Source organism: Streptomyces griseosporeus, assembly GCF_014656055.1.
In the GTDB taxonomy this organism is placed as follows: Bacteria; Actinomycetota; Actinomycetes; order Streptomycetales; family Streptomycetaceae; genus Streptomyces; species Streptomyces griseosporeus.
In genome coordinates, this window is sequence record NZ_BNBR01000001.1 from 1 (window position 1) to 115,343 (window position 115,343).

Annotated in this window: 78 protein-coding genes, 8 pseudogenes and 1 CRISPR repeat array (1 of these 87 running past the window's edge); of the genes and pseudogenes, 40 read left to right on the plus strand and 46 right to left on the minus strand. The window is 69.3% G+C overall.

Annotated features, from left to right (window positions below; translation table 11 throughout):
* The first annotated feature begins 531 nt into the window (after positions 1 to 531).
* Positions 532 to 2,934, plus strand: a complete 2,403-nt coding sequence (locus IE308_RS00005) for a DEAD/DEAH box helicase (protein WP_190217297.1) — start codon at positions 532 to 534, stop codon at positions 2,932 to 2,934.
* Between the two features lie 105 nt (positions 2,935 to 3,039).
* Here the strand turns inward: IE308_RS00005 and IE308_RS00010 are convergent, their stop codons facing one another.
* Positions 3,040 to 4,269 (minus strand): hypothetical protein, encoded by a 1,230-nt coding sequence (locus IE308_RS00010; protein WP_190216007.1) that lies wholly within the window; start codon positions 4,267 to 4,269, stop codon positions 3,040 to 3,042.
* A gap of 599 nt (positions 4,270 to 4,868) precedes the next feature.
* Between IE308_RS00010 and IE308_RS00015 the strand changes: the two genes are divergently transcribed.
* From IE308_RS00015 to IE308_RS37145, 7 genes are all read left to right on the plus strand, one after another.
* Positions 4,869 to 5,645, plus strand: coding sequence for a hypothetical protein (locus IE308_RS00015; protein ID WP_190216008.1), 777 nt, complete (start codon positions 4,869 to 4,871; stop codon positions 5,643 to 5,645).
* A gap of 150 nt (positions 5,646 to 5,795) precedes the next feature.
* Positions 5,796 to 6,278 (plus strand): hypothetical protein, encoded by a 483-nt coding sequence (locus IE308_RS00020; RefSeq protein WP_190216009.1) that lies wholly within the window; start codon positions 5,796 to 5,798, stop codon positions 6,276 to 6,278.
* Positions 6,279 to 6,556: 278 nt separating this feature from the next.
* Positions 6,557 to 7,402, plus strand: a complete 846-nt coding sequence (locus tag IE308_RS00025) for a TnsA-like heteromeric transposase endonuclease subunit (RefSeq protein ID WP_229908625.1) — start codon at positions 6,557 to 6,559, stop codon at positions 7,400 to 7,402.
* The gene (locus IE308_RS00030) at positions 7,399 to 9,642 is read left to right on the plus strand and encodes a TnsB C-terminal domain-containing protein (protein WP_190216010.1); all 2,244 of its coding nucleotides are present in this window, start codon (positions 7,399 to 7,401) and stop codon (positions 9,640 to 9,642) included. The genes IE308_RS00025 and IE308_RS00030 overlap by 4 nt, the downstream gene beginning before the upstream one ends.
* On the plus strand, positions 9,636 to 10,664 hold the full coding sequence (locus IE308_RS00035) for a TniB family NTP-binding protein (protein ID WP_190216011.1): 1,029 nt from the start codon (positions 9,636 to 9,638) through the stop codon (positions 10,662 to 10,664). The genes IE308_RS00030 and IE308_RS00035 overlap by 7 nt, the downstream gene beginning before the upstream one ends.
* A gap of 99 nt (positions 10,665 to 10,763) precedes the next feature.
* Positions 10,764 to 13,997, plus strand: coding sequence for a Helicase associated domain protein (locus IE308_RS00040; protein WP_190216012.1), 3,234 nt, complete (start codon positions 10,764 to 10,766; stop codon positions 13,995 to 13,997).
* 53 nt (positions 13,998 to 14,050) lie between these two features.
* A complete protein-coding gene (locus tag IE308_RS37145) occupies positions 14,051 to 16,198 on the plus strand; it encodes a KAP family P-loop NTPase fold protein (protein ID WP_268256446.1) in 2,148 nt (715 codons plus the stop codon).
* A 165-nt stretch (positions 16,199 to 16,363) separates the two neighbouring features.
* On the opposite strand, the gene IE308_RS00050 is transcribed toward IE308_RS37145, so the two are convergent.
* Entirely contained in the window at positions 16,364 to 17,584 is a 1,221-nt protein-coding gene (locus tag IE308_RS00050; protein WP_190216013.1) for a DEAD/DEAH box helicase family protein, read from the minus strand.
* Between the two features lie 349 nt (positions 17,585 to 17,933).
* Between IE308_RS00050 and IE308_RS00055 the strand changes: the two genes are divergently transcribed.
* From IE308_RS00055 to IE308_RS00070, 4 genes are all read left to right on the plus strand, one after another.
* The gene (locus IE308_RS00055; RefSeq protein WP_190216014.1) at positions 17,934 to 18,923 is read left to right on the plus strand and encodes a hypothetical protein; all 990 of its coding nucleotides are present in this window, start codon (positions 17,934 to 17,936) and stop codon (positions 18,921 to 18,923) included.
* A gap of 166 nt (positions 18,924 to 19,089) precedes the next feature.
* A complete protein-coding gene (locus IE308_RS00060; RefSeq protein WP_190216015.1) occupies positions 19,090 to 19,818 on the plus strand; it encodes a hypothetical protein in 729 nt (242 codons plus the stop codon).
* Between the two features lie 179 nt (positions 19,819 to 19,997).
* Positions 19,998 to 22,205: an integrase gene (locus IE308_RS00065; RefSeq protein WP_190216016.1), complete on the plus strand. Its 2,208-nt coding sequence runs from the start codon at positions 19,998 to 20,000 to the stop codon at positions 22,203 to 22,205.
* On the plus strand, positions 22,202 to 23,299 hold the full coding sequence (locus tag IE308_RS00070; protein WP_190216017.1) for a P-loop NTPase family protein: 1,098 nt from the start codon (positions 22,202 to 22,204) through the stop codon (positions 23,297 to 23,299). The genes IE308_RS00065 and IE308_RS00070 overlap by 4 nt, the downstream gene beginning before the upstream one ends.
* 332 nt (positions 23,300 to 23,631) lie before the next feature.
* Here the strand turns inward: IE308_RS00070 and IE308_RS00075 are convergent, their stop codons facing one another.
* Positions 23,632 to 24,510 (minus strand): nucleoside triphosphate pyrophosphohydrolase family protein, encoded by an 879-nt coding sequence (locus IE308_RS00075; RefSeq protein WP_229908626.1) that lies wholly within the window; start codon positions 24,508 to 24,510, stop codon positions 23,632 to 23,634.
* A 123-nt stretch (positions 24,511 to 24,633) separates the two neighbouring features.
* On the opposite strand from IE308_RS00075, the gene IE308_RS00080 reads away from it, so the two are divergent.
* Genes IE308_RS00080 through IE308_RS00095 form a run of 4 tightly spaced genes read left to right on the plus strand, consistent with a single transcriptional unit; the run spans position 24,634 to position 27,019 of the window.
* Positions 24,634 to 24,894 carry an acyl carrier protein gene (locus tag IE308_RS00080; protein WP_093686008.1) on the plus strand — a complete coding sequence of 87 codons (261 nt, stop codon included), beginning with the start codon at positions 24,634 to 24,636 and terminating at the stop codon, positions 24,892 to 24,894.
* Positions 24,891 to 25,295: a helix-turn-helix domain-containing protein gene (locus tag IE308_RS00085; RefSeq protein WP_190216019.1), complete on the plus strand. Its 405-nt coding sequence runs from the start codon at positions 24,891 to 24,893 to the stop codon at positions 25,293 to 25,295. Before IE308_RS00080 ends, IE308_RS00085 begins: the two co-directional genes overlap by 4 nt.
* On the plus strand, positions 25,292 to 26,188 hold the full coding sequence (locus IE308_RS00090) for an ImmA/IrrE family metallo-endopeptidase (protein ID WP_093686006.1): 897 nt from the start codon (positions 25,292 to 25,294) through the stop codon (positions 26,186 to 26,188). Before IE308_RS00085 ends, IE308_RS00090 begins: the two co-directional genes overlap by 4 nt.
* Positions 26,189 to 26,230: 42 nt before the next feature.
* Positions 26,231 to 27,019, plus strand: coding sequence for a thymidylate synthase family protein (locus tag IE308_RS00095; RefSeq protein ID WP_202539786.1), 789 nt, complete (start codon positions 26,231 to 26,233; stop codon positions 27,017 to 27,019).
* 42 nt (positions 27,020 to 27,061) lie between these two features.
* On the opposite strand, the gene IE308_RS00100 is transcribed toward IE308_RS00095, so the two are convergent.
* Positions 27,062 to 28,093 carry a nucleotide kinase domain-containing protein gene (locus IE308_RS00100; protein WP_229908627.1) on the minus strand — a complete coding sequence of 344 codons (1,032 nt, stop codon included), beginning with the start codon at positions 28,091 to 28,093 and terminating at the stop codon, positions 27,062 to 27,064.
* Positions 28,094 to 28,140: 47 nt separating this feature from the next.
* Between IE308_RS00100 and IE308_RS00105 the strand changes: the two genes are divergently transcribed.
* Both IE308_RS00105 and IE308_RS00110 read left to right on the plus strand, forming a co-directional pair.
* Positions 28,141 to 28,428, plus strand: a complete 288-nt coding sequence (locus IE308_RS00105; protein ID WP_190216020.1) for a hypothetical protein — start codon at positions 28,141 to 28,143, stop codon at positions 28,426 to 28,428.
* A 175-nt stretch (positions 28,429 to 28,603) separates the two neighbouring features.
* Entirely contained in the window at positions 28,604 to 30,439 is a 1,836-nt protein-coding gene (locus tag IE308_RS00110; RefSeq protein WP_190216021.1) for a Helicase associated domain protein, read from the plus strand.
* A gap of 270 nt (positions 30,440 to 30,709) precedes the next feature.
* Here the strand turns inward: IE308_RS00110 and IE308_RS00115 are convergent, their stop codons facing one another.
* The 8 genes and pseudogenes from IE308_RS00115 to IE308_RS00150 form a co-directional block, all read right to left on the minus strand.
* Entirely contained in the window at positions 30,710 to 31,447 is a 738-nt protein-coding gene (locus IE308_RS00115; RefSeq protein WP_019524953.1) for a hypothetical protein, read from the minus strand.
* Between the two features lie 69 nt (positions 31,448 to 31,516).
* Positions 31,517 to 33,271, minus strand: coding sequence for a zinc-ribbon domain-containing protein (locus IE308_RS00120; protein ID WP_190216022.1), 1,755 nt, complete (start codon positions 33,269 to 33,271; stop codon positions 31,517 to 31,519).
* Between the two features lie 204 nt (positions 33,272 to 33,475).
* Complete coding sequence (locus IE308_RS00125) at positions 33,476 to 38,359, minus strand: ATP-binding protein (protein WP_190216023.1); 4,884 nt, start codon at positions 38,357 to 38,359, stop codon at positions 33,476 to 33,478.
* The gene (locus IE308_RS37550; protein ID WP_229908628.1) at positions 38,259 to 38,876 is read right to left on the minus strand and encodes a winged helix-turn-helix domain-containing protein; all 618 of its coding nucleotides are present in this window, start codon (positions 38,874 to 38,876) and stop codon (positions 38,259 to 38,261) included. Before IE308_RS37550 ends, IE308_RS00125 begins: the two co-directional genes overlap by 101 nt.
* A 95-nt stretch (positions 38,877 to 38,971) precedes the next feature.
* On the minus strand, positions 38,972 to 39,151 hold the full coding sequence (locus IE308_RS00135) for a hypothetical protein (RefSeq protein WP_190216024.1): 180 nt from the start codon (positions 39,149 to 39,151) through the stop codon (positions 38,972 to 38,974).
* 293 nt (positions 39,152 to 39,444) lie between these two features.
* Entirely contained in the window at positions 39,445 to 41,790 is a 2,346-nt protein-coding gene (locus IE308_RS00140) for a hypothetical protein (protein WP_190216025.1), read from the minus strand.
* Positions 41,791 to 42,415: 625 nt separating this feature from the next.
* On the minus strand, positions 42,416 to 43,000 hold the full coding sequence (locus tag IE308_RS00145; protein ID WP_190216026.1) for a hypothetical protein: 585 nt from the start codon (positions 42,998 to 43,000) through the stop codon (positions 42,416 to 42,418).
* A 287-nt stretch (positions 43,001 to 43,287) separates the two neighbouring features.
* Positions 43,288 to 44,020: pseudogene (locus IE308_RS00150) on the minus strand (IS5 family transposase); the annotation flags it as partial.
* Between IE308_RS00150 and IE308_RS36655 the strand changes: the two are divergent.
* Positions 43,944 to 44,174 (plus strand): hypothetical protein, encoded by a 231-nt coding sequence (locus tag IE308_RS36655; protein WP_229908777.1) that lies wholly within the window; start codon positions 43,944 to 43,946, stop codon positions 44,172 to 44,174. The pseudogene IE308_RS00150 and the gene IE308_RS36655 sit on opposite strands and share 77 nt — an antisense overlap.
* 105 nt (positions 44,175 to 44,279) lie before the next feature.
* Here IE308_RS36655 and IE308_RS00160 read toward each other — a convergent pair whose 3' ends face one another.
* The 4 genes from IE308_RS00160 to IE308_RS00170 form a co-directional block, all read right to left on the minus strand.
* Positions 44,280 to 45,179 (minus strand): pentapeptide repeat-containing protein, encoded by a 900-nt coding sequence (locus tag IE308_RS00160; RefSeq protein ID WP_190216027.1) that lies wholly within the window; start codon positions 45,177 to 45,179, stop codon positions 44,280 to 44,282.
* Positions 45,180 to 46,569: 1,390 nt separating this feature from the next.
* Positions 46,570 to 47,196, minus strand: coding sequence for a tetratricopeptide repeat protein (locus IE308_RS37295; protein ID WP_308440087.1), 627 nt, complete (start codon positions 47,194 to 47,196; stop codon positions 46,570 to 46,572).
* The gene (locus tag IE308_RS00165; protein WP_308440068.1) at positions 47,078 to 49,105 is read right to left on the minus strand and encodes a hypothetical protein; all 2,028 of its coding nucleotides are present in this window, start codon (positions 49,103 to 49,105) and stop codon (positions 47,078 to 47,080) included. Before IE308_RS00165 ends, IE308_RS37295 begins: the two co-directional genes overlap by 119 nt.
* 1 nt (position 49,106) lies before the next feature.
* Positions 49,107 to 49,490, minus strand: coding sequence for a trypco2 family protein (locus IE308_RS00170; protein ID WP_229908629.1), 384 nt, complete (start codon positions 49,488 to 49,490; stop codon positions 49,107 to 49,109).
* A gap of 680 nt (positions 49,491 to 50,170) precedes the next feature.
* On the opposite strand from IE308_RS00170, the gene IE308_RS00175 reads away from it, so the two are divergent.
* Entirely contained in the window at positions 50,171 to 50,833 is a 663-nt protein-coding gene (locus IE308_RS00175; protein ID WP_190216028.1) for a hypothetical protein, read from the plus strand.
* A gap of 94 nt (positions 50,834 to 50,927) precedes the next feature.
* Positions 50,928 to 51,870: direct repeats of the CRISPR family, unit length 26 nt; unit sequence GGGACCATCCCCGCGGGTGCGGGGAG.
* A 606-nt stretch (positions 51,871 to 52,476) separates the two neighbouring features.
* Here IE308_RS00175 and IE308_RS00180 read toward each other — a convergent pair.
* The 8 genes and pseudogenes from IE308_RS00180 to IE308_RS37555 all read right to left on the minus strand — a co-directional run.
* Positions 52,477 to 52,746 (minus strand): annotated as a pseudogene (locus tag IE308_RS00180) (type I-E CRISPR-associated endonuclease Cas1e); the annotation flags it as partial.
* Entirely contained in the window at positions 52,743 to 53,531 is a 789-nt protein-coding gene (cas6e, locus tag IE308_RS00185; protein WP_190216029.1) for a type I-E CRISPR-associated protein Cas6/Cse3/CasE, read from the minus strand. The gene cas6e and the pseudogene IE308_RS00180, both read right to left, overlap by 4 nt.
* On the minus strand, positions 53,531 to 54,271 hold the full coding sequence (gene cas5e, locus IE308_RS00190; protein ID WP_190216030.1) for a type I-E CRISPR-associated protein Cas5/CasD: 741 nt from the start codon (positions 54,269 to 54,271) through the stop codon (positions 53,531 to 53,533). The genes cas6e and cas5e overlap by 1 nt, the downstream gene beginning before the upstream one ends.
* On the minus strand, positions 54,268 to 55,464 hold the full coding sequence (cas7e, locus tag IE308_RS00195) for a type I-E CRISPR-associated protein Cas7/Cse4/CasC (RefSeq protein ID WP_190216031.1): 1,197 nt from the start codon (positions 55,462 to 55,464) through the stop codon (positions 54,268 to 54,270). The genes cas5e and cas7e overlap by 4 nt, the downstream gene beginning before the upstream one ends.
* Before the next feature lie 9 nt (positions 55,465 to 55,473).
* Complete coding sequence (casB, locus tag IE308_RS00200) at positions 55,474 to 56,151, minus strand: type I-E CRISPR-associated protein Cse2/CasB (protein WP_190216032.1); 678 nt, start codon at positions 56,149 to 56,151, stop codon at positions 55,474 to 55,476.
* A complete protein-coding gene (gene casA, locus IE308_RS00205) occupies positions 56,148 to 57,911 on the minus strand; it encodes a type I-E CRISPR-associated protein Cse1/CasA (protein WP_190216033.1) in 1,764 nt (587 codons plus the stop codon). Before casA ends, casB begins: the two co-directional genes overlap by 4 nt.
* Positions 57,898 to 59,886: a CRISPR-associated helicase Cas3' gene (gene cas3 / locus IE308_RS00210; RefSeq protein WP_444545353.1), complete on the minus strand. Its 1,989-nt coding sequence runs from the start codon at positions 59,884 to 59,886 to the stop codon at positions 57,898 to 57,900. Before cas3 ends, casA begins: the two co-directional genes overlap by 14 nt.
* Before the next feature lie 258 nt (positions 59,887 to 60,144).
* A pseudogene (locus IE308_RS37555) lies at positions 60,145 to 60,816 on the minus strand (CRISPR-associated endonuclease Cas3''); the annotation flags it as partial.
* A 1,183-nt stretch (positions 60,817 to 61,999) separates the two neighbouring features.
* Here IE308_RS37555 and IE308_RS37385 point away from each other — a divergent pair.
* The 8 genes and pseudogenes from IE308_RS37385 to IE308_RS00245 all read left to right on the plus strand — a co-directional run bounded on the left by IE308_RS37385 (position 62,000) and on the right by IE308_RS00245 (position 68,483).
* A complete protein-coding gene (locus tag IE308_RS37385; RefSeq protein ID WP_373314475.1) occupies positions 62,000 to 62,815 on the plus strand; it encodes an 8-oxoguanine DNA glycosylase OGG fold protein in 816 nt (271 codons plus the stop codon).
* Positions 62,816 to 64,274: 1,459 nt separating this feature from the next.
* On the plus strand, positions 64,275 to 64,550 hold the full coding sequence (locus IE308_RS00215; RefSeq protein WP_190216034.1) for a hypothetical protein: 276 nt from the start codon (positions 64,275 to 64,277) through the stop codon (positions 64,548 to 64,550).
* A gap of 162 nt (positions 64,551 to 64,712) precedes the next feature.
* Positions 64,713 to 65,156, plus strand: coding sequence for a transposase (locus IE308_RS00220; RefSeq protein WP_190216035.1), 444 nt, complete (start codon positions 64,713 to 64,715; stop codon positions 65,154 to 65,156).
* A gap of 155 nt (positions 65,157 to 65,311) precedes the next feature.
* Positions 65,312 to 65,545, plus strand: a complete 234-nt coding sequence (locus IE308_RS00225; RefSeq protein ID WP_190216036.1) for a hypothetical protein — start codon at positions 65,312 to 65,314, stop codon at positions 65,543 to 65,545.
* Between the two features lie 143 nt (positions 65,546 to 65,688).
* Positions 65,689 to 66,297, plus strand: a complete 609-nt coding sequence (locus IE308_RS00230; protein WP_190216037.1) for an SMI1/KNR4 family protein — start codon at positions 65,689 to 65,691, stop codon at positions 66,295 to 66,297.
* Positions 66,298 to 66,377: 80 nt separating this feature from the next.
* Positions 66,378 to 66,623 (plus strand): annotated as a pseudogene (locus IE308_RS37560) (transposase); the annotation flags it as partial.
* 54 nt (positions 66,624 to 66,677) lie between these two features.
* Positions 66,678 to 66,994 (plus strand): annotated as a pseudogene (locus IE308_RS37565) (IS5 family transposase); the annotation flags it as partial.
* Positions 66,995 to 67,490: 496 nt separating this feature from the next.
* A complete protein-coding gene (locus tag IE308_RS00245; RefSeq protein ID WP_190216040.1) occupies positions 67,491 to 68,483 on the plus strand; it encodes a chymotrypsin family serine protease in 993 nt (330 codons plus the stop codon).
* A 762-nt stretch (positions 68,484 to 69,245) separates the two neighbouring features.
* Here IE308_RS00245 and IE308_RS00250 read toward each other — a convergent pair.
* The 4 genes and pseudogenes from IE308_RS00250 to IE308_RS00260 form a co-directional block, all read right to left on the minus strand.
* Positions 69,246 to 70,099: pseudogene (locus IE308_RS00250) on the minus strand (helix-turn-helix domain-containing protein).
* Positions 70,096 to 70,831: pseudogene (locus IE308_RS00255) on the minus strand (DUF6879 family protein). Before IE308_RS00255 ends, IE308_RS00250 begins: the two co-directional pseudogenes overlap by 4 nt.
* 146 nt (positions 70,832 to 70,977) lie before the next feature.
* Complete coding sequence (locus IE308_RS37595; RefSeq protein ID WP_506005316.1) at positions 70,978 to 71,229, minus strand: Rv1352/Rv1906c domain-containing protein; 252 nt, start codon at positions 71,227 to 71,229, stop codon at positions 70,978 to 70,980.
* Between the two features lie 3 nt (positions 71,230 to 71,232).
* Positions 71,233 to 71,490 carry a hypothetical protein gene (locus IE308_RS00260; protein WP_190216041.1) on the minus strand — a complete coding sequence of 86 codons (258 nt, stop codon included), beginning with the start codon at positions 71,488 to 71,490 and terminating at the stop codon, positions 71,233 to 71,235.
* 247 nt (positions 71,491 to 71,737) lie between these two features.
* Here IE308_RS00260 and IE308_RS00265 point away from each other — a divergent pair, with 247 nt between their 5' ends.
* The 7 genes from IE308_RS00265 to IE308_RS00295 all read left to right on the plus strand — a co-directional run bounded on the left by IE308_RS00265 (position 71,738) and on the right by IE308_RS00295 (position 80,659).
* Entirely contained in the window at positions 71,738 to 72,196 is a 459-nt protein-coding gene (locus IE308_RS00265; protein ID WP_190216042.1) for a hypothetical protein, read from the plus strand.
* A gap of 1,587 nt (positions 72,197 to 73,783) precedes the next feature.
* Positions 73,784 to 75,268 carry a PP2C family protein-serine/threonine phosphatase gene (locus IE308_RS00270; protein WP_190216043.1) on the plus strand — a complete coding sequence of 495 codons (1,485 nt, stop codon included), beginning with the start codon at positions 73,784 to 73,786 and terminating at the stop codon, positions 75,266 to 75,268.
* The gene (locus IE308_RS00275) at positions 75,268 to 75,762 is read left to right on the plus strand and encodes an STAS domain-containing protein (protein ID WP_190216044.1); all 495 of its coding nucleotides are present in this window, start codon (positions 75,268 to 75,270) and stop codon (positions 75,760 to 75,762) included. The genes IE308_RS00270 and IE308_RS00275 overlap by 1 nt, the downstream gene beginning before the upstream one ends.
* A 357-nt stretch (positions 75,763 to 76,119) precedes the next feature.
* A complete protein-coding gene (locus IE308_RS00280) occupies positions 76,120 to 76,482 on the plus strand; it encodes an ATP-dependent DNA ligase (protein WP_229908631.1) in 363 nt (120 codons plus the stop codon).
* A 366-nt stretch (positions 76,483 to 76,848) separates the two neighbouring features.
* Entirely contained in the window at positions 76,849 to 77,454 is a 606-nt protein-coding gene (locus tag IE308_RS00285; protein ID WP_190216045.1) for a hypothetical protein, read from the plus strand.
* A 43-nt stretch (positions 77,455 to 77,497) separates the two neighbouring features.
* Positions 77,498 to 80,008 (plus strand): AAA family ATPase, encoded by a 2,511-nt coding sequence (locus tag IE308_RS00290; RefSeq protein WP_190216046.1) that lies wholly within the window; start codon positions 77,498 to 77,500, stop codon positions 80,006 to 80,008.
* 309 nt (positions 80,009 to 80,317) lie between these two features.
* A complete protein-coding gene (locus tag IE308_RS00295; RefSeq protein ID WP_190216047.1) occupies positions 80,318 to 80,659 on the plus strand; it encodes a hypothetical protein in 342 nt (113 codons plus the stop codon).
* A gap of 287 nt (positions 80,660 to 80,946) precedes the next feature.
* Here IE308_RS00295 and IE308_RS00300 read toward each other — a convergent pair whose 3' ends face one another.
* The 5 genes from IE308_RS00300 to IE308_RS00320 all read right to left on the minus strand — a co-directional run bounded on the left by IE308_RS00300 (position 80,947) and on the right by IE308_RS00320 (position 91,992).
* On the minus strand, positions 80,947 to 81,255 hold the full coding sequence (locus IE308_RS00300) for a hypothetical protein (protein WP_190216048.1): 309 nt from the start codon (positions 81,253 to 81,255) through the stop codon (positions 80,947 to 80,949).
* Between the two features lie 200 nt (positions 81,256 to 81,455).
* Complete coding sequence (locus IE308_RS00305; RefSeq protein ID WP_190216049.1) at positions 81,456 to 82,322, minus strand: peptidoglycan-binding protein; 867 nt, start codon at positions 82,320 to 82,322, stop codon at positions 81,456 to 81,458.
* Between the two features lie 41 nt (positions 82,323 to 82,363).
* Positions 82,364 to 84,463, minus strand: a complete 2,100-nt coding sequence (locus tag IE308_RS00310; protein ID WP_190216050.1) for an Ig-like domain-containing protein — start codon at positions 84,461 to 84,463, stop codon at positions 82,364 to 82,366.
* A complete protein-coding gene (locus IE308_RS00315) occupies positions 84,463 to 89,082 on the minus strand; it encodes an Ig-like domain-containing protein (protein WP_190216051.1) in 4,620 nt (1,539 codons plus the stop codon). The genes IE308_RS00310 and IE308_RS00315 overlap by 1 nt, the downstream gene beginning before the upstream one ends.
* A gap of 12 nt (positions 89,083 to 89,094) precedes the next feature.
* On the minus strand, positions 89,095 to 91,992 hold the full coding sequence (locus tag IE308_RS00320) for a thioesterase domain-containing protein (RefSeq protein ID WP_190216052.1): 2,898 nt from the start codon (positions 91,990 to 91,992) through the stop codon (positions 89,095 to 89,097).
* A 450-nt stretch (positions 91,993 to 92,442) separates the two neighbouring features.
* Here IE308_RS00320 and IE308_RS00325 point away from each other — a divergent pair.
* Positions 92,443 to 93,632, plus strand: a pseudogene (locus tag IE308_RS00325) (RHS repeat-associated core domain-containing protein); the annotation flags it as partial.
* A 1,144-nt stretch (positions 93,633 to 94,776) separates the two neighbouring features.
* Here IE308_RS00325 and IE308_RS00330 read toward each other — a convergent pair.
* The gene (locus IE308_RS00330; RefSeq protein ID WP_190216053.1) at positions 94,777 to 95,991 is read right to left on the minus strand and encodes a Cmx/CmrA family chloramphenicol efflux MFS transporter; all 1,215 of its coding nucleotides are present in this window, start codon (positions 95,989 to 95,991) and stop codon (positions 94,777 to 94,779) included.
* Positions 95,992 to 96,798: 807 nt separating this feature from the next.
* Here IE308_RS00330 and IE308_RS00335 point away from each other — a divergent pair.
* Entirely contained in the window at positions 96,799 to 97,269 is a 471-nt protein-coding gene (locus tag IE308_RS00335; protein ID WP_190216054.1) for a hypothetical protein, read from the plus strand.
* Positions 97,270 to 97,608: 339 nt separating this feature from the next.
* On the opposite strand, the gene IE308_RS00340 is transcribed toward IE308_RS00335, so the two are convergent.
* The 4 genes from IE308_RS00340 to IE308_RS00355 form a co-directional block, all read right to left on the minus strand.
* Complete coding sequence (locus IE308_RS00340; protein ID WP_190216055.1) at positions 97,609 to 97,902, minus strand: SHOCT domain-containing protein; 294 nt, start codon at positions 97,900 to 97,902, stop codon at positions 97,609 to 97,611.
* A gap of 58 nt (positions 97,903 to 97,960) precedes the next feature.
* Positions 97,961 to 98,866, minus strand: a complete 906-nt coding sequence (locus IE308_RS00345) for a universal stress protein (protein ID WP_229908632.1) — start codon at positions 98,864 to 98,866, stop codon at positions 97,961 to 97,963.
* Between the two features lie 255 nt (positions 98,867 to 99,121).
* The gene (locus IE308_RS00350; RefSeq protein WP_190216056.1) at positions 99,122 to 101,491 is read right to left on the minus strand and encodes a glycoside hydrolase family 65 protein; all 2,370 of its coding nucleotides are present in this window, start codon (positions 101,489 to 101,491) and stop codon (positions 99,122 to 99,124) included.
* A gap of 90 nt (positions 101,492 to 101,581) precedes the next feature.
* Positions 101,582 to 102,463 (minus strand): universal stress protein, encoded by an 882-nt coding sequence (locus IE308_RS00355; RefSeq protein WP_190217302.1) that lies wholly within the window; start codon positions 102,461 to 102,463, stop codon positions 101,582 to 101,584.
* A gap of 401 nt (positions 102,464 to 102,864) precedes the next feature.
* Between IE308_RS00355 and IE308_RS00360 the strand changes: the two genes are divergently transcribed.
* Positions 102,865 to 103,323, plus strand: a complete 459-nt coding sequence (locus tag IE308_RS00360; RefSeq protein ID WP_190216057.1) for a hypothetical protein — start codon at positions 102,865 to 102,867, stop codon at positions 103,321 to 103,323.
* 95 nt (positions 103,324 to 103,418) lie between these two features.
* Here IE308_RS00360 and IE308_RS00365 read toward each other — a convergent pair whose 3' ends face one another.
* The 5 genes from IE308_RS00365 to IE308_RS00385 all read right to left on the minus strand — a co-directional run bounded on the left by IE308_RS00365 (position 103,419) and on the right by IE308_RS00385 (position 109,398).
* Positions 103,419 to 103,913, minus strand: coding sequence for a flavodoxin domain-containing protein (locus tag IE308_RS00365; RefSeq protein ID WP_190216058.1), 495 nt, complete (start codon positions 103,911 to 103,913; stop codon positions 103,419 to 103,421).
* 16 nt (positions 103,914 to 103,929) lie between these two features.
* Positions 103,930 to 104,661 (minus strand): CBS domain-containing protein, encoded by a 732-nt coding sequence (locus IE308_RS00370; RefSeq protein ID WP_190216059.1) that lies wholly within the window; start codon positions 104,659 to 104,661, stop codon positions 103,930 to 103,932.
* 39 nt (positions 104,662 to 104,700) lie between these two features.
* On the minus strand, positions 104,701 to 107,391 hold the full coding sequence (locus tag IE308_RS00375; protein WP_190216060.1) for a bifunctional acetate--CoA ligase family protein/GNAT family N-acetyltransferase: 2,691 nt from the start codon (positions 107,389 to 107,391) through the stop codon (positions 104,701 to 104,703).
* Between the two features lie 147 nt (positions 107,392 to 107,538).
* Positions 107,539 to 108,417, minus strand: a complete 879-nt coding sequence (locus tag IE308_RS00380; protein WP_190216061.1) for a universal stress protein — start codon at positions 108,415 to 108,417, stop codon at positions 107,539 to 107,541.
* Positions 108,418 to 108,492: 75 nt separating this feature from the next.
* Complete coding sequence (locus tag IE308_RS00385; RefSeq protein ID WP_190216062.1) at positions 108,493 to 109,398, minus strand: universal stress protein; 906 nt, start codon at positions 109,396 to 109,398, stop codon at positions 108,493 to 108,495.
* Positions 109,399 to 109,661: 263 nt separating this feature from the next.
* Here IE308_RS00385 and IE308_RS00390 point away from each other — a divergent pair, with 263 nt between their 5' ends.
* Positions 109,662 to 110,366 (plus strand): response regulator, encoded by a 705-nt coding sequence (locus IE308_RS00390; RefSeq protein ID WP_190216063.1) that lies wholly within the window; start codon positions 109,662 to 109,664, stop codon positions 110,364 to 110,366.
* 82 nt (positions 110,367 to 110,448) lie between these two features.
* Here IE308_RS00390 and IE308_RS00395 read toward each other — a convergent pair whose 3' ends face one another.
* From IE308_RS00395 to pflB, 3 genes are all read right to left on the minus strand, one after another.
* Positions 110,449 to 110,844 (minus strand): VOC family protein, encoded by a 396-nt coding sequence (locus IE308_RS00395; RefSeq protein ID WP_190216064.1) that lies wholly within the window; start codon positions 110,842 to 110,844, stop codon positions 110,449 to 110,451.
* Positions 110,845 to 110,959: 115 nt separating this feature from the next.
* Positions 110,960 to 111,709, minus strand: a complete 750-nt coding sequence (gene pflA, locus IE308_RS00400; protein ID WP_190216065.1) for a pyruvate formate-lyase-activating protein — start codon at positions 111,707 to 111,709, stop codon at positions 110,960 to 110,962.
* Positions 111,706 to 113,967 (minus strand): formate C-acetyltransferase, encoded by a 2,262-nt coding sequence (gene pflB / locus IE308_RS00405; protein ID WP_190216066.1) that lies wholly within the window; start codon positions 113,965 to 113,967, stop codon positions 111,706 to 111,708. The genes pflA and pflB overlap by 4 nt, the downstream gene beginning before the upstream one ends.
* Positions 113,968 to 114,176: 209 nt before the next feature.
* On the opposite strand from pflB, the gene ppdK reads away from it, so the two are divergent.
* Positions 114,177 to 115,343, plus strand: partial view of a pyruvate, phosphate dikinase gene (ppdK, locus tag IE308_RS00410; RefSeq protein ID WP_190216067.1) — the 5' end (the start) only. It continues 1,530 nt past the right edge of the window; the window shows 1,167 of its 2,697 coding nt (coding positions 1-1,167); it begins with the start codon at positions 114,177 to 114,179; the stop codon falls past the right edge of the window.

A 115,343-nucleotide genomic window follows, 5' to 3' on the forward strand; every position in this document is an offset into this window, starting at 1 on the left:
GAAAGCGCTTCGCGCTTTCCTGGATTCCCGCTTCGCGGGAATTTGGGATTTCCGCTTCGCTTCAATCCCGGGGCCCGTGGCGCTGCGCGCCTCGGGCGGGGCGTCCGCTGCGCTCCCGCCCGGCCGGCTTCGCCGGGCAGCAGAGAGGAGTGAGGGTGCATCATGTTGCTGTCCGTGTACGGTCTGGGGAATCGGGCTACCACCCCGGCGGCATCGGCCTGACGTGCAGTCACATCGGATGGGGGTGTGCTCGTGCCTCCAGGGTTCGGCCGGCGCCCCAGTGCGAAGGCCTCCGAGCATCCGGGGCGCGATCCCACTTTCCGCCGTCCAGCATACCGCAAGATCAGTCGGCGTGAGGCCGGATCCGGTCATCTTTCACTCGAATCAGAGAGGCCGCATCCAAGCGTGCATCATCTATAGTCACTGTGTAGGCTTTGGATTCTAGCTGGACCCCCTGGAGCTGATCTGGTGCTCCGGGTGCGCCCTCCTCTTCTGCTGATGACTGGGACCTCGGGGAGATTCACTGTGGCGATGCAGAAAAGCGATCTTCGGCCTCATCAGGTGGAGACCGTTGACGCCATTATGCGCGGTCTCGATATCCCGCCCGGTGGTATTCCGGCGAACGGTCTGCGGGGACAGGTCATTTCCGCGTGCGGGACGGGGAAAACAATCACGGCTGCTTTTGCTGCGCGGCAGATGCTGCCGCGGGGGCGGATTCTGGTGCTGGTGCCCACGCTGGAGCTGCTCACGCAGACGGTGCGGGAGTGGCGGCGGGTCGGGCACACGGGGCCGGCGGTGGCGGTGTGCTCGCTCCAGGACGACCCGCAGCTGTGGAGCCTGGGGGTGCGGTGCACCACCAATCCGATCCAGCTGGCGCTGTGGCATGGGGAGGGGCCGGTGGTGATCTTCGGCACCTACGCCTCGCTCCCCGTGCTCGCCGAAGCTTTCGCCGGTACCTATGGCCAGCGTCTTTCCCCGGTGGACCTCGCGGTGGTTGATGAAGCCCACCGGACCAGTGGCTCGCTGGGGAAGGCGTGGGCGGACATCCACCACCAGAGCGTGATCCCGGCGGCGCGCAGGCTGTATCTGACGGCGACGCCGCGGATCTGGCAGGAGCAGCCGCACCGGGATGTCGTCGAGGGGCGCAGGGAGGCGTTGCCGGAGGAGTTGGCGGCGTCGATGGATGATGAGCACATTTTCGGGCCGGTGCTGTACAAGCTGTCGCTGGCGTCCGCTGTCTCCCGCGGCTTGCTGGCGCGGTATCAGATCATCGTCATGGAGCTCCAGGACGCGGTCGTCACGCCAAAGCTGCGGAGCGAGGACCGCTACAGCGAGGAGGTCCGAGGAGAGCGGCTCGGGGCCTTGCAGGCCGCCCTGTTGCGGACGATGGCCGAGCATGATCTCGGCACGTGCATCACGTTCCACCACCGCACGATGGAGGCGCAGGCCTTCGCGGAGGGTCTGGGGCGGGTGGCGGGCAAGCTGCACGCCGACCAGCCGGAGACGTACCCGCGGCGGATCTGGGCCGACTGGCTCAGCGGAGCGCACGACGCTGAGCGGCGGCAGAGGGTGCTGGGCGAGTTCGGGTCCACGGCGCGGCGGGCGGTCCTGTCCAACTGCAGGGTGCTGGGCGAAGGGGTGGACATCCGGGCGGTGGACTCCGTGGCCCTGCTGGATCCCAAGGGGGCGCCGCACGACATCGTGCAGGCCATCGGCCGTGCTTTGCGGCAAAAGCCCGGCGAGGGAAAACTGGCGTCGCTGATCGTTCCGGTTTTCCTCCAGCCCGGGGAAACGGGCGAGGACATGTTCACGTCCGGGTCGTACCGGCCGTTGGTGAATGTTCTTCAAGGGCTGCGTGCGCATGATGAAGAAGCCGTGGAATTGCTGGCCATTCCGCAGGACAGTCCGGCACGTTCGAAACCGGTGATAGATATCGGGCCCGAGCCTGAGGAGGGTGAGGAGGAAAGCCGTCTGCTGCTTCGGTTTGCCGCTCCTCGGGATTCGGTGATGGTCGCGGACTGGGTCCGGTTCAACGTCATCGACACCGAGCGGCAGGACTGGGCACGCGGGTATGCCATCCTGCGCCGCTTCGTCGAGCGCGAGCACCACGCACGCGTGCCTTACGGGCACAAGGAGCCGCCTGGGCCGCATCCCCTGGGGCAGTGGGTGGCGGAGCAGCGAAGGGCCTATGCGGCGGGGCAGATGAACGGCCAGCGCGCGGCGCGGCTGGAGAAGCTCGGCATGGTGTGGTCGGTCGCTGACGAGCGGTTCCAGGAAAACCTGGAAGCCGCCAAGGCCTACTACGCCGAGCACTGGACGCTGTGTGCACCGCGCACCGCGACCGCTTTGGACCGGCCTGTCGGGCAATGGCTGTCAAACCTCCGCAGGCCTGGTGCGCTGGACGGGCACCCAGAGTGGGAGCAGGCGCTGCGCCAGGTCGATCTGCACTGGAACCCGGCATGGCCCGCCGCCTGGCAACGGCACTACGCCGCCCTGCGCGAACTGGTACGCGAGGAAAACGGCCCCACGGTCGTCACCCCCGGCGTCACCGTGCACGGCATGGACATCGGACGGTGGCTGACCAGACAGCGCCGGCCCGAGGTCTGGCAGAAGCTGACAGACGACCAGCGAGCACTGCTGGAGGACATCGGCGTCACCCCGCTCCCCCAGCCCCAGGAGGCGCCTGCCCAGGCCCCCAGCGGGCGCCTGGGGGCCTTCGAACGGGGCGTTGCGGCCCTGGCGCAGTACAAGGCCCGCACCGGCACGGTGAAGGTCCCCAGAGGGCATGTAGAACGCCTGGACGACGGCACCGAGGTCCGACTCGGAGTATTCCTGAGTAACACCAAGACCAGACGCGCGAAGCTGACCGCGGACAAGCTCGCCACGCTGGCCGACCTCGGACTGGAGTGGGCGACCGAGGAAGGAGCCGCGTGATTCCACGGACGCGCGATCATGACAGCTCAGGCGTCTGCAGGCGCTTCCGCGCGCAGACGGTGCGCCGGGGACGAGAACTGCTGGTGCGCCTGAACCCACGAGATGTCAGTTGCTTGAGCGTGCGAAGAGGTGCCATGGCTCCCACGTACACAGTCGCCATTCGCCCGGCCACGGCTCCGGCTTGGGATGGGCGTTGGCGTCTTCTCGGATCCATCGGAGGGAGACAGTGGTCGGCGGTCCGCCGGCGCGGTACAGGCGGGCCGTGACCGTGCAGGCTGCGGGCATGTCGTGGGCGACGGCGAGGATGTCGAAGCCGGTCAGCGGATAGGCCTCGTAGGCCCGGCGGATCTCGCTGCGTACAGCCTTGCCGTGCTTGGCATGTGCGTCCTGGGTAATGAGATCGCATATGGACCCGTAGTTTCGCCGCACCCACCACGTGAGCAGGCGTTCCGAGCCTTGTCGGGCGGGGTGGCTGTCGTAGGCATCGCTGCCAGGCAGGTACTCGATTGGTGTCCACTGCTCGTTGATGCGGTTGATCTTCCCCTGCTCCACGGCGAAGCCGACGAAGTCCTTGGCCTGCCCCGCCAGCGCTTTCCACGTGAAGGGTGGGGTGGCCTTGTGGTGCTGCTCCTTTTCCCGGGCGAAGGCCCAGTCCGTGACAGCGAACAGCCGATTCCAGGCTTTGGTCGCCACGATTGCGTTGTCGTAGTTGAGGATGCTGCCGTGCACGATGCCGTTGCGGTAGAGCTCGTAGACGGGCTCTTCCTGAGTGGCGCTGCGTCCCTTGGTGAAGGTCTTGTGGGCGTGGGCGAGTCCGCGGTGGTGACCTACAACGCTGTCCCAGGCGTGCAGTTCCTCCGGTTGCCGGGTGTGCAGGCCCCGGCGTACGGTCTCGAACTCGTTGACGAAACCGTCCATGACGCTCAGCAGGACGTGGACGCAGGCGTAGTACCGGCCGGCGGTGTAGTCCTCTCTGGCCTTCTCGACGAGCGGGAGTCGGCGGCGCATCGCAGGCAGCTTCCTGAGCGGGAGGAGCATGGCGGTCAGCTGCTCGCTGTCGCGATAGTGGTCGATGAGCATGGTTTCGGCCCGGTCAGCGTCCTGGGCCGCCTCGACAAGGATGGTCTTGACCGCCGTCAGCGACAGGCGGTCGTGGAAGATCCAGTGCTTATCGCTGAGCAGGTCGTAGAAGGCTTCGACCAAAGCCTCAAGCTCCTGCATCCGCTGCTTGAGAGCCTTGGCCTCCGCTCTCTGTGACGGGACTATGCGCAACAACATCAGGGCTTGTTCCGCTTGGCGGAACGAAGGAAGATCACGAGCCGATTGGTAGGGCACGCAAACGATCGTAGGGAGGAGCACTGACGTGCTCCAGCGCTTTCCGCGCACACCGGCTCACCGAGCCTGGTGGGCGGTGGTTTTCATGGCGCGGCATTCGAGGCGGCGGCAACGGCCGTGCCGGTAGGCCATTGCGGTGCCGTGCTCAAGTACGAGTTCGCGTCCAGCGGTCAGCGCCAGGTCCAGCGCGCGGCCCTAGGCCGGGGCGTGTGGCATAGCTGCGAGCCCATTTGTCGGCGACCCCCAGATCGGCGCAGACGTCGCTGATGCGCTCGCCGCTGGCGACGCGTCCCAGCAGGGCGGCGCGGCCGGACAGAGAACCGCGGCGATTTCTTGCCGTAGGCCCGGTCCTGTGTCCGACGCTGGCTGCGGCAGGGCGCACAGCGGCTTGTGCTTGCTGTGCTGGCGAGCGGGATGTGACAGTCGTGGCAGCGGCGTGAAGCGGACGGCGCGACTCCTCACCGGGGACGAAACCCGCCCTCCTGCGGGTGCCGTGGCCCGCATTATCCGGCCAAGCCACCTTGACTTCTGTTGACAGGGCAAGGTAGTGGATTTACCCTGTTCAAAACGAGGCGTCGTTTCGACGGATCGAGAGTTGGATGTCTGCTCCCACGCAAGATGTGCAGGCTTGGCCGGTAGTGCGCTGGCGGGACATTGTGCATGCCTTCCGCCCTGACCATGAAGCCGGGGAAGCTCAGGTCAAAACGCTGCGTACGAACCAGGTCCTGTCCGACGGGATCCGCTTCACGCGGCGCACCAACCATCGTCTCGCAGGCGTCGGCACCCTCTACAGCAGACTCAACGTGGGTGCTGCTGTCCTGTACCGCCGCAGGGACAAGGACGCTGCGCGGATGTACTGCGCTGCAGCCAGGAAAATCGAGGAGGAGCTCATGACGCTGTTGAAGCACCAGCAACTTGACGCCTCCGAGCTGGAGCCGACGGCCATCGCCTCTCCAAGGGCCTGGCGGGTGCTGCGGCCCCTGTGTGACCTGACCGAGGCCTCCTTGGCGTCCTTGCCGCCTGTTCCTGAGGAAGAGTGCATCTACGGCGTTCTACAGAGCACCGACGGTCGCAAGGTTCGCTTCGCCGAGGCTGGCCATGACGGGCTGGATCACGAGCTGCCTTACGCAATGATGGAGGCCGCAGGGCTGTCTGTGGGCGATCCCGCACTTCTCCTGAGTGAGTTCACCGGAGCCACGATCATCACTCGCCTGCAGCCAGGACTGCTGATGGAAGAGACCGAGCAGGAAGGGGACGCCGACCCGGCGACCACCTCTGCCAAGGACCTGACGTTCCATCAACCGCTGGACGACGACATCCGAGCAGCATTGTTCGCCAAGTTCCGTCCGGGAGTGACAGGGCCTGACACCCCGTAAGATCCTGGGGTGGAAAGCGTCTCCTGGTCACGTGGCACGTCAGTAGATGAAGCGGAGCTGCGAGCCTTTGCCTGCTGCCCCGGGTGCCGGGCCAGGAGCGCCCGGCACCCGCCAGATCCGTCCGGCTGCGGGACCGAGTGGGCCCATGAAGTGCAGACATACTTCAAGGAAAACGCCATCGCACAGGCCAAGGCCGGAGCCCTCCCGTACGACCAGCGCCTGCTCCTCCTGCGCGACGCAGAAGACCTGGTAGGAGCGGCGGCACACTACTCCGAGACAGGGTCCGGGGATGCCCAGGGCAGCATTCATGAACGCCGCTTGGCCGCTTACGCCACAGCCTCGCACGTGCAGGGCGGCAAGCTGTCCACCGGCGAGTATGCCTCGAAAGCTCTCTTTAGAGCCGTAGTCAGCGACATCACCAGCCGTTACAGCCCCCAGGACACAGTCATCATCACGGCGCTCGTGCTTGCCATGAACAAACCCTCACGCAAGTGCCTGCAACGGTACGGCTGGTCCATAGCTGGCCAGCAGGGCCGCCACCTGGTGTACGCCAACTCTCTGCAAGCGGCACAACAGGCACTGGGCGTCGACCCCGGATCCGACATCGACGCCTTCCACGAGCCCGGAACCTAGCCACAAGTCCGCAGGGTGCCGCCTCATGAAAGGTCGATGAGCTCGGTGCGTGCGTGCTTCAGCCGTCAGCGCCGTCCTCGGCGAGCGTCCAGTGTCCGTACTTGTCGAACGGCCACTGGTGCGCATTAGATGTCACTGCGAAAGTGCTCACGCAGGTCGTGCTGGCTCCCACCGGGGCCCTGGGTGCTCCGCGCGTCCGACAACCCGCGGTTGCACCGATGTGGGGTTACCGGCTGGTTCTCCTGCGCGGCAGGTCAGGCATGGCGTTGTGTGAGTACGTGATCAGCGACAGCAGCCAGGAGGCCGCATCGTTCGCGGTACCCGGGGCCGTGTGCCGCATCCCCGAGCCGAACAGCACGGATGCTGCTGCGCGACGCGAAGGCGTTGCAGCCGTAGACGCCAGCCTGATCGATGTGCGTTTTCGGGACCCTCTGGGGTGCTCACGTCAGGTCCCGTGGCTTGAGGCTGCGCAGGACGTTCCCTTCGAGGACTCTCCCGCGGTACGGCCTTTCCCTGTCCGGCGCGGGCGGCGTGTGGCTCCGGGCTGGTGGTGGTCGTCGACGACCGGGCGGCTGGTGGCGTACGGGTCGGGTGTCATGCGGACCGAGCTGATGCTGCTGGACCGGGAGCCGACGGTGGTGGCGCTGGCCTGCCGGCCGGTGGAGCTGGTGTGGCGTGAGGGAAGCAGGGTCGTCGGTCATGCGCCGCAGCTGATGGCCCGGCTTCAGGACGCCGGCGGCCTGTTACTCGACTGTGCGGGACGCAGCGGGCCCTCTGCCCGGCTGGCACTGCGGGCGCGGGTTGTGGCGGCTGCCGCACAGGCGGCGGGCTGGTCCTACCGGCTCGCGGGGCCGCCGGATCCGGTGCTGGTGGCCAATGTGCGGTGGCTGGCGGGTTACCGGCATTCCCGGTACGCCGCAGGTCCGTGGATGCCGGCTCTGCTGGAGGTGTTCGCCAGTCCGCGGCCGGCGGTGGAGGCGGTGTGTGAGCTGGGGGATCCGATCGTCGTGTGGCCTGCGGTCTTTCACGCGCTGTGGAGCGGTGTGCTGCGGGTGCGGCTGGATGAACCGCTGCATGAGCGCGTTGTCGTCTCGGTCGCACGGCAGGAGGCCGAAGCGGCGTGACGCAGGCGGTTGTCGAGGTCGGGGCGCGCCTTCGCTACGGCGGGCGGGCATGGACGCTCGCCGTGCTGGAAGGTGCCCGGGCCACGCTGGTGACCGATGAGGGCGCCTCGGCGGTGGTGCTGCTTCCCTACCTGTTCGCCGATCCGTCCTTCGGCGTGGAAGGCGGGCCGGCGCCGGGGAGGGTGCCGCCGTTCGGGCTGCTGGAGGCTCTGCCGGTTGAGGTGCGGGAGCGGGCTCTGGCGTGGCAGCGGCATGTGCGGGAGGTGGAGAGCGGCTTTCCTGACGCGGTTGGGCAGGGCGCCCCGCGTGAGCAGTTCGATCCGGCGAGGCGGAGCCTGGCGCAGCGGGAGCGGGCGAAGGCCGAGGAGTTGAGGGCGGCGGGCTGGGCGGCGAGTGCGGCGACGGTGCGCCGGATGCGGGCGCGCTACCGCAGCGAGGGCTTGTGGGGGCTGGTGGACGGCCGGGCGGTGCGGGAGCGGTCAGCCGTGGGGCGGGCTGATGAGCGGGTGGTCGCGGCGATCAGGCAAGTGCTGGAGGGGCAGCGGGAGCGGTCGACGGGCACGCTGGTGCGGTTGCGCCGCCGGGTGGGGTGGCTGCTGGAGGAGGAGTACGGCCCTGGGGTGGTGGCGCTGCCTCCGGTGTCGACGTTCAACCGGCTGGTGCACGCGGTGGCCGACGGGCAGGGTCTTTTGGGGACGGCGGCGCAGCGGCGGTGGCATGCGTCGCGGCCGACTCCTCCGTTCACGCCGACGGTGGCACTGCGGCCGGGTGAGCTGGTGATGCTGGACAGCACGCCGCTGGACGTGCTGGCGGTGCTGGACGACGGTGTGACCGGCCGCCTTGAGCTGAGCATCGCGCTGGACGTGGCGACGCGCAGTATCTGTGCGGCGGTGCTGCGCCCGGTGGGCACGACGTCGGTGGACGCGGCGATGCTGCTGGCGCAGATGGTGGTGCCGACGGCGATGCGGCCGGGTTGGGATGCGGCGCTGTCCATGCGGCGGTCGGTCATCCCCTACGAGCGGCTGATCGCGTTGGACGCGAGGCTGGAACAGGCTGCTGCCCGGCCGGTGATCATGCCGGAGACGGTGGTGGTGGACCAGGGCCGGGTGTATGTGTCGGCGTCGTTCGTCTCGGCGTGCGAGAGCCTGGGGATCTCGGTGCAGCCGGTGCCGCCGGCGAACGGCCCGGCGAAGGGGAACGTGGAGCGGACTTTCCGCGCCATCGCCGACGGGTTCAGCCAGTACCTGCCTGGCCACACCGGCTCGGATGTCTCCCAGCGGGGCGCGGCTGCGGAGCAGGATGCGTGCTGGAGCCTGGCGCAGCTGCAGGAGCTGCTGAACGAATGGGTCATCTGCGGGTGGCAGGAGCGCCGGCACGAGGCGCTGCGGCACCCGATGATGCCGCACCTCGCTGTCTCCCCGAACGAGATGTGGGCGGCTTTGGTGGCGGTGACGGGGCATGTACCGGTGCCCTTGTCCGCCGACGACTACGTCGAGCTGCTGCCTCTTCGGTGGCAGGCCGTCAACGACTACGGCATCCGCTTGGGCTACCGCACCTACGACCACCCCGGCCTGAACCCCTACCGGCGCCGCCGCTCCCTGCGGGCGGACAAGAACGGACGGTGGGAGGTCCACCACAACCCCTACGATCCGAACCGGGTGTGGGTGCGCCTGCCCGGGGGATGGCTGGAGGTGCCGTGGGTCCACGCGGGGGCGGTCCGGCGCCCGTTCACCGCATTCACTTTCGACCACGTCCGCCGCACCGTGGAACGCCGGCACGGCCGTGAAGAGCACGAGGCGGCGATCGCCCAGGCGCTGGATGCGCTGCTGCGCCGTGCCAGCCAGGGACTGGGCAGCAGGCGAGAGCGGACGGTAGCCGCCCGGGCCCAGGCGGCCGCGCAAATGACCGATCCCTCCCCCGCCACCGCCCCGCAGCAGTGGCCTGCTCCGCTCACGCCGGATGCCTCGTTCGGGCTGCCCGGTTCCTTCACCGCCCCGCACGAGGATGCCGGCGGCTGGGACACCGACGACCCTCTGGACGACATCGAGGACGACCCGGACGACGACTACCTACTCGCCGCCCTCGCCGACGGCCAGGACGCCGCGGCAGGCCACACGGATGAAGCATCCGAGCCGGCAGGCGGAACAACCCGGGAGAAGGCTGCTGAGCAGACGCTGGACGCCGCCGGGGCAGACGGCATGCGCATCTACGACCCGTACCAGGAGGCTCAGGCATGGTGACGACGGCCCAGCCCGCCACCACGAGCACTTTCAGTGCGCTGACCACGTGGGACGGGTGGCAGCAGTTCGTCGACACACCCCTCGCCCCGGCACGGGACGCCGGCGACAAGGAGTGGACGCTGGAGCAGCGGGAGGAGTATCACGCGCGGTTCGTGGTGCTGAAGACCCCCGCCATGGACGCCATCTCCACCGCGGTGCGCCGTCTGCTGCTGCTCAACCGCGGCCAGCAGGGCGGAGCCCGGCGCGGCCTGATCATCTCCGGGCCGGCCACCACCGGGAAGACCACCGCGATGCAGCAGCTCGGGCGCACCGTCGAACTCGCCGACCGGCGCCGCCACCCGGACCAGGACGGGCGTCTGCCGGTGCTGTTCATCACCGTGCCGCCGTCCTCTACCCCGAAGATGCTCATCAGCGAGTTCGCCCGCTTCCTCGGTCTGCCTGCCCTGGAACGGATGAACCAGATCCAGATCACCAACGCCGTGTGCGAGCTGCTGTGCGAGATGAGCACCCAGCTGGTCCTGGTCGACGACGTACACCTGATGGACACCCGCAGCCGGGCCGGCGCCGAGACATCTGATCAGCTGAAGTACCTCGGCGAGCGGATCCCGGCCACCTTCGTCTACTCCGGCATCGACGTCGAATCCTCTCCGCTGCTGACCGGCGTGCGCGGCTCCCAGCTCGCCGGCCGCTTCAAAATCGTGCGCAACCGGCCCCTGCGTTACGGCAGTCCGGCCGACAAACAGATCTGGCACGACCTGGTGCGCAGCATGGACAGCGCCCTGCGACTGCGCCACCACCGGCCCGGCACGCTCGTTACGCACGCCGCCTACCTGCACGCCCGCACCGGCGGCCGCATGGGCAGCCTCTCCCACCTCATCCGCGAAGCCGCCCTCGTATCCCTGCTGGACAGCACCGAGAAAATCACCAAGAAACTCCTCGAACAGATCGAACTCGACGCCGCCGCCGAACAACGGTCCCGGAAACCACACCACCACCGGACACCCCCGCAACGCGAGCCCTGACCCGCGGCATCTACCTCAACCACCCGCCCCGATCCCCGTTCGCCCAATGCCCGGATGCCGGGTACATACGGGCCCGCCAGGAACGACCTCTGCTCCCTCATGCACAACTTTCCCCCACCACAGCCGCAGCCGCCGCAGACGGCTGCGGCACGTCCGGGGCCGGTACGGCTCGCGCCGCTGCAGGGCGAGACGAACCTGTCGTACCTGGACCGGCTGGCCGACCGCTACCGGCTCGGTGTCAGAGACCTCATCCCCGCGCTCCTCCAGGTCGGCGGAGGCCTGTTCAAGGGCTACCGCACGGACGGCGAGGTCTACCTCAATGCCGAAGCCCGCGCCCGCATCTGCGCGTTCAGCCGCGTGCCCGAGGAAATCCTGCAGCGGGCCCTGCCCGCCTGGACCGCCCAAGAACCCCTCGCGCCGGACGGGGCGGGGGCAGCCGGGCGGTTCCGCTTCGGGGCCGTGGTGCCGGCCGCGGGGGAAGGCTGCCGGCTGTGCACCGCCGCACGCACCGGACGGACCAAGGCCGCCCGGCTCTACCTGCAGCCGCACACCCGCATCTGCCCGCGCCACCAGTGCTGGATGCTGGGCACCCACTGGATCGACGGCGCACCGGCCGACACCGAACAGATCGACCTGACAGGGCTGGCGGAGATGGTCACGGCGCACCGGCGGCATGTGGATCTGCTGCGCCATCGTCCGGACGCCGCCCGTGCGTTCGAGGTCGCGCATGCCGTGGTCGTCTCCTGGTGGGCGCAGCAGTGGCCCGAAGAAGACAAGTGGCCGCGCCGGGTACGCCAACTCACACCCCAGGGGGCCGATCCCGGCTGGTGGCGGTTGCTGGCCAGGGACGCGGTCACCTACCCCGAGACCGTCGCCCTCACCTCAGTCCTCACCGACGAACGCACCAGAGGGCGGCTGCTCGCCGAGGCCGGCGGACATCTGCCCCACACGCTCGCCCACGTGCCTGGTCTGGTCGGCGAACTGGCGCAGGTCACCAGACGGCCATGGCTTGCTGAGCGGATCGCCTCGACCTCGGCCGGCCCTTTGCTGCTCTGGGCGCAGCACTGCGTACGGGCCGATGCCGACGCAACTGTCGCCGACCGGCTGTGGACCTTGCACATGGCTCACCGGCCCCGCCCCATCGCCCGCGAACTCACCGCCTACCGCGACGCCGCACAACAGCCGGAGAAGGCTGCGGGCGGAACAAGGCTGCACCTGGGGCTCCGGCACATGTCGGATCAGGCGTTCACGACAGGGCTGGCACACGCCCGTGCCTACGCCGCGGTCCACGGCCACCTCGCCGCCCCGATCCACAGCCAGTTCGACGGCTTTGCCCTGGGCCGATGGCTGTCGAACCATCGGAAGTTCCCGGCGATGCCGCCCGAACACGTCGCGGAACTCGAGGCGCTGGATCCGTGGTGGCGGCCTCCGTGGAGGGTGATGTGGCAGCGCTTCTACTACCAGGCCCGTGACCACGTCCGCGCCCGCGGACCCTTGCGGCCCGAGAGCGGCTTCCCCACCACCAACTTCGGCCTGGGCGAATGGCTGTACAACCAGTGCACCGGCTACGACGACCTGCACCCCGGCCAGCAGCACCTCCTGGCCGACATCGGCCTCACCCCCGAGGCCGCACAGGCGGCCCGGCCCCGCCGCAAGCACATGGCCACCCACTTCCAGCGCGCCCTTGGCTGTGCCCGCGCCTTCGCCGCCGCCCACGGCACGCTGGTGAACGCGACCGCCGATAGCGTCCAGGACGGACTGAAGCTGGGACGGTGGCTGTCCAACCAGCGCAGTAAAGACCGCGCCTACCAGGACCGCCACGGCGTCCCCTCACCCCGGGCGCTGGCACTGTCGGCGATCGATCCCTGGTGGAACCCGCCCTGGACACTGGAATGGCAGCGCTCCTGGCACCAGGCACGCACCCATGTCCAAGGCGGCCACGTCCTGGACGCCGCGGCCGGGTTCCCCGGCACCAGCAGCGCGCTCGCCACGTGGCTGACCACCCAGCACGCCCAGTACGACACCCTCCAACCCGACCAGCAGGCCCTCCTCGCCCACATCGGGCTGACCGCGGACCGGGCCCGCGGCGCGGCCGCACGGCCCGCCGAACGCGAAGCCGACTTCGCCGTCGGCCTCTGCTACGCACGCTCCTACCACTCGACACACGGCACCCTCGCTGCCGCGATCGACACCGTCCACGACGGATTCCAGCTCGGGCGATGGCTGCGCCGGCAACGCCAGCACGCCCGAACCGACGCCGACAGGGGCGCGCCTCAGTCTGCCGCGGTGAAGGCGCTGACCGCCGTCGATCCGTGGTGGTGTACGCCCTGGAGCCTGGCGTGGCAGCGCGCCTGGCAGCACATCCACAACCAGGTCGAAGCCGGTCACCGGCTCGACACCGACCACCACTTCCGCAGCTTCGCCCCCACCCAGCGCGCCTGGCTACGCCTGCAGCGCACCCACTACGACGACCTCCACTCCGACCAGCAGCGCCTCCTGGCCGACATCGGCCTCACCCGCGAGAGAGCCCGCACCCGGCCCATCACTCTGTACGCCGAGGGCGCTCTCACACATGCCCGCGCCTACGCCGCCGCCCACCACACCCTGGCCGTGGCCTACTCCACCGTCCACAACGGCTTCCCCCTCGGCCGCTGGCTCAACGACCAACGCCAGCAAGCCCGGCGCGACACCACCCCCAACGCCCGCCACCAGGCCCTCTCCACGATCGACCCATGGTGGAACCCTCCCTGGGACCTGGCCTGGCAACGCGCCTACACCCGCGCCCGCACCACACAAACCCGCCCCGGTGACCCACCGGCCGACGTACGCGCCTGGACCGCCGCACAGCGCACCGCCTGGTCCCGGCTGCGCCCCCAGCAGCAACATCTCCTGACCGAACTCGGGATCACACCCGGCGCCGAGGACCCCGCCAACCAGCCCCGCAGAACCAGCCGCGTCTACCCACCCAGCCCTGGACTCACCCACGCACGCGCATACGCCCAGGCACACGGCCACCTCTCCCCCAGCGCCGGCACCCACCACAACGGCTTCCCACTCGGCCGCTGGCTGGTACAAAAACGCCGCGCAGCCCGGCAAGGACGCCTGGCCCCCACCACCAGCCAGGCACTTGCCCATCTCGACCCCTGGTGGAACCCACCCTGGCCCCACATCTGGCAACGCACCTACCAGCAGACCAAGCAGGCCCACTCCACCGGCCAGCCCGGCTCCCCCACCCTCCAGCGATGGACCGAGCAGCAACGCACCTACTGGACCACCCTCCACCCCACCCAGCAACACCTCCTCACCACCATCGGCATCCACGCGAATCCGTGACCTCCTCCGCCAACGGGCGGCGTGGTGACGATGCGATCAGGCACGCTATGCCGATGAGCGACGCGCGCTTCTTCAACGACGAACCGTTCCTCGACGACGAGGGGTCCGACCTGCTGGGGCGTGAACGGTACGCGCAGCACGCGGTGGAGCTGCTGGGGCGCGTCCGGGCCCAGACCGAAACCGGCGTCCTGGCTTTGATCGGACCCTGGGGTTCCGGAAAGTCGACGGTCCTGGGCAAGGTGACACGCCTCCTGCAGCGACAGGACGGCAGCGAGGACTGGCTGATCGCGGAGCTCAACCCATGGCTGTACTCCGACCTGGAGACGCTGACTGCGGCACTCTTCAGCGAAGTCCGAGCCGCCCTCCCCGAGGGAAAGCGCTGGTCAGAAGTCCGTAAAACGCTCGGGGGCTTCGGGCAGGCAATCAGCCCCTTGGGCAAGCTCACCGCTCTGGCCGGCCTCGACTCAGAGGGCCTGATCAAGGCTTTCAGCGACCGCATCAGCGGAGACACCAGCGCCTCGGCGGCCAAGCGGAAGGCCGAAGAGGCCCTTCGGCGGGCAGGGCAGCCCGTCCTGGTCGTCATGGACGATCTGGACCGCCTCACCCCCGACGAGCTGCTCCTTGTCTTCAAACTGGTGCGCCTGGTGGGCCATCTCCCGAACGTCTACTACCTGATCAGCTTCGACGAGCAGACGCTGCTGGACGTCCTGCAACGCAGCGACCTCGTGGGAAACAGCGAGGCCAGGGCCCGCGAGTTCCTGGAAAAGATCATCCAGGTACGGCTCGACCTTCCCGCGTTCCGCGAACGCGACGCCGCCGCCATGAGCATCCGCGCCCTCAACGCCCTCCTGGACTCCCACAACCTGTCCATGACGCCAAGCGAGGAACGACGCTTCTCCGAGGCCTACTTCCGGCACCTACAGGACAGGCTGCAGACGCCACGAGCCGTCAAACGCTACTTCGGACAGGCCGACGCCACCCTCAGCTCCCTCTCCGGAAACGTAGACCTGGTTGACTTCCTCATCGTCACCTTCCTGCGCACCAACGAGCCCGGCGTCTACCGGCTCCTGAGACGGCACCGCGCCGAACTGACCGGCACCAGCATCGACCCAGCACAGCGACACAGCACACAACAGCCCGGCGAACGAGCCGAACGCTGGCGCCACCGCCTACGCGAAGCCGGCGTGGCCGAAAACCACATCAACGGCGTGCTCAACCTGCTGGCCCTGCTGTTCCCAACAGTCCAGAAAGACCTCGGCAACGGAAACGACACGAAAGCCGCCGCCCAGCGCCGCGGGATCGGCAGCACCGACTACTTCGACCGGTACACGGTCTTCGGCGTCCCCGACGACGACCTCCCCGAAGCCACCTTCGACCAGGCCCTGGCCCAGCTGGCCGCCGACGCCCCCGGAGAAGAAGCAGCCGAACTCCTACTCCGCCTCCGCGACGACACCCACCGCATCACCCGCCGAATCGAGCAGCGCCGCAGCACCGGCATCCACCTCCCCGCCGCCGCGCTACTCAAGGCCATGGCAGACAGCTACGGGCAGCTGACCGCCGAACCGGAAATGATGGGTTTGGTCAACAGCGGCATGAGCCTGCAGTTCCTCGCCCGGGACCTCCTCACCGACCTCCCACCAGAACAAAGGGCCCCGGTACTGGCCGCCATGGCCGCCACCCCAGACGGAGCAGTCCTGGCCACCCGGACCCTGCACCGCGTCACCAACCCGGACAACAACGACTCCGAGGAAGTACAGACCACTGAAGACTGGTCTCTTCAGGCCCGCGACGCCGTAACCGAGCAGATCGCCCAGCACCTAGCGCCTACCACAGGCAGACCTGCTGAGGAACTCACCGAGTCCGAGACCGACCTGATCTGGATGTGGCGCCACACCCACCCCGACAGCCTGCGCCCCTGGCTACGCCAACGCCTCGACACCGGATGGGAACCCCTCCCTCTCCTGGGCCAACTCCTCCATCCCACGCCACGCCCGCACCGCCTCATCGACGAGAACGTCCTGGCCGGCCTCGACGCCATGTTCGGCCTCGACGACCTCTACACACGCCTGGACCCCCTCCTCCAGACCCAGACCAGCAACAGCCCCGCCGACGAACACCACGCCAACATCCTCCAAGCCCTGCGCGAGCACCGCCCCGCCACAGGCCAGACCCCACCCCCAGACTCCGACACCACGACGTGACCCCGCGCCCGAAGAACGCCTCCCCCAAGTAGCGACCCAATCCATCTGCATGCCACCCAGACAAACCGCACACCCCCAGGCCAAGAACCTGCAAGACCCCGCTAAGCCATGCTCAGCAGGACCATCAGCACCAAAACGACCCACTACAACTGAGAAATCCCCAGCTCAGAGCTCACCCACTGCGCACAAAAAACGACCCACGACAATCGCCTGGACGATGTCGATGGTGCTCTGCTTGGGGTCGGCGAAGAGCACGGAGTCGGCCAGCGGGAAGTCGACGCCTTCGACGCACAGGCGGACGTTGCACAGCACGCTCAGCTCCGCCAGCTGGCTGGCGTACTTGTCTTGTGGGGGCTGTGCGAATCGTGTCAGGCGCTCTTGCCGCTCGCGGCGGCCGTTGCGGGAGTGGACGCTGGCGACCCACAGGTCATCGGCGTGGCCGCCGGGGATGGCGGCGGCGGTTTCGGGCAGGGTTTCGGCGAAGGCCTCGCTTTGGATGATGCTGCGGCTGAAGACGACCGCGCGGCGAATCGCGTAATCTTCGCGTGCTTTGAGCAGGGCCAGCTGGGCCGCCGCCACGCGCATGGCGTCGGCCTGGGGGGTGCGCCGGGCCCCCTTGCGTGTGCGCCCGGCCAGGAAGGCGTGCAACTGCGTGTTGTGGATTTCGGGGGCGGCAATGCGGTAGTCGGCGAGCCGTCCTTCGTGGATGGCTTCGGCCAGTGAGTAGCGGTAGGCGATGCGGCCGAAGAGGTCGACGTCGTCCATGGAAGCGATCGGCTCCGTGGTGATGCCGCGGTTGACGTCCCAGATACGGGGTGTGGCGGTGAGGTAGAGCCGGTGGCGGGCGGGAATGGCGTCGTTGTCGTGGATGACGGCCCACGGCTTGGCACGGGCGCCGGCGGTGCGGTGCGCTTCGTCGACGACCGCGATGTCCCAGCGCGGCAGCCGGTGACGCTGGTGGGCCTCGACGAGTTTGGGCAGCGAGGCGTAGGTGGCGAAGACGCTGACGGGCCCGTCGGCGCCACGCACGGCGGCGGCCAGCCAGCTCGGGTCGTTGGTCATGGTCAGCACGCCGCTGAGGACGGGCTCGCTGGTCTGCTTGTCGGAGCACAGGCCGAAGAAGTGGCCCGGCCGGCCGGAGGTGTGCCAGACGCGCGCTGTCTGGTTGAGCAGGTCCAGGGTCGGCATCACCGTCAGAGTGCGGCTGCTGGAGGCGATTTCGTGGGCGATGTGGACGGCGAGGTGGGTCTTCCCCGTGCCGCACGGCATGATGACCTGCTGGCGTTCGGAGCCCATGGCGAACGCATTGAGCACGCAGTCCGCCGCAGCACGCTGGCGCGTCCACAGTTCGCTGGGCAGGCGTTCGGCAGGCAGGTCGTGCAGCACAGGATGGCCCCCCGCTCGAGCTGATGAGCCTCAAAGGGCAGGATGCGGACGGGTGTAGGGCGCGGGGTGCTCAATGCGGGTCTCCTCACCCCTGGGGGTGAACTCTCCGGTCGGGGAGCGGTGCGGCGTGGTAGAGAGCGCAGTGCCACACAGCGTTGAGGAGGTTCCCGCGGGCCGGGACAGCCGTGCGGCGCCGTCCGGTCCCATAGGCCCGGACGGGCAGCAAGGATCAACAAGGGCTGCACGGAGGTGGTGCCCGTGGCCGGGCGGCCGCGGAGCCCTGGGACGGGGCGGGACGTTGGGGAACGCAGTGTGGGGCAGGAGCCTGGCTCAGCAACCGGTGCGCTTCGTGGCGCACGAGTCGAACTGCTCGTTCTTGTGGCGGGTGGCCGGTTTGCAGGGGGTGGAGGTCGACTTCCTGCTGGCCGAGTTGGGTGACGGGCCGCCAGGGCAGCAGGCCCTGCGACCGCATCTGGCGGAGGTGCTGCTGAGCGGCGCAGCGGCGGACAGGCTCGCGCAGATGCTCGATGTGCCGTCCGCGCGGCTGCGGTGGGCTCTGCCGCATCTGCGCGCACCGCATCTTCTGCCGGGCGAGCGGGCGCGGTGGGAGTGGCCGTGGGAGCCGTTGGCGCACTGTCTGGTGCCGGCCTGCGGGTTGTGTGCGGCGGTCCGCGGCGGGGGCTGGGGTGAGATGTGGCTGGTCTGGCCGGAAAGGTGGAAGATCTGTGAGCGGCACGGCCGGTTCACCCATGTGCGTCAGGGCGGGCCTGGAGGGGTCGAACTGGCCCGGCTGCCAGAGTCCGTCGACGCGCACCGCAGGCGGGGCAGGCTGGAGCGGCGCTTCGGGCCCGCCGGGGCCGTGCTGGTGGCGGACGCCTTCGCTCTCGCTGGATGGTGGTGGCGCCGTGCCCCACTCACCAGCCGGTGGGCCGAGCGGGCCGGGCGGGCCGGGCTGCAGCCCCGGGATATCGAGACGGCATGGCTGTTGGTGTATCCGGAGGCACTGCTCGTGGCCCGGGCGCTGCTGCGCTACGAGCAGCAGCGCGCCGCTCTGCCCAGCGGGCCGTGGGCTGCGGCTGAGGCCCGTCTGGTGGCCGAGCTGTCGCAACTGGCGGGCTCGCTCGAACTGCCCCTGGGCACTTGGCCGGTCCCGGTGGCGGAGTGGCTAGCACGACACCGCCGGTGTACGCCGGCCGTACAAGACAATGGGGGTAGCGGCCGCCGCGGGGACCGGCAGCCTGTCACCGCGTTGATCCACCAGGACGACGAGCACCAGGCGCCGCTGGGGAGCCTGTGTTGCCTGCCCTGGGACTGGGGCGACCCGTTCGCCGCCGTGTGAGCTCGTCCTCCGCAGCGATACGCATCTCACGTCTCGTACACGCATCCGCCGGTCCCCTCAATCGTGGGGTGCAGACGGTTGCAGCTGCGCTCCCCGGGCCCGTGCCCGGATGCTGGAGCGGGGACACGCGCAGGGCGGCCCGCTGCAGAGGACGAAGGGGACGGACGTGCCAGGGGGCCCGGTCAGCGCGCACGAGATCGCCGTCTGCTACCTCGACCGGTTCGGACGGCAGCGCGAACGCCCGGTGGCAGAGGTCGGCGAGGTGGCGTTCGAGGAGCTGGCCCCGCTGGAGCGGCCCGTACCCTACCCGGGACGGCAGTCGTTCGTCACCAACGCCTGGGCCTCGGCCACCGACCAGTTGCTGGCCTGCGGCTCACTCCGGCAGCAGCACTGCGGCATGCTCCTGGACCGCGACCCTGCAGTCGGGCTGCGCAGCGCGGGACCCATGGAGCTGCGCTGGAGCCGTCAGGGGCGCCGCCATCGCCTGCGGCCGGCGTTCGTCGCCTTACGAGCGGGGCAGCGCGAGGTGATCTGCGTGCGGCCGGAGGAAATCACCGACCGGTGGCAATCCGAGCAGGACGTGCTGGCGGTGGCTTCGGCAGCAGCAGGCTGGCAGATCCGGGTGATGGAGCCTTCCACCGGGGTGGAACTGGACAACCTCAAGCTCCTCTACGCCGCCCGCAGTCCACGGTGGCTCACGGCCGGGCAGGACCAGTTGCTAGCACGGCAGTTCGCCTTGCCTCGGACCATCCGCTCCGGGGTACGCGCCGCCGCCCTGCCCTCGTATGTGGGAGTGGACCTTGCCTATCACTTGATCTGGGCGCGGCGGCTGCACACCGACATGAGTGTCCCGCTCACCCCGTCATCGACGGCATGGTCAGGGGAGGTCAGGTGATCTCGCGGCACGCCGCAGGCGCCGCAGCGCCCCCCGCTGCTGACACTCTGGCTCTGGGGGACACCATCCGCTTCCGCGGTGGCCTCTGGGTGGTCACCGCCTTCCACGGACCGCGTCTCTTCCTCGATGCCGCAGAGCCCGCAGAGCCCGCAGAGCCGCTGATCATCCTGCAGACGGCAGTGACCTCGGCCCCCGACTTCGCCGTGCTGAACCGGGCGGCGCGACGCAGTTCGCTGCCCGGCCGCCTCGGCGAGTTCCGTGCGCTGCCGCGCGACGTACGCAAGGCCGCTGAGAAGTGGGAGCGGCATGTCAAGGAGGTACTGCACCAGCAGGCCCCGAACGTTCCCGCCACCACCGAGCCCCCACCGGCCTTCGACCCGCAGCAGCGCACCCTGCGCCAGCGCTACCAGGCCAAGGCCGACCAGTTGACGCAGGCAGGAACCCCGGTGTCCGCGGCCACTGTCGAACGAAAGTGCGCGGCCTGGCGTAGGGACGGCCTGATGGGCCTGGTCGACAAGCGCAGCCGGCGTAGTGCGGCCCCGCACGGGCGCGTCGACACGCGAGTGGTCGACCTCGTGTGGGAGGTCCTGGACGACGAGCGCGGCAGAGGCCTGTCACCAGGAACGCTGTCCCGGCTGATCGACCGGGTGCAGCAGACGGTTCGGGTCCGCTACGCGCACCTGCTGGCCGACCCGAAGACCGCCCGGGGCCTGGTGATCAGTCCGGCGACGTTCTACCGGCTGCTGGAGCGGCTGGGGATCACCGCGGAGAACTCGCATGACGCCGCGGCCCGTCACGCGGCCGGACCTGCCATATCCGCAGAGCGGCCCGGCGCCCGGCGGGCTACCTGGGCCCGCTGGCCCGGGGAACTGGTGCAGATCGACACCACCGGACTGGACGTTCTCGTCCTCGGTGACGACGGACGGGTCATCTCCGTGGAGCTCACCATCGCCATCGACGTGGCCACCCGCAGCATCGTGGGCTACCTGATCGTGCCCAAGCACACCGGCCGCACAGGCGGGACGGGACGATGGGCCGCCGGGCGGGCCACCCGCTCGTTCGACACCATGCAGGTCGTTGCCCAGACCACGGCCCCGCTTCCCGCGCGCCCGGGCTGGGCACCGGAAACCTTCATGGACGGCTCGGACCTGCCCTTCGAGGACCTCCTGGCGGCCGACCCTCGATTCGCCGGCGCCGCCGCCCGGCCCGTCATCAAGCCCGAAACGCTCGTCATCGACCACGGCTCGCCATTCATCTCCGCAGACTTCACCCGCGCCTGCCACTCCCTGGGCATCGAAGTACGCGAGGCACGGCTGCGTACCGCTGTCGACAAGGCGATCGTGGAGCGCGCCATGCGGGCGGTGAAGACTGGCTTCAGCCAGTACCTGGCCTCCTACACCCACCACCGCCTTCACCTGCGAGGCAAGCGCGTCCGCAAGCAGCCGCTGTGGACCATCCGCGAACTCCAGGAACGGTTCGAGCAGTGGGTGGTCATCCACTGGCAGCAGACCCCCCACGGAGCACTCCGCTCCCCCTTCACTCCCGGGCTGCGCCTGACCCCCAACCAGATGTACGCGGCCCTCATTTCCCTGCGCGGCTACCGGTCCACCGCGCTGACCGCCGAGGAGAACCGCAAAATGCTGCCGGCGGTGTGGGTCCGGGTCAGCCGCAAGGGCTTCCAGATCAACAATCGCACCTACAACCTGGACCGGGGAAAACTGGATCTCTTCCGTGGGTCCTCCGGCATCACAGCGCAGCAGGGGCGCTGGGAGGCCCACTACTCCCCCGACAACCCGGAGGTCGCCTGGCTGTTCAACCACCGGGCCGAGCCGGGCACCGACCCGTGGGTCGAGGTGCCCTTCATCCACCGCCGGCTATTCACTGACCGGTGGACCGAGGAGGCCTGGTCCGAGGGCCTGCGCATCCACCTCGCCGCCGGCGGCAGCCGCCACAACGAGGCCGCCATCGCCCGGGCCACCACCCAGCTGCTGCGCGACCTGGCCGCCGGGCCGTCCTCCGGCAGCGCGTCACAGACCCCTCGCCCGGCTACGGCATCCCGCCCGTCCCGGCCCTCGCTGCCATCGCCCGCCAAGCCCTACGCCACCGACATGCCGCCCCTGGACCCGGACACCGTCCACCCGTTCCGCACCCTCGACCGGCCCGCCGGAGAGCTCTTCGACACGCCCGAGCCAGTCCGGGGCGCAGAACAGACCCTCGACGACTTCCTGGCGTCCCTGCCCGGCCTGCACCCGCCCGGCCCCAAAGGCCCCGGCAGCAGCAACGAGCCCAGCTCAGCCATCCCGGGAGACAACAGCACCGGTGCTCCCCCGCCTGGCGGCCTGCCCGGCGACGGACCAGGCAGCGGACGGCAAGGAGACAAACAGTGAAGACCCCCGTACGCGATCCGCAAAGCGCCTCGCCCCCTGCCCCGGCCCCAGTCCTGCCTCCTGGGCTGCCGACCACTCTGCACGGCTGGCGCGCCCGTGTGCGGCACAAGCCCTCCCCTCCCCCGATCCCACCGGCCAACGAGGACGGCACCGCCGAGGACCCTGTCGACGAGAACGACCCCCGCGTGCGCTACCACGCCCAGCTCGGCCTCGTCGAAACCACCGACATCATCAAAGGATCGCTTACCGCCCGGCGGCTGTTGCGTCACAACGGGGAACGCCGCCATCCCTGCCCGCACGTCGCCATCGACAGCGACTGCCGCGGCACGGGCAAACGCACGCTGCTTCACCACATCGGCCTGGGTCACCAGGGCCGCCGCGAAAAGCTCTACGGTATCGACGACAGCCGTATCCCCGTCATCTGCATCAACGCCCCGCCCGAACCTGGCACGCCCGCCGACTGGTCCGCGGCCCTGGCCGTCTTCCTCGGCTGGGACCTCTACCGCCCCGACACCCAGCAGCGGCCCGTGCAGCGCATGAAGGACTTCACCGGCCCTGCCGTCCACGTGATGCGCCACTCCCGCACGGAGGTCTGCCTGGTCGACGGCATCGACCGGCTGCGGCCCGAGGACCTGCAGCCGACCTTCGACTACTTCGACTACCTCGCCGAGGAGTTGGAACTGACTGTCTTCTGGAGCGGCATCGGTTCCAGCGACATCCTCCGTGAAGCCCGCGCGGCTCGATTCCCCGCCCTGCGGCGTCCTACCGAGGCCACCGCGCCCATCCGGCAACGCTCAGTGCCCACCCTGTGGGTCAACCGGCTGCCGCCCCGATGCAAGGAACACCCCAACGAATGGCCCAGCACCGTGGCCACCCTCGACGGTCGGCTGTCCCTGCGCCACCACCGGCCCGGCAGCCTCCTGGACCACGAGGAAGACCTCTACCACATGACCGACGGAATCATGGAAAACCTCACCCCTCTGGTCGGCATGGCCGGCCAACTCGCCATCCTCGACCGCACCGAAGCCATCACCCGCGACGTTCTGCACGACGCCGCCCGCTACCTCGACCTGCCATCCGAAGACGGCCGCTGAGAAGGCATGTTGACCGGCCTGGTCCGCTCAAGGCCTCCAACATAACCGCGCAGTCTGTCAGAACAGACCGTCCTGTCCATCAGTCGAGGGCACGCGTGAAGCGGCTCGGACCGTGAGACCGGCTGCTCGGGCCTGGGCTCGCAGGCGCTTACCGACGCCCGTAGGAAGGCCGCGCCACCCGGACGATGACGCGCATGGCGGAGCATCATGAACTCGCTGTGCGGGTCAGGACGTGTCATCTGCGCTTGACGGGTGAGAACGTAGACTCGCGGGTCTCCTGGGCTGTTGGGGAACGCCCTCACCTGGAGCGTTCCCCAGCCGTCGGGCCGCCGTCAGTCCTGGGTGACGATGAGCGTGCGCTGGTCGAGGTCGAGGTGGACCGTTCCCCCGTTCTGCTCACGGAGTTGGCGCCACGCGGCGTAGCCGGTGAGGATGGCGTGCTCCCAGTCGGCGGCGCGGCAGATGCTGACCTCGAGGTGGGCGGTCATGTGGCCGATGGTGGCGAGGAGTTCGTGGTCTATGTGTTTGATGTCGGTGAGGTAGCAGTGGCGGGCGGCGTAGGAGAAGACGAGGGCTGAGATGCCTTCTTCGATGGCGATGGCGCGGCCGCCGTCTTCGGCTTCGTCGGTGCGGGGGTCGCTTTTACGTTTGCGGCCCAGCAGGAAGCGGGTGACGGGGGACCAGCCCAGCACGGTGGCGTGGGCGAGGTGGAAGATGTCGTGGAAGCGGTAGTCGTCTTCGACGTGGGACGCGCTGGTGAGGGGGTCACCGGCGGGGGTTCCGTCTTCCCGGGTGAGGACGACGACGGTGCGGCCGTCGTCGGTCGTGGTGGGCGTGAAGGTCAGTGTGGTCTGCCGGGGCAGCTGTTCGTGGGCGGGAGCGGCAGCATCGAAGGGGGTGTGCTCGTCGTGGGGGGTGAGGCGCCAACGGTCCTTGGTCTTCTCCAGGTTGGCGGCGGCGACGTCGTCGAGGTCGAGCCCGAAGCGGTGGGCGAGAGCGGCGACGTACCACAGGACGTCGCCGAGTTCTTCGCGTAACTGGTGCTTGCCCTGCTCGAAGGCGGGTCCGTCGCGCAGGAATTTCTTGTAGGCGGTGGTCAGGGACCCGACTTCGCCGGCAAGGCCGAGGAGAGGGACGAGGACCGGGTCGGTGCCCTCGGCAGGGAGTTGGAGGGTCTTGACGGCCGCTTCCTGGTAGCGCTTGAAGTCCACACTCACACCTGTCTGATCTTGGGACAACCCCGTTGGCTTTCCCGACAGCATGTCGTATGCTACGACAGCGTCGTTGGAAATGCAGACGATTGGGGAGAGTTGTCGAACACGGACACACCGAGCATGGACGACATCACCTCGGTCGTCGTCGACTTCCTCGCCGAGTACGAGGGCGTCTCACCCGACGAGCTCCGCTCTGAACTGGAGCAGAGCGGTCGGGAGTTGCCCGTGGACTCGCTGCTGGTGGTCGAGATTCTCACGCGCATTGAGGAGCGTTACCACGTCGCCATTCCCGCAGACCGGGAAGCGGCCCAGGCCACCCGGTCCGTGCGGGCATTCGCCGCGGCGGTACTGGACGCCATCGTTGAAAGGCAGCAGTCATGACCCCTCCTTCGGACAGCCGTGACCGTGATCCTGAGCTGGTCCGGCTCGGTGAACGGCTGAAGAAGACCCGCGACTACCTGAACATGTCCCAGCAGTTCGTCTCGGACTCGACCGGCATCCCCCGCTCGGCCATCAGCGACATCGAGCGCGGCGAGCGGCGGGTGGACAGCCTGGAGTTGAAGAAGCTGGCGCGCCTGTACCGGCAGCCGGTCGCCTACTTCCTGGCCGAGGAAAAGGACGCCGACGCCGGCGAGTACTCCCTGGCCGGTCTGCCGCGGGCACTGGCCCAGCTCACCGACGGGGACGCCAAGACAGTGCTGGAGTTCGCCGAATACCTCACCCTGCGGCGGGCGGCAGAACGCGAGGAACAGGAGACCGAGGACGGGAGTCCGACGGCGTGAACTGGGCCTTAGCACACCGGATCGCCTCGATCGCCGCCGTCCAGGCACACCGCGACCTCGGCATCGACCGCACGCAGTACGTCCACGTGCACCGGGCACTGGGGGCAGCCGACGTGATCGGGATGGCGCAGCCGATGCCCCGGCTGTTCGGCGTGTACTTCTCCCCCGCCGACAAGGGGCCGGCCGTGATGCTGAACGCCTCGCTGAATGCGGTCACCCAGCGGCACACGGCCGCACATGAGTTGGGGCATCACCGACTGGGCCATCGCACCGCAGCCGATGAGGAGCTTGATCCCGCGCTGCGCTGGGGCAACGGCAGCTGGCCCGAGGAGGAGAAGACAGCGGAGGCGTTCGCAGCGTGGTTCCTGATGCCCCTGCCGGCGGTGCGGGCGGCCCTTGAGCGGATCTGCGGCGGCCGGCCGTCGTCTCCCGAGCACGTCTACCGGGTGGCGCGCGAACTGGGTACGTCGTACGCCGGGACGGTACGCCACCTGGTGAACCTCCGGCTGCTGGATGCCGGCCGGGCCGACCAGTGGTCCAAGATCCCTCCTGCCGGCCTGCGCAGTTCGCTGGCGGGCGGGACCTCGCTGCCCGCGCACGCCCAGGTACACGTGATCACGGCAGCCTCTGCGGGGCAGACGGTGTACGCCGACGCGGGCGATGTGCTGGTGCTGCACCTGGAGAACGCGGTCTTCGACGTCCTGCCCAAGGGGCTTCAGCCGTGGACCAGTGATGGGGCGACGCCGCTGGCGAGCGCCGTGGTGAGCGACGAGCTCCCGCCGGGCGGACAGGGCCTGATCGAGGTCGCGGTGCCGACGCACGGCGCCGCGCTGCGGCTGACGGTGGTGCGCGAAGCCCCGCGTGCCGGGGTCGACGAGACCTGGCCTGCCTGAGCCCGGCTCCCCGGATCACACCCGTATGTGTCAGGAGGACTGATGCACACCTTCACCGTGACCGAACGCGACGTCACCCAGGCCTGGGTCGCCGCCTGCAACAAGCTGGACCGCAAGGACAACCCGGACCGGACCGGCCTGCACACGGTGGTGCGCATCGCCGACCCGACGAACGACGACCCGGTATTCCGCGCCGAACTGGACCGGCTGCGCACCGCTCGCGGGCTGTGGCCGCTGGAGACCGTGGCCAGCACCCTGTTCCCCGCGGCCCTGGCGGCACGGAGTGCCGGCCCGGATGACCTCGCCGAGCGCTACCGGCAGATGTATCCAGTGATCAAGCGGTACCCGGGCAACCACCGCGGCACCTACTTCGGCCGCCTCGTGTCCTACCCTGCGGTGTCCAAGAGCGGCGTCGACCAGCTCGGCACCGTCATCAGCCGCCTGCGGGCCCAGGCCTCAGGCACCAAGATAGCCGCCGCCTACGAGATCGACATAGCCGCAGCCACGGACGCGGAGGAGGCCAGCGCGGACCTGCTGGTCCACACCGCCGGAAAGGACAACAGCTACATCGGCTTCCCCTGCCTGAGCCACATCTCCCTCCAGCTGGACCGCGAGCGGCGGGTGCACGCCGCGGCCCTGTACCGCAGCCACTTCATGTTCGAGCGCGCCTACGGCAACTACCTCGGTCTGGGCCGCCTGCTGGCCTACATCGCCCAGCAGGCCGAACTGGCCTGCGGGACCTTGACCGTGATGGCCGGCCACGCCCGGCTGGACGGTCCCATCACACAGCTGCGCCCCCTGCTGACCGGCACCGGCCGCCTCGCGGCATGACGGCAGCCCGCCGCACGGCCGCCGGCGTCACATGCGGCAACCTCATTGCTCCGGCGGGCCGTTGAGCTGCCACTTGGGCGGGAACCAGGCCGGCATCACAACGGCCTGCCGCCGGTAGGTCTGCTTGATGCGGCTGCGGCCGCTGATCCCGGCGATGTCCGGGTGGGCGACCCGGGCGTACTTGTCGACCTCGCAGAAAAGGTTCTGGCAGTCGATCAGCTGCAGTGGGCGCCCGCGCAGTCCAGCGAAGGCAAGCCCCAGACGGGCGAAGTGCTCGTCCTGCGTGTCGGCCATATAGCGGATGACGTCCGCATCGATGCCGTCGGCCGCAGGCCCGAAGCACTTGCGGATCCCGTCGCGCGCTCCGGGCCCGGCGACGACGAAGTCCATCTCCGAAAACGGCATCTCGGCCGCATAGTTGAGGTCGATCACGAACTGGTAGGCCAGGAACGGCCCGATCGCCGGGAATCCCAGCAGAACCTGGTAGGCGTCCTGCAGCGTCGGCGCGGACAGCACACGCTGCGGCGCGTCCGCCTTCATCATCATCTCCAGCAGCCGCAGATGGTTCTGGTGCTTGCGCTGCTCGCCGAGCTGCGGCGGGGGCACGATGTAGGCGGCGGAGTACAGCCGTTGCCCTGCGGTGAAGGCCTGTGAGAGCACCCGGTCAAAGGCCCGGTAGTCGTAGGCGTCCCACCGCACCTCTCCCAGTGCGCCGTTTAGCAGCCGCCACGTCGAGGTCTTGTTGAAGATCTTGAACAGCAGGGTCCGGAAGAAGACTTCCTCCCACGCCTGCTCGCCCCGGTAGATCACGCCACCGATCAGGTCCTGGCTGACCCGGTCGGCGGCCCGGAAGCAGTTGGTGAAACGGTATCGCTGCAGGATCGGATCGTCCGTGAACGGTCCCGCTCCCCCGGCAAGTCGCGCCTCGTAGACCTTCTGGCGCGCCGCCGCGAAGCGCCAGTAGGTGTCGAACACCGGCGTCAACGTCAGCGTGCGGCCTGCCACACGGATCTTCCTCACAGGGCCGCGGTCTAAGACCCTCTGCCCTGAACGCTCTTGCAGCACCGTCACCATGGGCTCAATATATATTCAATATAGATCGGTGTCAGCGAGGGGGACGTGTGGAATTGCTGTGGCAGCGTCCACGACGCAAGACGCTGGTCGACTGGCCGGAGGACGTGGACACAAAGCTGGACGTCCTGGTGCGGGCCGCGGCCGCAGCCGGGGAGCAGACGTCGCGTTCGCAGGTGCTGGCCGCACTCGTGACGGCGGCCGAGGTCCGTCCCGCCGTCGTAGCCGAACTCCTCCACTCCTACCGCCAGATGCCCGCCGGCGCCCTCGAAGCGGACAACACGCGCGAGGACCTGCCGTCCGTGCGCTCACCCGGACGCACTCGCGGCAGGAAATGACGCCGAGTCAGTTCCGCTTGCCCACTCGAGTCCCTTCGCTAACCCGGTCAACGCCGCCAAACGACATACGGTCACGGCTGCGTTCGCCGTCCCTCGACAGGCGCCGATCGGATGTCCCGCAGACCTGGGCCGATTACTCGAATGCCCTGACCAACGTCGCCGGGAACAGACCTAGATGGGCCTCAGGGATGACGAGCTCGGCACCTGGTTTGCTCCGGGCGACGCGGTGCCGGTACAGGGCGAGACGACATGGTCGTTCCTGCATCGCGTCGCCGTCTGCTACGGCCTTGAGGCCGGCGAGCTGCTGGCCTGGGGGTGGTGGCAGTGGGTGAATCCGGTCACCCAGAGCCGCGGCCGCCGCCCGGACGGCGATGTACTCCTGAACGTCATGGCACAAGCACAGGTCGCGGCGTGGGCCGGGGTCCCGGTTGCGCATCTGGCGCGGACATTGCCGTCGTGGACGGCCGGGCCAGCGTCCCTCGGTGAGCGGGCCCGTGCGGATCGGGGATGGGCACGGTGGCGGGTGGGAGCTCAGGCATGGGGGCCGGTGTCTTTCGGCTGCCGGCTGTGTGCCGCCCGGCGCAGCGGCCGGAGCCAGCGGGTATGGCGGTACGGGCAACGGTGGAATCGGGTGTGTTCCCGGCACGGGCGGTGGCTGCTGGACGTCGGCGATGGCCACGACCTGGAGTATCTGGACGTGGGCGGGTGCCAGGAGCTGGCTGCCGCCCAGGCGCGGTGGCCGCGGGTGGCCCGACGGGCCGTGAGCACGGGAGCGGAGCCGGGGGCTGTGTTCGCGGTGGCTCGGGCGGTGGTGTGCGGATGGTGGCAACAGGAAGCTTTCTGGCAGCGGGAGCATGTGTGGGGCCAGCGCCTTGAGCGCGTCACTCTCGACACCAGCCGCAGAAACGAGGCGGCGGCGTGGTGGCAGCTGGTCGCGCGGGACGCGGTTGTTTTCCCCGAGGTGGTAGCGGTGGCGGCCGCATTGGTGGATCCGGCCCTGCGGCTGCTGGTAACGGATGAACGGCCGCTTGTCCGCCGGTCTCGGCGCCATGACCGTTTCATGACCGCGCTCGGAGACCGGTTGGAGCGCGGCTGGCTGAAAGAGGTGGAGTGGCCGGAGAGGCCGAGCGCCCTGCAGACATGGATGAGGGGTGTGGCCCGCGAGCTGCGCTCACCGTCGCGGTCCGCTTCGCCACACAGCGGGATCTGGTGGGTGCCGGCGGCCCACCAGCCTGCCGAAGTGGGAGCGGGGCTACGTCTGTTGGCCACCACTCCACCAGTCGCCTTCCGAGGGCACGCCGGGGTGGCGGGGTGGCGGGCCGAGCTGTACGTGCCTCGACGCGTGGGGCGGGGCGCCGGGTTGAAGGCCGTGTCCGAGGAACGGTTCTGGGAGGGCCTTGGTCACGCGCGCAGGTATGTGGGCCGGCATGGGCATCTGACCGTCCCCCACGCCGGCGCCCCACAGGATGGCTTCGACCTGGGCCGATGGCTGGCGAATCTGCGCGCCGCCTCTGCCGGCTTGCCGCCCGAATTCGTGCGGGCGCTGGCGGAGCTGGACGTGTGGTGGAATCCGCCCTGGCCGATCAGCTGGCAGCGAGCCTGGCACCGGGCTCGTGCTCACGCCCTCGCCCACGGCCTCGTCAGCGGTGATGACAATCTGGCGGGGATGCCGCGCTGGCTCGAGCGGTGGCTGCGCCGGCAGATCGCCGAGTACTCGCGGCTGGCCGCCGAGCAACAGCAACTGCTCGCCCAACTCGGCCTAACAGCCGCAGAGATCGACCGCTTCCACGCCTGGCCCGCGCGGCGCCGCAGCGTGCTGCACGGCCTGGAGGCTGCTCACGACTACGCCGCCCGCCACGGCCACCTGGCCGTCTCCCAGCCCACCTCTCATGACGGGTTCGCCCTGGGCAAGTGGCTCAACCAAGTGCGCCACCGTCAGCGCGCCGCCACCCAACCCACGCGTCTCGGCCGGCGGCTCACTGCCCTGGACACCTGGTGGAACCCGCCCTAACCACTGGACTGGCAGCGGTACTACTGGGCCGCCCGCCATCATCTCCATGGCCTGCCCGAAGGTGTGGTGTGGTGGACCGGCGCACCGGACGAAGACCAGGCCCGGCAGTGGTTGCACGCGCAGCAGGCATCATGGCATCTCCTCCAACCCGGGCAACAGGAGCTGGTGAGCGGCGCTGCCCGCGGCGGGGTGGCGCGCTGTCGCTTCAGCAGCGGTGCCTCCGCGCACGAACGCGACACCTGAGCCCGTGTACCGGGCTCATCCGAGGCCTCAGAGATCCCGGTCGAGCACGGGGTTCCAGGCAAACCAGTCCAGCGCTTCGGCTCCCAGCTCGTACGGTGCGTTCAGGAGCGCTCGTTCCACCTCAGGCAGATCGTCATGAACGATGGCAGGGGCCCGTTGCAGGATCTCGGAGAAGTCGATCTTGTAGACGGCCCTGAGGCGTTCCACGAACGCGGGATCCTGTCCGCGAAGTCGGTCCATGGCGGCACGTACCCGTGGCTCCCATGCGGGCATCCCGAAGTGGTCAGAGGCACCGAAGCCCTGAAGCGCGGCAAGGAGGAGGAACTCCTCAGAAGAGAACGTCTCCTGCAGGTACATCAGGTAGTCGATGGACTTCTTGACGTGCTTCTTGATCTCGCCAAGCGCGCCGTATCCGAACTGGGTCAGCGTGCCGGACGTGCCGGGCCAGACGAGCTCGCGGTCGAGGATGCGCTTCTCGAACCGCAGCAGCGCGTACTGCTTGGGACTGTTCACCGCTTCGAGGGCCTGGTGGTAGACCCAGGTGTTGCGGGCGAACATGACGCCATCGTGCAGCTTGTTGCGCCGTCCCCTCGCTCCCGCATGAGCGTCTTCGATGGGCCCGTTGCGCCAGACGAACTCGGTGATACCGACCGCGGCGGCGTTGGCGAGGTTTCCGCTCTCTGCGGTCACGCCCAGTGCGCTCAAGCGCTCCCGTGCATACGTCATCGCGGCTGCGTAGTCGTAGTCCCCCACCAGCTCTCCCATCCGCTCCGGCAGGCTCCGCCCACCGCCCTACTCCATCTTCTCGGAGGAACGGGCTCCCAGTGCCGCCTTTCAGCGGTCTGCACACCGCGTTAGTGCCAGTCCGAGAGGGGTTCTCGGCTCAATGAGGCAAGGAGAAGGTGGATGGGGCCTGTTGCAGTCCTCATGGTGGTGCCAGCGGCCGAGGCGGACGGCGACGTGACGCGCTGATGCGGTATGACCGGCATCACGGTGAGAAGGCGCGATACACAGGCCGGGCTCACGGCTGAGTGCGGCTTTGCGCGGCGGATGGCATGCTGGGCAGCGTTTACCGGTCCCGCCACGGCGGGACCGCTGATCAGGCGTGGCTTTCCACCGTCCCGGACAGCCAGGCTTCGAGCAGGCCCACCGGCACAGTTTGGTGGAGCTCGGTCTGAGCTCCTTCGCGGTCAGGTTCGGCTCGTCGATCACTTCGACAAGCTCGTCGGCGAGGGCAGGGTGCACGTCCTGCAGGGATTTGCCGGGCTTGGGGCGGACCCTGGCTGCGATGGTGCGTCGGCGGGCGCATCGGGGGCATCCGCTCGACTGACCTGTGCGGCGGTTTGGAGGGGCGGGGTACTCGAAGCGGCAGTGTGGTTCGGGGCACCGCCACTGGCATGTCTTGTTCGACGTGGGGAGCAGGTCGAACGCGGTCCAGCCGGGGTGGCCGACGATCTCGATGAGTTCTTCGGCCATCGTCGGGTTGACCTCGGCGAGTGATTCACCAGGGCCGGGCCTGCTGTTGGCCGCGCCGACCCGTGCGTGACCGCACCGGCTGCAGCCGCGGCCAGCAAGTGCCCGGCTGTGCAGTACGGCCTTCCATTCGTAGCCGCACTCCGGCTTCCCGCACCGCCACAGGCACACGTCGTTGCAGCCGGGCGCCATCCGATCAGGCGCCTTGCCCGGGTTGGTGAGGTTCGCGATGAACTCCTCCTCAAGGTGGGGCGCCACGTCCACCGCCGACACCTCTGGGCCGGCCACGGCCTTCTGCCACAGCTGCGCACCCCTCGTGAGCGCCGCGGTGACCTCGGCCGGTGTGAGCTGCCGCCAGGAAAGGCCGCGGCCCCGCAGTACGGCACCCACCGCCTCCGCCCAGCCCTCGGGGTTCACCCCCGGCCCGGCCTCATGGTGGACCAGGCCGGGCACCGGGACGGGCGGCAAACCGCGGCTTCGGATGCGTTCCACGTCGAGTCCAGCGGCGATCGCTGCCGCGGTCTTCGCGGTGTCACGCTCCAGGCTTCCTGGCCTGTTGTGGGTCCATTCCGGGTCCAGGTCGATGAGCAGGGCCGGCTCGGGTAGGTACAGGTCGAAGCGGTCCTGACGGCGCCCGGGCAGGCGGAGCCGGTGGTCCAGCTCCACGTCAAGCCCGCAGGCGGCCTGGACGAGCATGGCGACGTTGCATTCGAACGGGGAGCGGCCATGCCCGGTGCAGTCCGAACAGCCACGCCCATTGGTGCGATTGGCGAGCCTCGCCGGCCAGAAATGCCCCTGAGCGCACTCCCACACGCACAGGTCATGGGACTGCGGGCGCAGGGTGTCCGGCCCACGGTTGGGGCGGCTGAGATTGCGGCGGAACTGCCATGCCAGCGCAGGATTCAGATCGGCCAGCGATTCTCCCGGGCCAGGAGCCCGGTTGCGGCGCTTCCAGCACTCAGGGCACCCCGAGGGTTTGACGGTTCGGGTGCGAAACTGCAACCGGGCGGGCCACTGGTGACCGCATCCTTCCGCCGAGCAGCGCCACTGGCACCGGTCCGTAGAAGACAGCGGTATGGCCTCCAGCGCCATATCCGGGCTGGACAGGTTGGACACGAACTCGGCCTTCAGCCGAGCCCGAACTGCAGCCACCTCGGTAGCACTTCGCCGTTTACCCATGACGGCAGATCCTGACAGCCGCCACTGACAACGGCCCTTCATGGGTCCAGGCTTCCCAGACCAGCTCCCCCGTCATCACCGACGCCGTGCCCGGTGACACCACAGCGGCGCACCCCATACGGGCGCCCGGGCTCCCGGCGGTTACTCAGAGTATGGTGCGAGTCGGGACACCCCGGCAACGACGAGGGCATCAACTACCCGTTGCCAATCGTCAGCCAGGCCCGCGTCGGCGACAACTCGGCGCAGTTCGATCAGCCATGGTGTCAGGAGATAGGTGCGGTTCGCGATATGGCTGGGATCGGCGAGGACAAGGCTCGCCACCCACGGAAGGCCGACGCGTGCCTGTTCCTCGGCCGGCAGGGGCTTGATGAAGGCGATGAGCTGATCCACGCATGCGACGTGGCCCTGAGCATGGGGCAGCCAGTGGGCGACTGTGTCCTGCCAGGCCAGCGGATCCCACCAGATGATGGGCTTCCCCTGAACTTCCCGGTAGAGGTAGGCGGTTTCGGGGACAGGGTTGGGCAGGAGCGAAGCCAGAGCAGAGTGGTAGTCGCTCCGTCCGGCGAAGGGCGTGTGCCCGGAAGTCTGCAGGGCGATGACGTGGGCGACCACCGTCGGCCACATCCGCCGTGCCGTGGCTGCTCTGTCCGCTGACTCCTCGGCAGCCGAGGACAGCGCGCACAAGAAGCTTTCCAGGCGCGTCGCGTCGTCGGCGTAGGCGTCAAGGTGCTGGAAGACGGGCGCGTCGTCGCCCGTGCCTGCCACCATAAGCAATGCCCGCGCCGCGATCAGGGCGTGGGTGCCGCGACTGTCCATGTCTTGTTCGGCAGCGAGCAGCGCGCGGCGGTGCGCGGCGAGGAGTACCGCGAGGAGTTCGCGGGCCGGGGTCGAGACGCAGATCGACGCCGTCGCTGCCGCGCCGAGGGCCCTGATCGCTGCGTCGAGGCGGTCTACGTAGATGGAGTCGTCGGTGGCTTCGTCGAGTGAGTGCGCGACGGGATCGTCGAGCGCGACGACCCTCCGCCGACTGGTCTGCGGATCCCAGTTACCGAGGATGCAGTCGCGCATCGTCTCAACTGTCAGCTGGAAGGCCGTTTCGTGATGGCAGGCGATGTTTCCGGCTGGGCACGCCGCATGCCAGACAGGGTCGAGGCCGCGGGCCAAGTGCACACGATCCTCGTTGGGGAGGGAACGCGCCAGCTTGCCTGCCGCGGCAGCGGCCTGGCGGTACGTCGTGGAGCCGTCCGTGCCGTCGATCTGGGCGCGGAGCTTCGCGGCGGCGGGCAGAAGAAGGAGCGGCAGTGCCTCTGCGGCAATGCGGTCAGCCCCCTGTTCGAAGTAGGAGTCCTCGGCTTCGAATCGGCGTGGCGATGCCGCGCCCTCCCCGATGCGCAGGAGTGTGTCGACGGCGAAGCGCAATGCGTCGGCGGGCAGTTCAACGCCGTCCACGATCTCCGCGGTGAGTGCCGTCGCGGCCACGACGGCAGGTACGTCCCACTGGCTGGCGGGATCAGGGTCTGGCGGGTTCGCAAGGAGTTCTCGGGCCGAAGCCAGGTCGGAGACCAAGTCGTCCGCGCTGATGTGTTTGTCTGTGCCGTTTCGGGGATCGATGTAGTAGCGGACGCTCAGCCGGATGGCTTCCTGGGCGCGTGCCATTTCCACGTTCCTGACCTGCAACGCTTCGACGACGTCGCTGGGAGGCGAGCTCTTGATCTCCAGGCCGCCTTCCACTTGCTGTGCTTGGTAGGTGTTGCGGTCGAGGCTGCTAGCCCAGGCACGCACAGCCGCGAGTTGTTCTTGGACGGCCGGCTCATCGAGTTCGCCAGGTTCTTCCTCAGCCAGTCGCCTGGCCGTTGCGACAAGTTGTTGCCCGATCAGTCGCAACTCGTCACTGCGCTGGTCGTCAGCGCGTAGCACCATCATCATGGCTGCCTCCCGCAGCGACCAGCGTCGGCGCTCGGGAGCCGCCAGTCCGTCGGCGAATGCCCTCAAGCCGCTCGCTTCTTGGACGACACGCGCGAACTCCAGATGCCAGATCACCGGCTCGGCGAGATAGCGGTCCAGCAGGCGGTCGGCGTGCTCCAGATGGCGAACGAGCAGGCCGACGACCAGGCCGACCATCGCCAGGTTCTCGCAGTCCTCAAGCAAGGTGGCGACCAGTCTGTCCAACGGGACGCCTGCCTCGACCAGTTGGTCACACACCCGTTCCAGAGCTTGCAAGGCGCTCATACAAGGATATGGACCGACGCCGGTTCCGCGGTACCAGAGCCAGACGTGCTCGTCTCCGACGTAGGTCCGGCGAGCCCCTGCGACGTCAAGTTCTGTCCGGTAGGCGTCGAGGTCGTGGTCCTCGATCCGGACACCGTAGGGACGGTGATGGCCTGTGAGGGTGCGTGCGCGCGCCAGTGCGGCGTGGTTGAGCATACGGTTCAGCACCGAGACGCCGTTGCGGAAGTCCGATTGGAACAGCGGCATGAACGGGCCGCGATACCAGGCCGCAAGGGGAGTCACGCCGAGCCCGCGAGCACCATGGCGCCGGATGCCCTCCTCGTGGAATCCTGACCCGTCTTCGTCCTCGTTGAGGTAGTAGGCCTCGGTCAGCTCGGCAAGGAAACCACGCCGATACATGGCCAGAGCCCGGCCGGTCAGCACTTCCTCGACGGCGGGACCAGCCCATGCTGGCGCGTCGCGCGCAACGCGGCGCAGAATAGCCTCGCCGTCCTCACCGAGATCCGGGCCGAGCAGTGCCAGCAGTTCGACCATGAGCTCATCGGTGATCTCACGGGGGAGCTCAAGACGCCTGCGACGGCGCTCGCGCCTACGGCTGTCTCCCATGAAGACCAGCCGCTGCCTCTCCAGGAACTGGCGCTCGGCTTCGGCTTCCTCAGCTGGCTGGGCTGCCTTGGCCGCAGCCGCGGCTGCCTGCTCGTCGTTGAACCGGCGCTCGGCAGCGGCGCAGGCGGCTAGCAGGCGGTCGTGCAGCCTGACCCGGAGCGGATACCCAGCGGGTGTTTCCGTGATGATGACGGCGTGGAGCCAGTCCCGCAGCATGTCCTGCACGTACTTGCCCTGTTGCCAGGGTTCGTCTTCATCGAGGAGCAGGGCGATGAGGGGCTCGGCTGCGGCGATCCGCACCAGGCCCGCTTCGTTGTGTAGCCGCTGGTGCACGAGACGGATCAGTCGCCGCAGGTCGGTGCCAGGCTCAGCGCGCAGCATGGGCCAGGCCCCGCGCAGGACCGGGTCGGGCGCTCCGAGCGTCAGGAGCGCTTCGCCGGGCACGTCGGCCCAGCGGTCCCCGTGGCCTGCCGTGACCAGGTCGTCGAAGGCCTGCTGCAGGCGGGCGAACCTGCCGCGCAGAGGGGCTTTCGGGGTGTCGGGAGCGGCAAGCAGTGCCTGGCAGGCAAGACGTGCGGCACCGAGCGCCCAGCGCGGCACGCCGGCCTCGACCAATTTCGCCGTGAGGTGGCCGGCTGAGAGGAAGAGCCGGGCGATCGCATACCGGCGCACTTCGTCGTGGGCGAACTGCGGGCCGATGGCGAACGGGTCGTCCATGTCCGTGCGCAGCACCCCGTCCTGGCGCAGTCCCGCAAGCGCCGTGGGATCGATCGCTCCGACGACCTCCATGGGGTCTCCTTGGCCGAGTTCCAGGGCGGCCAGGCGGAGAAGGGCAATGTTTCGGGCGTCCGGGGTCCCGCGTTCAGGACGCCGGCGAAGCACCAGTCCCGACCACACCTGCTGCATGGCATCGGCGTCGCTGAGAGGGGTGCTCTTCACGCCTCCTCGGACGAGCAGGTCCACCACCACAGGTCGGCGCAGCAGCTCACGTGAGCGCGGGTCTGCCGCGAGAGCCGACAACTCGTGAAAGACTGCGACGATTTCGGCTACCTGGGCATCGGTCAACGGTGGTACCTCGAAGCTGGCGACCTCCCCGACGCAGCGATCGTTGATCGTGTCACGGACCACTTGCTGGGCGTCGTTCGCTGTGACGGCGACAACTTTGACGTCGACCTGGCCAGCCGCGTCCATCAGATAGAGGAAGGGGTCCAGCATGCCCTCGGCGAGCGCATCCGCGCCGTCGATGACAAGGAGGCGCCGGGGGGCGCTCAGCTCGCCGAGTAGCGCGGTGAGCGAGGTGCCGAGTACGGACTCCAATTCTACTGTGGTCGGGGGAAGGTGCCGCAGGTTGATGCAGGCCACCTGCGTGGAATCGGGGTCCTGTGCGGCTTCGGTGAGCGTGCGGACGACGAGGGCGCTCTTGCCCACGCCGGAGTCACCGTGCGCGACGACCGCCGCCGCTGGGGACTCCACGAGCTGGAGCAGCTGACTGGCCGTATCGCTCCGGTCAAGATGCACCGTGCGACTGTCCTCGGTGGCGATCTCGTTGCGCACCGAGGCAAGCGCCCGTTCGTGAAGGTGGCTGAGGGCCTTCCATCCCTGCCGGTGGCGGCGTGTGGTCGAGTCGAGGACCTGGTGCGCGTCGCGCCGCAGAAGACTCAGGTCGACGGTGGCTGCCTTCGGCGGGTACTCGTCAGCCAGGGCAACGAGCCGTTCCAGCAACCGTGTTGCCCCGTAGAGGTCAGTGCCGCGGGCCACAGGGATCAAGGAGTTCGTTACTCGGGCCCAGTCCGATTCGTCCGGTGTCTCGAGTCGAGGCATGAGTACGGTCAGCCGTGACAGCAGTTCCCAGGTGCGCTGTTCGACGAGCTGCGGGCTGGGATCGGCGGTCCCGAGCGTGGCCAGGGCGAGTTTGACGAGTTCTTCGATGTGCGTGAGCCGTGTTCGAACGCCGGCCAGGAACTTTTGGTGCGTCCGAATGAGGCCGAAGAAGCTGGGCGCATCCTTTTGCGCGACGGCCTCGGCGGCGAGTGCTGCCAGCTGCTCCGCGTGCTCTTGCGGACCGGCGACAACCAGAGCGGCTCGGTATTCAGGCCCCTCGGCGGGTGCGTTGACGACCTCCTGCACTAACGTGCAGATGAGCTTGGCGCTCGACTCGTTGCTCTTGACGAGATTGGGTGCGCGGCGCATGGCGGGCGAGCACCAGGGACGGCTCCGGCTCGTCGGCACGGGCCGCGCGGATGACGAGGTCGTCAACCGAGTGTTCCGGTGCTTGCTGAAAAGCCACGCTGACGACCGACCGACTGTCGCCCAGCTCGGCCGCACCCTCTCCGAGGAGCAGATGGGCAAGGTATTGGACGGCGACTTTGCGCTCGAAGGTGACGCCGCCGCCACCGGTCGCGTACGGGCTCATCCCGGTGGGAGCCGGAGCGTCCGCGGCGCTCACCCGGGTCTCCTCCAGCCACGTGCGCAGCACGTCCTTGTCGGTGTTGAGGCGCCACTGCTTGGCACGCCCGACCTGGCTTGAGGTGGCGAACCCGGCCTCTCTGAGCTTGCCCAGCGCCGCTGTCGCCGTGGTCGGAGACACGTCCAGAGCCCTCGCGACCATCCGGCCGGACATGGGCGTGGCCGTGCTGGCCAATGCCTCCAAGGCCCTGTACGCGCTCTCGCCCAGCATGCCGCGGAGCAGGTCGGCGGTTGAAGTCACACCACCACCATAAGCCTTGATGTCCAGAGCAGTTGGACATCAAGAGGGTTTGCGCGGTTGTGAAATCCGGCGAGCGGGCGAGACCCCGCATGATCTCAGCCCTGGCCGCAAGCCGTGAAGATCTCAGCGGCCAGGCGCACGACCGCCAGTTCCCGCTTGACGCCAAGTCGTATGCCGGTGCCCTGTTCGCCGGTTCGATGCGACACCGCTGCGCGGGACAGCAGACCGCCGGATACCTGCCGCTCGACTGCAGCGACACCTGCGGCATCAACCACACTGGCCTCTACCTCTCCCGACCCGGCATCCCGATCGCGTGGCCCGTCCTGAGTTTCTCAACGCCCTCGGCGCTGACACACCGCTCCCCTAACGATGCACCATCGCCGTCGGGCGAAGCACTCGCCGCAGTCGCCGACGGTGTGGGGGACGCTGAGAGCCAGGGATCCAGGAAGGCGGCATCACGAGGGCCAGGGCGGATGGGACAGCCATCACGGCAAGGTGCAGCTCGCGCGGTTGGAGCGGCGCCCATCGCCCACCAGTTGTGCTCAAGCCACGTACCGAACAGGCAGCCTCACGGGCTGGTCAGAGGAGAGAGCTTCGGTGACGCTCCAAGACCCGTCAGCAGACTGATCCTGGGCACGGCCTTTCCGGCGCGCAGACGTCCCCGGCGTTCTTCGGTGAGCGCTTCAATGGTCGTGTCTGCCCACTGCGTTTTGGCGGTGGCCATGATGAGACCGGACGCGCCGACAGCTGCGCACCCCTCCATGAGCTTGCTGGCCTCGTTTCGCCGCTGGCCAGGGCTCCTGCCGAGAGAGTCGTTGCTCTTGGCCTCCCCCAGCCACAGTTCCTCCGTGGTGGCAAGAGCGAAGTCCATCTCGACGAATCGCTTGTCGTCCTTGAGGAGTTCGAACTCCTCACATACCAAACCTCCTCGCGCCCAGTACTGGTTACGCAGATACTGCGTGGCCAGCAGTGGCACGTCTCCATCGTTCGTGACGAGCTCCAGCACGGCCGGGTGCAGGTCGTAGAACCAGCGGGGCTCGTCTGCGGCTGGCTTCCAACGGTTCTTGGCGAGCTGGTTGTCCCCTCCGCAGCGCCTGCAGCGGTAGCTCTGACTGATCTCGGCGAGGGGATAGAACTCCAGAATGGGGCAGTGATCGCAGCCAAGGATCAGCCCGCGCCGCAGCACACCTTGTGACGTCCACTGGTCGATCTGCTCTCTGCGAGCGGCCAGTTCCCAGCTGCTGTCGTCATGCGCTTCGATGGCCTCCCAGGACAGCACGACCGCAGACTTCAGCTTCCACCAACTGCCTTCCGGGCAGCCGGTGTTCGGGGCGTCGGAGGTGAAGCGGTGCAGGAGCGGCCAACCGGGGCTGGCGGCCAGTGCCTCCAAAGCGGCACGGGACCCAAGGAGCCGCTCGGTGATGGCAGCACGTCTGCCGGCAGGGCTGGGCAGAATGGTGATGTCGTTCGCTGCGGCGGCGACCTGCAGGATGCGTTTGATGCCGGGCCAGGCCAGTTTGGGAGACGCCAGCGAGCCAGCCAGCGAAGCCCCGCTCGGTACGAAGTCGTAGCGGTGCGACCAGTAGGTGATGCCTCCGTCGGCTGCGCGGACGAAAGTCTCCCATGGGCTTTGGCCTGTTGCCGTGACGGTGGACGAGTCCAAAACGACGAGAGGCGGGACCGGGTGGTTGGCGGCGGTGAGAGTGACCTGCCAGCGGTGCTCATTCGGGTTGAGGCCGCGTGGGACCTCCGCAGCGAGAGACAGCGATGTCTGGAGTGAGCCGTCCGATTCCACGGTCGCGGGAAGAGAACGCGGTTGGTCCCAGGCGTTCTTCAAGACCACCATGAACGGATGGGCCAGGTCGATGTTGCCGGGCTCAACCACGTCGAATGAGCGCTTCTCCTCGTCAGGATCAACGGACCTGACAGGCCGCCTGTCCCACCGCGTGTTGATGCGTTGCTGCGTCTCCTCCAAGCTCAACGACGCGCTCGTCACCAGCAGCCGCTCCGATGCGCTGCCGGGAAACAACCACATGTCGCTGAGGCCTGCTTCTGTCCAGGGGATCCAGGTCACCGCGCCTCGGATCTGCCGGAGGGTCTCGGCCAGTGCGAAGTCTTCGGGCCGGTTTCCCAGGACGGCAATGCGCTCCCGGTGCTGGAAGGCTCTCGTGATCGGGACGCACAGCGCTGCCTCGTGTGACCGGGCCGCGTGGGCTCCATCGGCTTCATCTGGGTGCAGTTGCGACAACAGTGCCGACTCGGCGCCGCGGAGAGCTGCCTCCCGCCACTGCTCAGCTGGAATATCTCCGCTGGCGTCGGATGCCTCGATGCCGACATGCATGGCGTAGGCCAGAGCCTCCGGGGTGGTCACGAGAGTCGCCGGAACACCCATGACAGGGGTCGTGGCCACCGCAGCCAGCGGCGTCAGTTCACGTGCGTTGTCGTAGTCAAACAGATGGCTGCACTGGACGTGGTCATCCCGTCGGTTCGCGCCCAGGCGTGAACGAAGGCTGTCGGCAGCCGCCTCAGCCTCGTGCACGACTGTTCCGTTCCACGGTTCCTTGCGCAGCATCTCCTTGAACTGTGCTGCGATGGAATTGTCAGAGATGTTCTTCTCGGCCAGCAGCCGGTCGATAGTGCCGGGGTACAGGGCGTCGAACGTGGTCCACGACGGACCGTAGGCAACCACGTGATCGGGGTGCAGGCGTGCCAAGCACCGGTCTACTGCGGGATGTCCGACCGCGCTGGACGGCACCACCACACTTCCACTGCAGCCCCACACCCTCGACAGCCGGGCAAGGCCCGCCGCCGTCCACCGAACCCAGCGCTCATCGTCGTGTGGCACCACCACAACGATCCGAGGCGGCCTGGCCGCATAGGACAGCGGAAGGAAGACGAAGGGCTGTTCAGGCACCCGCCCAGTTTGACATCTCGCAGGCATGGGCTGACATCCGACGGGCCTGATCAAAGCTGTACGCATGGCCGGAGGGCGTCATCAGCGGGCGCAGATAGCGGCACATTCGTGGGGCACGGATGACGGCCGTCGCGGCGTACGCACGGTAAGCGATCTTGGGATGGATCACCCGTACACGCTCACCGACCGGACCCGTCAAGTGCCGGTAGCCGCCCCGCATATGGGTCCGGCCCCACCCCCGGACCCTCCCCCACCACCGCCCTCTCATAGAGGTTCTCAGTCTAGATGCAGCAGTCTTATCCGACCTGCAAGACCGCAGGTCAAACAGCCCGTCGTGTCTCTAGAACCCGTCGCGATGTATGTGCGGTACCACAGGTCAACGACAGACGGTCACAGCAACATCAATGAGACCTCACACCGGCAGTCGGCGGCCGGGACCAGGACGTCACATTGCCGTGCTGCCCGGGCTCCAGCTCGTGAACGTCTCGGGCGTGGGCTGCGGTCCGGCGCGTGCCGGTGGAGTTCCTCGACCACCGAGACACGGACTGGGCAAGTCTCGGGCTCGGCTACGAAGCCGACCCCGCACCCGCCCCCGCCGGCGGTCGGCCTGACTGCCGCCAGCGAGTCACCACGGCAGCCTGTCTAGCCCCTCTGCCACGCAGCGGTTGTAGTTTTTCGTGCATTCGAAACCGCAAGCCGGGTCTTCCACTCCCGAGCAGCCCGCGACGCACTCGTCGTAGTAGTCGCTGCACCGGACATACCAGTCGTCGAACTCATACATGATGGGCATCGGTAGGGCAGAGGCTCGCGGAAAGGCTCTGGAAGGGAGTCCGGGCCGACGGCCGACGACCGGAGGGTCGACCACCGCATAGCGGGCCGGGCGGACGGCCGTCGCTCGAGCGGTCGGGGAACGTGTTTTCGATGTCCATGCGTTGAGCTGCTGAAACACAGACGCGAGGGTATCGCTGGCGAACAGCGCCTCCGCGACTTGGAGCCGCTTTCCACAGCAGTTCCGCACCTCCCCCGTGCTGAACACCCCCTCGATCTCCCTCTTCGGGATGACGAGGCTCCGATCGCAGGCGCACCCGCCTTCCCGCGGCAGAGGCGTTACCCGGATCTCTTCGTCGGATCCGGGAACGGGCTCGACGGTGACACGTACGCGGCTCTGCTGTTCGAGCAGAGTGTCAACACTGATGGGTTCCTCCGGCATCGGCGTCCTCCGTGATCCTGTCGACGCAGCGGATTGCCGTACAAGTCTCTCCGCCACCCGCCGAAGGGCTGCGTGACACGCAGCATCCACGACCAACAACTGCCCGCTCAGCGGGCGGCGGGAGGACAAGGCGGTCTCATACCGGTCCGCGACAACCCGCAGACATTGGGGCGTATCCGAACGATACTTCGCGATGCGGTGGAGCATGGCCGAGGAGGCGTCGGCCTACGCGGTGGCCGTCGCGGAGTCCATGGGGCTGGTCTGCTTCGACGTGCAGCAGGACCGGCTCAGGCCGTGAGGAGAGCCTCCAGTCGGCGGTAGCCGATCAGGGCCGCGGCGATGCCGACGAAGGCGATGAAGTGGTCGGCGTTGCGTTCGTAGCGCCGGTGGAGCCGTCGGCAGCCGGCCAGCCAGGACACGGTTCGCTCGACCACCCACCGGTGCCGGCCCAACCGCTGCGAGGACTCAATGCCCTTGCGGGCGATGCGAGGGCAGATCCCGCGCTCGCGGAGCCATCGGCGCAGGCGGTCGTAGTCGTAGCCGTTGTCGGCGTGCAACTTGGCCGGCTTCCGGCGCCGGGGCCCGCGGCGGGAGCGGATGGGCGGGATGCCCCGGACGAGCGGTTCCAGGGCCTGGGTGTCGTGCATGTTCGCACCGGAGATGCCCAGGGACAGGGGCAGCCCGTTCCGGTCGCAGATCAGGTGGATCTTCGATCCCAGTTTGCCGCGGTCGGTCGGATTCGGTCCCGTCAACGGCCCCCTTTTGCCGCCCGCAGACTGACCGAGTCGATTACGCACCGGGACCAGTCCAACCACCCCGGGCCCCCAGTTCGTTGAGGATCACGCGGTGGAGCCGGGCCCAGACCCGGTCCCGGCTCCACTGGGCGAATCGGCGGTAGACCGTGGGCCAGGCCGACCCGAACACCGGCGGGAGCTAGCGCCAGGTGCAGCCCGAGGTCGCCACGAAGATGATTGCGGCCAGGGCCTCGCGGTCACCTGCCTGGCGCCGCCCGCCGTCCTCGCAGGTGCTGGACCTCATGGCCGCGCTGAACGCCTCCGTGGAGAAGGAAAAGACCGTCCGCGGCGAACCGGCCGACGTGCACGAGCTGCCGAAGAAGACAGCGAAGAAGACGGCGGCGAAGAAGACCGCGGGCCGACGGCCTCGGAGCGCATGAAGGGATTCGGCGCGCAGGGTCAGGCGCCCAGAGCCCACGGCGGGAGCCCTGCGACCGTGGCAGTGTCGCTGCCGGCGGACTACGCGTCTGCTCCCGCCGAGCCGGTCAAGTGCGCAGTGATGGCGGCAAGCCTTGTACACCGTCGAGCTTGGCCCCGCTCCAGTTCACACCGGCGAGCTTGGCGCCTGTAAGGTCCGCGTGCCTCAAGTCTGCCCCTGTGAGATCCGCGCCTCGCAGGTCAGCGCCCGCCAGGACTGCACCGGTGAGGTCCGCGTCCACGAGGGTCGCCTTGGTGAGATTGACGGTCTGGTCCAGCTGAACTTCATGAAGTTTCGCATAGTTCAGATCCGCCCTCGTCAGATTGGCGTTCTCTAGATTTGCGCTGGTCCAGTCCGATGTCTCCATCGAGGCTTTGGACAGGTCCACGGCGCGGAAGTCTGCTCCTGTCAGGTTCGCCCCGAAGACGGCGGCCTCCCGCAGGTCTACGCCTATGAACAGTGAGTGACGGAGGTCCGCTCCGTTGAAGTCAGCCCAACGGAACGCTGCGCGACTCTTGGGCTTGTCGGGCGCCTCGAGCTGTCCAAACACCTCGGCTCCGCGGAGATCGGTTTCCCGGAGGTCGAGCACGGCTTGACCGTCATGGTCGGGTGATCGACGGCCCAGCACGTTCAGAGTGGCTTGTACATCAGTAGGCAAGGTGACCGGAAAAAACTGGTCCAAGTAACGGTTCGGCTCCTTGACGAAGCCACTGGCTGGCACCGGGGCATGCCGGCGCACATACGCCGACAGCACCGAGACGATGGTGGGCTGGTCGCGTGGGGAGTCCTGCATGATGCGCTCCAGGCCGTGAATCCCACCCAGGCGCACATCCGCGGAGTCCGATCCGAGATTGCGGATCGCGGCATTGAACCGGTTGGTGATCTGCCCCTGCTCGGCGATCCGCAGCTCAGCCCGTGTCCCCTCGACTGACATCCACGTGAACACTAGGGCGACCAGAGCGGTCAAGCCTGGTAAGGCTGCGGCCACCAGGCCCAGCCGCTCCGCCCGGCTCGTGCCGCCGTTGCCGCGCCGACCAGGGCCGCGTCGGTTGTGCTTTTGCCTGTCGGTCCGGCGATGTGCGAGGCGCCTGAGGAGTCTGGTGCCAGAGTTGCTCCTCATTCTTCTATGACATCTCATATGGCCCACAGCGGCGATTTGGATCACTTGTGCTTGGCGATGGTGAGGCTTGCGTCTCAGGATGACGGGCCGATGCCGTGCCACCTCCGTCCCATCACAGGATGGGGAGCCGCTGCCGCGGGCTCCGGAGCCGGAGCAGCCTTTTGCAGGTATTGGACCTCATGGCCGAGCTATGCGCCTTCGTGGTCGGCGCGCCTGAGCCGGATCCGCCCGCGCGACACGGCTCGGTAAGTGTGTGCGAGGTAGGTCGCCGACCGGCTGGTACGTCCAGGCCTGCGCGACCAGGCTCTGCGTCGGCCGCAGCTGAACGCGACCGTCGTCCCGAGCTTCCCACGAGGTGTTCTCACACTCGGCGGGGTGGATGTGGTCGGTGAGGTCATTCGCCGACAGCGGCACCGAAACCCACAGGTGCGGGGGGATGCGTCCGGGGCCGAAGACGCCTTCGCTGAGCTGCTGGCCGACCGGGTGCGGACGCTCGGCCCCGACCACCCCGACACCCTCACTACCCGGCACAACCTCGCCTTCTCGCGGTGGGAGGCGGGGGGATGCGTCCGGGGCCGCCGCAGCCTTCGCCGACTTGTTACCCGACCGGGTGCGCGTGCTCGGCCCCGGACCACCCCGACGCCCTCATCACCCGACACAACCTCGCCTACTCGCGGGGAGAGGCAAGGGAGGACGTTGGGGCCGCCGCCCTCGCCGACTTGTTACCTGGCCGGGTGCGCATGCTCGATCCCGACCACCCCCACACCCTCGCCCACTGGCGGAGGCAGGCTGTCATTGCTTCACCAGTCCAACCGCGTCCCCTCAGGTCGGAGGATTGAATTGCCGCCGTCCTCGACTGACGGCAAGGGCCCCCACCAACATCCGTCTCCACTTCTGACCACGCAGTCCGCGAAGTGTTCCTCGAAGCACAGCTGCACTCCCGCTCGTGCAGCCAGTCCGAGGAGCCCGGGTCGTAGCGCACCCAACGGTTTGCGCGTGCGCGTCGGCAGGTCGCGGGTCTGGTTTGGCGGAGCATGGCGCGGCGGCCGGTCTCTCGGTGACCTCGCTGAAGAAGAGCACCGGGACGTCAACCCAGAAGCCCAGCGCCCCGCGCAGCGTGCCGCCGGTGAAGGATGTAGGGCGGGAACGCGGCAAGAGCGGCCGCCAGGCCCTCGTGGCTGTCCCTCTGGATGTGGATGCTGCCAGCACGGATGTACTCGTCTCGGGGCTCAGCGCTTCAGCCCGCAGTGTCCTTTCCTGTGTACCGAGCAGCGTCCAAGGTGGCCCGGGCGGTGAGGGTGTCCGGGTGCTCCTTGCCCAGTAGCCGTTCCCGGTCGGTCACCACCCGTTCCTCGATGGTGATGGCTTCGCCGGTGCTGCCCGCCTGCCGATAGGCGCCGGCGAGATTGCCACGGGTGGCGAGGGTGTCCGGGTGGTCCTCGCCCAGGAGGCGCTCGAAGTCGGTCACCACCCGTTCCTCGATGGTGATGGCTTCGCCGGTGCGGCCCGCCTGCAGGTAGGAGCTGGCGAGGTTCACGCGGGCGGTGAGAGTGTCCGGGTGGTCCTCGCCCAGGAGCCGTTCCCGGTCGGTCACCACCCGTTCCTCGATGGTGATGGCTTCGCCGGTGCGGCCCGCCTGCAGGTAGGAGCTGGCGAGATTGCCACGGGCGGTGAGAGTGTCCGGGTGCTCGTCGCCCAGAAGCCGGTCAGAGTTGTCCGCCATGCTCTTCCAATAGGAGACGGCGTTATGGGCCAGGCCTGCGTCGTACAGGCCTTTGCCGGCGCGGTAAAGGACGGGGTGCCCGTCGGGGTGCCAGAGGTGGTCGTGGGTGTGGTCGGTAAGGGCGTCGGTGTTGGCGCGCAGCGTTGCGGCGAGGGTCGGCGTATGGCTGGTCGACCTCGGGCCATGTGTGAAGCAGCGCGTCAGCGGCAGCACGGGCCAGGGCTGGGAGGTTGGCTGTGGGGCTGTTTTCGCGGACGGCGCGGGCGGTGAGGGCGTGGATGCGGATGGCGCGAGGTTCGGCGCGAGTGTCGCAGGTGAGCAGGGCGTAGCGGTGCAGCAGGCGCAGGGCTGAGTGGGCTTGGTCGGCGGTGACCTGCTGCCGCGCCGAAGGTTCCTCTGCGGTGCGCTGGTTGGTGAGGTAGTTGAGGAGGTGTGGTTTGGTCCAGAGGGTGTGGGGGTGGCCGGCGGGGTCGAAGAGGGCAGCCAGGCGGAGGGCGGGGATGGCCAGGCCGGTGGTGTCGGCGGCCTGGGCGGCGTCGAGGGAGAGCAGGAGTGCGGCGGTGATCTGCCGACCGTAGCCCTCAGTGTCAGCCGTTTCCGGCAGGGCCTGCTCCAGCCGGGTTCGACGGTCGGTGAACTGCTGTAGGTCAGTGGTGCATGTCAGTCCCTCATTGATCAAGTGGGCGGCGGCAAGGCCCAGCGCCAGCGGAAGGTAGCCGAGTGCTTCGGCGAGGGCCGGGGCGCTGTCGTCGAGGAGGTGATCCATCCCCTCGTCTGTGAGGCGGGCGCGCAGGTAGGCGTCGGCCTCGGCGGCGGTGTAGACGTCGACGTCGATGCGGGTCCGGCCACCTCCGGTCAGCAGTGCGTCCTTACGCCGGGTGGTGGCCAGAGCCCACCCCGTGCCCGTCCGGCTGGTCGGCCACCAGCGGTTGACGGCGGCAGGATCGGCGATGTCGTCCAGAACCACGAGCCACCGCCGCCGTGTGGTGGCCAGCCACTTCAGCAACAGTTCGGCGTCGGTCTCCGGATCCTGGCCTGTTACCCCAGGCAGGTGCAGGGCGGCGGCGGCTCGCGCGTACTGAGTGATCACCTGCTGGATTTCGGTTGCTGGCGCCCACACAACCGCCTCGGCGCCGTCTTTGAGGGCGTCAGTGGCGCAGGCCGCGGCCAGCTGTGTTTTGCCGACGCCACCGCCACCGGAGAGGACCGGGGCGAGCACAACCGACCCGCTACCCGCGCGCGCCGTGTCGATCTGTTCGCGCAGGACGCTGCGTGGCTGGAACGCCGACGCCAGGGTAGGAGTCGTCCCTACCTCTACCGGCCAGACCACGTCCTCCCTGCCCGCGCTGGCCTTCGTGGTCTGGGCGGTTACGTCCTCCAGCACCGCTGTGGTGCCGACGTGTCCGTGCTGGCTGACGAGGTCAGCGAAGCCCGGCAGGCTGAGCGCCTCGTGGACGGGTACGGCGTGCAGGCGGCGGAAGTCCATGGCCCAGTCATCCTCAACCGCCACCCCTACGAGCCGGCCGTGGCAGAAGATCGCCGAGCCCGAGGCTCCCGCCCACAGGCGCCTCTCGCCCTGCCCCGGGGCCGGCCACACGGGACAGTCCAGCACCCAGCCCGAAGGCGATGTCGAAACGACGGGCAGCTCTCCCGGCAGGTACTCGAAGTGCCCCGGGCTGTCGGTCCCTGCAGCGAAGGCGGGAAAGCCGGCTCCCTCGAACGGCACAGGGGTGACGCCGCTCGGTCTCCCCCACCGCACCGGCTCATCGCCGGCCATCACCGGCTCCTCCAGCCACAGCAGCGCCACATCCAAAGCGTCCGCAGGCGGAACGCCCAGTTGCGGGTCCGGCCATCGCACCCACGCTCGCTGACTGACCGGGCCGGCTCCGTAGCGCGGGTGACCCACCCGCACCTCCACCCGTCCGGCCCACCGGCCCTCGACCAGGACGACATGCAGGGCCGTCAAGACGAGCTGGGGCCCGATCAGGTAACCGGATCCTGAACCGCCCGGGCCACCGGTGCGCACCCAGACCAGGCGTCGCGGATCCACCTCACGCCTCCCACGGCCGCACCTGAGCACCCTCCACGCCAGAGTCATGCCCCACGGCATCGTCTTCTGCGTCGTCCAGCCCGCCATCGGTGCGCCGGATCCTGGCCCGCTGCCCACCCCGCGCTTCATCACGGACCTGCAAGGTCAAGGTCAGCACCTGCCGCCGCGTACTGCCCAGCCCACCGCCCCCCTCCACGCCCGCCTTGGCACCCCAGGCACCTACCTCGACCTTCACCTTGCCCTCGCCGTCCCGGCGGAACTCCACCTCCAGCGACAACTCCGCCTGCTCCACCTCGAACTGGAACTGCTCTGATGCTCCCTCGTCCTGCGCCGCATAGAGCTCCTGGCGAAGCTCCCTCAACGCCTCAGTCAGCGAAATCCCCATGATTTCCCCCTCATCAGACAGACCGCACATACATCTGCGATCACAGCTTGGCCTAAGCAAGCCCCACGCCGCAGCGACTTGACATTCCACGCAACGACGCGCCAACTGCCGCCGTCGACCGGGACGGCGGTGATCAGCTCGGCGGGCAAAAGGGGGCCACTAGAGCAGCGTGCGTGTCGTCGGCCTCCACGGTTTCCAGCTCGGCCGCCATCATCATCGCCGCCCTGCCCCCGTGCCCAAGGCCCACGCCCGCAGACGGGGCACGGCCGGGGCACCAGCCGCGCGGGTCTGCCATGCCCGGTTCCGGATTCGACCGAGGGGGCGTCGGTGCGAAACAGAGCTGCCGATCTGGGGCTCGGAGAAATCCGCGGTGATGACGCCATCGTCAAACCGACCGGAAAGCCGGACAAAGAGCCAAGGCGCCCGACCGGACGCCGACGTCGTCAGAAGGTGTCCGTTGCGACCCATTTGACTCACGGTTTGCCCCCTCCCCGCACTGGGTGCCGGCGCCGGTTCCGCAACCCAGTTCAGCACAACACCAAGGGACGTCTGCCGAAAAGCTTGCCCGTTGCGGGCAGCGCGGTCACGCTGGCGGCATGGCGAGTTCGCGGGGGCCAGCAGTGCTCAGGGCGGCCGGGCGCGCCGGGGCATGGCTCGGGGTTTTCGCCGTAGGGTCGTTCGTGGCGACCGGGTTCACCCTGGCTACGGCATGGCCGCTGCTGGCGCTGTCATCGCAGGGGCATCGGAACCCGCTGGCCTTCTTCATGGCGTGCGGCGGGGTGGTCGTAGGCCTGCTCGTCCCGGGGCTGTCGGCCATGTACCTCTCCTCCCACGGCCGCGAGAAGACGGCCTGGGTCGTCGGAGCCTGTATGGGCCTGCTCATGGTCTCCGCGTACGGCTTCGTGCTGCACTTCGGCCAGCAAGATTCCGACCAGCAGGCTTTGCATGACCGCGGAGTCCCGGTGATCGGGGTCGTGACCCGGCAGTGGAATCTGTCGACACCGGACGGCGACGCCTCCGGGGTGGTCGTACGGCTGCCCGACGGAACCACACACCAGCTACAGGGTGAGCAGTCGCCTGAAGGATCGCGCGTCGTCGTAACAGTCGATCCACGCGGCCACGTCGACGAACGGCTCGGACCGCCGCCCGAGGCACCGGGCAGAGTCGCGTTCAAGTTGTCGGTCGCTGGAGTGGCCCTCGGCTGCGTCGCATCATCCGCCTGCTGCGCGGGGCCTTTCGCCGAGGACTTACGGCACTGCCTACGCCGAAGGGGACCGGTCGGCCGGGCACCAGCGAGGATACGGAATTCCCGGGGAACCAAACCTCCCCAGCGCGCCGCCTGATCTGCGGCGGGTGGCAGGACCGCGCGCAACACTGACGACGCCGCGGGGACGACGTACCGGCCGCGCCCATGTCGCGCATCCGCAGGGCACGCTGGGGACCATCCCCGCGGGCGCGGGGAGCAGGGACGCGGCCCGAAGCCGTCCGTCGACATCGAGGGACCATCCCCGCGGGTGCGGGGAGCAGCTCCGGGCGCAGGCCACCACCGAGGAGACCCGGCGGACCATCCCCGCGGGTGCGGGGAGCAGCCGCTCCCCGAGAAGATTCACGTCTCTGTCGGGGGACCTTCCCCGCGGGTGCGGGGAGCAGTCCGCACGACCGAAAGATGTGCCGATGTCCTGGGGACCATCCCTGCGGGTGCGGGGAGCAGGACCAGGAGGGACAGGACCGCATCAAGTGGGGGGGGGACCATCCCCGCGGGTGCGGGGAGCAGCCGAGGACGCTGACGCCGATGAGCATGCCGTTGGGACCATCCCCGCGGGTGCGGGGAGCAGCTGGCGGGGGTGCCCGAGGATGACCGACCTTGGGGGCCATCCCCGCGGGTGCGGGGAGCAGCACGGCAGGGTGACCTCCACCGTGGGGAAGAAGGGACCATCCCCGCGGGCGCGGGGAGCAGAGCCTCTGGCTTGGTGCGCCACAGGGACGTGCGGGACCATCCCCGAGGGCGCGGGGAGCAGGAGTCGAAGAAGATCAGCGGGACCGTGCGGTCGGGACCATCCCCGCGGGTGCGGGGAGCAGAGGCCGTCCAACAGTTCCTCGCCTTCCTCCTCGGGACCATCCCCGCGGGTGCGGGGAGCAGACGTACTGGCCCCGCTTCGGCGGGGCCTGTTGCGGACCATCCCCGCGGGCGCGGGGAGCAGAAGCCCACTGGTACGAGCAGGATCGCGGCCAGGGACCATCCCCGCGGGTGCGGGAGCAGTCCACCGGGCTCGGCAACCTGCGCAGCGTCCAGGGACCATCCCCGCGGGTGCGGGGAGCAGTCGGTGACGGTGACGCTGTTCGGCGCGGTGATGGGACCATCCCCGCGGGTGCGGGGAGAAGGAGGTGCAACTCGTGTAGGAGGCCGCCGTGCAGGGACCATCCCCCCACGGCTGCGGGGAGCAGAACCCGGACCTCCCCCTGCTGGTGGCGAACCTGGGACCATCCCCACGGGTGCGGGGAGCAGTTGCATGGCGAACGTCTGAGCGGGAGGGGGTTGGGACCATCCCCACGGGTGCGGGGAGCAGCTGCGCCGGACCGGCCATTTGGTGAGCAGCATGGGACCATCCCCACGGGTGCGGGGAGCAGCCCGCTGTGGCCGCACGAGATCCCCCTCCGCAGGGACCATCCCCACGGGTGCGGGGAGAAGGGCCTGGGTCTGGATGTGGGCGCCCGCCCGGAGGGACCATCGGGTGCGGGGAGCAGATGGCCTCGCCGTTCTTCCGGCCGGCCTCCGTGGGACCATCCCCACGGGTGCGGGGAGCAGACTGAATGACCTGCGGTTTTACGGGCGCTGGGGGCAGTTTCCGAGCACTTTCTCCGACTTCGATAAATGAGACAAAAGCTCATTGATGTGCATCAGCCTCTCCCAAAGCGTCGGCGTTTGGCGGCCCTCCTCCAGCCGGATGGTGGCCCGTTCTGAGGAGCCGGCCCGGCGGAGGTCGCGTTTCACGCCGTGTTCGCCGACCCAGCAGACTGCCGCTCCGGTCTCGCCCAGCACGCTCATGGCCTGGTGGGTGACGCGTGTGCCGGGGCCGAGAAGGAGGGTGCCGATGGTCGCCGAGGGGATGTGGGTGGTGCCTTCGGCGTCCTGGGCGGTGATGGCGTTGGCGTCGCGGTGGACCGTGCAGCGTTCTAGGTAGACGAAGGAGAGGCGTTCGTCGGTGCGGGTGAGCTGGCGGGGGGCCAGTGCCGGGCGCTGGGAGGGTGTGCTCATGGCGTTTTCGGTGTGGGATGGGTGAAGGGGGCGAGGGTGAGGAGGCCGCAGCCGTAGGCGCGGGCCCGGCCTACGCCCTGGGTGAGAGTGCGGCGCAGGGCGTCGGGGTCGGTGATCTCCAGTCGGCCTTCGAAGGTGACGGTGACGACGGTGACCGGCTTGTCCCGGCGGTCGCCCGCCCTGCGGGTCTTGTCGAAGGCGAGGGGCCGTGTGTCTCGTATGGCCAGTTCGTAGCGGTCGCCGGGGTGGGGGCGCTTTTGGTGGGTGGTGCCCTCGGGCAGGAGCCGGCGGTCGGACGGTTTCTCACAGATGCGGAAGCCGAGGCGTTCTTGGCGTTTTTCGTCGAGCATCCAGCCCATCTGGTGGATGGGGGTGAGATGGGCGGTGATCTTGCGGGGTTCGCCTTCTTTGCGGCGGATGGTGTGTACGGGGTTCGCGGTCAGGCGGAATGCCCAGCGGTCACCGGCGGCCAGCCGGTCAAGGAGCGGAGCGTAGGAACGGGTCTGCCAGCCTGGATTCTCGGGGCCGGCGACGGCGGGCCATCCGGCCTGCTCGACCAGGTGGGTCAGGTCGGGACGGTCGGGGCTGACGATGTACAGCAGTACCTCGGCGCGGGCTTGCTGGTCCAGGCGCCACAACACGCGCGGTGCGCCGTGCTGCGGGGTGTCGGAGGGCAGGATGTGCGGGAAGGACGACATGACGGCCGCGTGCATGGCCTGAGGTGAGGACAGCAGGCGGCGGACGCCGTGCCGCGCGGTGTTGACGCGGAAGCGGGTGATGAACATCAGACGCTGTCATCCTCCAGGACATCGAGGGCGGCGAACGGGTCGTGCGTCTCCCTGGGGCCGCTGCCGGCCGGGACGGGGGTGGGCACGACGGTGGTGGCGACGGTGCGCAGTGCGTGCCGCCGGTGTGCGGCGTCGAAGCTGACCGGCTGGTCGCGCTGGACGTCTGCCGCTGTGACGGGCTCGCCGGGGGCTGTCTCGCGGAGCACGGTCAGGGTGCGCGGGTTGGGGTGGCGCCTGCGGTACCAGGCGGATGCCTGCCAGGGCACGCGCGCCAGTACGTCCTCCAGACGGGCGTCCTCGTACAGTCCGAGGCCGACCGGTTCGGTGGGCGGGCAAGAGCGGCGTCCGAGGTAGGGCGGGTACACCGGGCTGCGCAGGGCGCCATGCAGGCTGGTGAGCAGGGAGTGGTCGCCTTCGAGTGCGGCCACGAAGACGGCGTCGGCGAGGTAAAAGCGTTCGGACAGGGGCATAGAGGCGCCGGTGACGCCGTGGTGGGCGGTGTGGAAGTCCCGGATGCGGGTGCCAGGCTGGTCAACGCGGACGCCGAAGCGGAGCGCCGCCAGAGGGGCCAGGCGCGAGTCGTCGCCGCGTTCGATGCCGGCAGCCGCGGCGAGCAGGCCGACGACGCCGCTCTTGGTCGGGGCCGATTCGGTGGTGCGGCGGGTGAAGCGGGAGGTGGCGCCCCAGGACTGCAGGGGGCCCGCCAGGCGGAGGGCGAAAACGCCCGTGCGGCTCACGCGGGCTTCTCCAGGCGCTCGGCGACGGCCTGGGCGACGGCGGCCGTGAGTTCGCGCTGGGTGCCGGTCTCGGTGCCGAGCTCGGCGAGCTTGCCCGTGGCGGAGCCGACACGCAGGACCCAGGTGCGGGTGGTCTCGGGGTCACCGTAGGCGCGCTCGACATCTGCGGCGTAAGCGGCGAGCCGGTCGGCGGCCTCGCGCAGGTGGCCGCCACCATCGCTGCGGACCGGGTCCTCGAAGGCGGCGACGTAGCTGATCGGCCGGGTGGCGCGGAGCCTGACGATGACCGCGTCGGGCTGGGTGTGATGCCCGAAGGTGTTGATCTTCCCGGTGGGCAGGGAGGAGACGAAGGCCTGGACGAACGCGTCGACGGCGCGCCGTACCGGCTCGGTGCGCGGTTCGTCCTCGCGCAGGCCCTGGCCGAGGTTGGCGGCGAGCTGGTGCACGCCGAGCGCGGCGTAGCGGTACAGGGTCGCGGAGTTGAAGTCGACGGTGCCGATCATTCCGGCGCCGGTCTCCTCGTCTGTGTTCTCGTCGTCGACGGCGGTGTAGTAGTCGGACTCGGTGTCCACCCGGTGGACGCTGAGGGCGTGCCCGACCTGCACGGCGGCGTCGACGTTGATGTCGGCCACGTCGGCGACCATGCGGCCGAACAGGGCGATGTCCACGGAGTGCCGGGTGTCCGCGAGTTCCTTGGCGCGCGCCTTGTTCTCCTTGGCCTTCAAGAAGGCCGTGATGTCTGCTGCGCCTTCGAGGGCAAGGCGGGCCAGGCCGTCGAGCTGCCGGGAGCTGAGGAAGACCAGGTACTTGCTTTCCGGAGCAGGGGCAGGGCCTGCTTCCTTCTTCGCCTGATCGGCTTTCCGCTTGGGGACTTCCGTCTTGATGCCCGCGGCCTTGATGACCTCGTCGGCGAGCGTGAGCGCCGTCTCCTGTGCGACGCACGCATCCAGGCCGGTGATCCGGTCGGCCAGGAGCTCCACGACCTTCTTGGTCCGCACGCCCAGCTCGGCGGGATCGAGGAGATGCTCGTCCTTGAAGTAGGTGCGGATGGCCCGCTTCCACGCCTGGCTGGAGACACGCGCGCGGGGGACCCCGCCGTAGACGGCCGTCTTGGGCGAGCCCGTGTCGTCCCGGTTCAGATTGCTGGGCGGGACGGTCTGCAGAGCGTGTACGTCCAGGAAGATACGGTTCACAAGGCGTCCTTATTCGCTGTCCGAGGTGGTGTTCTCGTCCGAGGCCGGCTGGGTCTGTCGCTGTTCGTGGAAGGAGCGACCCCACGCGCGGCGGACTGTGACGGGCCCGTCGGGCCACTGCCAGACGTAGAGCTGGCCGGCCAGGAGGGCGTAGTCGAGCGGGATGTCGTCGCGGCGCAGCAAGGCGACGATGTCGCGCAGCCGCTGTGCGACCGTGACGAGGTCGGGGGCGGTGCCCGCACGGACCAGACGCTTGCGGGCGGGCTCGTCGGTGCCGTCGGCCGGCATCAGACGCCGGACGGCCGCGCCCAGGCCGCCCGGCCGTTCCCGGGAGTGCCGGCGGTGCATGGGCGTGCCGCGGGACTGCTGGTGGAAGGCCCACAGGGTGCAGGCGGCGTGCAGTGCGTTCTCGGCGCGCACCAGCTCCCGCTCGCTCAAGGGCCGGGTGCTGTCGGCCCGGGTGTGCAGCGGATCGGTGTCGATCAGGCTCCACAGATCGGGAGTCTGGCCCGCCTCACAGCCCGCACCGCGGCGCAGGCGGGCCAAGGCGGCCACGGCCTGGGGCCTGTCCTGGAGGTATCCCTGCTGCCAGTGGCCGATGAGGGTGGCTGCGAGGTCAGCGACCCGCCGCTGGACCGGGACCGCGACGGGTACAGCCGCTGGGGATACGGGCGTTGCGGGGGTCATGCGTGCACCTCCAGGGCGGTCGCGGCGTGATCGGTTTCCGGCAGCAGGTCGGCGGACCCCGGCCGGGGCGGCCCGTCGTCCGGGGCGGTGGCGCTTCCGCCGTGGCCCGCAGAGCGGGGAGAGCCGGGGTCCCCGAGCGCTCGGGACAGTCGCCCCCGGAACCACACGTCGGCCAGGCCCGTGTTCAGCCAGAGGGTGGTGCCGCCCTTGTCGCCGGTGTGGATCCGCCCCTGCCAGGCCGCGTCGCCCGCGCCGGCGATGAGGCCGTCCCCGAGACGGCCCACCGTCTGCCGTACCAGACGCTGCCAGGTCTCACGGTGCTCGAACGGGTCGTCAACCTCCGCCAGTTCGGACAGCCAGCCGCGGTACGGGTGGTCCAGCGCGTCGAACCCCTCGGCACGGGCTGCGGCCTTCGGCCCTTCCTGCTCGGCGCCGCTCGCCCGGGCCAGGTCGCCCGCGAGGTCCCCCAGGGCCCGCACCGCCCGATCGGCGTCCTCGGCCGCGGCGATGGCCTGCCGGGCGTACGTGGGGTCCTGCCCGTGGAGCAGAACGACCGGCATGACCAAGCGGTCGTCGACGACCTCGTCGATCACGGACTGCTGGGTCCCGTATCTGACCCCGGCCACCCGGGCTCGGACAAGGAAACGTCGGGGAAGGTGGCCCTCGGTCACCAGACGGGCGACCCAGTCCAGGATCCGCGGCCGCAGACGCGACGGCCCGCCGGCGCCGCCGGTCTCCTCCAGCCGGTCGGCCAGGAGCGCGGCGATCCCCCGCCAGGCCGAGCGGGCCGGGTCATGCTCTAGAGGCAGGTATACGGGTGACTGCCCCAGCTTCTTCTCCTGCGCGGGGCTGCGCCGCCACCCGGTCATCGGTTCACCACGGTGCATGTTCCGCCAGGCGAGCGGGTCTCCGTAGCCCAGGACGACACCGTGGACGCCGTCCGCATCATGGTGCAACCGCACCCGGCGCGACTGCCAGGTGTACAGGTCGCGCGGGCCGCTCGCACCGCGGCCGTCGGACCCCGGCCCGCACGGCTCACGGCGCCAGGCCGGCCGGTCATCGGCGCAGAAGTCGAGAGCTTCGGTGTCCGCCGCCACCAGATTGAGCAGCAGCGTCTCGCGCAGCGTCGCACCCTCCACGAAGACGCCGCCGAGCCCGCCCGCCCAGCCGGTACCCAGCGGATACACCTTGCCGCCCTTGACCCGGTCGTCGCCCACCATGCCGGTCTTGATGCCGGAGGTGTCGTAGGCGTGGACGTGGACGACCCAGCGCGCGGCCTCGGCGAAGGACAGCCGTTCCACGTCCGGCATCCGCGCGGTGAAGAACGGCTCCCCCGCGGGCACGTCGGCCACGATCCGGTTCAGGGAGAACACCTCGTCCTTCGCGGTACGCAGCCCGGCGGTCTGCAGGAACGGCGTGAGCGGGTGCAGCAGGTCGAACCGCTCGCAATGCTCCTCCAAGTAGGCCTGGACGGGGGCGAAGCAATCGGGGTCCTCCCACAGCTCCGCCCACTCCTCAATGCTGCCGGGGCCGTCCAGGGCGTCGTGCGCGATGGCCAACAGCAGGCGCACCAGGGCGAACTCCCCAGTGGCCAGGTCACCCACGACACGGCGCAGATCACCGGCGTGGGCGAAGACCTCACAGAGCGATAACTCCTGCTGAGAACCGTCGCTGTGCAGCACCGGGATCCACGGCCGACGGGTCAGATCGAAGGACGGCGCCTCGCCCGCACCGGCACCGGCTAATTCAGTCGTCTGCATCCTGGGTCACCTTCAGACCGTCGTCAGGGCTGTACTGGAGCGAGAATCCTGCCAGCTGGGTCTGACAATCCTCATCGAGAGCGAGAATCAGCTGGTCGGAGAGCCAAGGGCTGTCCTTGCCCTGCCACTTGGGCATGTACAGCTGCTCCAGTTCCCGGATGGCCCGGTCCATGGTCTCGCCGGAGAACTGCATGGGGAGCCGCAGTGCACAGCTCGCCGCCGTATGGGCCGCGAACCGCGCCGGTGTGGCGTCCTGCGGCAGGGCGAGGCCGGCCCGTTGCCGCATCTTGCTGTCCGGCTTGAGCCACGGCAGGGTGACGAGACTTCCATCGCTGCGGCGCTGGACGACGACGACTTCCAGGCTGTCGCGGCTGTCGCGGACCTGGGCCCGCCCGGTGGGGGTGTCGTCCGTGTCCCCCACTCCGGCCGCGACCCAGCCGAACAGCGGACGCCCCGGTTTGCCGACGCCCCCGAGACGGAACACTGCGGCGCGCCGAGCCTGGTCGTCGCGGTGCCGCTCGAACTGTTCGCGTGCCTTCTTCATCGCGTCCTGCCAATGCTCCGGCCCGACCGGCATCTCCCCATAGGCGCTCTGCACGAGAGGGCTGATGTCCGCCGGAAGCCGCACCGGCCGACCGGACCCGCCGTCCAGGTGAGGTAGGAGCACCGCGGCCGATCGCAGCAGGGTGTACTGCCCGTACACGGCGACCGAGCCCCGCACCGGGGCGGGCACTTCCGCCGCCCAGTCGGCTCCCGTCACCAGGCAGCGCGCCCTCCGCAGCCGCTCGGGCCGCTCCCCCTGTCCCCGCCCCCGCTGGTGGCGGTGCAGGCGCCCCATGCGCTGCAGCAGCAGGTCAACAGGGCACAGGTCGCTGACCAGCAAGTCGAAATCGACATCCAACGACTGCTCGGCGACCTGGCTGGCCACCACGATGTGCCGACCCTCAGGCCGGCCATCCGTCTTCTCCGGCGGCCCGAACAGACGCAGCAGTGTGGTGTCCTTGCCGGCCCGGTCGAGGTCGACGAAGCACGAGTGGGCCACCGTCACGTTCTCGGCCCCGAACCTTGCACGCAGCGCGCGAGCCGTCTCCAGCACCCGCCTGACCGTGTTCCGGATCACCAGCGCGCACCCGCCGTCGGCCAGCTCGCTCTCCAGCCGGTCGCCAAGAACATCCAAGCCGTCGTCGAGGCGTTCCAAGCAGACCGTCGTCTTCCGGGCCGACGCCTGCGGGCGGAGGCACTGTGCGGTGCCGCCCGGAGCGGCTGCCGTCAGCAGCGGATACGCATCCGGTGCGGCCGTCTCCAGGTCGGCATCGGCCCGGCCCGAGTACGCCTCGACGAGTTCGCGTCTGCGGGAGGCCGGCAGGGTCGCGGACAGCACCACCACCGGCACCCGGTAGGCCCCCAGCCAGGACAGCACCCGGTCCAGGTACACGCTCATGTACGTGTCATAGGCGTGGGCCTCGTCGATGACGATGACCTTCCCCGCCACGGCAAGGTGCCGCAGCGCCAGGTGACGGCTCTTCAGCCCGGCGAACAGCAACTGATCGATAGTGCCCGCAACGAACGAGGCCAGCATGGCCTTCTTGTGGCCACGCAGCCAGGCATGCGCCACGAGTTCGGCAGCCGCACGGTGCGGCTCGTCATGCCGCTGCCGAGGCGCGGGCGCCCCCTCGTCCACCCCGACAGCCACGACCCGCCCCGCACGGGCCATCAGACCGGCGAAGTCCTCATTGAGAGCGGCCTTGGAATGGGCCAGATACACCGAACGGCGAGAGCCGGCCACCCCAGGCAACCGCTCCAGCCAGTCCAGCAGACGAGGGAACATGGCATTGCCGGTGGCCATGGTCGGCAGGGCGAAGAACACCCCTCCCGCGCCCGAGCGCGCCGCGAAGATCTCGGCCACTGCAAGCGCCGCTTCCGTCTTCCCCTCCCCCATCGGCGCCTCAACGATCATCAGACCGGGCGCCTCCATCTCCCGGGCGAGTTCCACGGCCGCCTCCTGGACCGGGCGTATCCGCGCTCCAGCCGGCAGCTCGAAACGCGAGGCGAACAACTCCTGCGCGCTCTGCGCTGTTCCCTCGGCACGCCAGGGTTCCGGCAGGTCCAGTCCATGCCAGGCCGCGGCGAGACGCTCCTGGTCACTGCGGGAGGCGCCATCGGGGAAGTACGGGAAGAGGTCGGGGTTGCTGGCGATCCAGTCAGAGACGATGACCAGCGCGGTGAGCAGCACCTGCACCGGCTGCGGCAGCTTCACCGCCCGCCATCCCGCCAGCCGCTGCGCCACACCGAAATGCTCAGCGCAGGCGTCGAGCAGCTCGGTCTGCATCTGCCGTCACACACGGCCGCTCGCACCACGAGTGCGCAACAGCTCCTCATGCTCGTACAGGGCGGTGATCTGCGCGTGTTCGGGCGGCACGCCGTGGTGTCCGCCCACGGCAACCGTGAATTGACCGGTCCGGGCAGGCGCCCACCCGTGCCGTTCCTCCAGCCACTCCCCCAGCAGCACCTGCCCGGCCAGCGAGTGCGGCGCGATCCGGCGGTCCGGGCCCATTGCCTTCACCGAGCGCATCTCCAGCCCGTGCCTACGCATCGTCTCGGCGAGCTGATCCACCTGGCAGGCGAACGCCGGCGTGGCCTTGCCGATGTCATGCACACCGGCAAGCCACACAGCGAGGGCACGTGCGTCCGCATCACCCTGCGGCAAGGCCTCGGCCACCAGACCGCGCGTCCCTACCGGCAGCCATCGGTCCCACAACAGGCCCGCCACCGCAGCGGCATCCTCCATGTGCCGCCACAACGGCAACCACCCATCCGTGTCCCGGTCATACTTCGCCCATACCGACCGGGCCGACCCCCCGAGCCGGCCCAACAGGCCGGAACGAGCACTCCCATCGTCGCTCATGAGCGATTGATACAGGCAGCGACCACCACCTCACACCAAAACAAGCCAACAGAAGCACCTGCAGGTAAACAGCCGTCACCGTCACGTAGGATCACCCGTTCCCCGCTCCCGTGAGAACCATCCGCGAGACCGAATGCCTCAAATAGCCGACTTGTCGGAATGCATGATAGTTACAGAAAACGTCTCTCTGCGGCGATAAACTCGCAGGTCAGCAAGTCTGCTCCCCGCACCCGCGGGGATGGTCCCTGCCCGTTCCAGGAGGCGGTGACCCCGCCGAGCTGCTCCCCGCACCCGCGGGGATGGTCCCTACGTCGGCCTGGTGGTCGATGCGACCGCCGACTGCTCCCCGCACCCGCGGGGGTGGTCCCCATCCGGCCGAATGCGGAGTCACAGTAAGCACCTGCTCCCCGCACCCGCGGGGATGGTCCCAGCGCCCGCATGCGCTGTTCCTGGGCGACGGCCTGCTCCCCGCACCCGCGGGGACGGTCCCGACGCGCCCGACCTGGACGAGAAGCCCGCCGCCTGCTCCCCGCACCCGCGGGGATGGTCCCCAGGCGGCCGGCACCGATGCCGTCCGCACCGTCTGCTCCCCGCACCCGCGGGGATGGTCCCTCCGGGTGCGGCCCGGCCCCGACCGCGCCGAGCTGCTCCCCGCACTCGCGGGGATGGTCCCGAGGCGGAGCCCGGGCTCCAGGTCGTCGATGCCTGCTCCCCGCACCCGCGGTAATGGCCCCTACCACGTCTTCGCCATCGGGGTGGACGCTGGCTGCTCCCCGCAGCCGCGGGGATGATCCCTCCGGGTCGACGTCCGCGGCCACCTCGAACGTCTGCTCCCCGCACCCGCGGGGATGGTCCCCACCGCTCCGAGACCGCCCTCGGCGTCGTCCTGCCCGCACCCGCGGGGATGACCCCGATCAGGCCTTCCCCCGCCCGTACGTGGAGGTCTGCTCCCCGCACCCGCAGGGATGCTCCCACCTGCATCCGCGGGGATGGTCCCTCGACGAGCGAGGCGAGATCCTCGCCGCCGCACTGCTCCCCGCACCCGCGGGGATGGTCCCACCCGACCTCCCTTCAGCACGCCAGCCTCGACTGCTCCTCGTGCAGGCGGGGAACGGCCCTGCAAACGGCTGCCATCCAGCATCTGCTTGTCAGGGGGTCTGCCAGGATGGCGTCATTCGCGGCAATGAGGGGTGCGAAGGTGACAAGACAGGACTTGGCCGATGCGCTAGATGCGGAGCTATGCAAGCAGTTACTGCCGGCCACTGCGATTGACGCTATCGGCTGCTGGCTGTCCCGAGATGGTTCCCGGTATGTAGCGGGCGTTGGCCGTCATGCCGTTGCGTACGTGCCAGCGCGTTGGGCGCGTATCGGACCGTGGCCAGAACGGTTCGCGGATCGGGGTCAGGAGGCTGTTGCTCTGGTCAGCCGGAGCGAAGTGGTCGCCGCAGTTCGTGATGCAGTTGAACGCGAAGCGTGGAGTGAAGCCCTTGTAGCCTCATACGTGTGGGGCCAGGGGAGAGCCGCATACGGACCCCATCGCCTGGAGGGCATTTTGGAGGACGCTGGGGTCAACACGGTGATAGAGCGAGCTGTGACAGCGCTGGGCAAAGAGGACGCAGTCGCCGCCTACAGAACTATGCGAGGAGCGGTTCGAGGCCTGGGTCCTGCGTTTTTCACCAAGCTCCTGTACTTCCTGGCTCTGGCCCTGGAAGGTTCACGCCCACCTTCTGCGCTGATTCTTGACCAACGGGTCGCGCGGGTCGTGCGAGCCCATGCAACACAGGTCGGGATCGGCATGTGCCTTCCCTCCCCTGTGGCAACGGCGGCATGGGCTTGGTCGGACGGCGGCTGGACTCCACACCGGTATGGCGTTTACCTGCGGTGGATGACTGCCGCAGCCAGCCAGCTTGTCTCGACCGGGGTCAAGTGGCCAGATTCGCTGAGCCCGGACCTGCTCGAGCTGGCGCTCTTTAGCGGAGTTTGGGATCCAACCGACTGAGACCCTGTTCTGCTCTTCGCCCTTGGGACGGCTCCCTGAAGCGGCTCCGGGGGCGACGGCACCGGCGTCTGTTCCCCGCGTCGTCGGGGATGGCCCGGCGGCGCTGGCCTGGGCAAGGTGGTGCCCCGGCTGCTCCCCGCACCCGCGGGGATGGTCCCGACATCCTCAAGGCCCGCGCCGAACGCGAACGCTGCTCCCCGCACCCGCGGGGACGGTCCCGCAGCGGGTACTGCCCCGGGCGGGTCTGTCCCTGCTCCCCGCACCCGCGGGGATGGTCCCGCAGCGGGTACTGCCCCGGGGGGTCTGTCCCTGCTCCCTGCACCCGCGGGGATGGTCCCCACGTTTTCCGTGACGCCGGAGAGCGGCACGACTGCTCCCCGCACCCGCGGGGATGGTCCCACACGCGGATCAGGTAGGTGGCGATGGAGGACCTGCTCCCTGCACCCGGATGGCCCCCTGGCAACCCTCGTCCACGTGACGGACGCCGCTGCTCCCCGCACCTGCGGGGATGGTCCCTTCGGCATCGCGCACGGCGTGGCCGGACCGCTCTGCTCCCCGCACCCGCGGGGATGGTCCCTTGCTGTACATCGGGCCCTCGACGACGCCCCTCTGCTCCCCGCACCGGCGGGGATGGTCCCGTCATCACGGACGGCCGTAAGGCCGCCCTGGACTGCTCGCCGCACCCGCGGGGATGGTCCCTACCGGATGAGCGACGGTGACCGCCAGGCGGTCTGCTCCCGGGACCCGCGGGGTTGGTCCCTCGGCGCCGTCGAGGATCTGGCCGTTGTGGTGCTGTTCCCCGCACCCGCGGCGATGGTCCCCTCTCGGAGGTCGTGGTTCGTGCCGAGGACACCTGCTCCCCGCACCCGCGGGAATGGTCCTGTCGGCATCGCGCACGGCGTGGCCGGACCGCTCTGCTCCCCCGCACCCGCGGGGATGGTCTCGGCCCTGCGTGTCCTCCGACGGCCGCAGCGTCTGCTCCCCGCACCCGCGGGGGATGGTCCCACCATGGCGAACATGCCGAACTGCTTCGCCTCCTGCTTCCCGCACCCGCGGGGATGGTCGCTAGCACGGCTACCCGGACGCGACTCCGGTCGCGTGCTTCCCGCGCGCGGGGATGATCCCACGGCTGTCTGGGCGCCGGGCCATCGCGCTGCTCCCCGCATCCACGGGGATGGTCCCCAGGAGATCCGCGACCAGTTCAACAGCATGTTCTGCTCCTCGCACGCGCGGGGATGGCCCCGACGTGAAGGACGGCATCCGTTCGGTGTCGATCTGCTCCCCGCACGCGCGGGGATGGTTACGCGAACGCGCCGCGCTGGGGAATTCGGCGGCCTGCTCCCCGCACCCGCGGGGATGGTCCCCAGACGGTGTTGCACGACCAGCCGATGTACTGCTGCCCTCCGCAGCTGCGGAGATGGCCCAGAGCTTGTCAGACCGAAGAGGTACGGTCCGCCCCATGGCTGAGAGACCGACGGAAGCGGGTGTAGAGACCGCCGGCCAGAACGGAAGCGCCTCGGCAACCGACGAGAGCGAGGGACTGCGGGACTACATAGACCAGAACATGACCGAACACGATGTCGACATCGTGGCGCTATCGCTGGGCAGGGAGGCTGGGCCCGATACCAGCTCAGCGGCGCCAAGTGAGTGTGAGCGACTCTGCAAGACGACCAGCGGCAATCCAAGGCTAAGAGTCCGTAACACGATCTTGTCGAGGCGTGCTGGCCGGGCGTGACCAGTAGGACGCTTCTGCCGTTCGTGAGGTGTGGGGAATCGGCCGTGGATCGTGGACGACGAACTGTGGGCGCTGATCAAGCCGTTGCTGCCGACTTGGCCGCAGAAGGCTCCCGGCCCGAAGCCGGTGGACGACCGGCTGTGCCTGTAGGGCATCCTGTACGTGCTCTACAACGACATCAGCTGGCAACTGCTGCCGTTGGAGCTAGGGTTCGGCTCCGGACAGACCTACTGGCGCCGACTCGGTCGGTGGCACGAGGCGGGCGTCTTCGAGAAGCTGCACCGCATCCTGCTCGCCGAGCTGCACGCCGCCGGCGCCCAGGACTGGACCCCGGACCTGCGTGCATGCCTCCCACATCCGCGCAAAAAAAGGGGGCGAGGCCACCGGTCGTCACCGGTCGACCGCGGGAAGACGGGCAGTAAACACCACCTGATCTGCGACAGAAAGGGCACCCCGCTCGAGGTCATCACCACCGCGGCCAACGCAACGATGTCACCCAGACCCTGGTCCTGGTCGACGGCATCCCACCCGTGGCCGGCAAGCCCGGATGGCCGCGCCGCCGACCCGATGCGCATCCGCGTTGGGTCTGACCTGGCGAGGCGTTGACCTGCGTTTTGTAGGGGGCACTGGCCGGTATACCCTGCTGGTCCCCGCCAGCGGATGCCCGACCGGGCACGTGGGGGGTACCCCTATGGCCTTGATCACGGTCCAAGGCCAGTAGGTTCGTGCGGTCGAGGGCGGGCCGAGCCGTAGGGGTGTGCATGAGCGACAGCCAGGTGACGATCAAGCCCACGGGTGACGAGGCACTGGTGCTGTCGCACTGGCTGGAGAAGCTCCAGAAGACGGACCTCAGCCGCGTTGTCGACGATCCGGCGGTCTGGGCGCCGATCCATCAGATCGCCGGAACGCTCGACAAGGTGTTTCCTGAGCTGTTCGCGCCTGACTATGACCAGCGGCTTGGGGCGGCTCGTCAGCGGCTTCGGCCGGAGGGCTGATCGAGCAGTCCGGACTCCTCACCTGGCCGCAGCGGGTTGGGGTTCGTAGCGACAACGAGGACCCCGGCCGACCGTCGACAGGAGGGCTGCTCGATGCTGGCACGAACGATTCCAGGCAAGCATCTTCGAAGGACACGACCGCCATGACCGACTACCTGAAGGCCGTCTTCGACATGCTCGGCCCCGGAGAGGAACGCTACGCCGATCCCGCCGCCTGGCTCAGCCTGGAGGAAGAACTCGGCAGAACGCTTCCGGCGGACTACAAGCAGATCGTCGACGCCTACGCACCAGTGCAGATCAACGAACACCTGATCCTGTCCCACCCCAGTTCACACTGGTGGAACCTGGGCGAGAAGATCCGCTCGGCATCGGAAGTCTGGGCCGACAGCACATGGGAGTCCTACATCACTGGGCCAGACGACGACCCTCGCGTCTTTTGCCGACTTCCCCAGCTCAGCTTCGGAACCGCCGAAGGCCTCATACCCATCGCCACCACCGATCAAGGAGCTGCGGTCTTCGTAGCCCCGTGGGTACACGGGTTCCCCGATGGTGTGGTGGTGCAAGGGTCAGAGGGCGACTGGGTCGGACACCCCATGACCTTCGCCGAGTGGTTGTACCGCTACCTCATCGGCGAGGAGATGGCCGGCTGGGACAGCAAAGCCTTCTACCCCGGCCCCGTGTGCCTGGAGTACCCACCCGCAGGACCAGACCAACCCACTCGCCAGGCATACGGCCCAGACCGCGGCATGTGACTTCCGCACCAGCTGAGACGACCGCTAGGCAGTGTCTTTCCGATCATCTGATCGTTGGACTGGTCGTGAGGGATGGGGAGATGTCTGACGTTACTTGGGCGGTGATCGAGCCGTTGCTGCCGCCTGCGGGCCGGGCCCGAGGCAGGTGGCGGGATCACCGCCAGGTGCTGGAGGGCATCGTGTTCAAGTTCCGCACCGGGGTGCCCTGGAGGGAACTACCGGAACGGTTCGGTCCCTGGCAGACCGTGCACGGACGCTTCGCCCGCTGGGCCGCCGACGGAACCTTCGACCGCATCTTGTCCGCGGCTCAGCAGCAGGCAGAGGTGGACTGGCTGGTCGCACTGGACTCCACCATCGTCAGAGCCCACCAGCACACAGCCATGGGGCGGGACGATCTGAGTGATGCGGAGTGGGAACGGCTGCGGCCGTTCCTGCCTGTCAGTAACAGGCGTTGTGGCAGGTGACGGGACCACCGGCAGGTGATCGAGGGGATTCTGCACCGGGCGCGGACTGGCGTGCAGTGGCGTGATCTGCCTGAACGGTTCGGGCCCCGGAAGACCGTCTATGCACGCCACCGGCTGTTGTCGGCTGACGGAACCTGGGAGCGTCTGCTCCAGCAGATCCAGGCCGCGGCCGACGCCGCAGGCGAGATTGCTGGGATGTCGCGGTCGACTCCACCATCGTCCGCGCCCAACGTCGGCAAGGAGATGGCCTTCGCCGCGGCAACATCGCGCTGCGACGCGCCTGTGCAGCCTCGGCTCGCCGGCCAGCGCGGTGCGACCTGTGGCTGGCACCCAGCACGCAGGGCCCGGTGAGGTCGCTCAGTCCGACTGCGGTTGCGGCTTGCCGCAAAGGTGCCACGATGGAAATACGGGGAGAGGGGGCATGCCGTTCGGACGTCGATTTCTGAACGGTGTGACACAGCCGACGGCAGGGCGCCGGTCGACCTCACTCAACGTAGCTGCGCCGCGCCCTTCCGGCGTCAGAACGGGTACCAGGTGCGACGGCCACGGGCCGGACAAACCGGCCACTGCCATCAGTCCGTCGCCGCGGGCGGAAGCCGGCTACGCGTGGGGCCAGGTGACGGAGAAGACTTCCTCGGCTGAAGCGGGAATAGTCGAAGCCGGACATGAATTGACCGAACGCACCGTCTAGCTGGGCGAAGTCGCGACCGTCGTCTGGTGAGGGTTGTCATGGAGATCCCGGAAGAACTGATCACTGAGCTGCAGGTTCCTGCCCTTGAGCTGAGCGACCTGCAAGGTGTCAACGGCGTGGGGCTGGGCATGCGGGAGGAAAACGAGGAGTTCTTCGAGGAATTGGCCGTGCGGGTCTACGTCGACGATGCGACGGACGTGCCCGAGTTGCCCACGCAGCTTGCAGACCTGCCCGTTTGCGTCGTCGAGTTCCCCATCGAACCTTTGTTTACGCCAGACAGCGGGCCACATGACACTCTCATGGGCGGAGTACAGATCCAGCAGGCGCCACAGGCCTCTGGAACACTCGGCGCGGTGGTCATGCGCAATGACGACAACACCCTTGTGGGCCTGACCTGCCATCACGTCTCCGGTGACATCGAAAGTCGGGTCTTCCAGCCCGAGGCGCCTCCGATGCCCATCGGCTCCACTCCGGACCTGAGCGCCAGCCTGGGGAAGGTGATCGACTTCGATTCCCCCGTGAAGCAAACAATCCCGACTCCGGCGGGGCGAACGCTGTGGCTGGGGCGGCAGGTGGACGCCGCCATCTTCGATCTGGACGAGGCTGTAACTCAGGACGGGGACGTCAGAGAGTTTTCCAACGAGATCGCCGACGGCTTCGGTGCGGTCGCTCAAACTCTGGCGCCGACGGTAGGGATGTTCGTCCGTAAACGCGGCTCCCAAAGCGGACCCACCGGCGGCCTGATTGTCGGCGTGGCGCTCGCAGTGCCATGGCACTGGGGTAGCCCGCCGAGTGGGCACCAGTTCGCGATGGCCAACCAATTCGACATCTTCTACCTCCCATCGGAGTGCCCGGACGGGATCATCGCCCGGGGCGGCGACTCGGGCTCGGTCGTCCTGCAGTCCGGAACGAACAACGCCGTCGGTCTGCTGTGGGGCGGCAACAATGAGGGCGGGCGACGGGCCTTGATGAGCGACATAACCATGGTGGAGCAACGCCTCAACGTGACCCTCGTCTGGGATCCCGCATGACCGTCGCTGACCTGACAGTCGCGCTACGTGCGTTTTCGTGAGCGGTTTGGCAACCGATACATATCCGGCCTGAAATCCGGTGGTGAGTAGCTCGGAGTCGCGACACGGCCTCGCCTTAATCCCATGGGCGAGTTCACCGCGCAACACACCGGCCGCGGCGGCCGCGGACAGGGAGCGCTTCAACAGGGAGCCGCCCGGGCCGGCAGGGGTGGACAGGGCGTCGACCGCCTTCAGCAGACCCCTGGCCGCCGCCCCAACACCCACCCTGTCGTCCTGTTCCTCAGCACCGGGGGACTTCAGCAGGGCATCCATCGCACCCCGCAGACACGACTCCGCGACCTCCGCCGACCGCTCCAGCCCGGCGCCGGCCAAGAGGCGGCGCGCGTCCCGCAGCAGGCCCAGCGCCCGCCTGCCCTGCTCTCCCTGTGCAGACAGGGCCTGGGCCAAGACCTCGTCGACCTCCTGCAGTCCGTCCCCGCCCACGATCGGTATCCCCTCGTTGCTCACCGCTGCACCGTAGAGCCCCGCGCCCGGGGCCCGGGCCGAAACCCGACAGCCCGCGGTCCCGGGGACGGGCTCGATTTCGCGCGCGAGGTCCGGGTGCGGTGAGCAACCGGCGAGCCACGCGTCCCCAGCCCTGTGCAACTCGGCGATGGGAGTCTTCAGGACGGCCATGCGCAGCACCGTATGCAGGGCGATTGCGGGCCTGTGCGGCGATTGCGCGCGATTGTGCACGCGGGCGCGCGGGTTGCGGCCGGTTGCCTACACGAGGTCCAGAGAGGCCCGTGCACGGCCGATCAGCCGGCGGGCCTGCGCCCCGGACTCCGCCGAATCCGTCAGCCACTCCCAGGCCCGTTCGTACAGCGTGAGGTCTTCGTCAGCGGTGAGCCAGAGTTCCTCGCTGATCGTCTCCGCGATCACCAAGCGCCGGTCGTAGATCCAGAAGGCGTGCGGAATGGTGCGGCGCAGCTGCGCGCCGAAGGGGATGATGCCCAGCTCGATGCGGTTATGGCCGACGAGGTTGTACATCCGGTCTAGCTGGGCGGCCATGACGTCCGCAGGGCAGGCCCGGTGGTAGAGGGCGGCCTCACACAGGACGAAGTGGAACGTCTTGTCCGGGTCGTAGAGCGCTTCCTGTCGGCGCATTCGGGCCGCGACCGCCGCCTCGATACCCGACGGGATCCCGCGGAACTGGGCGAGGCTGTCCAACAGCGTCCCCGCGTACTCCGGCGTCTGGAACAGGCCGGGGATCCGGGAGACCTCGAGGCCGCGGATCTGCTGCGTCTTCTCTGTGAGCTTGACGCCGATCTCCTGCCGGCCGCGGGCGCCGCCGTCGGCCAGTTGTCGGCGCCAGGAGCGGTGCCGGGCCGACGCCACGTTCAGCACGGCCAGCGGACCGTGCAGCTCCCGCTCCGCGTCTGGCCGGCCGATGGCCTGCACCCAGGCGGTGAGATCCTCGCGGGTGGGGGTCTGCTTGCCGTTCTGCAGCCGGGCACCTTGGAGGTCTGCCAGCCGAGCGCGGCAGTTATCTGCTTGCCTTCCAGACCGGCCTCGGCGCGCAGCTCGCGCAGGCGCGCGCCGAGGGCTTCGCGCGCGGTCTGGTGGTCGGTGCTCACAAAGTGGAAGCTACCTGCTTCGCGAACTCCGTTGTAGGCACAGCGTGGTGCAGGCGGCGTCTCGGGCCTGGCAGGCGGCGAGCACATCCGCCGGGTCCTCCGTGACGTACACGCCGAGCGTGGTGTCGTCCTCGTCGAACGCGAACCGGGCCACGATCTTGGAGTCGACAGCCAGAAGTCGTAGTCGGGCAGGCGCAGCTGCTCGGCCTGCGTGCGGGTGAGGTTGCGGATGTCCTCGCCGGCGGCCACGTTGCCCGGCGCGCTCGCGAGGAGGAACCGCTGGCCCTCGGTGGCAGGCTCGTCGACCAGGCGCACGCGCTCGAACCGCTTCCCGGCCGCGGTATGCGCCGCGACGCTCTCCAGCCACGCGCTGGGCTCGGCCGCGATGTGCTCCTCGGCCTGCCAGCGCTGCCACTTGGGGCTGCGCCGGTCGGACGCGTAGCCGCGGCGCGTCTCCAGCCGCCAGGCGGTATGCCGGAACTCGCGGAACAGGTGAGCGATCGCGCTGAACGGCTGGAGCTGCGGTCCGTCGGTGCGCGGGGCGTAGCGGACGAGGAGGCTGCGCGGCACCCGCACGAACGTCTCGGACGGTTTCACGTCGCGCAGCTGGACGAGGTGGCCCGGATCGGTCTCGCGGTCGCCCTGCACGAGAATCTCGTCCGTCTCCGGGATCTCGTACAGGGTCGAGCAGTCGCCCTCGTCGCTGGTGGTGCCGATGAACCTCAGCGTCATGTCCGCCTCCCCGTTCGGTGGTTGGGGTACCAGGATGCTTGGGTTTGCCGCTGCGGCGCCGACGGATTGCAGCGGATTGCGCAGCGACGGGCAGCCGCACAGGTTGCGTGCAATCAGGCTCAGGCGGCCGCCGTTCGGCGAGCGGATCAGTCGCCCGAGTGGGTCCACGGCTTGCAGCCGGAGGTCTTGAAGAAGTCCCCTTCCTCCAGCTCTACGATCGCCCGGCCCGTCGTCAGATCGTTGGCGATGGTGGACTCGCCAGACGCGTCCCCCATCCGCGCCCAGTAACACTGGGACGATCCGTCTGCCGGCCCCTTCGAGGTGTAGGTACCCGGCGCGAGGTACTCGTCGTCCAGCGCCTTGTAGGGATCGTCGTACGAGGGCTCGGTGTTCGTGATCTCCTAGGTGCCTTCCTGCACACCCACGGTCTCACCGAGGGAGTTGTCGAGGTCCTTCAGCGTCTGCTCGAAGTCCTCCTGCGCCTGCCTCAGCGATTCCGACGGCGAGAGCTCGGAGGGCGTGGCCGACGCCTCACCACCAGGCGCAGCGGGGACCTTGCTGGCCGAGGGTGAGGGCTTCGCAGTCCCCTCGCCGCCACTGGAGCAGGCCGTGAGGGCGAGCATCAGGGCAGCGGTTGCGGTAATGGTGTGGGTGCGCATGGTTCCCCCCGAGAGTGTGTGCTGTTCAGGGGCATCATGCGCGGCGTAGAGACGGCGTGTTGGCTGTGTGTCCTTGCTGTGACCACGGATCGAGTTCGCCCGCAAGTCTGCTCGTCCAACCCCGAGCGGCGCACTGAAGCGCGCCGCGCGAAAGGGGGCGAGCTGATGCGCAAGAAGCCGGGGTCCAGTCCACCCCGCCTGGCACACTCCCGCCCTGGACGACGAAAAACAGGTGGGCCGTGACGACATGGAGCTGTACGCCCTCCTCGGTCTCATGGTCCGCACGGCAGCGGAACTCGAACTGCGGCTACAGTTGATCGCCATCAACCTCTCCGAGAGCCCCTACGCCCATCTCTGGATACATGGAGCCAGCGGCGGCCAGGCAACGAAACTCATCCGCGAGCTCGCCAAGGTCAACCCCGCCGTCGACGAAGCCAGTCAGACGGAGATCATCGACCTCATGAAGGAGATCGACGCTGCTCTCAACCGCCGGCACGGCTACGTCCACGGAGCGTGGCTCCATGACCCGCTACCTGAGACGTACCAGGCGATGCGCTTCACCCGCGGGAACGCAGCCCCCCGCTTCGACTCTATGTCCAAAGACGATCTCAGTGACCTCACGCACACCCTGGCTCGCCTGGTCGAAGCTGTAATGGACTGGCTGGTCAAGCACCTCGGGACCCCAGAGGAGCCCATCACCGAGTGACGACCGCGGCAACCGCCAGGCCCTCGTCGACCCGCCGGTGAGCCGACGAAATCCTTCTGACTTTGCCGTAGCACCTGGCGGTGCCGACACGCTTGGTCAACGTGCGTCCCGCCCGGCCAGCGCGCACATGTGGGCTGTGGCCCTGACACCGCCAATCCAGCCGATGCTCGCCGAGGCGTGGCCCGAGCCGCCCCCTGACCGGGCGCTGCCGGGAGGCCTCGCGATCTGGCAGAAGCCCGACGGTTACCGGGCGCTGCCGTTGCAACGGCGCTGACCTCACCGGCTCGTTCCCCGAGCTGGCGGCCGCGGCCCTCTCCTTCGGCCGGCCGCTCGCCCTGGACGGCGAGCTGGTCGTCGCCCATGCCGGTCGGCTGCACCTCGGTGAACTGTGCGCGCCCGCCGCCGAGGCCGCGGCGCAGCGCAGCGCAGGCTGCAGCGGACCGGCCCGCCCACCTGATCGTGTTCGACATCCCATCGCCACCACCGATCAAGGAGCTGCGGTCTTCGTAGCCCCGTGGGTACACGGGTTCCCCGATGGTGTGGTGGTGCAAGGGTCAGAGGGCGACTGGGTCGGACACCCCATCACCTTCGCCGAGTGGTTGTACCGCTACCTCATCGGCGAGGCGATGGCCGGCTGGGACAGCAAAGCCTTCTACCCCGGCCCCGTGTGCCTGGAGTACCCACCCGCAGGACCAGACCAACCCACTCGCCAGGCATACGGCCCAGACCGCAGCATGCGACATCCGCACCAGCTGAGACGACCACTTACTCAGCCGTGCCTATCTGGGGCGGCGGGGAATCCTCGGCCACCGCAAGCGGCGGGGGACGAGTGGCGGGCGGCCCTGCACGATCCCGGAGCCTGCCGGTGAGGCATCGTCGCGCGCGAACTCCGGCCTTCGACCGTGAGGACTACAAGGCCCGGCACGCGGTCGAGAATACGCCTCGTCGGCCCGCACCCGCGTTGGACGAACCCGTGGCCAGCCTAGGCCGAGCCGAGGAAGCCGGATAGCTTCCAGCACGGGGGTGAACTGCGGGTTGTCTCCCCGCTGACCGGCTGTGACCAGCAGCGACAGCGGCCTCTGCCCTGTTCGCGGGCCAGATGAATTTTCGTAGTCCAGCCACCGCGGGACCGACCCAGCCCGTGGTCGTCGGGTTGGGCCTGGTGGCCTCCCGGCGGTTGCTTCTGGGCCTGGCCGTCGCGTCGGGCGCCGGCCGCGTGCTGGTGGGCCCGGCAGATCGTCCGAACCCGCCAGCGGATTCCGTCGAGCAACCGACGCCGGCACGGCGACGGCCTGCCCAACATCGCGACGGGCAACAACGGCCCCAGCACCGCCCACTGGTCTGAAAGATCCCCTCGCCTCACACCGAGATCATTACGGCACGAGGCGAGTCACGAACCCCAGCTCCAAAACCCGGCCTAGGCCGCGGCGGATGCGGCCGAGGAAGTCCCATGTCAAACGGCGCATCGCACGGGAGGCCGCGGCCGTGTCCCGGCCAACGGCGGCATTGGCTTTTGGACGTGTGGTCGATTTAGGCTGCGTCCGTTCGTGCCGTTCACGTCGGCATCCCATCGACGGAGGGAAGCCGATGATGCAGCAGGCATCGGCCACCGACCCGGCTCCCGGGCGCCGCCCCGAGCTGGCCCCCGACCCGGATGTGGAGGCGGCCCGTATCGCGGCGGTGCGCCGCTACGACATCCTCGACACTCCGCCCGACGGGGCGTTCGACCGGGTGGCCGCGATGGCCGCCCGGCTCTTCGATGTGCCGGTGGCGACGGTCACGATTGTGGATACCGACCGCATCTGGTTCAAGGCAGCCCACGGCCTGGAGGGTGTCGCGGAGATCGGTCGCGATCCGGGCCTGTGCGGCTCGGCGATCCTGCGTGATGACACGATGGTCATCCCCGACACTCTGCAGGACCCCGTCGCGATGGACAATCCGCTGGTCGCCGGGGAGATGGGGGTGCGCTTCTACGCCGCCGCACCGATCATCACCCCGGAGGGGCACCGGCTGGGAACGGTCAACGTCCTCGACACCCGGCCGCGCTCGATCACCGAGGAGGACACTGCCACTCTTGGCGATCTTGCTGCGATCGTTCTGGACGAGATGGAGCTGCGGCTGTCGGCGCTGTGTGCCCTGCGCGAGGAGCAGGCCCGCCGAGAGGCGGAGAGGCGGCAGGCCGAGGCGGAACGGGCGCGGGCCGAGGCGGAGCGGGCGGCGCGGGAGAAGGCGGAGCAGGACAAGGCCGCCATCGCCGCGTTCGCCTCCACCCTCCAGCGCACCCTGCTGCCCCCAGCCCTTCCCGTGGTGCCGGGCCTGGAACTGGCCTGCCACTACCGCACCGCCTCCGCCCTCGACGTGGGCGGCGACTTCTACGACGTCTTCCCGCTCGACGGCGACCGCTGGGCGTTCTTCCTCGGTGACGTGTGCGGCAAGGGACCCGAGGCGGCGACGGTCACCGCCCTGGCCCGCCACACCCTGCGCGCCGCGGCCCAGATCAACGCCGATCCCGTCACGGTACTGAGCGCGCTCAACACCATGCTGCTCACCGACGTCACCGCCGGCCGCCGCTTTTGCACCGTCCTCTTCGGCCTCCTGGAGCCCCAGGAGGACGGCGGCTTCACCGTCACCGTCGCCACCGGCGGCCACCCGCCGGCCTACCACCTGCGCCCCGACGACAGTGGCGCCATCTGGGTGCGGGCCGTACGCCCCCAGGGCGGCATGCTCGTCGGCGCCTTCCCCCAGGCACCCTTTGCCGACACCACGTTCTCCCTGACAGCCGGGGAGAGCTTGTTCCTCTACACCGACGGGCTGACCGAAGCCCGTGACGCCAAGGGCGCCATGCTCGGTGACGACGGCCTGACCGGCTTCCTCCACCAGCGCACCGAGCCCGTCACCGCCACCTCCCTGGTCGAGGACAGCATCACCTTGCTGGCCTCGCTGCCTGACGGAGCCGGAGACGACGTGGCTCTGCTGGCCCTGTCAGTCCCCGACCCCCACGCCACACCCGACGGCAGTGTGGTCGCCACCGCACACACCGCCGCCGCGCCCGACCACTTCGGCCAGGAGTGATGACCTACGTGACCGACACGCTTCAACTGACCGTCCAGCACCCTCGTCCCGGCCTCGCGATCGCCACAGTCGCCGGGGACGTCGATACGCGCACCGCAGACACCCTGCGCCGCGAAGCTTCGGAGATCATCCAGCAAGGATGTCCGCACTTGATCCTGGACCTGTCAAAGGTCGGCTTCTGCGACTCCGCCGGTCTGAGCGCGCTCATCGGCCTCTGGCACGCCACCGAGGCAGTGCACGGTTCACTCGGTCTCGCCAACGTCCCCGACCGCCTGATGCGGATGCTCGTCCTCACCGGTGTCGACGCAGTCCTGCCGGTTCATGCCACCGCCGCCCAAGCAGTCACCACCATGACCGCCACCGGCCTGCTCACCAGCGCAGGCGAGCACGGCTCAGTCACCCACGCCTCCGGCGACGGCGGGACCGGTGAGCCGACCGGGGTGCGGCGCCCGGCCCGCGACAGCGTTCACGACCCCGCTGCCGAACCGAACTGACCGCGTCGACCCGCCAGAGGATTCGTGCCCACAATCGGGCCCGGCCCTCCTGCGGGAGTATCAGGCCCGAGGTGATCCCCTACTCGGGTGCCACCGGTTTTCCTTGCAGTCGCCACCACTTTGGAGGCCAGGCGGGAACGGAGCGACCGTAGCGCAGGGCACTGACGACGCCCCACGTCCCGGCTGGCGAAAGACGCGCGAGGCGGAGAGGTCCTCCAACATCCCACCGGTCCGATTCCCCGAGCGCGGATCATGGCCCGGTTCCGGCGGTGCTGCGACGTGCCGGTGAATCCCCGTCCCCTGAACACCGTCCGACCCGCTCGGTGAAAGGCCGGCTGCTGGTGGAAGGCATCCGGCATGCCGTGGACGCTGCCGGAGCTGATGCTGACCACCGCCGTGCCACAGCCAGCTCTGCCCCCAGGCTTCGCGGGCGAACCCAAGTGGGACGGCTTCCGCCCCCTGGTCTCCGTCGACGCGAACCGGGTGGTGCTGCGCTCCCGACGGGGCAGCGACCTGGGACCGGCGTTCCCGGAGATCCTGGCCGGTACCGGGAGGCTGCCGCATCAGACCGCGCTGGACGGTGAACTGGTCGTGTGGGACGCCGCCGGGCGGCTGGCGTTCGAGCAGCTGCAAACGGCTCGCCCGGTGCGGCGCCGGGGCGGCGAGCGAGTGGCCAGCGCACTTCGTGGCGTTCGATGTCATACGGCTGTCCGGGACTGACACCTTGGGGTGGCGGTCAGCCAGGGCGAGTACATATGCACGACGGCGATATGGGGGTGTGGCAGGAAAGCCGGCTCGCCCTTGAGCGGCTCCACGCCGCGAGGCACGGCCGCGGCGCCACTCCTCAGTAGCGACCGGCCGAGGGGAAGACGGCCCGGGGGGGCTTTGACACGGCTGAGGAACGCTTTCTTGTCCGGAGAGGAGCGGCCTATTGATCGTTCGAGGAGATGTGTGTGGAACGGAAGCCTGTCCCGTGTCACAGTAGCCAATGTGCTGCCCGGGAGAATCTCACGGCCAACTGGTAGTCGCGCCAGATCACTTGCGGTACGTCTCGCCCTGCTGTGCCTCGTCTCGGGTGTCGTCGCGTTGCTGTTCTGGTTGCCGGCACTCTCCGCCCTGGGCTGGGCCGCCGTGGCCGCAGGGCTGACCGCCGCGATTGCTGGAGCAGTGCAGGGACTGGTCACGCGGGGAATCGGCAAGGGGCAGGAGCTGGTCCTGGGTGGCGCGTCCCCGATCGCCGTCCAAGCGGTCTTCACCCACCAGAAACTCACTCGGCTACGACACGACGGCACGAGATACCAGGTGCACTGCGGTTACGTGAAAATGAGCGTTGAGGCGCTGGTGCCGCAGGCGGTCGTGCTGCGGCAGCTCAACGTGGTCGTGGACGGTCGGCAGCCCGCGCTGGATCTTGTGCCGGGGCCGCAGCAGGCGCCGTTGCCATGCCGGAAGTTCCTCGTGGACCTCGACGCCGGCGAGCCCCGGCCGATGCCGCAGGGCTCGCCTGACTTCCCGTACGGGGTGACACAGGCGGAACCTGAGATCTTCGAGGTCATGGCCTACACCGGCAGTCAGTGTGTCGACTGGCACCTGGAGCTCGAGGCGGTCAGCCAGGGCGAGACGTACACAGTGGTCGTGGACGACGACGGCAAGCCGTTTCGGGTCAGCCACCGGCCCCCGCAACAGCCGGCGTAGCGAACTCCCGCGACGCCGGTCCGCTGACGACGAGGGAGCGGTCATGGGCGTGGGAGAGCGCTGGGGGGAGCCGCAGGTACACGTCCTGCGGCGTGAGGAAGCGAGGTTGGAGGGTGCCTTGATCGGGCGCGCCGGTGAAACGGCGACGCTGCTGGATCTCCTGGCGCCGGAATCGGCGGCCTCCGGCTGCCTGGTGCACGGTCCCGGTGGCGTGGGCAAGACGGCACTGGCTCGTACTGTCGCCTGCCTCTGTCTCGAACGCCCCGGCTGGTTCACCGGCGGGGCACTGTTCCTGGAGGCGCGTGGGAGTTGCGGCGAAGGGCAGATGACGACGGCTCAGGCGACCAGTGCGATGGCGCGGGCCGTGAATCTAGTGCCCGACGGTGTGGAGCTGACCGAGCAGGAGAAGTCCGCCTTCCTACGGCAGTGGCTGACTCTGCAGAGCGCGGCCGGCAGGCGCTTCCTGTTCGTCCTCGACGACGTCGAAGATGTGGCAGCTGCGGAGAAACTGCTGCCACCCGGGACCGGTCACCGGGTGCTCGCGACCGCCCGCAAGCGACCCAGCGCCGTCGGCTCTCTCTCCGCAGTCGAGCTGACCGCGCTGTCGTCCAGGCATACGGAGGAATTGATCACTGCAGTCGTGGCGCGTACTGGGCAGTCCCGCCCGTCTCCTGAGGATATTGCTGCTCTGGCCCGGATGTGCGAGGGCATTCCACTGGCCGCAGAACTGGTCGCAGGTGCCGTGGCGTTGGACAGGTGCGCGGCCGAGCGCGCCGCAGCCGACCGCGCGGCCGCTCCGGCGGAGGCGAGCGGCCAGGCCGCGGTGCGCGCCGGTGTGGACCTGGTCCTCTCCTGCCTGCCGGAGCTCGACGGCCGCATGGCCGTGCGCATGGCTCGGCACCCCGGCCCCGATCACGGTCGCCTCCAGCTGACGGCATGGGGCGGAACACCGGCCGCGCTGCCCGCCTGTGTCCCGAAGTTCGTCCGGGCCGGTCTGGTCAAGCCGACCACGGATCCGGACGGCGAACCCCGCTACGTGATGCATCCGCTGGTCCGGCAGTACCTGCGACAGCACGACGAACCCGGCAACGCCGGCTGGCACGCATCCGCGGTCTCCTACCTCCTGGAAGCCTATGAGCATGAGGCCGTCCTTCTCACCGCCTGCAAGGAGCACGAGGCTCAGGGACGGCAAGGCGCCACAAGCGGAATCGGGGACAAAAACCAACTGCCGACCAAGGACCGGGAAAACATGGTGGCCGTGCTCTTGGCGGCCGATCCCGCCGCCCCCCGCACGCTCTCGGCCACCCGCTCTGTCCTGCAACACCTGGCCGAAGCGGATCGCCCGTACGAGACACTCGCCCTGGTCGATCGCTGTGTCACGGCAGCCCGGACGCTCGGCGACCGCGACGCGCTGGCATGGGCCTTCCTGGGTCGCGGCGAGGTCCTCAGACAGCTCGGCCGCTTCGAGGAAGCCGACGATGCACTGGGGGAAGCAGCGTCGGCATACGAAGGGCTGAGCCAGCGCCCGCCCGAGGAGCAGCGAACCGACCCCCGCGGCCACAGGTACCGAGTGCTGCGCGGTGATCCCATGAACTACCGCTATCTCCTCGCCACCACGCACGATCGGCGCGCCGCCGCTCAGCTCGGTGCCCATCTCCACACTCGAGCCGCTGCCGCCCATCAGGCTGCGAGTGCCATCTACATAAACGACGGCCAGTGGTACGACCTCATGACCCGGGGTCCTGTGCGCCCCGAGTACCAGATCCCGTGGGCTGCATCGCTGTACCGCCGGGGCGTCGCGCTGGCTGGCGCCCATCGCTTCCTGGAGGCCTGCTCGGCTCTCCGCCAGGCCGCGATGCTGCAGAGGGATCTCGGAGCATCTGAGAACGAGGCCGTGACTCTGACAGTGTTGTGGAAGACGGCGTACCGTGCCAGCCGCCTGGCCGCGTTGGGCGTGGAACACATACGGGCTGAACTCGATGCGCTGGGCGCTGTGGTGACAGGGGTGGAGCAGCAGGCCCAGCGCATCGACGTAGAGGCAACGCTCCGCGACATCGTGGACGAGCGCACAGGTCCCTGCACGCATCCGGTGGAGGCATTGGCCCTGTGGGGCAACAGTCTGGTCAACTGCACTCGGGCGGAAGAAGGCGTGAGCGTGCTCAGCGCGGCGGCATCTCGCTGCCGCGGCGACGGGCGGCTACTCCTCCTTGCAGAGATCCTTGACGATCTGGGTGAGGCCCTGTTGCAGACGCGGCAGGCGGCCGCAGCCGTGGACGCCTGCCGTGAGGCCCTTGCTGTACGGGAGGAGCTCGAGGACCGCCGTGGCCGCGCCCTCGCCGGTTTCGGACTGGCTACGGCGTTCATCGCCACTGGCCGGACGGACAAAGCGGTGACCCTCCTGAGCGAAGCTCAGTATGTGCTGCAGCCGAGCGCCTCTGACGTCGGACCACGAGTCATGGAGAGCATCACCGACCTCCTTGCAGCGGCGCAGCAGCCAAGCGCGCCTGGGCGGTGGGGGTTCGGCCGATGGCGACGGTCGCGGCGCCTGCGGTGATTCGGAGGATGCGACGATCGAAGGCCGTCTGGAGTGGTGGAGGAGAGCGTCACCAGTTGGGCCTTCACGACACCAACTGAGCACCACGTACGCGGCATACCCGGATCTTCGTACTTGATCGCTTCCCGCGCGCCCGCACCGCTGTTCGCCAGCTACCGATCCAATCCGCCAACCGCCGAGCAACGTCACACTGATTCGTCCGTTCCGGCTCGGGGGGAGAGATCTCTGGCCTCTGTCCACAGGCTGACGGGCCGACCCTGCTGGGACGTCGCCGTGACCGGCACGGCGACCGTACGTCAGGAGCTGCCCATGTCCCCCGTCGTCCCCTCGCTGCCCCCGCACCTGGTCCAGCTCGGCTTCGACTACGTCCTGGCTGTGGAGACCGGCGACGGCGCCACGACGGCGCGGTTCGCCCCCGAGGCGGAGCAGTTGCCGGGACTGCTGCCGGCCATAGACGAGGTCGGCGTCATCTACCTGCGGTGGTGCGTACACCGAGTCCATCCGGTGCGCACCCAACGTCCATCCGGTGCGCCTCCACTCGGTGGGCGGTGCACGCACCGGTGCGGCTGGCGCGCGGGAGTGGCGCCCCGGGGCGGACGCGGTGCGGTGGAGTGGGCCCGGGTGGAGGCGGTGTGTTTCTCCTTGACCTGAGCTGAGGACTCTGTTGGTCAATTCGGCTATGCGATCGATTCCGGTAGGCAAGCGGCCGGAAGCAAGGTCAAGGAGATACGCACGGTGTCAAGGGAAGAGCCAGTGCGAAACGTTCTGTCTGAGGACTCGGCCTCTCGTCAGACTGCTAGCCGCGTGGGCAAGGCGGCCGTCCGCCCGTAGGTGAACACCTGCGCCAGGACCTCGCGGAATCGGACGACGTCTTCGGCTGGAGCTTCGCGACTACTACGTGAAGAAGCGGAGCGAGGGTTGCACGCACGTCCAGGCCGTCAGCGCCCTCGCCCGCCGACGTGTCGATGTCCTAACGCGGTCGCGTTGGAGGCCGGCGTGGCCCTCACGGCGCCGGGCCCCGGCCACCAGCAGGTCGGCGTCGGCGAGGCGGCGAGCAGAACCTGGACAGCGTGGCCCTCGACGGTACGCCGGTGCACATCGACGTCGGCCGGGACGTCCCCCGCAGCCGCTTCCAGCGCCTGGGCTGCCTTCTCCTCGTGCAGCCGTGCCGGTGCGCCCGCCAGCAGGGGTTGGTCGGTCGTCTCGCGTGCCGGGCAGCGCCAGGCCCGTACGGCTTCCAGCGGCATGCCGCGGCGCCGTGCTTCCTCGACGGCGAAGCGCGCCGCCGCCGTGCCGGTCAGCTCTCGCCGACGCCCGCCCGTCTTCTCGCACGCCCGTACCAACAGGCGCGGCGATGTGTGACGCGCAGGACACGTGGTGTACACGGCCACCGGCGTCCTGGCCCTGCTACCGACCACCGCACATCGGCCTTTCCAACGCTGACGCTTCAGATCACCGTGAAGCCTCGGGAGGAAAGCTCGGAGCCCAGCGCGCTGACCGTGTCCGGGTCGTCGAAGGCCCCGTTCTCAGTAAGGCCGTTGTCGCTCTGGAACGCCCTGACGGCCGCCTGGGTGGTCGGGCCGTCCGCACCGTCCTGACGGCCGGGTTTGTATCCGAGCAGGAGGAGCGCGCCTTGCACCCCGAACACGTCCGACAACTCCATGGCGATCTGGTCCGGCGGCAGTCCCTGGTCCTCCACGGTCTGGGCGAGGAGGAGATGCCGGCGGTCCAGCGCATTGCGGATCTGGATGGTCCCCACGTCCGGCGTGAAATGACACTCGTCCGCGGCACCGCTCCACTCCCGAGCCGACACGTGGCCCGCGAACTTGGGAAAAGCGAACCCCGGCCCCAGGGCCCAGCACACACTCAGCGTCGCCAGTTGGGCGTTGGCCGGCCAGGTGTCGCAGTCGGCGAACTCTGCACGGCGGAGAAGATACGACTCCATCTGATCGAGCTTGGTGTAGACGTGACGGTCTATCTCGCTGTCGTCCACGCGAAGGGATGTGAGCCGCTCGAAGGCCCGGTGGCCCTGCGGGGCCAGATCCAACCGAGCCTTGACCGCGTCCCACTCCGCTGCGATGCGGTCCGGACCTGCCGGCGCGCCGTCCGCCTCCTGCCAGCGCAACTCGTTGGCTTCTGCCAGAGACCTGGCTCGCTCCGCCGCCGTGGGCGCGGTGTTAGGCCTCGCGGTCTCGTCGATCTTGTTGCCGATACCCGTACTCACCCATCCCCTCTGGTCCAGGTACATCCAGTGCACCCGGCCCTCGAGCGGGTCGTTGAACGGGATCCAGTAGTCGCGGACGCTCTGGTACATCGCGCATTCCTCTCATCTACCGGGGCCGGCCCACGCCGTCCTCAGTTCACGTGGTGGCGGACTGTCGCCGAGCCGGGCTCGAAGTTGGTGTCCCCCGAGTAGGTGAGCGTGATCTCGTGGTCTCCGGCCGCGAGTGACGCGGTGCTGAGGGACGCCCGGCCGTGGCGGTCGAGCGGCGCGCTGCCCAGGACGGTCGCGCCGTCGGCGACAGACAGGGTGCCCTGCGGGGTGCCCCCGCCGGGCGGCGCGGGGCGCACGCATGCCGCGAAGGTGACTTCCTGCCCGGCAGCGGAGGGATTCGGGGACGCCGAGAGGGTGACGACGTACCCACCGGGCGTCGGTGACTGGCTGGTGATCGTGCCGTCCACGAGCAGTTCGAAGCCCATGCTCTCTGCGAAACGTCCGTTCGCGGTCTCGGGAAGGTAGCCGTTCTGGGGGGTGCCGGGAATGCCCGACGGGACCAGCACGGCGAGGATCTCCCGTGCTCCTAGCCTTGTTGTCCCCGGATCGTCGGGCTGCTTCAGGAGGTTCCAGATGCCCACCAGATCGCTGTCGGCCTGGGTCGCGTCGAGCAGGACCGGGTAGCCATGCAGGACAAGGGTCTTGCCTTCGGCCGACGCGCATCCGCTCTGGGTGGGCGCGAGACTCACCTGGCCGTCCGGGGTGATGCCGAAGGTGACGGACGACGGCGCGCCGCTCGAAATGGACCCCAGCGCGTAGCCTGCGCGGCAGTCGGCAGGTATGGCCGTCACCGAGTTCACCCGGTGGCGTGACATCGGCACTTCCAGACCGAAGAAATTGACCAGTTGCAGATCGTGGGAGAGCGCCGTGCCGTCGACGCGCACCGTGTAGGGCCGTAGCGTCAGCGTGTTGCCGCGGCCGCGGGCGAAGCCCCGGTAGGCCGGGTTCAGAGCGACAGTGCCTTCCGGGGTGACGTCGAACGTCACGTCGGCGTTGACGCCCGAACCGGCGTGAAAGCCGTAGCCCCGGGCGGGGACCACGGCGAACGGGGTGATTGCGGCGCGCCGGAACAGCGGGTGGGGGTGAGACTGCAGTTGCAGGTCGTGGGGTAGAGCCGTGCAGTCGATGTACACCATGTGGCTCCGAAGAACCAGGGTGTTCCGGAGGTCTCCGTCGACATGGGCGAAGCCGCTGTAGGCCGGGTTCACGGCCACCTGGCCTTCCTCGGTGATGTCGAACATCATGTTGACCACGCATGAGTCGGTGGCAAGGCCGTAGTTGTGGGCGGGAATCGCCGTATAGGGGGTGACTTCACCGCTCGGGATCAGGCGCGGTTCTGAAGCCGGGGCCAGTGGCCTGAGGTCCTGCTTGAGATTCCTGCAGTCGATGTAGACGGTGTGGCCGCGCACGATCAGCGTCTTCCCCTCGGGGCCGCCGATGGTGACGAACTCGGTGAAGCGTGGGTCGAGGGTCAGATGCCCGTCGGAGGAGACGCAGAAGCTCCAGTCGGTGACCACTCCCGAGCCCGGCTGGAACCCGTACCCGTCGGCGGGGATGACCGCGAGATCACGGGTTCCCCCCGTGATGAAACCGAAGAAGCTGCCGTTTGGCCCACCGGGTAGGAGCTGGTGGTCGAGTCTGCTCTGGTCGATCGTGATCGTGAATCCCCTCACGGTCAATTGGTTGGGGCCTGCCTCTGCGAAGACGGCGTCCGGTTCGAGCATGACCGTTCCGTCGGCTGACAGGCCGAAGTCGAAACCGCCGGCCGGTCCGTCGAGCCGGTAGGTCGTGCAGGGCGGCAGGCACAGCACCCCTTGGCTGTGGGCTTCGAAGCGATTTTGGGTGAGCCGCAGCTGGAGCCAGTGGTGAAGCCGCACATCCAGTTGAACGCGGATTCCCTGAACGGTCAGGCAGTGACTGCCTCGGCCCGCCAGGAAGTGGTCGAACGCCGGGGAGTAGTCCACGCTGCCGTCGGCTGCGACCGTGAAGGCGAAGTCGGCGGGCGACCGGTTGCTTCCGTCCGCACTGCACACGTGGAAGTGGCATTCCGTGGCAGCGGGCAACGCAACGGTCGGTGGTGGTGAAGCCGAGCCGTCGACCACCGCGGCGCCTGCCTCGGGGACGGTGAAGTACGGGCACGACAGTTGGGACGTGTCGATCTGGATCCGGGTGTCGGGCATCAGGTGCTTCCCTGGGGTGGGCGGAACGGTGTCCTGCCGTGGATCTCCAGACGGGGGGTGACGTTCACCCTGGTCGCAGCCCGTTCCACGATCTGGGTGACGGTGCCGTGTCCGGGCCCGAGATCGCTCGCACCGCTGTACGAGCAAGTGATGTGGTGGGTGCCGGCCACCAGGTCCGACACGGACAACGACACCTTCGTGCCGCCGGTCACCGCCGTGCCGTCGATCAGCGGCACGCGTCCCAGCCGGCGGTCGCCGTCGGTGAAGGTGACGTGTCCGTGCGGCGCGTCCGCTCCCCGGACCACCGCGGTGAGCACCAAGGGCTGGCCGAACACCGAGGGATTCGGCGCCGATTCGGCGGTGACCTCCGCGGATTTCCTGGGCGGCCCGAGGCTCGTCAGTTCCAGCGTGTCGGCGTAGAGCAGGCGCGGCGGCTGGGAGGGGCTGTCGGCGGGCAGGGTGTCGCGTTCCTGGACCAGCAGGCGGAAGTCGGCGATGTCCCGGTCCTCGGGCAGAGTGATGCTGCCGCGCCACAGGACGGCGTTGGGGACTGTGCGGTCGGGCGCGTCGGAATCGACGACGGCCTCTGAGGAGGGAACCCACGCGAGATCGCCCGTGAGCCCCGCTTGCCGCTCCTGGACGAGTACCTCAAGGGAGGCGGGGCCGCTGGACTCCGCCGTGCGCAGGTAGCTGTCGCCGGACACGACGACCCGGAGTCGTCCCGGGACGTCGGCGTCGGGGGTGACGAGGACGGACCGGTCGGCCGCCAGTTGGACGAAGTCGGCGAGGACGACCCTGGAGAGCTTGACGTCGCGGGCGGTGCCCGGCGCGTCGGGGTGGGTTTCGACCACGGAGTGCGGCTGGTAGCGGGCCAGCGCCAGGCGGACGAAGGGTTCGAACGTGGGCGGGCGGCCGGTGGTGAGCAGTTCGATGTCGCAGTACCAGAGCCGCCTGTCGGAGTCATAGGCGACGTCGTACGCGTGGGCGTGGACGCGGTTGGCCGGGTCGGGGTCCAGCTCGTCCAGGGTGAGACCCAGGGGCCCGTCCGGAGTGTCCGGTCCTCTGTCCGGTGCCCCGGAGAAGGCGAGGCCCCCCGTACTGCCGGACCGCGGTCCGTCGTAACCGCGCAGCGGGTCGTCGGCCACCCGCGTCACGTACCGGGCCAGTGGTTCCGAGGGCCGGAGGTCGCGGGGGGCGACCAGGACCGCGAGCTGCTCGCCCTCCCCCGATGAGGGACAGGATTCGTCCAGGTAGACGCGCAGGCACATGCCGTGACGGTGGCTGGCCAGCAGAGTCGTTCCGGTCTGGCGGCGCCACTCGAAGGCGGGCACCACGTAGCGGACGCGCGGCGCGGCCGGGCGGGCCGAACTGGGCACGTGGACGACGACTTCGTCCCCGGTACGGCTGACCGGCGGCAAGAAGTCCACACGTACGGTCTGCCCGTCAGGGATGCCGCTGTGGTCGCTGCGGGCGATGGTGCCGGCGGCGCAGTCGATCGTGTAGTCGCCGACGCCGCCCTCAGCCGGAGCGTATGTGGTGGTGCCGTCCGCGCTGCGGACGGTCTCCGAGTGCGGTGCGACGCCTGCCGGTTCCAGGACGGCGGCGTCCTGGCCGTGAAGGCGGAGTTCTGCGTGTCGGGCGAAGTACTCGGCGAAGCGGCTTCCCGCGACGGCTCGGTAGCGCACCACGCGGTGCAGGGTGTCCGGCAAGTAGTGCCGGGGGCACCGGTGCGGTCCGGCCACGATCGTGCCTGTGCGGGGATCGTAGTCGGCCACCACCCTGTCGCCCAAGGTGATCGGGCGGTACGCGGTGCCGTCGGTGGGGGCCGGGTCGAGGTGCAGTTCGTCAGCGGCCGACTGTGCGGTCGTCTGCTCGGTGGTGTCGCAGTCGGACGGTTCTCTCCAACTGCCGATCAGATCGACGCGGCCCGTGCTGGAGGCGTGCACGCGGAGTGTGCCGTATAGGTCGGCGGTGGTCTCTCCGATCGCCCGGGTGGCGCTCAGCGTCTCGATGGTGGGCCGGCCGAGCGGCTGCTGCACGGCATGGACGAGTACCAGGGGACGGGCCGGGGTGAGGGCCCAGTGACCACCTGCCGTGACCCACTGGGCGAGGCGGCCGGCGTCCTCGCACAAGTCCTGCAGTCCGGTCGGTGTGTCGATGCTCTCGGCCAGCTCCCCGACCTGGCGGCACATCCACTTCCAGACGCCCAGCGTCTCGAGGTCGGCGTGGTTCGGCCAGCAGCTGAGGGCGACCTGTGCCACCTCTCCCTTGGGCAGTGAGACGGTCAGGACCCTGCGTTGCGGGTCCCAGTCGGGGGGCTGCTGTCCTTCACGCAGCACGAGCCGGAACGGCTGCAGTGCCGGCCAGTTCGAGGCAGGGCCGAAGGACACCTGGATCACCGAGCCGAAACCGTCGCCGACGGGGAACTGCGTCGGCCGGTACGCGAGATGACCGGTGGCATCCGCCGTCCCGATCATGCCGTCCGGCGCACCCGGAACGTTGCGCAGCGCGGCCCCTCGGGCGAGCGGGTCCGCGAGGTAGGGCACCGTCATCTGGTCGGTCGGCGCCACCGGCACAGTCCCGTCGTGGTCGAGGTGGCCAGCGTCGCGGGCCCCGATCCACGCGTGGGTCCCGGCGTCGCCGCGCAGTCTGCCGTCTGGGCCGTCGAACGCACCATGGGTCTCGGCCAGTGCGACCGTGGTCCGCGGCGGGGCGATGTGACGGTCAGCGGTGGCAGGGGTCGGCGCACTGTCCAGAAAGACGTCGGGATTGGCGCTGCGAATGACGAGCCGGTCCGGCGTTTCACCCGGATGGGTGTCCGGCGACAGATCGGCGCGCAGGACGACGAGGGGCGAGGGAATCGGCTCGTAGCGCAGGTATGTGCGCCCTGGTGCCGCCGCGGGCAGTGCGGGCAGATCGTCGGCCTCCTCCAGGGTGCGGCTGTTGCCCGCCAGGTCGACCACGCGGGCGCGCAGCCGGTAGCCGACACCGAAGCGGAGTTTCGGCAGGGTCCCCGTGGTCGCCGTGAAGGTGGTCTGCAGCCGGAGCGCGGTGACGGAGGCGTTGTCCGGGGCGACCGGCGGCGCCGTCGGGTCGTTGCCCGTCGGCAGGGCGAGGCCGGGGCGAGGCGCCACCTGACTCCAGCCGGTCCAGCGCAGCAGGGACTCGGGCAGGTAGAGCAAGGGTGGCTCGGCGGTTTCGGCAGGTTCGGCGGGCACGCCCGCGGCGGAGAGTTGGACGAAGCCTTCGTCGTCGATCGTGCGGACCTCACCGGTCCGTTCAAGGCGGTAGGTGCCGGACCTGGCGCACAGCGAGTGCCAGCTCTCGGACTGCGAGTCCCATACGTCCACGCGGTAGCCACGTACCAGATGCTCGGCGGTGAGGACCGCTGTCTGGGGGCTGGGCCCGTCCACTCTCGCCCGGTGACCGCTGATGGCGGCCAGCCGTGCGTTCGTCGTGTCCTTGCGGTTGTCCTGAACGAGGGAGAAGCCGGCGGAGCGCAGGGCGGGGAGGGCTGCCGTCTGCGGCTGGTCGGCCGCTGCCCGCGAGACGGTCGCGTTGAGGTTGTGCCTGAGGTTCACAAGCTTGTGGGTGGCGCCGTCGACGTCGACGTCGATCAGCTCGAAGCCGTTGCTGTCCAGGTCCAGCAGGCCGTTGCGGAGGCTCGGAGAACCCGGGTCGGGATCAGGGTCGGGGGATGCGAGAAAGTCGTCTCCGTCCCATACGGCGAGGGTGGTGGGCGAGAGGTCCACAGGCGGGTCGGCCGGATCGGCCGGGGCCCGGCGCGGCAGCACACGGAGTCGCCGGGCCCCAGCCGCGGGGGGCACGTCCGCAGCGCTGACCTCCAGATCGATGACGAGACCCAGGCCGCGCATCAGTTGCGGGTAGTCGCCCAGGCACGCCACACACTCGTGGAAGTCCAGGAGCTCGGAGAGTTCACCGGGCTGCGGCAGCGGCGCGCGGGGCCTGGAGGGCCGCTTGTGGAATTCTTGGAAATCGGCGACCGCGTCGTGCGTCTGTGGACGGTCGGGCGAGTCCAGGGCGCGCAGGCGGAGGATCGGCCCGTCCGGGTTCGTCGGAGGGGGAGGATCCGGTGGCCCGTCCGGAGTGGGTGGCGGGTCGGGAGGCGATGGCGGGCCGAAGCCCTGGCCGTCCAATGCCTCCAATAGTCCTCTGCCCCTCGCGACCAGGGGCGGTGGCGATATCGGCGAGTCGAGCGCGGTAGTCGCGTAGAGCCGCTGTATCCGGTCCCGGAGGGTTCGCGCGGGGTAGGACAGGAGCTTGTGCCGTGAGTAGTCGCGGAAGTGCTCGGTGGAGCGTACGGGCGTGTCAGCCGTGAACAGGGCGTCCCAGACGGCGGGTTCCAGCTCGTTGCCGGGCTGCAGGCCGTCGGCCACGACCTGGCCGTCGAGTTCGAGCGCGAAGGTGGCCGTCCTCATGCGGGACGGCCAGTTCCGCTCGCCCGCACCGCCGAAGTCGGGGAAGACACCGAGTGTGCCGGACGTCGCTCCCGTGACAGTCAGCCGCGGCGATATCAGTACGGACAGGTGCAGCCTGCGGTCGGCGTCCGGGCCTGAGACGCCATTGGGGAGGGCGGTCCACATCACACGTTCGGGCATGGTGCATCTCGTTCAGGCGAAGGCGGAGGCGTAGGCCTGCCAGTCGGAGGCGCTGGTGACGTCGCCGAAGGGAGGATCACCGCTGCGGTCGGTGCCCCCGGCGAAGGTCCGGCGCACGGTGAGTTCCACCGACTCGCTGAAGAGGGTGAGGTCGACCTTGACCGTCAAGGTGGCCACCCCTTCCAGCCGTTCCGGGTCGGTCTCGTAGGTGAGGCCGAGGTAGAAGTCGATGGACACGTTGACGAAGCCGAGGACTTCGACCTCGCCGCTCTGGCGCTGGAAGCCGGTCACCGTGGCAGCGTCGACGGGGGGTGCGTCGTAACGGACGTAGACACCCACCATCACCGCGACCGTGCCGCTGGCGACTCCGAAGTCCAGCGCTACGGCTGCGCCTATCTCCAGGCTCGCCTCGATCGTCTCGATACCGTCCAGTCCCAGGGAAAGCGCGAAGAACCCGCCGCCGCCCAGGCCTTCCACGGTCACCAGGAATTCGTCGTTGCGGTCGCCGAAGGAGAAGCGCAGGGTCGGGCGGGCATCGGTGAAGGGCAGGTGGAGGCTCACGCCCAGTCGCACGTTCTCCAGCAGGAAGGCACCAAGGGCGATCGGCGGGAGCGCCACCGCGTACGAGGCCAGCACACCCGCGGGGCTCACCTCGAGCGCGGGTGCGCTGCCCATCCCGCTGCCGCCGACGCAGTCCCCGAGGGCGCTGAAGAAGGAGAGCTCGCGTTCGAGGTCCACGGCGTGGTCGGGCACCGCCACGCTGACGGTGGGCTTGCTGCCGTTCTCCGACCGGAAGGAGAGGGAGTCGAAGCGGATTCCCAGCACTCCGGCGAAGCTGATGCGGAAGTTCTCCAGGCTGGTATGCACGGTTGTCCTGGGGGGACCGCCCGCGGCAGCCGGCGACTGCTCCATCTGGGCATGCAGCGCGAGGGAGATGGGCGGGCCCTCGGGCAGCGGGCGCAGCAGGTCGCTCCTGCTGTCCACCTTCGGCTCCCAGTCGACGGTGGTGACCACCGAGATGGGGGTCGCACGGCTGGACATGAGCGGGAACTGCCGGGCCTCGAAGACGCTGGAGACCAGTTGGGCCAGCGGCACGCCGCCCATGAGCTTGGCGGCGCTGTCCGCGAAGAAGGTCGCGGGGTCGAACACCTGGGCTGTGAGCTGGTCCAGATCACCGCCGACGGGTCCCAGAGTCGAGGAGAGGCCTCGTACAGCCATGTTCGGCCTGGCCAGCGCCGCCCCGCGGTCGGCGGGCAGGTCGACCTCGAGCGGTGAGACGAGTTGGGCGAAAAGCCCGGCGGGGTTGGACGCCGTCATCCCCCCGTTCAGGTACGTCGGCGACGGCACGATGGTCATCGGCTGCCCGCTGCCCAGCAGCCGGTCGACCGCCGGTGCGCGCACCTGCGCCGATTCGAGAATCGGCATGAAGGCCGACTCGCCGCTGCGCGCACGGACCTTCACGTCGAAGGTCATCCCATCGGTGGTCAGGGTGGTCATCCCATCGGTGGTCAGGGTGGTCTCACGGGGCCGGCCAAGGTCCTCGGCTTCTGCATCGCCTTCGGGACGTACATAGTCGACCGGGACGCCACTGACCGCGGCGAGCCGGCCGACGGAGGCGTCTAGGGGGTCTCCTCGCCGGTAGTCGGCTTGGACGGCGGCGACCAGGGACGGGTCGCGGGCCATCTCGAGGGGCACGAAGATCAGGGCCGCCTGGAAGTCCGTGTCGTTGCCCTTGCAGTCGGTTCCGATCAGGTGGAACGGCACCGCTCCGGGCGGCGTGGCATTCATGATCCAGAACGGCTGGTCCGCCCCGTCGGGCGAGTCACCTACGCGGTCGATGTCGGGGAGCACGTGTGCTCCTGCCGGTGTGAACAGGGTGGCGATGCGGACGTCGGTGAAGGGCATCTCCCTGCCCTGGTGTTCGAAATCCTTGCCCGCGTAGTGCTGCACCGGCTCCCGGACCAGGATGAACAGCTTCTCCGTCAGCACAGCGACGGCGGATCCGCCGCTCTCCTCTATCGTGCGCTCGGTGACGCGGATGCAGGCGGCTCGGTGTCTGAACGGGAACAGCACCCCTTCCTGGGTGACCCTCACGTACTGGTCGCGTCCCTGGGTCGCCACGTGCTGCCACTCGCTGAGCGCGGCGTCGGGCCACTGGCCGCGTGCCTTGAACCAGCCTCCGCGCGCCGAGAGCATCAGCTGGTCGACCTCGATGGGACTGGCCGCGGAGAGCGCGACGATGCTCCGGCGCTGGGCGGCCGTGGGCCGCAGGTCACCCGCCAGGGCCGGCGGGATGCCGGCCGAGTCCGGCGAGTACACCGCCCGCACGTAACGGTCCGCGGTGTTCCCCTCGTCGACGGTCGGACGGCCGTCTGTCACGGCCCTGACCCCGAGGCGGGTGTGCCAGAGTTCGGTCCGCCCCGCGTGGGTGACCGGCTCGGTGGCGTGCGCCCATCCGCCGCCTGGAGGGGGCGAGAGAAGCAGGTGGTAGGGGATCTCCAACGCGGTCTCGGTCGCCTCCGGGGCGATGGGCGGCTGGTTGGCGACCGCGGCACCGTCTCTCGGCTGCCGGGCCGCGGCGCACAGGCTGGGCTCCAGTGACAGCCAGCCGAGCAGGGCTTCCAGGGTGAACGGGATCCGGTCGGCTTCCGCCGGGAGCCGGAAGGCGAGCCTGCTGGGGCCTGCGAGCTGCCCCGGTTGCGGCAGGGCGGGTACCGCCCCGTCCGGCAAGACGGGCTCGGCGGTGTGCTGCGGAGGCAGATGGACGATGACGAAAGCGTCCTGTCCGGGCTGCTCTCGGACCAGATGGCCGCCCGCGGGGCCGTCGGTGACGAGCAGGAGATTACGGAACTCGAAGGTGACGGCCAGTAGGTCCTGCGCCCGCACCACGTCCCGCGAGAACGGAGCCATGGGCTGACCTCCGTGCGGAGGGCGGTTCTGTATGGAAGCCCGGGTTCCGCTTCTGAGTCTACAGCCGTCGACGGCCGCGGCGCATCTGGGCACATCCGGGGCGAAGACGCCACTGGACGGCATCGATCAGCAGCACCTTCGGGGTCTTCCTGCCTTGCCGAGCGCACGGGCGTGCCGGTTCGGAGGAGGCCCGCCGTGACGCCATCGTGCGGCACCACAGGCAGCCCAACAGCGGCCAATTCCTCCCTCACGGCCGTGGCGAGCGCAGTACGCCGAGCCAAGACCTCGGCACCGGCAGACGCAGGCATCCATGTCACACCAGCATGCGCCCGAAGTGGATGGTGCAGGCTCGAAGGACAGAGCGGTGCGGTGCGGTAGGTCGTCCCGAGCTGCCGCTGGAACGAGCGCTGGCTGTGTCCCGCCGTCAGCAGTGCGTGCACGGCGGCATGCCGGCAGATCTCCTACACCGACGCCGACGGAGCCACCACCACCTCCTACGACCTCCTGAACCGGCCAGTCACGGTCACCGACTGCGTGCCGTCCACCACCACCTACACCTACGACACCGCGATCGACCCGCGTGGCCTGCCCACGTCGGTCACCGACTCCGTGGCCGGGACGTTCAGCGCGCGCTACGACGCCGACGGAGCTCTCACCAGCCAGACGCTGCCCGGTGGTTACTCCATGGACCAGACCGTCGACCCGACGGGAGCGACGACCAGCCGGGTCTACACCCGTACCTCCGACGGCACCGTCCTGGTTTCCGACAGTGTCACCCTGACCGTCCACGGCCAGCGAGCCACGCACACCGGCACGCCCGGCGTCACAAAACCACCCGGTACGACGCGGCGGGCCGTCTCACCCAGGTGCAGGACACCAGCACCGACGCCTACTGCACCATGCGCACCTACACCTTCGACAAGAACAGCAATCGCACGTCCCGAGCGACGGCCACCGCCGCCGTGAACGCGGACTGCACCACGACCGGCGCCACCACCACGACCTACGCCTACGACAGCGCCGACCGTCTGGTGAACTCCGGTTACGTCTACGACGCCTTCGGCCGTACCACCAGCCGGCCCGGCGTCACGCTGGCCTACTACGCCAACGACCTGATCCATCAGGAGACTTCCGGCGCCCGGCGGCAGACGTGGACCCTGGACGCCACCCTGCGCCTGCGCGGCTGGACCGCGGAGAGCAACTCCTCCGGTTCCTGGACGCAGACCGCGACCAAGGTCAACCACTACGGCTCGGACGACGACAGTCCCCGCTGGATCACCGAGGCCAGCGCCGGAACGGTCACCCGCAACATCCAGGGCTTGGACGGCACCCTCGCCGCCACCAGCACCAAGACCGGCGGCGTGATCCTGCAACTGGCCAACCTGCACGGGGACATCACCCTGCAACTCCCCGCAGACAGCTCGGTCGCGCCGACCGTCCTGGACGCCGACGAGTACGGCAACCCCCGGGCCGGCCAGCCGACCGCTCGGTACGCCTGGCTAGGTGGCAAGCAGCGGTCCGACGAGACCGAAACCGGGCTCACCCTCATGGGCATGCGGCTCTACGACCCCAGCACCAGACGCTTCCTGTCCACCGACCCGGTACGCGGCGGCAGCGCTAACGCCTATGAACAGGTGTCCTGCGCCATCGAACCTGTGAGCCGTGGACAGGGAGCGGCGCGAACGTGAGCGGCAGCGCGGGCTTGAGACTCGGCCGCGGGCGCCGGAGTGGCTGATCGAGCGGATCGCAGAGTTCGCCGCACGGCAGGGCGACGAGAGGCATCGGTCAACGCAGGAGGGGCTGTAGCCCGGGTGCTCTGGCTACAGCCCCTTCGATCAGTTCGGATCCCACCACTGCTCCTCCTTCTCCTCCTGTCGCCCTGTCCTTCAGGGCGTGCGTCGCTCTCCGCATAGAGAGAGGCGGAGCCGAAAGGGGAGGAGTCGGCGACACGAAGACAAGCATCGCTATGTAACTGGCTTCATTTCAAGCTGAGTTGCAAGCTCCGGTAAGTTTTTGACCTCGGGGTCTTCACATGTTCAGTACATCGACGACGTCCTGTGGCAGTGGAGGCCGTTGGAGCTTTTCGGCCGTTCCGGTTCGGCGTGGATGCGGATCGGGTGGCCACCGCACGCGACGAGACGCCCGGGTGACGAAGGTCGTGCCCGGCGCCGCGCCGAACCTGCCACAACCTCTGGACACCAGACCTGGCAGGAGCCCCCCGCCTTGGAGGGCGCGGACGGCGACGTGCCGTGACCGCACCCGCACAGGACCCGTCGCCTCGTCGCACGGCCCAGGCATCGGAAGGGGTCAGCGGCTGTACCACGCGGCGCTGCCAGCGTCTGCCGTGACGCCTGCCAGCGCGCCGAATCTGGCATCGCCGCGCTCACCTCGGTCGCCCTCCGCGCCTACCTGCGCGCCTGCGGGGCCGGCGAGGGCGACCGGGTCATCTCGCCGGGCAGGCTCGAGGAAGTCCTGATCCTCGCCGCGCGCGAGTGGGCCGGCCGGGAGTCGCACGGCGACGGGACCGCCGTACCCGACTGGATCACCGCCACCCACCTCATGGGTGATGGGATCGACCTCAGTCCCGACGACCTCATCTTCACTGTGGGCACCAACGACAGGGGGGCGACCTCATCGCACACACCGGCGACGGCGGCACGGCCGTCTAACAGGTCAAAAGCCACCAGGGGCGGCCCTGGCCGCCGCCGCGACCAGCTCCGGCCGCCTTGCCTCCTGACTGCTGCCGGAAAAGGGCGCGCACCTGCCGCCTGCGCGCGCCCACCATCAGAGGTGGCGGGCGCCGCCGGACGGGTAGGGCGTCTCCGTCGGCACCTCGGTGCTCCGGCCGGCCGTGATGACGGTGAGGAGGGGAAATGCGATGAGCAGCGCCACCGCCACGAGAAGCCCGCTTGCCCAGAGCGGCCCGAGGGCCCCGGCTTCGGTGCCGAGCGCGGCCGCGGCGACGATGGGGCCGACAGCGGCACCCACGTTGAGCGCCGCGGTCGCATACGAGCCGGCCATCGTGGGGGCTCCCGCGGCCTCATAGAGGACCTGTGTGATCAGCGTGCTGCCCAGCGCGAACGACAGCGCGCCCTGCACGAACACGAGGGTGAACAGGGCGGGCGGCTCGTCGGCCAGCACCGCCAGAGCCGGCCAGCCGATGAGCAGCAACGGACCGCCGACTGCGATGACCGGGCCGGGACTTCGGTCGGACAGTCGTCCGGCGACGGTGACGCCCACGAAGGAACCGGCGCCGAAGAGCACCAGAGCGACAGAGATCCACCCCTCGCCCAGCCCGGCGCTGTCGGTCACCACGGGGGCCAGGAAGGTGAGGCTGGCGAAGGTTGCCGCGTTCACCAGCGCGCCGAGCAGCATGACGAGGATCAACCGCGGCCGGGCGAGGTGCGCGAGCTCCGCTCGCAACGCCGGCCTGCCGGTCACCTCGTCCTCGTCACGTCCTGCTGGGATTCCTTTCAGGATGCCGAGAGCGGCAGGCAGGCAGAGAGCGGCGACTGCCCAGAAGGTGGCCCGCCAGCCGAGAGTCGTGCCGAGCACTGACCCGCCAGGGACACCGGCGATCGTGGCCACCGTCGTGCCCGACAGCAGGACGGCCAGCGCGCGTCCCTTCCTGTCGGGTGGGACCAGCGTGGCCGCAGTTGTCAGAGCGACGGCGAGGAACCCAGCGTTCGCGGCTGCGGCGACGACTCGGGTAGCGAACAGTACTGGGAAGCTCGTGGTGACGGCGCCCAAGGCGTGAGCTGCCGCGAAAACGAGGACGAACCCGAGAAGAGCCGGGCGCCTGGGCCAGTTGCGGGCAAGCGCGGCCACCAGGGGGGCGCCGACGATCATGCCGATCGCGAAGGCCGAGGTGAGCACGCCTGCTGTCCCGACGGTGACGTCGAAATCCGAGGCGATGTCCGGCAAGAGGCCGGCGAGCATGAACTCCGAGGTGCCCATGGCGAAGACCGCCAGGGCAAGCAGGTACAGCGAGAGAGGCATCGAGTGGCTCCGAGGTGAGGAGAGGCACGAAAGGTCATCTCGTCACCGCGGCCAGCCCCGAGCGCACACTCGTCCCACCACGGAAAGCGGCGCGACGACAGGGCTACGTACTCAGTCGTTCAGGGGCTGACGGCGTGACCGAAAGCCCCCACCTTGTCTGACTCAGGACTCGACATGCCCCGCACGCTACCCGACCGACACCCGTCGAGGCATCCTGCTTTCCCAGGCACCGGCCAACGTCACCACTGGTCATGTCGTAGCGTGTGGCCAGCCCGCGCCATCGCTTGAGTGTTAATGCATCCTTCGACCTGTTCCGCTGCTTGTGCACCTCGCGGTCGAAGGCTGGCGGGCGGCCCCCGGCTCGGCCCGGCGCTGCGACCGGCGCCCCCACGCGCACATCTGCGGCCGCCGACCGGGCCTTTCGCGCCGCGCGTCTGCCGCCCGCGGCCGGAGGTACGGCCTCACCCCGAGCAGATGCGCGAACTGTGCAGCCGGACGGGCGGTGTGGTGTCCCCCGACACCGCGGCCCGTCGCGACCACATTTAGGGGTAGCGTCCCATCGGTCCTTCGAGCGACCTCAGGACCCCCCTGGGGAAGACGTCGTGGCCGGATTCGAGGTCTGGCCGGCATCCACCCCGTTCCCGGCCCCGAAGGACGATCTCGCGCTTCACGGCGCCCCCGGCCGGAGCCAGCCTGATCCCTTCGCCCTCGTCGTCTGGTGGGGTTCCCTGCCCGTGCTGCCCGCGCAAACATGGTGTCTCCCAGGGCGGCGCGATCGCGTGGCCCGTCAGCCCCTTGGAGGGAACCGTGTTACGTCCCGCGCGACTGATCTGGGCGAACAACCTCGACCATTCCTCTGGCGTCACGCTCACCCGGGGCGGCCACTCAGAGCCCATCGACTTGAGGGAGGTGACGGCGGTCTTCCTATCCGTCGTCGTCGGCGATCTCCCGCCAGGCATGACCAACAGGCCTTCCGAAGGCCCCTGGCTCGGCGTCACCCTCCAGGTTCGTGACGCCGGCGGCACCTGGCTTCCCGCCGCGGTCCTGGAGCCCCGCTACAACGAACATGCTGGGCAGCCATGGCAGGCCGGCCCTTTCGTCTGCCATGCCTCCGTAGGACTGTTCCTTCCCGCAGGAAAGTCGCACAACGGCGACAAGACGGTGCCGATGGTCCTGCCGCCCATCGCGCGGATTCGTTGGGACGTTCGCAATTGGCATCGCGGCGCCGACCAGCCCGTGTCCTTTGGCCGGACCGTGATCTCGCTGTACGGGCGCTGACCGACCCGCCCTCCGCGCAGTCACCGGACGCCGCGCATGGGAGACCGTCACCAGCATCTCCGTGCTGCTGAGCCAGCTGGGCATCGCCCTGGGAGCCGCGCTCGGCCTACGCAGCAACCTCCGTGCCGCACCGAACTCCCACCGACATCCACCGCGCCAGCAGCCTCTGACGGGAGGCCCCTTACCCGCTTGCCCCGGATATCACCGTATCTGCGAAGGCGCTGGGTCAGCACAAGGGGCGAGATATCAATTGAAGATCTCCTGGCTATCAGGGAGTGAAGGCCGTTGCTGCAGGGTCAGCCACAGCTCGGACTCGGGCAGACACCCGTGCCAGGCCACTCATCGCTGTGCCGATGACCGCGGGGCGCGTGTCGCAAGGGAGTTGTGCTCCCGCAAGACGGCCAGTCGGCGCCTGTACTCGTCCTCGTCGATCTCACCGCCTGCGAATCGCTCAGCGAGGAGCTGCTCGGCGGTCGCCCCGGAATCCCGTCCTTCTCCATCCGCGGCGGCACGCTTCACCGCGCGGAAGAGGAGGACGCCGCCCGCGATCAGCAGGGCCCAGAACACCACCATGCTCAGTGACATGACGAACCAGCCCCAGCCGGTCATGTCATGGGCATTCCAGTACAGCATCCTCAATCACTCCCTCGAATTGCCGGTCCCGCGACTGACAGCGATCGGGTCCGAGCTGTCACTCGTGCGGCACCAGCGCGACCGGGCAGCCCACGTGGTGGATCAACGCGTGGGCGACGTGTCCGGTGCGTGGGCCGGCCGCGGCGTGGCGCCGGCGGCTGCCCACCACCAGCAGGCCCGCGCCGCCCGCAGCGCGGGCGAGGACGCGTGCCGGCCGCCCCTCATGGAGGTTCTCCTTGACGACGACGGCGGGGTATTTGTTGCGCCAGGGTTCGAGCAACTTCCCCAGCTCGCGTTCCGACTCGGTCCTGATCCGTGTGCGTTCTTCGGCATCAGGGAGACCGCGCGAGAACGGTACGTGCCAGGCGTGCACAGCCCGCAGCGGCGCTCGACGCAGGTCGGCGGCTTGGAACGCGAAGTCGAGGACCTCGTCGCATGCACCGTCGACATCCACGGCGACCGCGACATCGCGGAAGGGGGTGTGAAGCGAGGGCTTCCCGTCACTGTCCGGCAGATGTTCGTTCTCCGCGGTCGCGCCCGCTCGTACGAGAACGATCGGCCGCTCGATGCGGGCGACGGTGGCCATGGCGACGGAACCCGAGACGAAGCCGCCCAAGCCGCTGGGCCCTTGGCTGCCGATGACCAGCAGGTCGGCGTTCTCGGCCTCGGCGAGCAAGGCGGGGACGGGCAGCCTGCACACCTGCTCTGCGGTGACGGACAGGTGCGGGTAGCGCTCGCCGACCCGGTCGAGTGCTGTGCGCAGTACCTGACGGGCATGGAGCTGAGGGGCCCTCAGCTCCGGCAGCGCCGCTTCAGTGGCTGCTTCCGGCAGACCTACCTCCCACGCGTGTACGAGCCGGAGCGGCCGCCCGCGGCGCATGGCTTCCCTGGCCGCCCACTCGGCTGCGGCGAGGCCCTCAGGCGTGCCGTCCACACCGGCCACAACTTGCGTGATCACGGCCATCACCTTCCTGATCGCCTTGTACGGGTGCGGGCCATGTAGACGGGGGCCCCGCACGTGTCACGCGTAGGTGCCCTGCCCACCAGGCAGCCGATGGGCTGCACCGTGACTGACACGGCCATAGAGGTCGGTCGCTCCTGATACCAGCGTCATGCCGTGATGATGCGAAGGGGAGGGGCCACACGGCCCGATCGGAGGCCATGCGTCCCACATGAAGGTCTTTCGCGGATACCGCGGAGGCAGCGGACGGCGTGGCCGTCAGTCGGGCAGCAGAAGCCGGCACGTCTCCCCCGGCTGGATGCTCACCGCCCGGTCGGACAGCTGGACGTCGATCGGTGGGAGGTCGGACGGCGGTACGGTGATCTGCAGGAGGCCGCGGGCCAGTCGCAGCCGTATGCCCCAGTGGTTCTGGTACCGGATCGAGAAGCCGTACGACGACAGCTCCGGCATGGGTACCGGGTCCAGCCACAACGCCCCGGCGCGCGTGTCCAGGCCGGTCAGTCCCCGTTGGACCAGGTCGAGTGTGCCGGCCATGGCTCCCAGGTGGATTCCCTCACCGGTGGTGCCGCCCTGGACATCGGCGATGTCTCCGCGCAACGCCTCGTGACAGAACGTCCACGCCTCGGCGCGGCGGGCGCGGGCCAGGATCCAGCCGTGCACCAGGCCGCTGAGGGTGGAGCCGTGGCTGGTGCGGTCAAGGTAGTAGTCGACGGTGCGCCGCCACGTCTCGGCGTCCAGCCCGTAGCCCAGTCGACCGAACAGGGCGTGAAGTTCTGTCGGCGTGAAGAGATAGCCGAGCATCAGCGCATCGGCCTGTTTCGACGCCTTGTAGCGGTTGACGGTGTCGCCCTCCGCCTCCAGGATCCGGTCCAGCCTCCGGATGTCGTCGTACCGCTTTCGGTAGTCGTCCCAGTTCAGTTCTGCGAGATCCCCGTAGCCGTGGAACTGGCTGATGACGCCGTCGTGGAAGGGCACGTAGAGGGTGCGGGAGATGTGGTCCCACTGTCCGAGTTCTGCGTCGTCCAGGCCGGTCCGTTCGGCGAGTTCACGGCGGCGGGGCTCGGGCAAGGCGCGCAGCACCTCCAGGGTGCGGGCGAGCACCCAGGCGGCCGTGACGTTGGTGTAGGCGTTGTCGTCCAGGCCTGGTGTGGTGGCGTCCGGGTAGGCCTCGTGGTACTCGTCGGGCCCGACCACACCCCGGATGCGGTGCCGTCCCAGGTTCTCGTCCCAGGTGGCCGAGTCGGCCCAGAACCGGGCGATCTGCAGCAGCATCTCGGCGCCTTTTGTGTGCAGAAACTCGGCGTCCCCGCTGGCCTCGCAGTACTGCCACACGTTGTACGCGATCGCCGACCCGACGTGATGCTGGAGATGGGAGTGGTCGGGCAGCCAGCGGCCCGAGCGGGGGTTGAGGTGCAGCCGCTGTGTCTCCTCACGTCCGTCGCTGCCGCTCTGCCACGGGTACAGCGCGCCCCGGCGGCCGATCGCGCGGGCCGCGGCGCGGGCCCGGTCCAGGCGTCGGTGGCGGTAGCGCAGCAGGGCTCGGGACACCTCCGGGAAGTGGAGGTTGAGATACGGCAGCACGAACACTTCGTCCCAGAAGACATGGCCGCGGTAGGCCTCGCCGTGGAGTCCGCGGGCGGGCACGCCGACGTCCAGGTCCGCCGTGTGCGGGGAGAGGGTCTGCAGCACGTGGAAGAGGTGCAGGCGCAGGATGTGGCCGGCTTCCCCGGCCACGTCGAGTTCGGCACGGCGCCACAGCTGGCCCCAGGCCGTGCGGTGCGAGGCAAGCAGGTCGTCGATACCGGGCGCCGCGCTCAGCCGGTCGATGGCTGCCTGCAGCGGGTCGCTGATCGCAGGGTCTCGGGACGTGTGCACGGCGACGGCCTTGTCGGCTATGGCGGTCCGGGCGCGGCTGAGGGACAGCTTGAGGGTCTGCACCGCGCGCGATTCCCCGGGCTGGTCCGCGACCGGCGCCGGGGCCGTGAGCCGGGCGGTCATGCCGATCTGAATGTCCGAGGTGCGAGTACGACAGCGCAGCCACACCGCGCCGGGTACGGCCGTGCCGGTGTGCACATGGGTCAGATGGCATCCGTCCAGCTCTCGGTAGCGGGGCACACCGGCGTTGGTGACGCCGCCGTCGAGCGCGGCTTCGACCTCGAGTTCCCCGGCGAAGTTCTCGGCGGTGAACTCGGTGCGCAAGGCCGCCAGGTGCGGGTCGGCCATGTGCACCAATCGCTGCTGCCGCACGGACAGCACCCGGCCCTCGCCGAGCGCGTACCGGGTGTGGCGCTCCAGCAGCCCGGCGTCCAGGTGGAGAAGCTGACGGTGCTCGAGCACGGTCGCCGTCTCCGGCGTCAGCCACTCCCCCTCCGCGAGGCGGAACCGCAGCGGCAGCCAGTTGGGGAGGTTGACCATGTCCTCGTTCTCGACCCGGCGCCCAGCGACTTCCGAGGTGAGCCGGTTGTAGCAGCCCGCCACGTACGTGCCCGGATAGTGCACGTCGTCGGCATCACACTCGGGCAGCGCTCCACGAGTGGCGAGATAGCCGTTGCCCAGGGTGCACAGGGACTCTCTCAGCCGCTCGTCTGCGGGGCGGTAGCCCGCGTACTCCCAGGTCCCGTTCGTCACGAGGCTGTCTCCCCTTCGAGCCGTTCGAACGGACCCACCGGGTTGGCCCGGAGCTTGCACATCGTCCCGAGTTCCAGGGTGGGGCCGTGCTCACACCCGCTGCGGCACGACGGCCACCGGGCACTGGGCGTGGTGCAGGAGCGTGTGAGCGACCCGCCCGAGCTGGAGACCGAAGTGGCCCTGCCGGCGCCGGGCTCCGACGATCACGAGGTCGGCCGCGGACGAGAGGTGCACCAGGACCTTGTGGGCCGGCCCCTCCACCGTCGTCCGGCTCAGCCGCACCTCCGGGTGGGCGCCGGCCATGTCACGCAGCAGTTCGTCCAGCTCGGTGCGGGCCTGCTCCTCGTGTTCCCGGGCGGGGGCCTCGGCGAGCGCGGCGGTGTCGGCGGTCTCGTGTGCGGGGCAGCGCCAGGTCCGCACCACGTCGAGCGTGCCACCGCGGACCGCGGCCTCGCCGAAGGCGAACCGCGTCGCCTCCCCGCTGGCCGCCGGGTCCCCTGCGCCGAGGAGGATCCGCTCGTGGGTACCGGCCAGGCCGACCTTGTCGCCCCGTACCACGATCACGGGGCAGTGCGCGCGGGCGGCGACAGCCAGTCCGACGGAGCCGAGCAACAGACCGGTCAGCTCACTGCGGCCACGGGACCCGGTGATCAGGGCGGTGGCGTTGTTGCCCTCGTGCAGGAGCGCGTCCACCGCTTCGGCTGCGAGGACGTCGGTGGAGACCTTCACATCGGGATTCCGCCGCTCGACGCGCTCCGCAGCGGAGGCGACGATGTGCTCGGCCATCACCACCGACGACGGGCGTTCCAGAGTGAGCGACGGTGTGGTGCCCTCGTAGCGTTCCCAGAGGGAGGCGTAGATCAGGCGCAGCGGAAGGCCGTGCCGGGCGGCCTCGTCCGCCGCCCAGTCGACCGCCAGCAGGCTGCCGTCCGATCCATCGACGCCCACGACCAGGGGAAGTTCCTGCGTCATCGTGCCCACCGCCTCATCCTCGGGCAGCTTTCAGGTCCACTCCCACCGTCGCACCCGGGACAGCCCGGCAAGAGGGGCTGCGTGGCCCCTGGCAGGACCGTTCGGCCCATGTGCGTGACCGCCGGGCGCATCCCAGGGTGAGCCATAGAGCGTGCTGGCAAGGGTGACGGCGGCGAGGCAGCGGTCGGGCAGCCAGTCCCACGGTCCCTCCGCGGGAACGATGTCCGACCACCACACGACCGCCGTCCTGGAGCGCAGCGCCCGGAAAATACGCTGGACAGGGCCACTGCGGTACCAGCATGGCTTGGTCGCTGGGCCACTTGCCTCCACGTGAGCCGGAGCTGTTGGATGCGCTCTTCCTCTCGGCGGGACGCTGACTTCACCTCGCCGACGCCTTTGAAATGAAGTGCCGCTGGATCGTGCGCTGCGTCAACTTGATCGAGGCGCACGACGACGCGGATGAGGTCGCCTCCTTCGACGCCATCGTCGCCGCGCTTCCTAAGGACGAGGTGCTCGGACCTACACTGCGCCGACTGATCGGACACATGACAGCCTCGGAAGAGCTCGCGGACATTCTCCAGCGGGCCAGGGAGGCGCGGAACCTCATCGCACACGAAGGAGCCGGTGTCGGCGACATCTCCGTGGTGCGCGAAAGGCACATCCTCGAACATGCGGCCCGCCTGCGCTCCGGGGTCCGCGACTTGGCGGCGGGCCGCAACATCGTCTCGCAGTGGGGCTACCACCTCGAAGAGTGGCGGCAGTCTCTTCCCTGGGACCTGATCAACGCATACCCGAAGGTGATCGACGACTGGGTCTCCGGGCACTTCGGAGATCGCCTTGAGGCAAGTCATCAGGGCTGAGCCCAGCCCCCCAGGGCGCCGGCAGACCGGCCGCCGCCGTGGATGTGGGCATCAGGGCCGGCCGGCATGCGTTCCCTCCCCCTCCCCCGTTCCCGTCAATTGGTCAGCTCCTGGCCGATCCGCGCCGCCCACGCCTCGATCTGACCGAAGTCGCGGAAGTCACCGCCCTTTCCGTTGCGGAGGATCATCCGGGCCACCCATCCCTTCGCGCCCTCCTGCAGGCAGCCGCCGAACGTGACGTGCCCCTTGGCGTCGAGCCGGATCATGGCCTTGTGCACCCCTGGCACGGGCGGAATGTCCCGCTCCGAGGCGGAGGCGTCGAGCGGACCACTGCTGAAGAACCACAGGGGGCGTTCGGCCAGGTTCTTGCCGTGGCGCCGGACGAAGCGGCGGGCGTCCTTGTGCCAGCGCCCGGCGTACAGCCCGCCGCCGATCACGACGGCGTCGTACGGCGCCACGCTCGGCACGGACCGGGCCGGGAGTGCCTCGACCGTCAGGCCGTCCTTGCGGAGGACCTCCGCGATGGCCTCGGCGATCTCAGCAGTCGAGCCGTTTGTCGTTCCGTAGGCGACCAGCACGTTCCTCGGCATGATGGTCCGCCTCCCTTCACCGTTTGCGCAGCCAGTTGTCGGCCACGCCGTGGAGCGCCTGTTCGTCCGGGCGCAGACGCGCGTCGTCCAGGCGCCAGGTGAGCTTGCCGACGACCGCCACCACGCCGTCGATCTGCCGGGTCATGGAGACGGCGATCTCCGTCTCGCTTCTGCGTTCCAGCTGACCGGTGAGTGTGACCACGCCTCCCGTGACGGAGACGTCGATGGTGCCGGGTGCCAGCCACAGGGCATGCACCAGTACGTCGTCGATCACCTCGGCACGGATGTCCGCGTCGGGCCGCAGGAAGACCTGGAGCAGGTCGCGGCGGGTGACGATGCCGACCAGCCGTTCCTCTTCGTCGAGTACCGGTAGCCGCTCCACATGCCGCTCCGCCATGGTTCGAGCCGCCTCGACGATGGTGTCGTCGGCGTGCACGGTGACGGGCGGTGTGCTCATCAGCCGGCCGGCGGTGCGGGCGGCGGCCTTCGCGGCCCGGCGCCGGGTGGCGGGCGTCAGTGCGGCGAACCGGAAGAGGCGGTGGGCCTGCGGTCGGTCGGCGGTAGTGACCTGATGGGCGATCAAGTCTGTCTCGGAGATGACGCCGATGACCCGGTCGTCCTCGTCCACTACGGGCAGTCCGCTGATCCGGTGGTCGGCGAGCAGCCGCGCCACTTCCTTGAACGGGGTTCCGTACACCGCCCGGACCACGTCCGTGGCCATGACGGAGCCGACCTTGTTGTGTTTCACGGCGGTGCCTCCTCAGCTGTATCGCCTGGCTGAGCCGGCTCAGCGGAGTCGGCGCAGATAGGGGTCCTGAGCCCGGCGTGGCACCAGACGCAGGCGGGCGTCGAGCACACTGACCGCACCGGGTGTCGCGAGAACGGGGTTGAAGTCGGCCTCCGCGAGCTGCGGCAGATCGCTCGCCATCCGCGACAGGCGCAGAAGCAGTTGCTCCAGGCCCGCGAGATCGACAGGCGGGCTGCCGCGCGAGCCGAACAACAGCGGTGCGCAGCGCGGGGACGTGATCAGGTCGTGCACGTCGTGGTCGGTGAGCGGGGCGAGCCGGGCCGCGTGATCGGCCAGCACCTCCGTAGCCGTACCGCCGAGGCCGAACAGGACCAGCGGTCCGAACACCTCGTCCTGGACGACGCCGGCGAAGAGTTCCGTGCCGCGGGCGGCGAGCGGCTGGACGACCACGCCGACCAGCTGTTCGCCGAAGCGTGTCCGGAAGTCACGGAAGGCGGACCGCACTTGGGCGTCTCCCTGGAGGTCGAGGTGGACGGCACGCTTCTCGCTCTTGTGCACAAGGCCCGGCCAGTACGCCTTCACGACCACCCGGCCGTCCGCACCACGCAGCCGCCGGGCGACGCGGACGGCGTCGTCCTCGGTCTCCGCCCACGCCCAGGGGATCTGGGGGATGCCGTAGCAGTCGAGGAGTGCCGTACAGGTCTGCGGGTCGAGCCAGCCGCCGTCCGGTTGTGCCACGAGATACGTCTCAGCGATCTCGTGGGCGTGTTCCGTGTCGACGCCATCGAGCTCCGGGACCGTTCCGAGCGGCCTGGCGAGCCAGGCGGCGCGACGCGCCGCATGGGCCAGCGCCCGTGCCGCCGCCTGCGGCTCGGCGTACGACGGGATCGTGCCGCCCTCACCTGCGGGCAGCAGTGTCACCGGCACGTCCTGCTCCAGACGTACGACGGCGACCGGCTTGGCCGGGTGTGCGCGTCCGCGGGTGAGGGCCCTCACCAGGTCGTCACCGGTCGCGGCGGCGACCGCGGTGGGTACGAGGGCCGCGAGTACGGCGTCCGTACCGTCGTCCCGCACCAGCTGGTCGATGCACGTCGCGAGTTGCTCCTCCGTCACCGCGGCCGTGCAGTCCAGCGGATTGCTGACAGCGGCACCGCCGGGCAGCACGGACTGAAGGGCGAGAGTCAGCGGGAAGCGGCGCGTCGGCAGGGTGAGCCCGGCCTCCGCGCAGGCGTCGGCGGCCAGGACGCCGGCGCCGCCCGCGTTGGTGACGACGGCGACGCGGGTGCCCGACGGCAGGGGCTGGGAGTGCAGGAGGGCAGCGGTTTCGAGGAGTTCGCCGATCGAGCGCGTACTGGTGATGCCGGCCTGGGTGAAGAGCGCTTGCCGGGTCATGGTGCGGGTGGCGGCGGCAGCGGTATGCGAGGCGGCGGCCCGTCGGCCGGCCTCGGTGCGTCCGGCGTCCACGGTGAGCACGGGCATGCGGCGGGTCACGCGCCGAGCGGTACGGGAGAAGGCCCGCGGGTTGCCGAAGGACTCCAGGTGCAGCAGGGCGAGATCGGTAACTCTGTCACTCTCCCACCACTGGAGCATGTCGTTGCCGCTGACGTCGTACTTGTCGCCCAGGGAGGCGAAGGTGGACACCCCGATACCGAGGCGGGACAGCCCGTCCAGGAGAGCGATCCCGACGCCGCCGGACTGGACGGCGACCCCCGCGGTGCCGGGCCGCGGGTGGTCGGCGGCGAAGGTCGCGTCGAGGTGCAGCTCCGTGTTGGAAATGCCGAGGCAGTTAGGGCCGACAAGCCGCATCCCAAAGGTGCGGCAGGCGGCCATGAGCGTCCGCGCCTGGTGGGCGTCGAGACCGGCGGTGACGGCGAGGAGGGCACGGACGCCCGCCCTTCCGCACTCCTCGGCGATGGCCGGCACCGCTGCGGCGGGCACGGCGAGGACGGCGAGGTCGGGGGGTCGGGGCAGAGCGCTGACCGACGGGTAGGAGGGTACGCCGAGGATCGCGGTCGCGGCCGGATTCACCGCGAAGAGGCGGCGGGTGAAGCCGCCCGCCTTCAGGTGATGGAGAATCGCCCGGCCGACCGACCCGGGCCTGCGCCCGGCGCCGATGACGGCGACCGCGTCAGGATGGAAGAGCGGTTGCAGACTGGCCACGTCGGCGGCCCGGCCCCGCTCTTCCACGGCGGACAGATAGGCGTCGTCCTGGTCGAGCCTGATGGTGCAGCGCACCTCGGGCCCGTCGAAGTGCCGGGCAGTGCGAAGGCCCAGGTCGGCAAAGAGGCGGAGGATTTTGTGGTTCTCGCCCAGCGCATCGGCCGTGAAGGCGGTGATGCCGTCGGCGCGGGCTGCGGAGACCAGGTGCTCGACGAGCAACGTGCCCACACCGTGGTGGTGCAGCCCGTCCGCGACCGCGACGGAGATCTCGGCCGTGTCCTTGTCGTCGCCGGTGTCGTACTCGGCGAGGCCGATCACCTGGCCGCGTGCCTCGGCGAGCAGGGCCTGGTAGCCCGGCCGTGCCGGAGCGCAGGCCCGATCGGCGGCCATCTCCGCGGAACGACGGCTCGCCGCGAAGAACCGCAGCCGCAGATTCTCCGGGGACATCTCCTCGTAGAAGCCCTGCAACCGGTCATGATCACTCTGCCGCACCGGGCGAATGCACACGGTGGTGCCGTCCACGAGCAGGGCATGGACCGGAGGTCGGTCGAGCGCGTCGTGCGTCGTCATGGTGGTCGCCTCCCAGCCTCTCGGCATTTCAAGAATTCATCGGATTCGTGAGCCGTCCCATGGGCTGTCCGGGGTCGTCCGGGGACCGATCGGCCCTGCGCGGCCGTTGTTCGGTCCGTGTGGAGCAGTTGGCTCGGCAGCAGCGCATCAGATGTGTTGCGCCTGCTCGGGCACCACGGCGACCGGACAGGAGGAACGGGTCAGCGCCGCGTGAGCGACCCTGCCGAGGTGCAGTCCGAAGTGCCCAGGACGGCGTCGCGCCCCCAGCACCAGCAGGTCTGCCTCGTGGGAGGCGTCCAGAAGCACGTGCCGGGCGGACCCCTCCACGACACGCCTGTGCAGGCGCACACCCGCCGGGACTTCGCCGAGTGCCGCGTCCAGCGCCTGCACCGCCGACTGCTCACGTGCGTGGGCCGGTTCCCCCTTGATCAACGGGTGGCCGGCAGGCGCGTGTCCGGGGCGCACCCAAGCACGAACGGCTTCCAGTACCGCGCCCCGCCGCTCCGCTTCCTCCAGGGCGAACCGGATGGCGTTCGCGCTTGCCCCCTCCTCGCCGACGCCGAGCACGACACGGCCACGCGTTACGGCCCCGTCCCTGTCCTCGCTGCCGCCGCGGACCACGATCACCGGACACTCGGCTCGGCCGGCCACAGCCAGGCTGACCGAGTCCGGCAGCAGCTCGGCGACGCCGCTGCGGTCGCGCGATCCGAGGATCAGCGCCGAAGCACCGTGCGCCTCCTGCACGAGCAGGGGCACCGGCCCCTCGGCCACCACCTGAGTGACGATCTTCATGTCCGGGACTCGCTGCTGGACGCGCTTGACCGCGGCCTCCACGAGAACGTCCCTGAGTACCCGCTCCGACGTCTCGGGTGCGCCTGGGAAGACAGCGCGTTCGTAGGACTCCCACAGCGAGGCGTGCACCAGACGCAGTGGCACCCCGCGCAGCGCGGCCTCGTCGGCCCCCCAGTCCGCGGCCTGAAGGCCGGCCTCGGAGCCGTCCACACCGACGACGATCGGCAGGGCCATTGTCCTCGTCCCTTCTGGGCGGACTGCCCCACGCGGGCCGCCGCCGCCTTCCTGGACCGCCTCTTCAGCCGTGCGTCAGTCGTGAGCGACGACGGCGACGGGGGCCGTGGCGTGGTGCAGAACGGCATGGGTGACGGGGCCGATGTGCACTCCGAACGGGTTGCGGCGGATCCGCCGGCCGACGACGACCAGCGAGGCCTCGTGAGAGGCGTCGATCAGGTGGCCCGCCGGGCTGCCCGAGCGGGATTCCTCGACGACCTCGACGGCCGGGTACTTCTGCCGCCACAGGCCCAGTGCCTCGGCGAGCGCGGCAGCATGCCATCGGGCGACCTGGTCGTACCGTGCCAGGTCGGCGGTCGCGCCGTAGACGAAGTACGGGGGCAGGTTCCAGCCGTGCACGACCCGCAGGCCGGTGTCGCGCAGCGCGGCCGCCTCAAAGGCGAAGTCGATCACCGACGCGTCAAGGCTGTCGATGTCGAGGCCCAGCACGACCGGCCGGTACCGCGTCGCCGCGGACGGAATGCCTGCGGGGTCCGTCTCATGTTCGTCGGCCGCTTGTTCGCCGGACCGGACGAGGATCACAGGGCGCTCGGCATGCGCCACCACCGCCAGGCCGACCGAACCGACCACGAACCCGCCGACGCCGCTCAGGCCTCGCGATCCGAGGACGATCAGCTCGCCGTCCTTGGCGACTTCGCGGAGCACCTCGCTCGGGCGGCCGGCGACATGCTCGGTGGTCACCTCGATGCCGGGGTGACGCAGCCGGAGACCCTTTGCCGATTCGCGGGGGACCCTCTCGGTCCAGTGCTGATGGGTCTCGGCGCCGAGGAGCGGGGCTTGTGCCATGGGCTCCGGTACCGGCTCCCAGACATGGACCAGCTTCAGCGGCAGGCCGCGCAGCTTCGCCTCACGAGCCGCCCACTCGGCAGCGGCGCGGCTCTCGGGCGAGCCGTCGAGGCCGACGGTGATCATGCGGGTCATGCTCTCCACCTCCCGAGCGGGGTCTGACGGTTTCAGCGTCGCGTTCGGAGGCGTCCGTTTGGAGGGGCCGCAGGTCCCGTGCCGGGACCGACCGGCCCTACGGCAAGAGGCGAAGGTGATCCACAGCCGGTACGGGCGAAGACCGCTCCCCCGGTACCAGTGGGGCCGATCGGCCCTGGTGCATACGATCCCGGCGCGCGATGATCGTTGTCAGGCGGCCTGCAATCCGCCCCCGGCTTTCTTCTGCGGAACGAGGGGTCGACATGACCGAGCCGCGCACGTTCACCGAAGAGCGCCCCATCAGGGTCTTCCTGCTCGACGACCATGAGGTCGTGCGCCGCGGCCTGGCCGACCTCCTGGACGCGGAACCCGACATCTCGGTGGTCGGCGACGCCGGCACCGTCGAACATGCCCTCGCTCGCGGCCCGGCGCTCCGCCCCGACGTGGCCGTCCTCGACGTACGCCTGCCGGACGGCGACGGCATCACCGTCTGCCGCGAGCTGCGCAGCCGGATGCCCGAGCTCGCCTGTCTCATGCTGACCTCGTTCGACGACGAGGAGGCGCTGCTCGACGCCATCATGGCCGGGGCCTCCGGGTACGTACTCAAGCAGATCAAGGGCTCTGACCTGGTCTCGGCGGTGCGCACGGTCGCCACCGGGCGGTCCATGCTCGACCCGGAGACGACTGCCCGGCTGATGCGCTCACTGCGCGCCGACCCGTCCCAAGAACCGACCATGGCACCCGAGCTGGCGAGCCTGTCGCCGCGCGAGCGCGACATTCTCGCCCTCATCGGGGATGGGCTCACGAACCGAGAGATCGGCAGGAAGCTCTACCTGTCCGAGAAAACCGTCAAGAACCACATCTCCCGCCTCCTGGCCAAGCTCGGGGTGCAGCGGCGTGTCCAGGCTGCCGTCCTCGCCTCACACCTGGAGCAGTCGCCGCCGCCGAGCGAGTATCACGGGCGATGAGGCCGGCGAGCGGAAGAACGGGCCCCGTCAACCTCACCCCGACCCCGCCGGGCGCACACGGTCACCACGTTGTCGCTCACCACTAGGCCTGCGGCGCCAAGCTGCGCAGAACGTCGAACTCGTTGCCCTCGGGGTCGGCCATGACCACCCAGCTCCGGTCCGGGCCCTGGCCGACGTCCACCTTGACGGCACCGAGACCGAGCAGTCGGGTCACCTCGTCCTCGGTGCTGCAGTCGATCGGGCTCACGTCGAGGTGAAGCCGGTTCTTGACGGACTTGCCCTCCGGCACACGGATGAACATCAGAGTGGGAGGCATCTGGCGGGCCCGGACCTCCTCGACGGTCGGCACCCAGGAGCCGATCTCGACCTTGTCCTCGCTCCGGTCGATCACCTTGAAGTCCAGGACCTCGTACCAGAAGGCCGCGAGCCTCTCCGGATCATGGCAGTCGACGGTCAACTCGGTGAACCTGCTTGTCATGCTTCTCCCCGATAGTGCGGACGGGCTCAGCGTGGGTCGCCCGCCCGACAGATCAGAGATCCTATTGGCCCCAGTCCGTTCGGGCCACGGCCCAGGGCCATACGAGACTCCGTCATCAGTGAGCGGCGAGTCCGTGGGCGCGGAACTGCGTGCGGACCCGTTCGGTGAGCCGGGAGTCGGGTACGGGTGTGTCCCGGAGCGGGAAAGGGATACCGAGGGCGTCGTACTTGGTCGCGCCCAGCTTGTGGAACGGCAGCACGTCGACCCGCTCGACGCTGCCGAGGCCGGTGACGAAGCGGGCGAGGCCCTCGACGGCCTCCGGGTCGTCGGTCCAGCCGGGGACCAGGACGTAGCGGATCCACATGCGCTTGCCGAGACGGTCGAGACGGGTGGCGAAATCGAGCGTAGGGGCCAGCTCGCCGCCGGTCAGTCTGCGGTATGTGCCGGCGTTGAAGGACTTGATGTCCAGCAGCACCAGGTCCGTGTCCGCGAGGAGTTCGTCGCTCGCCCGGGTGCCGAGGAAGCCGGAGGTGTCCAGGGCGGTGTGCAGGCCGGCTGCCTTGCAGCGGCGCAGTACAACGGCGGTGAAGGTGGGCTGGAGCAGCGGCTCGCCGCCGGTGAGCGTGACTCCCCCACCGGCTGTCGTCACGAAGTCGCGGTACTTCCCGATCTCCGCCATGACGTCGTCCACGGTCGTCTCCCGCCCGTCGCGCAGGTGCCAGGTGTCGGGGTTGGCGCAGTACAGGCAGCGCAGCGGGCAGCCGCTGACGAAGAGGACGAACCGGGTCCCGGGACCGTCCACGCCGGTGGACAGGTCCCAGGAGTGGATCCGGCCGGTGGTCCGGCCGGCGGCGGCGCTGTTCACAGCGAGCCGTGGAAGGTGCGGCTGATCACGTCGAGCTGCTGCTCGCGGGTCAGGCGGACGAAGTTGACGGCGTACCCGGAGACCCGGATGGTCAGCTCCGGGTACTTCTCGGGGTGTTCCATGGCGTCCTCCAGGACGGCCCGGTCCAGCACGTTGACGTTCATGTGGAAGCCGCCGGCCGCCATGTAGACGTCGAGGATGCCGACCAGGTTGCCCGCCCGGTCCTCGGGGACGTGCCCGAGCCCTTCCGGGGTGATGGTCGTGGTCAGCGAGATGCCGTCGCGGGCGTGCTCGTACGGCAGTTTCGCCACGGACAGGGCGGAGGCGACGACGCCGTGCCGGTCGCGGCCGTTCATCGGGTTGGCGCCGGGAGCGAAGGGCGCGCCCGCGCGGCGGCCGTCGGGGGTGTTGCCGGTGTGCTTGCCGTAGACGACGTTGCTCGTGATCGTCAGCACGGACTGGGTGTGCTCGGCGTCGCGGTAGGTGGGGTGCTTGCGCACCTTCGCCATGAAGGACTCCACGAGGCCGACGGCGATCGCGTCGGCGCGGTCGTCATTGTTGCCGTACGCCGGGTAGTCCCCTTCGGTGCGGTAGTCGACGGCGAGTCCGCTCGCGTCGCGGAACACCTTCACCCGCGCGTACTTGACGGCGGACAGGCTGTCGGCGGCGACCGACAGGCCGGCTATGCCGCAGGCCATGAAGCGGTGCACGGGATGGTCGTGCAGGGCCATCTCCAGGCGCTCGTAGGCGTACTTGTCGTGCATGCAGTGGATGACGTTGAGCGTGTTGACGTAGGTCTCGGCGAGCCAGTCCAGGACCCGGTCGTAGGCCGCTGCCAGCTCGTCGTGGTCGAGGTACTCGCCGGTCAGCGGGGGCATCTCGGGGGCGATCTGCTCGCCGGTCATCTCGTCGCGGCCGCCGTTGACGGCGTACAGCAGGGCCTTGGCGAGGTTGACGCGGGCGCCGAAGAACTGCATCTGCCTGCCCACGGCCATGGCGGAGACGCAGCACGCGATGGCGGTGTCGTCGCCGGTGCGGGGGCGCATCAGGTCGTCGGACTCGTACTGGACGGCGCTGGTGTCGATGGAGACGCGGGCGCAGAACTCCTTGAAGCCGGCCGGCAGCCGCGGCGACCACAGCACGGTCAGGTTGGGCTCGGGGGCGGGGCCGAGGTTGTACAGGGTCTGCAGGAAGCGGAACGAGGTGCGGGTGACCAGCGGGCGGCCGTCCAGGCCGATGCCGCCGATGGACTCCGTCACCCAGGTCGGGTCGCCGGAGAACAGGGCGTCGTAGTCGGGGGTGCGCAGGAACCGTACGATCCGCAGCTTGATGACGAAGTCGTCGACCAGCTCCTGGGCGCGCGTCTCGTCGATCAGCCCCTCCGCCAGGTCGCGCTGGAGGTAGACGTCGAGGAAGGTCGAGGTGCGGCCCAGCGACATGGCGGCGCCGTTCTGCTCCTTCACGGCCGCGAGGAAGCCGAGGTAGAGCCACTGGACGGCCTCGTGGGCGGTCGCGGCGGGGCGGGAGACGTCACAGCCGTAGCCGGCCGCCATCTCCGTCAGCTCCCCCAGCGCCCTGATCTGCTCGGCGAGTTCCTCCCGGTCGCGGATGACGTGTTCGGTGGAGGGCCGCGCGTCCAGCAGGGCGCGTTCGGCGCGCTTGGCGGCGATCAGGCGGTCCGTCCCGTACAGGGCCACACGCCGGTAGTCGCCGATGATCCGGCCGCGGCCGTACGCGTCGGGCAGACCGGTGATGACGCCGACTCGGCGGGCGGCGCGCATGGTGGGGGTATAGGCGTCGAAGACACCGTCGTTGTGGGTCTTGCGGTAGGTGCCGAAGACCTTCGTCACGAACGGGTCGGGCGCATAGCCGTAGGCCTTGAGACTGTTCTCGACCATGCGCAGACCGCCGTTCGGCATGATCGCCCGCTTCAGCGGGGCGTCGGTCTGCAGGCCGACGATCAGTTCGCGGTCGCGGTCGATGTAGCCCGGCGCGTGCGAGGTGATCGTCGAAGGAGTGGCCGGGTCGACATCGTGGATGCCCCTTCGCCGCTCCTCCGGGAACAGGGCGCTGACCTTCTCCCACACGGCGCGGGTGCGGCGCGTGGGGCCGGTCAGGAACGACGCGTCGCCCTCGTAGGGCGTGTAGGTGGCCTGGACGAAATCGCGGACGTCGATACGCTCGCGCCACGTCGTCCCGGCGAAACCCCGCCACGCCTCGTCCGTTCGGCTGCCGGTTGTCACGGTCGTCGTGGTCATCACAGGTCCTCTCCCTGAGTGGCTCCACCATCGATCCTTCTCGGGGATCCGTGCGGCGGGCAGTGCCGGTCAGGGCAGCGCTGCTGTTCCGGTCGGCCCCGTGACCGGGGCCGACCGGCCCTGCCCCCGGGACGCCCGGCACCTGCCGGGAGCTGACCTGACGACGAAGGCTGGAGGGCACCGGCCCACACAGCCAAGGAGCACGCGTCATGGTCCGTTATGTGTACGACTTCGCGGAGGGCGGCCGTGACCTGGCCGGCCTGCTCGGCGGCAAGGGGGCGAACCTGGCGGAGATGACGCGGCTGGGGCTGCCCGTCCCGCCCGGCTTCATCGTCACCACCGAAGCCTGCCGGGCGTATCTGGCCCGCGGCGCGGAACCCGAGGGCATGTCCCGTGAGGTGTCCGGGCACCTGGCCGTGCTGGAGCGGTCCGCCGGCCGGAGGCTCGGGCAGCCGGACGATCCGCTGCTGGTCTCCGTCCGCTCCGGGGCGCGCTTCTCGATGCCCGGCATGATGGAGACCGTCCTCGACGTCGGCCTGAACGACGAGTCCGTCGAGGGCCTCTCCGAGACCTCCGGGAGCCGCAGGTTCGCGTGGGACTCCTACCGCCGTCTCCTGCAGATGTTCGGCAGCACGGTCATGGGCGTGGACTCGGCTCTCTTCGAACACGCCATGACCGATCTGAAGACCGTCCGGCGCGTGCCGGACGACGTCCACCTGACCGCCGACGACCTCGCCGAGCTGGCGCAGAGGTACAAGACGCTGATCCGCGACGAGACGGGCGAGGACTTCCCCCAGTCCCCTGCGGAGCAGCTGCGGCGCGGCGTCCTGGCGGTCTTCGAGTCGTGGAACGGCGCGCGGGCCCGCCTGTACCGGCGCCGCGAGCACATCGCCGACGACCTGGGCACCGCGGTCAGCGTGCAGCGCATGGTCTACGGCAACCTCGGTGCCGACTCCGGCAGCGGCGTCGCCTTCACCCGCGACCCGGCCACCGGACGCCGTGGCGTGTACGGCGACTACCTGCCGAACGCGCAGGGCGAGGACGTCGTCGCCGGCATCCGCAACACAGTGCCGCTGAGCGACCTGGAGCACCTCGACCCGCGCTCCTACCGGCAGCTGCTCGACCACATGGGCACCTTGGAACGCCACTACCGGGACCTGTGTGACATCGAGTTCACCATCGAGCGCGGGACCCTGTGGATGCTGCAGACCCGGGTCGGCAAGCGCACCGCCGAGGCCGCCTTCGCCATAGCCGCAGCGCTGACCGAGGAGGGGTTGATCAGCGATGACGAAGCGCTGGCCCGAGTCGGCGGGGACGGGCTGGCCCGGCTGATGTTCCCCCGCTTCGACGCGGCGCGGGTGGGCGATCCTCTCGCC

What these genes read in the sequence shown, in the direction of transcription:
- IE308_RS00015 (WP_190216008.1), top strand. Translation starts at nt 4,869, where the DNA reads ATGTCTGCTCCCACGCAAGATGTGCAGGCTTGGCCGGTAGTGCGCTGG.
- IE308_RS00270 (WP_190216043.1), top strand. Translation starts at nt 73,784, where the DNA reads ATGATGCAGCAGGCATCGGCCACCGACCCGGCTCCCGGGCGCCGCCCC.
- IE308_RS00040 (WP_190216012.1), top strand. Translation starts at nt 10,764, where the DNA reads ATGCACAACTTTCCCCCACCACAGCCGCAGCCGCCGCAGACGGCTGCG.
- cas6e (WP_190216029.1), bottom strand. Translation starts at nt 53,531, where the DNA reads ATGTTCATCACCCGCTTCCGCGTCAACACCGCGCGGCACGGCGTCCGC.
- IE308_RS00295 (WP_190216047.1), top strand. Translation starts at nt 80,318, where the DNA reads ATGTCCCCCGTCGTCCCCTCGCTGCCCCCGCACCTGGTCCAGCTCGGC.
- IE308_RS00085 (WP_190216019.1), top strand. Translation starts at nt 24,891, where the DNA reads ATGACCCCTCCTTCGGACAGCCGTGACCGTGATCCTGAGCTGGTCCGG.
- IE308_RS00385 (WP_190216062.1), bottom strand. Translation starts at nt 109,398, where the DNA reads ATGACCCGCATGATCACCGTCGGCCTCGACGGCTCGCCCGAGAGCCGC.
- IE308_RS00345 (WP_229908632.1), bottom strand. Translation starts at nt 98,866, where the DNA reads ATGGCCGTGATCACGCAAGTTGTGGCCGGTGTGGACGGCACGCCTGAG.
- IE308_RS00125 (WP_190216023.1), bottom strand. Translation starts at nt 38,359, where the DNA reads ATGCGCCGCGCACCCAATCTCGTCAAGAGCAACGAGTCGAGCGCCAAG.
- IE308_RS00260 (WP_190216041.1), bottom strand. Translation starts at nt 71,490, where the DNA reads ATGCGCACCCACACCATTACCGCAACCGCTGCCCTGATGCTCGCCCTC.
- IE308_RS00360 (WP_190216057.1), top strand. Translation starts at nt 102,865, where the DNA reads ATGAAGTGCCGCTGGATCGTGCGCTGCGTCAACTTGATCGAGGCGCAC.
- IE308_RS00380 (WP_190216061.1), bottom strand. Translation starts at nt 108,417, where the DNA reads ATGGCCCTGCCGATCGTCGTCGGTGTGGACGGCTCCGAGGCCGGCCTT.
- IE308_RS00305 (WP_190216049.1), bottom strand. Translation starts at nt 82,322, where the DNA reads ATGTACCAGAGCGTCCGCGACTACTGGATCCCGTTCAACGACCCGCTC.
- IE308_RS00245 (WP_190216040.1), top strand. Translation starts at nt 67,491, where the DNA reads ATGGAGATCCCGGAAGAACTGATCACTGAGCTGCAGGTTCCTGCCCTT.
- IE308_RS37145 (WP_268256446.1), top strand. Translation starts at nt 14,051, where the DNA reads ATGAGCGACGCGCGCTTCTTCAACGACGAACCGTTCCTCGACGACGAG.
- IE308_RS00290 (WP_190216046.1), top strand. Translation starts at nt 77,498, where the DNA reads ATGGGCGTGGGAGAGCGCTGGGGGGAGCCGCAGGTACACGTCCTGCGG.
- IE308_RS00170 (WP_229908629.1), bottom strand. Translation starts at nt 49,490, where the DNA reads ATGGGGATTTCGCTGACTGAGGCGTTGAGGGAGCTTCGCCAGGAGCTC.
- IE308_RS00215 (WP_190216034.1), top strand. Translation starts at nt 64,275, where the DNA reads ATGGCTGAGAGACCGACGGAAGCGGGTGTAGAGACCGCCGGCCAGAAC.
- IE308_RS00340 (WP_190216055.1), bottom strand. Translation starts at nt 97,902, where the DNA reads ATGCTGTACTGGAATGCCCATGACATGACCGGCTGGGGCTGGTTCGTC.
- IE308_RS00365 (WP_190216058.1), bottom strand. Translation starts at nt 103,913, where the DNA reads ATGCCGAGGAACGTGCTGGTCGCCTACGGAACGACAAACGGCTCGACT.
- IE308_RS00300 (WP_190216048.1), bottom strand. Translation starts at nt 81,255, where the DNA reads ATGCCGCTGGAAGCCGTACGGGCCTGGCGCTGCCCGGCACGCGAGACG.
- IE308_RS00275 (WP_190216044.1), top strand. Translation starts at nt 75,268, where the DNA reads ATGACCTACGTGACCGACACGCTTCAACTGACCGTCCAGCACCCTCGT.
- IE308_RS00265 (WP_190216042.1), top strand. Translation starts at nt 71,738, where the DNA reads ATGGAGCTGTACGCCCTCCTCGGTCTCATGGTCCGCACGGCAGCGGAA.
- casA (WP_190216033.1), bottom strand. Translation starts at nt 57,911, where the DNA reads ATGCAGACGACTGAATTAGCCGGTGCCGGTGCGGGCGAGGCGCCGTCC.
- IE308_RS00310 (WP_190216050.1), bottom strand. Translation starts at nt 84,463, where the DNA reads ATGCCCGACACCCGGATCCAGATCGACACGTCCCAACTGTCGTGCCCG.
- IE308_RS00145 (WP_190216026.1), bottom strand. Translation starts at nt 43,000, where the DNA reads ATGCCGGAGGAACCCATCAGTGTTGACACTCTGCTCGAACAGCAGAGC.
- IE308_RS00115 (WP_019524953.1), bottom strand. Translation starts at nt 31,447, where the DNA reads ATGGGAGAGCTGGTGGGGGACTACGACTACGCAGCCGCGATGACGTAT.
- IE308_RS00315 (WP_190216051.1), bottom strand. Translation starts at nt 89,082, where the DNA reads ATGCCCGAACGTGTGATGTGGACCGCCCTCCCCAATGGCGTCTCAGGC.
- IE308_RS00100 (WP_229908627.1), bottom strand. Translation starts at nt 28,093, where the DNA reads ATGGTGACGGTGCTGCAAGAGCGTTCAGGGCAGAGGGTCTTAGACCGC.
- IE308_RS00330 (WP_190216053.1), bottom strand. Translation starts at nt 95,991, where the DNA reads ATGCCTCTCTCGCTGTACCTGCTTGCCCTGGCGGTCTTCGCCATGGGC.
- casB (WP_190216032.1), bottom strand. Translation starts at nt 56,151, where the DNA reads ATGACCCCCGCAACGCCCGTATCCCCAGCGGCTGTACCCGTCGCGGTC.
- IE308_RS00280 (WP_229908631.1), top strand. Translation starts at nt 76,120, where the DNA reads ATGCCGTGGACGCTGCCGGAGCTGATGCTGACCACCGCCGTGCCACAG.
- IE308_RS00395 (WP_190216064.1), bottom strand. Translation starts at nt 110,844, where the DNA reads ATGACAAGCAGGTTCACCGAGTTGACCGTCGACTGCCATGATCCGGAG.
- IE308_RS00080 (WP_093686008.1), top strand. Translation starts at nt 24,634, where the DNA reads ATGGACGACATCACCTCGGTCGTCGTCGACTTCCTCGCCGAGTACGAG.
- IE308_RS00355 (WP_190217302.1), bottom strand. Translation starts at nt 102,463, where the DNA reads ATGACGCAGGAACTTCCCCTGGTCGTGGGCGTCGATGGATCGGACGGC.
- pflB (WP_190216066.1), bottom strand. Translation starts at nt 113,967, where the DNA reads ATGACCACGACGACCGTGACAACCGGCAGCCGAACGGACGAGGCGTGG.
- IE308_RS00375 (WP_190216060.1), bottom strand. Translation starts at nt 107,391, where the DNA reads ATGACGACGCACGACGCGCTCGACCGACCTCCGGTCCATGCCCTGCTC.
- IE308_RS00005 (WP_190217297.1), top strand. Translation starts at nt 532, where the DNA reads ATGCAGAAAAGCGATCTTCGGCCTCATCAGGTGGAGACCGTTGACGCC.
- IE308_RS37385 (WP_373314475.1), top strand. Translation starts at nt 62,000, where the DNA reads ATGAGGGGTGCGAAGGTGACAAGACAGGACTTGGCCGATGCGCTAGAT.
- IE308_RS00095 (WP_202539786.1), top strand. Translation starts at nt 26,231, where the DNA reads ATGCACACCTTCACCGTGACCGAACGCGACGTCACCCAGGCCTGGGTC.
- IE308_RS00225 (WP_190216036.1), top strand. Translation starts at nt 65,312, where the DNA reads ATGAGCGACAGCCAGGTGACGATCAAGCCCACGGGTGACGAGGCACTG.
- cas3 (WP_444545353.1), bottom strand. Translation starts at nt 59,886, where the DNA reads ATGGAGGCGCCCGGTCTGATGATCGTTGAGGCGCCGATGGGGGAGGGG.
- IE308_RS00390 (WP_190216063.1), top strand. Translation starts at nt 109,662, where the DNA reads ATGACCGAGCCGCGCACGTTCACCGAAGAGCGCCCCATCAGGGTCTTC.
- IE308_RS00230 (WP_190216037.1), top strand. Translation starts at nt 65,689, where the DNA reads ATGACCGACTACCTGAAGGCCGTCTTCGACATGCTCGGCCCCGGAGAG.
- IE308_RS00320 (WP_190216052.1), bottom strand. Translation starts at nt 91,992, where the DNA reads ATGGCTCCGTTCTCGCGGGACGTGGTGCGGGCGCAGGACCTACTGGCC.
- IE308_RS00035 (WP_190216011.1), top strand. Translation starts at nt 9,636, where the DNA reads ATGGTGACGACGGCCCAGCCCGCCACCACGAGCACTTTCAGTGCGCTG.
- IE308_RS00110 (WP_190216021.1), top strand. Translation starts at nt 28,604, where the DNA reads ATGGGCCTCAGGGATGACGAGCTCGGCACCTGGTTTGCTCCGGGCGAC.